At 30.0% G+C, this 115,343-nt stretch carries 60 protein-coding genes, 2 tRNA genes and 1 pseudogene; 22 read left to right on the top strand and 41 right to left on the bottom strand.

What is annotated here, in order from left to right; genetic code table 11:
* Nucleotides 1-1,075: 1,075 nt before the first annotated feature.
* From rne to HACICURV3402_RS00670, 3 genes are all read right to left on the bottom strand, one after another.
* A complete protein-coding gene (gene rne / locus HACICURV3402_RS00680; protein ID WP_157992458.1) occupies nt 1,076-4,060 on the bottom strand; it encodes a ribonuclease E in 2,985 nt (994 codons plus the stop codon).
* A 337-nt stretch (nt 4,061-4,397) separates the two neighbouring features.
* Nucleotides 4,398-4,553, bottom strand: a complete 156-nt coding sequence (locus HACICURV3402_RS00675) for a hypothetical protein (RefSeq protein ID WP_162297967.1) — start codon at nt 4,551-4,553, stop codon at nt 4,398-4,400.
* Between the two features lie 1,328 nt (nt 4,554-5,881).
* A complete protein-coding gene (locus tag HACICURV3402_RS00670; protein WP_157992456.1) occupies nt 5,882-6,289 on the bottom strand; it encodes an H-NS family histone-like protein in 408 nt (135 codons plus the stop codon).
* A gap of 1,842 nt (nt 6,290-8,131) precedes the next feature.
* Between HACICURV3402_RS00670 and HACICURV3402_RS00665 the strand changes: the two genes are divergently transcribed.
* Nucleotides 8,132-8,764: a thymidine kinase gene (locus tag HACICURV3402_RS00665; RefSeq protein WP_157992455.1), complete on the top strand. Its 633-nt coding sequence runs from the start codon at nt 8,132-8,134 to the stop codon at nt 8,762-8,764.
* Nucleotides 8,765-9,490: 726 nt separating this feature from the next.
* Nucleotides 9,491-11,353, top strand: a complete 1,863-nt coding sequence (htpG, locus tag HACICURV3402_RS00660; protein ID WP_157992454.1) for a molecular chaperone HtpG — start codon at nt 9,491-9,493, stop codon at nt 11,351-11,353.
* A 2,252-nt stretch (nt 11,354-13,605) separates the two neighbouring features.
* On the opposite strand, the gene dnaX is transcribed toward htpG, so the two are convergent.
* Complete coding sequence (dnaX, locus tag HACICURV3402_RS00655; RefSeq protein ID WP_157992453.1) at nt 13,606-14,787, bottom strand: DNA polymerase III subunit gamma/tau; 1,182 nt, start codon at nt 14,785-14,787, stop codon at nt 13,606-13,608.
* Between the two features lie 756 nt (nt 14,788-15,543).
* Complete coding sequence (gene apt, locus HACICURV3402_RS00650) at nt 15,544-16,107, bottom strand: adenine phosphoribosyltransferase (protein WP_157992452.1); 564 nt, start codon at nt 16,105-16,107, stop codon at nt 15,544-15,546.
* A gap of 2,064 nt (nt 16,108-18,171) precedes the next feature.
* On the opposite strand from apt, the gene guaB reads away from it, so the two are divergent.
* Complete coding sequence (guaB, locus tag HACICURV3402_RS00645; RefSeq protein ID WP_157992451.1) at nt 18,172-19,638, top strand: IMP dehydrogenase; 1,467 nt, start codon at nt 18,172-18,174, stop codon at nt 19,636-19,638.
* Between the two features lie 89 nt (nt 19,639-19,727).
* The gene (gene guaA / locus HACICURV3402_RS00640) at nt 19,728-21,308 is read left to right on the top strand and encodes a glutamine-hydrolyzing GMP synthase (protein WP_157992450.1); all 1,581 of its coding nucleotides are present in this window, start codon (nt 19,728-19,730) and stop codon (nt 21,306-21,308) included.
* A 753-nt stretch (nt 21,309-22,061) separates the two neighbouring features.
* Here guaA and gyrA read toward each other — a convergent pair.
* Nucleotides 22,062-24,659, bottom strand: coding sequence for a DNA topoisomerase (ATP-hydrolyzing) subunit A (gene gyrA, locus HACICURV3402_RS00635; protein ID WP_157992449.1), 2,598 nt, complete (start codon nt 24,657-24,659; stop codon nt 22,062-22,064).
* 1,285 nt (nt 24,660-25,944) lie between these two features.
* On the opposite strand from gyrA, the gene gltX reads away from it, so the two are divergent.
* Nucleotides 25,945-27,378 carry a glutamate--tRNA ligase gene (gene gltX, locus HACICURV3402_RS00630; protein ID WP_157992448.1) on the top strand — a complete coding sequence of 478 codons (1,434 nt, stop codon included), beginning with the start codon at nt 25,945-25,947 and terminating at the stop codon, nt 27,376-27,378.
* Nucleotides 27,379-27,676: 298 nt separating this feature from the next.
* On the opposite strand, the gene HACICURV3402_RS00625 is transcribed toward gltX, so the two are convergent.
* From HACICURV3402_RS00625 to trmB, 8 genes are all read right to left on the bottom strand, one after another.
* Nucleotides 27,677-27,979, bottom strand: a complete 303-nt coding sequence (locus tag HACICURV3402_RS00625; protein ID WP_157992447.1) for an integration host factor subunit alpha — start codon at nt 27,977-27,979, stop codon at nt 27,677-27,679.
* Nucleotides 27,960-30,374, bottom strand: coding sequence for a phenylalanine--tRNA ligase subunit beta (gene pheT / locus HACICURV3402_RS00620; protein WP_157992446.1), 2,415 nt, complete (start codon nt 30,372-30,374; stop codon nt 27,960-27,962). The genes HACICURV3402_RS00625 and pheT overlap by 20 nt, the downstream gene beginning before the upstream one ends.
* 18 nt (nt 30,375-30,392) lie before the next feature.
* Complete coding sequence (gene pheS, locus HACICURV3402_RS00615) at nt 30,393-31,373, bottom strand: phenylalanine--tRNA ligase subunit alpha (RefSeq protein ID WP_157992445.1); 981 nt, start codon at nt 31,371-31,373, stop codon at nt 30,393-30,395.
* A 1,384-nt stretch (nt 31,374-32,757) separates the two neighbouring features.
* The gene (gene rplT, locus HACICURV3402_RS00610; protein WP_157992444.1) at nt 32,758-33,114 is read right to left on the bottom strand and encodes a 50S ribosomal protein L20; all 357 of its coding nucleotides are present in this window, start codon (nt 33,112-33,114) and stop codon (nt 32,758-32,760) included.
* 90 nt (nt 33,115-33,204) lie between these two features.
* Nucleotides 33,205-33,402 carry a 50S ribosomal protein L35 gene (rpmI, locus tag HACICURV3402_RS00605; protein ID WP_157992443.1) on the bottom strand — a complete coding sequence of 66 codons (198 nt, stop codon included), beginning with the start codon at nt 33,400-33,402 and terminating at the stop codon, nt 33,205-33,207.
* 71 nt (nt 33,403-33,473) lie between these two features.
* Nucleotides 33,474-34,022, bottom strand: a complete 549-nt coding sequence (infC, locus tag HACICURV3402_RS00600) for a translation initiation factor IF-3 (RefSeq protein ID WP_157992885.1) — start codon at nt 34,020-34,022, stop codon at nt 33,474-33,476.
* An 18-nt stretch (nt 34,023-34,040) separates the two neighbouring features.
* On the bottom strand, nt 34,041-35,966 hold the full coding sequence (thrS, locus tag HACICURV3402_RS00595) for a threonine--tRNA ligase (protein ID WP_157992442.1): 1,926 nt from the start codon (nt 35,964-35,966) through the stop codon (nt 34,041-34,043).
* A gap of 304 nt (nt 35,967-36,270) precedes the next feature.
* A complete protein-coding gene (trmB, locus tag HACICURV3402_RS00590) occupies nt 36,271-36,990 on the bottom strand; it encodes a tRNA (guanosine(46)-N7)-methyltransferase TrmB (protein ID WP_157992884.1) in 720 nt (239 codons plus the stop codon).
* Between the two features lie 3,116 nt (nt 36,991-40,106).
* Between trmB and HACICURV3402_RS00585 the strand changes: the two genes are divergently transcribed.
* On the top strand, nt 40,107-40,808 hold the full coding sequence (locus HACICURV3402_RS00585) for a TerC family protein (RefSeq protein ID WP_157992441.1): 702 nt from the start codon (nt 40,107-40,109) through the stop codon (nt 40,806-40,808).
* 1,420 nt (nt 40,809-42,228) lie between these two features.
* Here the strand turns inward: HACICURV3402_RS00585 and rnt are convergent.
* The 4 genes from rnt to mutY all read right to left on the bottom strand — a co-directional run bounded on the left by rnt (nt 42,229) and on the right by mutY (nt 46,515).
* Nucleotides 42,229-42,870 carry a ribonuclease T gene (gene rnt / locus HACICURV3402_RS00580; RefSeq protein WP_157992440.1) on the bottom strand — a complete coding sequence of 214 codons (642 nt, stop codon included), beginning with the start codon at nt 42,868-42,870 and terminating at the stop codon, nt 42,229-42,231.
* A gap of 1,164 nt (nt 42,871-44,034) precedes the next feature.
* Nucleotides 44,035-45,114: a membrane-bound lytic murein transglycosylase MltC gene (gene mltC / locus HACICURV3402_RS00575; protein WP_157992439.1), complete on the bottom strand. Its 1,080-nt coding sequence runs from the start codon at nt 45,112-45,114 to the stop codon at nt 44,035-44,037.
* A gap of 70 nt (nt 45,115-45,184) precedes the next feature.
* Complete coding sequence (locus HACICURV3402_RS00570; RefSeq protein WP_157992438.1) at nt 45,185-45,433, bottom strand: oxidative damage protection protein; 249 nt, start codon at nt 45,431-45,433, stop codon at nt 45,185-45,187.
* Nucleotides 45,434-45,459: 26 nt separating this feature from the next.
* Nucleotides 45,460-46,515 carry an A/G-specific adenine glycosylase gene (gene mutY / locus HACICURV3402_RS00565; protein WP_157992437.1) on the bottom strand — a complete coding sequence of 352 codons (1,056 nt, stop codon included), beginning with the start codon at nt 46,513-46,515 and terminating at the stop codon, nt 45,460-45,462.
* Nucleotides 46,516-48,094: 1,579 nt separating this feature from the next.
* Between mutY and HACICURV3402_RS00560 the strand changes: the two genes are divergently transcribed.
* Nucleotides 48,095-49,300, top strand: coding sequence for an acetate kinase (locus HACICURV3402_RS00560; RefSeq protein WP_157992436.1), 1,206 nt, complete (start codon nt 48,095-48,097; stop codon nt 49,298-49,300).
* Between the two features lie 286 nt (nt 49,301-49,586).
* The gene (gene pta / locus HACICURV3402_RS00555; protein ID WP_157992435.1) at nt 49,587-51,758 is read left to right on the top strand and encodes a phosphate acetyltransferase; all 2,172 of its coding nucleotides are present in this window, start codon (nt 49,587-49,589) and stop codon (nt 51,756-51,758) included.
* Between the two features lie 581 nt (nt 51,759-52,339).
* Here the strand turns inward: pta and HACICURV3402_RS00550 are convergent.
* A complete protein-coding gene (locus HACICURV3402_RS00550; protein WP_157992434.1) occupies nt 52,340-52,690 on the bottom strand; it encodes an HIT domain-containing protein in 351 nt (116 codons plus the stop codon).
* Between the two features lie 643 nt (nt 52,691-53,333).
* A complete protein-coding gene (gene ppa / locus HACICURV3402_RS00545; protein ID WP_157992433.1) occupies nt 53,334-53,870 on the bottom strand; it encodes an inorganic diphosphatase in 537 nt (178 codons plus the stop codon).
* Between the two features lie 1,020 nt (nt 53,871-54,890).
* On the opposite strand from ppa, the gene HACICURV3402_RS00540 reads away from it, so the two are divergent.
* Nucleotides 54,891-55,508, top strand: a complete 618-nt coding sequence (locus HACICURV3402_RS00540) for a Fe-Mn family superoxide dismutase (RefSeq protein WP_157992432.1) — start codon at nt 54,891-54,893, stop codon at nt 55,506-55,508.
* Nucleotides 55,509-55,938: 430 nt separating this feature from the next.
* The gene (gene bamB / locus HACICURV3402_RS00535; RefSeq protein WP_157992431.1) at nt 55,939-57,123 is read left to right on the top strand and encodes an outer membrane protein assembly factor BamB; all 1,185 of its coding nucleotides are present in this window, start codon (nt 55,939-55,941) and stop codon (nt 57,121-57,123) included.
* An 841-nt stretch (nt 57,124-57,964) separates the two neighbouring features.
* On the opposite strand, the pseudogene ftsY reads toward bamB, so the two are convergent.
* From ftsY to icd, 4 genes and pseudogenes are all read right to left on the bottom strand, one after another.
* Nucleotides 57,965-58,879 (bottom strand): annotated as a pseudogene (gene ftsY / locus HACICURV3402_RS00530) (signal recognition particle-docking protein FtsY); the annotation flags it as partial.
* A 1,730-nt stretch (nt 58,880-60,609) separates the two neighbouring features.
* Nucleotides 60,610-62,784: a DNA helicase II gene (gene uvrD, locus HACICURV3402_RS00525; RefSeq protein WP_157992430.1), complete on the bottom strand. Its 2,175-nt coding sequence runs from the start codon at nt 62,782-62,784 to the stop codon at nt 60,610-60,612.
* A 1,231-nt stretch (nt 62,785-64,015) separates the two neighbouring features.
* Nucleotides 64,016-64,996: an oxygen-dependent tRNA uridine(34) hydroxylase TrhO gene (gene trhO / locus HACICURV3402_RS00520; protein WP_157992429.1), complete on the bottom strand. Its 981-nt coding sequence runs from the start codon at nt 64,994-64,996 to the stop codon at nt 64,016-64,018.
* A 292-nt stretch (nt 64,997-65,288) separates the two neighbouring features.
* A complete protein-coding gene (gene icd / locus HACICURV3402_RS00515; protein WP_157992428.1) occupies nt 65,289-66,539 on the bottom strand; it encodes an NADP-dependent isocitrate dehydrogenase in 1,251 nt (416 codons plus the stop codon).
* A 1,284-nt stretch (nt 66,540-67,823) separates the two neighbouring features.
* Between icd and HACICURV3402_RS00510 the strand changes: the two genes are divergently transcribed.
* From HACICURV3402_RS00510 to HACICURV3402_RS00480, 7 genes are all read left to right on the top strand, one after another.
* Entirely contained in the window at nt 67,824-69,014 is a 1,191-nt protein-coding gene (locus HACICURV3402_RS00510) for an amino acid aminotransferase (RefSeq protein ID WP_157992427.1), read from the top strand.
* A 670-nt stretch (nt 69,015-69,684) separates the two neighbouring features.
* Nucleotides 69,685-70,983: an adenylosuccinate synthase gene (locus tag HACICURV3402_RS00505; RefSeq protein ID WP_157992426.1), complete on the top strand. Its 1,299-nt coding sequence runs from the start codon at nt 69,685-69,687 to the stop codon at nt 70,981-70,983.
* Between the two features lie 486 nt (nt 70,984-71,469).
* Nucleotides 71,470-73,782, top strand: a complete 2,313-nt coding sequence (gene rnr, locus HACICURV3402_RS00500; protein WP_157992425.1) for a ribonuclease R — start codon at nt 71,470-71,472, stop codon at nt 73,780-73,782.
* 294 nt (nt 73,783-74,076) lie between these two features.
* The gene (gene rlmB, locus HACICURV3402_RS00495; protein WP_157992424.1) at nt 74,077-74,820 is read left to right on the top strand and encodes a 23S rRNA (guanosine(2251)-2'-O)-methyltransferase RlmB; all 744 of its coding nucleotides are present in this window, start codon (nt 74,077-74,079) and stop codon (nt 74,818-74,820) included.
* A gap of 903 nt (nt 74,821-75,723) precedes the next feature.
* Nucleotides 75,724-77,112: an asparagine--tRNA ligase gene (gene asnS, locus HACICURV3402_RS00490; RefSeq protein ID WP_157992423.1), complete on the top strand. Its 1,389-nt coding sequence runs from the start codon at nt 75,724-75,726 to the stop codon at nt 77,110-77,112.
* A 326-nt stretch (nt 77,113-77,438) separates the two neighbouring features.
* On the top strand, nt 77,439-78,542 hold the full coding sequence (locus tag HACICURV3402_RS00485; protein ID WP_269472376.1) for a porin: 1,104 nt from the start codon (nt 77,439-77,441) through the stop codon (nt 78,540-78,542).
* 35 nt (nt 78,543-78,577) lie between these two features.
* Entirely contained in the window at nt 78,578-78,745 is a 168-nt protein-coding gene (locus HACICURV3402_RS00480; RefSeq protein WP_157992422.1) for a hypothetical protein, read from the top strand.
* 2,762 nt (nt 78,746-81,507) lie between these two features.
* On the opposite strand, the gene fmt is transcribed toward HACICURV3402_RS00480, so the two are convergent.
* From fmt to HACICURV3402_RS00465, 3 genes are all read right to left on the bottom strand, one after another.
* On the bottom strand, nt 81,508-82,446 hold the full coding sequence (gene fmt, locus HACICURV3402_RS00475; protein WP_157992421.1) for a methionyl-tRNA formyltransferase: 939 nt from the start codon (nt 82,444-82,446) through the stop codon (nt 81,508-81,510).
* A gap of 31 nt (nt 82,447-82,477) precedes the next feature.
* Nucleotides 82,478-82,987 carry a peptide deformylase gene (def, locus tag HACICURV3402_RS00470; protein WP_157992420.1) on the bottom strand — a complete coding sequence of 170 codons (510 nt, stop codon included), beginning with the start codon at nt 82,985-82,987 and terminating at the stop codon, nt 82,478-82,480.
* Between the two features lie 651 nt (nt 82,988-83,638).
* Nucleotides 83,639-83,726: transfer RNA gene (locus tag HACICURV3402_RS00465), tRNA-Ser, on the bottom strand.
* 816 nt (nt 83,727-84,542) lie between these two features.
* On the opposite strand from HACICURV3402_RS00465, the gene ribB reads away from it, so the two are divergent.
* Nucleotides 84,543-85,187, top strand: a complete 645-nt coding sequence (ribB, locus tag HACICURV3402_RS00460) for a 3,4-dihydroxy-2-butanone-4-phosphate synthase (protein WP_157992419.1) — start codon at nt 84,543-84,545, stop codon at nt 85,185-85,187.
* A 2,622-nt stretch (nt 85,188-87,809) separates the two neighbouring features.
* A complete protein-coding gene (gene yihA / locus HACICURV3402_RS00455; protein ID WP_157992418.1) occupies nt 87,810-88,454 on the top strand; it encodes a ribosome biogenesis GTP-binding protein YihA/YsxC in 645 nt (214 codons plus the stop codon).
* Between the two features lie 2,262 nt (nt 88,455-90,716).
* Here the strand turns inward: yihA and smrB are convergent.
* From smrB to dnaA, 11 genes are all read right to left on the bottom strand, one after another.
* The gene (gene smrB, locus HACICURV3402_RS00450; RefSeq protein ID WP_157992417.1) at nt 90,717-91,259 is read right to left on the bottom strand and encodes an endonuclease SmrB; all 543 of its coding nucleotides are present in this window, start codon (nt 91,257-91,259) and stop codon (nt 90,717-90,719) included.
* A 2,024-nt stretch (nt 91,260-93,283) separates the two neighbouring features.
* Entirely contained in the window at nt 93,284-94,246 is a 963-nt protein-coding gene (rluC, locus tag HACICURV3402_RS00445; RefSeq protein ID WP_157992416.1) for a 23S rRNA pseudouridine(955/2504/2580) synthase RluC, read from the bottom strand.
* A 1,031-nt stretch (nt 94,247-95,277) separates the two neighbouring features.
* The gene (rpoH, locus tag HACICURV3402_RS00440) at nt 95,278-96,132 is read right to left on the bottom strand and encodes an RNA polymerase sigma factor RpoH (RefSeq protein WP_157992415.1); all 855 of its coding nucleotides are present in this window, start codon (nt 96,130-96,132) and stop codon (nt 95,278-95,280) included.
* Between the two features lie 299 nt (nt 96,133-96,431).
* Nucleotides 96,432-98,078: a membrane protein insertase YidC gene (yidC, locus tag HACICURV3402_RS00435; protein WP_157992414.1), complete on the bottom strand. Its 1,647-nt coding sequence runs from the start codon at nt 98,076-98,078 to the stop codon at nt 96,432-96,434.
* 18 nt (nt 98,079-98,096) lie between these two features.
* Nucleotides 98,097-98,339, bottom strand: coding sequence for a membrane protein insertion efficiency factor YidD (yidD, locus tag HACICURV3402_RS00430; RefSeq protein WP_157992413.1), 243 nt, complete (start codon nt 98,337-98,339; stop codon nt 98,097-98,099).
* Nucleotides 98,303-98,662: a ribonuclease P protein component gene (rnpA, locus tag HACICURV3402_RS00425; protein ID WP_157992412.1), complete on the bottom strand. Its 360-nt coding sequence runs from the start codon at nt 98,660-98,662 to the stop codon at nt 98,303-98,305. The genes yidD and rnpA overlap by 37 nt, the downstream gene beginning before the upstream one ends.
* Nucleotides 98,663-98,669: 7 nt before the next feature.
* Nucleotides 98,670-98,819, bottom strand: a complete 150-nt coding sequence (gene rpmH / locus HACICURV3402_RS00420) for a 50S ribosomal protein L34 (protein ID WP_157992411.1) — start codon at nt 98,817-98,819, stop codon at nt 98,670-98,672.
* 691 nt (nt 98,820-99,510) lie between these two features.
* A complete protein-coding gene (gene yidA / locus HACICURV3402_RS00415) occupies nt 99,511-100,323 on the bottom strand; it encodes a sugar-phosphatase (protein WP_157992410.1) in 813 nt (270 codons plus the stop codon).
* Nucleotides 100,324-100,556: 233 nt separating this feature from the next.
* The gene (gene gyrB, locus HACICURV3402_RS00410; protein ID WP_157992409.1) at nt 100,557-102,965 is read right to left on the bottom strand and encodes a DNA topoisomerase (ATP-hydrolyzing) subunit B; all 2,409 of its coding nucleotides are present in this window, start codon (nt 102,963-102,965) and stop codon (nt 100,557-100,559) included.
* Nucleotides 102,966-103,055: 90 nt separating this feature from the next.
* A complete protein-coding gene (dnaN, locus tag HACICURV3402_RS00405) occupies nt 103,056-104,156 on the bottom strand; it encodes a DNA polymerase III subunit beta (RefSeq protein WP_157992408.1) in 1,101 nt (366 codons plus the stop codon).
* A gap of 23 nt (nt 104,157-104,179) precedes the next feature.
* On the bottom strand, nt 104,180-105,571 hold the full coding sequence (gene dnaA, locus HACICURV3402_RS00400) for a chromosomal replication initiator protein DnaA (RefSeq protein ID WP_157992881.1): 1,392 nt from the start codon (nt 105,569-105,571) through the stop codon (nt 104,180-104,182).
* A gap of 607 nt (nt 105,572-106,178) precedes the next feature.
* Here dnaA and alr point away from each other — a divergent pair.
* Nucleotides 106,179-107,249 (top strand): alanine racemase, encoded by a 1,071-nt coding sequence (gene alr, locus HACICURV3402_RS00395; protein ID WP_157992407.1) that lies wholly within the window; start codon nt 106,179-106,181, stop codon nt 107,247-107,249.
* A 1,123-nt stretch (nt 107,250-108,372) separates the two neighbouring features.
* On the opposite strand, the gene folD is transcribed toward alr, so the two are convergent.
* On the bottom strand, nt 108,373-109,236 hold the full coding sequence (gene folD, locus HACICURV3402_RS00390; RefSeq protein WP_157992406.1) for a bifunctional methylenetetrahydrofolate dehydrogenase/methenyltetrahydrofolate cyclohydrolase FolD: 864 nt from the start codon (nt 109,234-109,236) through the stop codon (nt 108,373-108,375).
* Between the two features lie 1,989 nt (nt 109,237-111,225).
* Here folD and HACICURV3402_RS00385 point away from each other — a divergent pair.
* Nucleotides 111,226-111,302 (top strand) — tRNA-Arg (locus HACICURV3402_RS00385).
* 1,219 nt (nt 111,303-112,521) lie between these two features.
* Nucleotides 112,522-113,325, top strand: coding sequence for a 16S rRNA (adenine(1518)-N(6)/adenine(1519)-N(6))-dimethyltransferase RsmA (gene rsmA / locus HACICURV3402_RS00380; protein ID WP_157992405.1), 804 nt, complete (start codon nt 112,522-112,524; stop codon nt 113,323-113,325).
* 411 nt (nt 113,326-113,736) lie between these two features.
* Here rsmA and era read toward each other — a convergent pair whose 3' ends face one another.
* Nucleotides 113,737-114,588, bottom strand: a complete 852-nt coding sequence (gene era / locus HACICURV3402_RS00375; protein WP_157992404.1) for a GTPase Era — start codon at nt 114,586-114,588, stop codon at nt 113,737-113,739.
* Nucleotides 114,582-115,265 (bottom strand): ribonuclease III, encoded by a 684-nt coding sequence (gene rnc, locus HACICURV3402_RS00370; RefSeq protein ID WP_157992403.1) that lies wholly within the window; start codon nt 115,263-115,265, stop codon nt 114,582-114,584. The genes era and rnc overlap by 7 nt, the downstream gene beginning before the upstream one ends.
* Between the last annotated feature and the right edge of the window lie 78 nt (nt 115,266-115,343).

Here is a 115,343-nt window from a genome sequence, read left to right as displayed (position 1 = left end):
ACCTGTTCTATGAACCATCGTAATAGTAAATATATTTTTAATCATAAACACATAAACTTTTCATACACAGACTTAGAAAAATCTTAACTTTATTAAATAAAAAAGATCCAAAACCACCTAATATAAATTCAAAACAAGCTAATAATATTATTTATAATAATAAGATATAAAGAAAACTCATTTTCACAACCAATGCTTATCTTCTTTCTTAACCAATCATAAATGATATTTATCTTTGTACAAAAAATTATTTATCTTAACACTTCATTATTATTATAACAAATTATTATAACAATTAAAAAATCTATATAATCTATCCCCTATATACGTATAGATATCATTACTATAATTCCATAATTATTTCTAAATGAACTTTCGATTTATAAATCAACTCGCAATTACTTTATCTCCTATTAGTAAAGAAAAGCACTGAGGACATTTATTAATGATTTACTAAATAGTAGATCTTTTTTACAAAATAAAAAATATAAAAATTTAATAATTAATTAATTAAGAAAATGGTATTTTTTGACGATTATAAAATCAATATAACAGACTACCGTAATATCTCAAAAATTTACATTAAAATCAACTATGTTATAATTCTCATGTCACAGATACACAATATTGGAAATATAGACTGGTCACACCTTATGGAACGCTGTGTCTTCTTTGCGAAGACACAGCAACTAAATCATATAATACTTACAATACCACTTCATAGATAATACTTATCGACTAACGAAATCATAGCAAATATTTACATCAAGCCACTTACCACTATATATATAAGATTATAAAATCTATTACTAACTATAAAATTACTTAATTCTACCTAAACATACACATACTCATAAACAATAGAAGCTAATCAGTTATTTGAGATAAATAAAACTCATATATTCTCAGAAAGTTTTATTTTATGGAATAATTATATTATTCTCTTTAACTTTCGTAGGATATATCCCAAAATTTTAATTTGAAATAGAGAAAATTATTTAACACAACCTTTAGAAAAAATAAAATCATTATATGGATCATTATAAATTTTTACTAAAAGCTGTATGTGTAGATCTTAATTAAGGCTTTCTTCTTTTCTAGAAGAAGACATTTGAATTTCTTTAGAAAAAAGAGTTACTTTAGTGACAGGAGCAAAAGAATGTCTACGATGTAAAATAGATTCACCGAGAGAGTTCAAGACAGGAGACGACGTGGATGTCATACTATCTGAAGATAAAATAGTAACAATATTTTCTACTTTAACTGATGTTAGTATTCGTTTATTTTCTACAATTTTCTTAGAATTCTGAGTAGACTCTACTTGTTGATTTACCGGAGTAGTATCAATCTTTGAAGACATGACGTTCTCTGCGTCTGTATTGCGAGAATCAGAATGAACATCTGTAGACACAGAAAATACATCAATACCAGGAGAAACTGATTTTGATGAAAGCGCATCTCTATGAGTAGATTCTGTAATAGTTGAATGATCGGTTTCTTTATGCAAGGAACTATTCTTATTCACATGCGCTACTGGATAAAAAATCCATACCCTGCCTAAGGCAACCTCAAGAGATGCTACGGCATGAGATAATGGCATAGGTGAACATCTTGGATACCGTTCATACACGTATCTCCGACGACGATGCCCAGAGACGCGTAAATGCCTTGGTGTTCGACGGGTACGGCGAATAATACTACTACCACGAACATGAGTAGAATCATCTAATTTTAAGTCTGTCATTATTTTTCTAGCTTCTTCGGTAACTACAGTAGACTTCTCTAGATACATAGAGCAAAATTTAGTCTTCTCCGGAATAACCACTGGTGTTGATTTGCTCAAATCATTATGAGAAAGAGTGGTTTGTACTAAATGTACATTTTCTTCTGTTTTTTTAACCTCTGTCGCATTTCTTGAAACAAGATGAGGAGTGTTCTCAGCCTCAATCCGAAGAAATTTATTATCTTTATTAGAATGGGCATAACGATTTTTTCGTATATGTCTAGACTGATAGTCTAGCTTAGAATTACACTCGACTGGCACTTTTGTAACAGGAAGGTCAGCTCCTAACGGTAAACTACAGTCGTCTTGAAAAGAATCACTGATTTTTCTTATTGAAGATATTTTATTTTCAGTTCTAGGCTCATCTAGATCATCATTACGAATTTTACCTGGATTATCTCTAATTATGCGATTAGAGATATGATTATTTAATTGACGATTTTGATGATTATGCGATCTAACCAAACATTCTTCTACATTTTTTTTCCGGTCTAATGCTTCGTTTTGTTGAGAAGAGCGCCTATGAATCTGATTAAATAATTTACGCAATACACGAGTCATACAGATACTTAATTTATATACTCTTAAATACGAAGCCCTAAACATCTTAACGCATACACCGATCTTTATCCTGTCTTTTAAAAAAACTTCTTTTTTCTCCAGTGTAGGCTCTAATATTCCAGCTATAGTCAGTTCTTGGCGTTCTAAACGCTTACGTTCAGCATATCTCTCGTCAAGAGAGAGGTTAAGTTCATATGCATGTAATTTTGAAAGATGATAACTCAAAGTTTGAGTCTCCTCTCCACTTCGAATACGTACTACCGAATAATGTGGAGTCTGCATATTATCATTGGGAACAATAATAGCACGAATACCTTGAGTGCGTTTCTCAATTGCACTAACAGCATCACGTTTCTCATTTAGTAAATAAGATGCAACCTGTACAGGAACAATAGCATGAACTTCCTTAGTATTCTCTTTTAGAACCTCTTCTTCTATTAAACGCAAAATAGAAAGTGATAGTGACTCGTTATCACGAATATTTCCAGTCCCACTACAACGAGGACATACATGATGGCTAGACTCACCCAGTGATGAACTAAGTCTTTGACGCGACATTTCCAACAAACCAAAACGTGAAATATGACTTATCTGAATACGAGCTCGATCCTGTCGCACTTCTTCACGTAAACGATTTTCTACAGAACGCTGATTCTGTATAGGACTCATATCAATAAAATCAATAACAATCAAACCCCCAACATCACGCAAACGTAACTGTCTAGCAATTTCATTAGCTGCTTCAAGATTGGTATTGAATGCTGTTTCTTCAATATCTCCGCCACGAGTAGAACGAGCAGAGTTAATATCAATAGCAGTTAAAGCCTCAGTAGTATCAATTACAATAGAACCCCCTGATGGCAACCGAACTTCACGCTGAAAAGCAGATTCAATTTGTGATTCAATTTGATAATGGCTAAATAATGGAATTTCACCTGTATATAACTTAATTCTACTACTAAAATCTGGCCGACCTAATGCAGAAATATGCTGGCAGGCCAAATGAAATACCTTTGGATTATCTATTAGGATTTCACCAATATCTTGACGCAAATAATCACGAAACGCACGTACAATCACATTACTTTCTTGATGAATCAAAAATGGAGCGGATCGGTTATTGGCAGCCTTTTTGATGGCTTCCCAATGCTTAATACGAGAACTTAGATCCCACTGCAATCCCTCAACAGATTTTCCTACTCCGGCAGTGCGAACAATTAAACCCATTCCATCTGGTAAATCCAACAAAGCTAATGCCGATTTTAGAATAATACGATCATTACCTTCAACACGACGGGAAATACCACCAGCACGAGGATTATTTGGCATCAATACTAAATAACTACCCGCTAAACTAATAAATGTTGTTAACGCTGCCCCCTTGTTACCACGTTCTTCTTTATCAATTTGCACAATAACTTCTTGTCCTTCACGCACTAAATCTTTTATGTTTGGTCGACTATGGCTATTAGAACGCTTAAAGAAATATTCACAAGAAATCTCTTTAAGAGGCAGAAAACCATGCCTTTCCACACCATAATCTACAAATGCAGCCTCAAGACTAGGTTCAATACGAATTATCCTGCCTTTATAAATATTAGATTTTTTTTGTTCATATCCAGAGCTTTCAATATCTAAATCATATAGACATTGCCCATTGACAAGTGCAACACGCCACTCCTCTTTCTGAGTTGCGTTGATCAGCATTCTTTTCATCATAACTTACTCATTATTATTACATTTGTTTATAAAGCTATGAATATAATCACATAAAATACCATAGCCCTATAATCTATATGTAATTATACAACTAATAACCCGAAATAATCGCTAACATTAAGAGAAAGCGCCAATACTTAATAATCTATTTATCTATGGAAAAACCTATTAATGAAATAGCATCTTATATTTAAGAAAAACATTGTAATACATCTTAGACAGTAAACCAAAAAAGTAACTTATCTCCTTGTTCTTATTTCATTTAGAAAAATAACCTAGTTACTTATACAAACAAAAGTATATAATACAGAGCATCTCATTACTATTATATGAGTCACATCCAAATTAATTTTTTATTTTCATGTATGTTGCATCCTGGTACACGCGTAGCGCTAGTCAAACTAGTTCTAGATAATTTACAAAAACCCACACACGCATCTTCATCCAATACACTTGCAATATTATCGCATTGCTCAAAAAAAGATAGCAAGATAACTTTTCTATAACCAATTAAGTTTTAATATGATTAATGTTAAGAAGGCTTTCATGATCATATCGCTTTATATAATTCATGTCACTATACCTTTTAATTGATACTACCAAATCTTCTAATTATAAAATGCAAGAAAAACAACATAACACCTAGACCTAAAATCCAACTGATTACTCTACCTCTTAAGGTAAATTTACAGACCTAATATCCTAAAATACAATAAAATTCTTATTTTAACCACTACCGACGGAAATTTATACTATTCCAAGTGTATATATTTTTGACATGCTGATTTAAATCAAAACCTCTATATAACAATCAACATTGAGAATCATATTGCTAATACAGCATCTCTGTTCAAAATACTCCTAATATATGCGAATACTAAAAGTATGCATTCTCTATTATAACTAATAATACCAGATCTCAAGCACAAATCTATCATCAAATATCGCTAATCTATGACATAAAAAAGTGATACCAGTATCATATATAATAAGCAATCGAAAACAGTCAGATACTATTCTTATATCTAATTAAATGAATAGTAAAATACTATGTTATGTATGCATCATATTTACTAAAAAAACCAAACAAGAACATATTCAGAGAAGTAGATCCGATACAATCGAATAAAATTCTTTTATATAAAAAACGAACAGGTTACTTGTTAATACATTTAAGAATGAGATTCAATACGAAAACTATATTGGTAAAAATATAAAGATATATAAAATATACTAACCATCTTATCGATAACCTGTATCTAACCTTTCATAAACATATCATTCTCATCTATAATGAGACTAATAAAAAAAATAAAAATAAATAATAAACATGTTCTAATATCTCAAGATATATACAAGTAAAAACACCCAGATAATATCTGGGTGTTTTTAATGACCATAAATAACTAATAAGAAAATAGAAATATATACTATTGTCCCTATACGCTAATTAATAGAATATACTATTAAGAATGAACAATGACTTAATTATTAATAAAACTAAAAATAAACATCGTAAAAATATATCCACTAGTCCATTCATGCACTTAAAAAATAATTATTGACAAACCAATTTGTTTGATTTGTAAAATTTAATTTTACAGTTATAATAAAAGTCTATTGGTGATCATTAATGATTATCCAGGCAACGAAATTAATAACATAGCATACAGGATCCTTTATTAAACCTCACAACTAAATTCTATCTTGCATCAGATTATTACTCTAACTATCATGATTCTATAATCATCAATATTATCGAAACTCATGACTGAACCGAACACTGCTCACTCCATTCACCTGCTAAGTTTTGGGTATCTAAAGGAGAAAATCTTCTAAATTTTTTCCATATCTCTCCATAGCATATCGAATGATTGTGGGGGTTCGCCCCTGGCCAGTCCAGGTTTTTTTTTCTCCCTTGTTGTCTATATAGACGTACTTTGCGGGACGCACAGCACGTTTAGTTTTACTAAGCGTTTGGCTACAAGATGTATTAGATAATAATTCACTAGGATTAATACCATCAGTAATTAACATCTCTCGGTATTTCTCAAGTTTACGGAGACGCTCTTCAGACTCTAATCGAACTTGACTTTCTTCTTCGCGGCGCTCATTAACCACTAACTCAAGTTTCATCAACATATCTTCTAGTGTCTCTAAACTAAATTCTCTTGCCTGCACACGTAATGTACGAATTTTATTCAGAATTTTAAGCGAAGTACTCATAGTTAAAGTCTCTAAATTATATATATCCGGACCATAATATATAACAGTAGTAATAGCAAGCATGAACTGCAATAGTTTATATTTCATTAACAATAAAAAAATAATAAAAAGAACAAAGCATATATTTTGAGTCAATATACTTTTACTAAAACAGTTTCATTCTTATTCATTCACAAAAAGAAAATACCTTAAATATTCTAGAATATTGAAATATAATGATTATCCTTGCAATACAATAAACAGACCTCTCGCGTGGACTCAAAAATATTAATTCTCATTAAATATAAAAATATCATTCCATAAATAATACTGATATATTTTATCTTCTTTATTTTCATTATATCAATCTATAGTTCCATATCGAATAGAACTAAGCAAACACACTGATACAGCATACTTACTAAATGCTTTAATCTAAAAGACTGCTTGAAGTAACCAAAATTCTCCCACCACTTCACAACAATATCATTATCTCACTTTAATATTTAAATTTATACTCGTAATAATATATAACATTTATTATCTAGTTCTAAAAATAAAATAAAAATAGAAACTAATTCTAGTGTAAACATTATTTTTTACATTTAAATAATATTAAATCTATACTAAATCTTCTTCATAAAATCTAGTATAACTTATATTTCGCTCTAATCCACATATAGAATATCAACGCAGAACGAATCAAGAAAACTATTTAAAATATATACTTATATTATCAGAACTCTATTTACTTTAATAAAAAATATATCTTGTATTCTAAATGATTCATTTTGTCTAATATCAATCTAATAATAATATGCACTTCCTTGTCTGAATATACACCGTTTTTGTTTTTCAAAAAAATACAAAAATAATTATAATAGAACAACCACAAAAACCTTCTTTCATAAATTTCGTTTGAATACTATATAATTAGCATTGTCTAATATTACTATATCCAGAATACTTTTATTAATCTAGTCCATTTAACCTTAATAAAACATCTATCGTTTGATTATCTATTTATCTAAATTTTTTAAACACTACTAAAAATACAATAATCTCCATACTCATCTAAATTACATTTAAAATTATTCAAAACATGTACATAGTATTCTCTATGCTATAGATTTACACAAATGACTTCGCGTATACGAACATGATAATCGTCAAACTTGGATCGATTGATATAATAAATAATGTTTAGTATTATAGAATCTATCTAATAACAGATAATCATTTATTTAATAATAAATCGATAAAAATAAATTTAAAGATATATTTGCAAACCCCTAAAACTTACTATACGCCACCGATTTCTTATTAAAAAAGACCCGTCAGTATGACATCATTATAATCATAATTATCATTATCTACGCTTTTTCTTATAAAATAACTTAAACTTAAATTAAATATAAAATATTCCATAGGCCAAAAAACAAAATGCATATCTTGTTTTATTCTTAATAGATATCATATAACTAATCATTTTTCAATCTATAGAAAATTATATAACGTATCTATAAACCAAACTATACCTAGATAAATTAGGCATTACTATATAAGTCTAATAAAAAATTAACTCTAATCACATTGTGCATATAAAAATTTATATACTATATATATCCTATTAAGATATATATCATAATCCCAGAACAATAAAAAAACTATAAATACAGGTTTTCTTATGAATTAAAAATATTGTTATTATAAATAGTTCAGAGAATACTTCTATGAAAAATAAGACGTCATAAACAACTGTTTCTTTTATCTAATCTACTAACTACCTGTTCTTAAACAAATAACATTGTCCTACTCACTACATATATTTACCAGTTTTGAATCACCAAGGAGTAAAAGATAGTGGCTCAACTTTATTTCTACTATTCAGCAATGAATGCTGGTAAATCAACGGCTCTATTACAATCCGCTTATAATTATCAAGAAAAAGGCATGAGAACTATATTATATACTTCTGAAATAGATAATCGCTTTAAGATACCTCAAATTAGTTCACGCATTGGAATATCATCTCCTGCTAAACTATATAACAATAAAACTCTACTCTTTGAAGAGGTTTACGCTGAAAAAAAAAATAGTCCAATAAATTGTATTTTAGTCGATGAAAGTCAATTTCTTACGCGCAAACAAGTAAAGTCATTGACTAATGTCGTGGATATACTACATATTCCTGTACTATGTTACGGATTACGTACAGATTTTCGTGGTGAATTGTTTCCTGGAAGTCAATATTTATTAGCCTGGTCAGATAAATTAATTGAACTAAAAACTGTCTGTTCTTGCGGAAGAAAGGCTATCATGGTAATACGTTTTGACAATATTGGACTTCCCTGCAACAAAGGTAAACAAATAAAGATAGGTGGAAACAAGACTTATGTATCTGTCTGTCGAAAACATTACTTTCAATCTCTACAAGATAATTGTATGCAGGTCTCTGACAAAAGAGACGATAAAATCGATGGAAATATCTCTTAAAAATCTATAAATAACTTTTACAAGATTTCGATTATTGTGTTACTCACGTATTAACATTTCTATCATAATTTAAGCAAGTTCCCTAACTTGTAATAAACTATTTTCAACACACTTAACTATCTACCTCAAGTAGCAAGAAGTATAGTGAATCAGTCAATACGAAATGAAACATCAGATCTCCTGACAACTTACATATCTGAGAATAACTTCAATCTTATGAGCGAAACATAACTCAGAATATACCTTCTTTAATCAAAGAACACAGATTTTGATAAAAATTACTATGGATTAACTAATAGATAATCCACCTCACATCAATTTACAATATAAAAATCGTAATACATATTAGATCTTACATGTTAATTTCTAATTTTACTTATTATAAAACAAATATATCGTTCTCTAAAATACTTCGAAAGAAGTAATGATTACATATATCACTGATACGTATTGTGGAAATATAGATATAGCCTGTATAAAAAGCTATAAAAATTTCAGACAATCATATTATTAGTTCTAGTATCTCACACATTGCATCTGTCATTGGATTCATAAACACTGCTGGGATTTGAAATTCAAAAAAAATATAATTTCATATAATAACTGTTGTAATGATATCTACGATTTGCAAACTCTTGAAATATATTTTTATAACCCCATTTTTACTTTTAAATAGTAAATAACTATGTTTTTAAATAACTATGTTTTTATTGAGGTAACAATAAAATGCAAGGGACAGAGACATTTAACTTCCAATCAGAAGTGAAACAACTTTTACACTTAATGATTCACTCTCTCTATTCAAAAAAAGAAATATTTCTAAGAGAATTAATATCTAATGCTGCAGATGCTACCGAAAAACTACGATTTCAATCTCTCTCTACACCAGGTTTATACTCGGGTGATCTGCGTCTACAAATTTCCATTGATAAAGAGAAACGTGTCCTAACGCTTAATGATAATGGAATTGGAATGCAACGCAATGAGGTTATAGAAAACTTAGGGACTATTGCTAAGTCAGGCACAAAGGCTTTTATTGATGCCATAGGATCAGATCAGTCCAAAAATAATCAATTAATTGGTCAATTCGGTGTAGGTTTTTACTCAGCATTTATGGTAGCAGATATAGTTTCTGTACGTACTCGCGCAGCAGGTACTCCTTCCAATCAAGGCGTCTTTTGGCAATCTTCTGGAAACGGAGAGTACACTATTGCTAGTGTTGAAAAAGATGATCAAGGTACAGAAATCACATTGCATTTACGTGAAGGTGAAGACGAATTCTTAGATGAATGGCATGTTCGCAGAATTGTTAGTAAGTACTCAGACCATATAAATCTAACAATTGAAATTCAAACCGAACAAAAAAAAGAAAATGGTTTAATCTGGGAAAAAATTAATAAAGCACAGGCGCTATGGACTCGAAAAAAAACTGACATAACTGAAGATGAGTATAAAGAATTTTATAAACATATTTCTAATGATTTTACTGATCCACTCACCTGGACCCATAACAAAGTAGAAGGAAAACAAACATATATAAACTTACTATATGTCCCTTCACAAGCACCTTGGGATATGTGGAGCCATGACCATAAAAATGGTCTTAAACTCTATATCCAACGAGTCTTCATTATGGATAATGCTGAGCAATTAATGCCAAATTATTTACGTTTTATCAAGGGATTAATTGATTCTAACGATCTCCCGTTGAACGTCTCACGCGAAATTCTTCAAAATAGTACGATCATTAAAACACTACGTGGAGCTTTAATTAAACGTTCATTAAACATGCTTGAAAAATTATCCCACAACTATAAAGAAAAATATCAAACATTTTGGAAACATTTTGGTCGCGTTCTTAAAGAAGGTCCTGCAGAAGACAAATCTAATATTGAAAGCATTACCTCATTACTACGTTTTTCTTCTACTAAATTTGACGATATGGCTCAAACTGTCTCTTTAAATGATTATGTTAATCGCATGCTCCCAGAACAAGATAAAATCTATTATATTACCTCCGATAGCTATATCGCTGCGAAAAATAGTCCTTATCTTGAAATGTTTCACAGTAAAAAAATTGAAGTTCTTCTTCTTTTCGATCGTATTGATGAATGGATGATGAATCATCTTACAGAATTCAAAAATAAAAAATTTCAATCAGTAAGTACATCTGATGATACATTGAATAAACTAACGGAAAACGACAATGAAGAGCAAAACAAAACCGACAAATCTCTAGAACCCTTTATAAAACGCATTAAATCTCTACTAGGTACACGCGTTAAAGACGTTTCTCTTACACACCGACTTTCAGAAACACCAGCTATTGTTACTACTGATATAAACGATATCACACCTCAAATGGCTAAATTATTTTCTGCTTCTGGCCAAGCAGCACCAGAAGTTAAGTATCTTTTTGAACTTAATCCTGTGCACCCATTAGTACGGAAAGCCGCTGATATACAAAATGATGTACTTTTTAGACAATGGATTGAACTTTTTCTAGATCAAGCCCTCCTTACCGCAACCGGCACACTAGAAGACCCTAATAAATTTATTCGTCAAGTTAATCAACTTCTTTTGAAATAAAATGTCATAAAAATTTCTCTAATCTTGTACTAAACCCGACCTTACTCATGTCAATGAAATATTGGTCGGGCATAAATTAAAAAACTAAAATCAATCATTACTTGTTAAAAATGGATGAGAACACATGTGATATATTCATATTTCTCATAACTCTCTTACTTTAATAACGCCGGATTACATGCTCAAAAATACGATCTTATCGTTATATCATAAGTGATATATATTCTAATATATATAAATTTATGATCGATAAACCTCGTGTATTCAATTGAAAGTAAATTGAAAAATCAATCAATGATAAACAGCTCTATAACTTATATATTATTCCAACTTCATTTCTAGTATATAACAATATCAATAAAAATTGATTTAGATAAACCAAACAGTTGTTCAATATGCAATACTAAATATTACATATATGTTTTATGTAATCAAAAATAGTTTGATTATATACATATGGTTTAATATACTTTAACTAATATTAAATATACTTATAATACTGAAAACTATTTGTAATTCTAGAGTAAATCAAATATATTATGATATTTTTTAGGAAAATAGTTAAATTTTTAAGAACTATTACGCACAATAGATGAGTAAAAATTTAATTATCATTTTATAGTCAACAACATGTTGACAATCAATTTATTCATCATTAGATTTCGGATCAAGAATAAAATAAGATAGAAACATTATGTAAGAATGAATAAGTTTATACTGATTCTATCATGTAATACTAAGAACTAAACGAACATACAATATAACAATATATGTCAACTCAGCAAAACTATTACTCATATCAATTATTTTTAGAATAATCAACCAATTACTAAATTTAACCTACTTCTAAAAAATTTGACAATAATGACAATATTACTATTCCTTGAATTCTTCAATTAATATCGATGACTAGTTAGATACACCTTTTCATTCTTCATTAACAATGAAGACCTATAAAAAAAATGAATACTTATTCAACCCAAACATTTTATCTCATAAAATATTGTGTTATAAAATTAATAATTTAAATAAGACCATAGGATTATCTGGTATTACATACCACATCATTAATCTCTCTTATACAATCTATTAAGATGCTGGATTGAAAATAATCCTCCATGTATGACAAACATCACTTTACTCTAATTATACTGAAGAATGTTTGGATATCTATTTATTAATTAAACTAACCAAGTAAGACTAACGCGATGACCTACCTAAATCAAAAAATAGATAGTCACCATACTTACAGTAAGTATCATCATTTATACTATAAGTACCTAAAGTACCTATCAATTAACATAACATCATCGCTTTTACACTAGAAGCCTAAGTAAATCCAAATATAACCTATGTATTAATAAAGTCATTATACTCTTGTCTTATAGAAAGAATGTCTTAATATCGCTTCTTAAAAGAAGCATTATATATCACTATTTGATGCTCAATCAATTTTTATAGTAATGTTTTAAAAAAAATTAAGAAGTAGAAACCAATCATCAAGGCTGAATACACTCTTTCTTTAGAGTAGCATTAGCAAAAATAATATAAATTCTGAATATGCGTATCTTTGGAAAACAACTAACACACCCTCATTAATCTCTCATTATAAATCTTGTGACGCCACTCTAGAAGAGTTTCAATTAATTTATTATCATCATTTTTCACTATTATTAAATTTATATGCATACCCCTCCTCCTTATTAAGAGCCTCATGCAATTCTTTATATACATTTAGAATCCGTAAATTCCTCTTACCAACGCGTCAATGCAAATTAATACCATATTCAGTTTTTTTCTTTCAATGTACTTAAAATATAACTTTTTCAGAAAATTTTGATATAGTTAAGATGTACATCTTAGATGACCAAGGATATCGAAAAGATACCTTTTCTATAATTTTTATTATCAATCTTTGATATGATTGATCAACATGTCTTTATTAGGAATAATCATATTGTCAAATGAATCATATAGTTGCTCTTTTAATAAAGACAACTCACCGCTTATTATACATAAAGTCTTTTTTAGTCAACCCTGTAAACATGTACTATTTGGATGATCCAATAGATCCTCCTTTCTTATCAATGAAAGCTTTGTTAAAACCATATTTAATAACCCTTGCATCTTAGCAAGAATCTTATTCTTTTTAATACACTGATTCTATGTTTGTGAAATTTTAACTTAGTTTTGTGAATCGATAATATTAGTGGTAGTATCCGCTGAACGCTGTAACCTCTTACCAAAATCAATTACTGAGCCATCTCTCTAACATCTAGTGTAGATAAACAAGATAATAGATCCTTTCTATCCTCACTCAAAGGTGTTGTTGAACTAGATACAACTGTTCCAGGATGAAACACCAAAGCGCGCAATAAAGTCATCTCTACCCCCATGCGACGAGTTGGCGCTAACGGTAACTCCTTCCTCCCTATCAAAACTATCTGATAATACAATTGTACATCCTCAGGAGAAATTAAACGAGCCACTTTACGTAATCGATGCGCAAAAGAAACCATTCTTCCTTGACAAGAAGAAGGCAGGAATTGTACTATTGCTATATGATGAAAAATCTCTAACAGTTTTACTAATAAGCTATCCCAATCGTTACCATGCATGGCCACTTGATTAAGTATTTTCATAACTAACTTACCATTAGCATCAACCAAAGCCTCAATCAACGATAAGACCTTATCGTCATCTAGCATACCAAGCATATCATGTACACTATTAACAGTAATCACACCATTACCCATAACAATAGCCTGATCAGTTAAACTTAATGCATCGCGCATACTACCCTCTGCTGCATGAGCTAAAAGTCTAATTCCTTGCTCTTCTGAACTAATATTTTCAGATTGTAATATATATTGTAATTGAGCTCGAATGAGGTCCTCATCAAGCAATTTCAAATGAAATTGCAAGCAACGTGATAAAATAGTAACTGGTAACTTTTGTGGATCTGTGGTTGCTAATATAAATTTAACATGGCATGGCGGTTCTTCTAACGTCTTTAGAAGTGCATTAAAACTATGACGTGATAACATATGCACTTCATCAATTAAATAGATCTTAAAGCGACCCCGAGAAGGCGAATATTGTATATTGTCAAGAAGATCACGAGTATCTTCAACTTTGGTTCGAGAGGCAGCGTCAATTTCAATTAAATCAACAAAACAACCCTCAGCAATGTCATAACAATGACCACACTGTCTACAAGGTGTTGCAGTAATACTCGTTTCACAACTCAAACCCTTAGCAAAAAGGCGGGCCATAGTTGTTTTTCCAATACCTCGAGTACCAGAGAATAAATAAGCATGATGTATGCGACCCATAGATAAAGTATTAGACAATGCAGATACAATATGTCTCTGCCCTATAACCTCGCTAAACTCTTGTGGCCGCCATTTTCTTGCTAAAACCTGATAACTCATACCACTTGTCCAACCATAGAATATAAAAAAACTTCATAAGAAAATAACTAAAATAGTAAAATTAAAATAATAAATCATTACTATCTATTCTGTCTATCTATTCCATCTATTCCATATAGAGATTAATTTAATAGATAATATTCTTTTTGATAGATTAATAATCTCTACTACCTGTTCTTCTCACTTTCCGTGTATTTCATGTTATGAATAGATACTTATTTCTATTAATTAATACAAGAAACATCAAAATAAAACCTTTCTCAATTCAAATAAGACAGTTATTAATCTCTCTTCCATTCTAATATAGATCAAACATCTAATATAAATTTACAGAAGGGCCATATGATAGAATAACGAATACTAGACTTATACATGTTGATCAAATACATCAATACGCCAATAAACTTAGAATTATAATTTCTTTATAATCTAAAAATCATAACAATCAGACTAACCCACTAACATTCTACTCAGGATATGATACTGATCATAATATCCTTGATGTGATACTATTCGTCTATTGAATACAACTACATTCAAAATGTTATATTATTAACCCATGTATCTGTTTTTTTAATAAATTAGTACTAGAACCATATATAGTAAATATGTAGTGTAAAATAAGTTCCTTTTGCAACACGCAACATAGCACAACATTATATCATTATTAACATTACTCTTATTATTTTTGACAATATTATAAACTCAAATAAATGTAATCAATATTGCTAACGATGAGAATATCTGACCTATCCATTACATTATAGACGATTTTCCAGGAAACCTAAGGAGAGAATAACTCTTAACACCATAATCTTTCAAACGTGCTTCACCCCCTAAATCAAAGAGACTTATAATGAAAGCAGCATCTATAATATAACCTCCAGCGCGACGAATGAGCTTAATTGTTGCTTCAATAGTACCACCAGTAGCTAATACATCATCTACTACTAGTACGACCTCCCCAGGCTGGATTGCATCACAGTGCACCTCTAACACACCAGAGCCATATTCCAATGCATAGTTCTCAGAAAAAGTTTTACGAGGCAGCTTTCCGGATTTACGTACTGGTAAAAAACCAACCCCAAGCTCCAAAGCAATAGGAGCGCCAAACAAAAATCCACGAGCCTCAGGGCCCATAACTTTACTAATCCTAGAATTACGATAACGCTCAACCACTAGATGGACGCTCAGTGCAAAAGCTTTTGGATCCGCTAATAAACTAGTAATATCTTGAAAAATTATTCCAGGCTCCGGATAATCCGGAATACTTTTGATACTATTCTTGAGAAATTCAAGCTGAATCGTAGTGTTAGTCATTAAATAGCCTAGTAAAGTTATATACAAATGATATATTAATATTACTTCTTATATCAAAATTATAATTTTTTTAAAGAAAAAAATATACCGGCTTCCTGAATATAGTTGATAAAAACTCATTATAGTTCAGGAAATATCTGAATATCATGGGATAAAATATAAACAATAAAACTTAACAATATTTAAAATACATGAAATGATTCACAAAATAATACAGACAACTCATCGATAATTTACTAAATACTTTTCTTATGTTTATTTTACATAAAATAAGAAATCACATGAATATCGCGCATCATAGCATGATGATGCAGATATTATTATTCATTTCTACTAAAAGAATTTTTCCATAGAAAATAAGTATTGCTTCTTTCATAACCTTCTATATAGTAAAATTATTTTTAAGATAAGAGTATTAATTCTAAATTTAAGAAAACTCGATCAAGAATTCTTTAAAACTCAATAATAAAATGATCATTTTATTCTATTGCAACACAAAGGGATACAAAATAAACTAAAAACAATAAGAAACTAAAAAGAATATTAGAGTACAAAAGTATATTGATATAAGGAGATTCATATCTTAAAAAATGATTCTAAAACGTCTTACAATGAATCAAGCTATATAAATATAATAAAAATTATCATTTAATTTTTTATCATCTATTAATAGATAATTATTATAAACTTACACCCCTTCATTTTTAATAAAATTAAAAACAGTAATTAAATAAATGATTCTGATAAAATCCTTTATCATAAGTATTCTCAATTTTCTAATCTTTTTAGAGAGACCTAACTAAATCACTCCATCTTTACATCATACTTATGTTAAATCCATCTAAATAACTAAGATTTATATTTAAATTTTTTATAAAGAAAAAATGAATGTCCTAATTTATGGAATAATTCTGAAAAAACTACTAGACAAAGAATTGATCATAACAACTCTTATCGTAAAACTTAAATAAAACTTAAATTTCTAATTGGATAAAATAAAATAATAAAATAATGTTTAGATAAATCCCAATGAATCATGGTATCTGTATACTATTTCCTAACCACTATAATAAAAAAACGCCTGGTTATTAAAATGAATCACCTATATTTCTTCACATAAAATAATTAAGACATCATTCTGATTATACTATCCACACCAATAGTATTCATAACATAATATAATTCTACTTTTTAATTGCAGTCTAATCAGTATCGATTTTAAGATAAAATCTTTCCTCTAATTTTCCTTGTTACTTACTCAGAAAAACATCAATATACCTAACAATATCTCTACAAAATTCAATATCTTATATATTATCTTAAAAAAATAATAATGGATAAAAATCTCTATATATATCAACTCCTCTAACATTTTACACTCTAAACGAAATAATATTTTTACAAAAAATATAGATCAAACCTATATTAAGATACTTATCCGCAAAATAATAGTAAATCATTTAAAATTTAGTTATTTATGTGTAGAATAAAATTCTACTAGACTTAATATATCAAATACATTATTTTTCAAAGTATACAAAAATAACAAAATTTCATAACACTGTGTCTAACTAACTTGCAGAAATCTTACAACAATTGACTTATACTCTTCGATATATACAAACCTGAATATTGATTTAAAAATATGTCTATATACTTATACTATAAACAATTTACTGCAATTATAGAATAATAATAAGATTCTATTTATTAATTATTATAGGATGAATCTCCTATAACCTGTTTTAACAAATAAATAATATAAAAATTTAGAACGAAATATAAATTCAGAAAACTTAATGCTACATAAAATAGAAAAAATGTATATTAAGAAATATTTAAACTAAAATTCTATTAATAATATTTATAAGCAAACATACACTAGTTGATAATAAATCATCTAAATGCCGCTTAAAGATATAAAAATTATACATAATATGATAAATATCATTACAGATAAATACAAGTTAACATCAAAAATGCTGGAGGCAATAGATTAGAGCCTGTATAATATTGCTGCAATATTTTGAATCCTTTGATTTACTTCTACATTGAGATATTGCCATGCTAAGAATTACGAAAGAAACCCTAACATTTGATGATGTTCTTCTTGTTCCAGCTCACTCAAAAGTATTACCACACACAGCCGACCTTACTACTTGGCTAACTACATCTATCCGTCTCAATATCCCGATGATCTCCGCAGCGATGGACACTGTAACTGAATCTAACTTAGCTATTGCAATAGCCCAAGAGGGCGGGCTTGGATTTATTCATAAAAACATGTCTACATTACACCAAGTAGAAGAGGTTCGAAAGGTAAAAAAATATGAAAGCGGAGTTGTAACTAACCCTCAAACCGTGTTACCAACGACTTCACTAGAAGAAGTTAAGATGCTAACTGAACTTAATGGATTCGCTGGTTATCCAGTTGTTAATCACAATCAGCAACTTGACGGCATCATAACCAGACGTGACGTGCGCTTCGTTACTAATCTTAAACTACCAGTATCTGCAGTGATGACTCGAAAAGAAAATTTAGTCACCGTTAAGGAAGGTGAAACACGTCAAATAGTTCTACAAAAAATGCATGAAAATCGTGTAGAAAAAGTTCTAGTAGTCAATAATAATTTTCAATTATTAGGCATGATTACAGTTAAAGACTTTCAAAAAGCAGAACAAAAACCTCATGCTTGTAAAGATGACGAAGGTCGCCTACGTGTTGGAGCAGCTGTTGGAATTAATAAAAATAATGAAGAACGTATCGATTCTTTAATTTCAGCTGGAATTGATGTTTTGCTGATTGACTCCTCACATGGACATTCCGAAAATGTACTACAACAAATCCGATCAACACGCGCAAGCTATCCTAATTTACAAATTATTGGTGGTAATGTAGCGACAGGAGCTGGAGCGCTTGCACTGGCCAAAGCAGGTGTTAATGCTGTTAAAGTTGGTGTTGGGCCAGGATCGATTTGTACTACCCGTGTTGTAACTGGCGTAGGTGTACCACAAATTACCGCAATATCAGATGCTAACGAAGCTCTTCATGGGTTGGAGATTCCTATTATAGCCGATGGAGGGATCCGCTTCTCTGGTGATATCGCTAAAGCTATCGCCGCTGGAGCAGCAGTAGTAATGGTAGGCGCAATGCTCGCCGGTACTGAAGAATCACCAGGAAATATTGAATTATATCAAGGTCGTTCATTTAAATCTTACCGGGGAATGGGATCAATAAGCGCAATGCATCAAGGATCTTCTGATCGTTATTTCCAAGCTCAAAGTACAATCAAGAAATTCGTTCCAGAAGGTATCGAAGGGCGAGTGCCTTATAAAGGACTCTTGAAAGAAATCATATATCAACAAATGGGCGGACTACGATCCTGTATGGGGTTAACAGGGTGTGCTACAATTGAAGAATTACGAACCATACCAGAATTTGTTCGTGTTAGTAGAGCAGGAGTTTCAGAAAGTCATGTCCATGATGTAACTATTACTAAAGAATCTCCAAATTATCGCATGGATACCTGACAATACATTCTGGCCCCTTATCTAAGATACAGTCTTGTTCTTACATATCATGAATCATATCACATATAACTTAGTCTTAGGATACCCAAATGAATCTAAAAAATATGCATAAAGATCGCATTCTTATCATAGATTTTGGTTCACAATATACCGTTCTTATTGCTCGCCGAATACGAGAACTTGGAATATATTGTGAACTATGGGACTGGAATGTAACTAAACAACAAATTGAATCATTTAATCCAAATGGAATCATCCTTTCAGGAGGTCCAGAAAGTAGCATCTCTTGTAATAGCCCTCGAGCTCCCGATTGTATATTTTATTCTGACATCCCTATTCTAGGCATCTGCTATGGCATGCAAATTATGACAATACAGCTTGGTGGCCAAGTGCTAACTGCCAATAAACGTGAATTTGGTCATGCTCAAGTTGAAATTATAAAAGACAGCCCTTTAATCTTCGATCTTAAAGATATAATTAATATCAATAATAAAATAATACTTAATGTATGGATGAGTCATTGTGATATTGTCACGATAATTCCAGAGGGTTTTACCCTTATAGCTACAACTAACAATTGTCCATTTTCTATCATAGCAAACGAACAAAAACGTTTCTACGGTGTACAATTTCATCCAGAAGTGACACAAACGCATCAAGGAAAAAACTTATTAAAAAACTTTGTCAATAACATCTGTAAATGCACGGCCTTGTGGACTCCAGCCAATATTATTGATGATACTATTATTTCTCTCAAAAAAACATTAGGTCATGACAAGGTAATCATTGGTCTCTCTGGTGGTATTGACTCTGCAGTTGCAGCGCTTTTACTGCATCGCGCTATAGGCAAGAATCTGACTTGTATCTTCATCGATAATGGACTTCTTCGCCTTCATGAAGCAACTCAAGTCATGACAATGTTTTCTAATCACCTTGGTCTTAATGTTTTACATATAGAAGCAGAACAACGTTTTCTTAATTCTCTCGATAACATAGAAGACCCAGAAGAAAAACGAAAAATTATTGGGCGAGTATTTGTGGAAATCTTTGACGAAGAAGCCTCAAAACTCTGCGATATACAATGGTTAGCCCAAGGAACTATCTATCCTGATATCATTGAATCTGCTATGTCTAACAATACTACAACACGCATGATTAAATCACATCACAATGTTGGCGGTCTGCCAAAAAAGATGAAACTGCGCCTGGTGGAGCCTGTTAAAACACTCTTTAAAGATGAAATCAAGAAGATCGGACTAGAACTTGGTTTACCCAAGTCCATGATAGCTCGTCATCCTTTTCCAGGACCAGGCCTTGCAGTACGAATTTTAGGTCATGTTAAAAAAGAATATTGCGATCTTTTACGCTATGCTGACTCAATATTTATTGAAGAATTACATCATGCTAACTTATATGATCAAATCAGCCAAGCATTTGCTGTTTTTCTTCCCATTCGTTCTGTTGGAATTATGGGTGATGAGCGAAAATATGATTGGGTTATAGCTTTACGCGCTGTTGAAACGATTGACTTTATGACTGCGCAATGGGCTTATTTGACTCACGATTTTCTTGCTCATGTCTCAAATCGCATAATAAATGAAATAAAAGGAATCTCTCGTGTCGTATATGACATTTCTGGAAAACCACCAGCTACCATTGAATGGGAATAGCTTTCATTAGCCAAATTAACTCAATAACAATCTTTAAAAATAAAAATAATCTATAATTATATTATAAATATAATATTCCAATATATTTACTTAATTTTCATAGAAACTCAATCACTTTATGGCAACTCATGTAATTAATTTACTAAAAAAATCAGTTGACTTTATCCACTATTAACAGACTTATTTACTTAATATGAATATATATAAATATGACACTATGAATATTGAGTAATGAGATAATCAAACACTTTCTAAAAAATTCTAAAGATATTCCACTGATCTTTATATAACTAAAACGAACTTATCAAATAAACCTTCAAATAATTTATATATAAAAAACCTTATACATTAATTTAGATCCTAAATCCTAAATACTGATTAATGAAAAACTAAAGCGCACTAAAAAAATTAAAAAACGCTATAAAATATATCTATCAGACTTATGTGATCAAAATAATATAATATGAATAATATATTCACCTTAATCAAAATATTAACAGTTCTACAGAGTATTTTTTTAGAGATAAAAACTCAGTACATATTATAACTTCTTCTACAAAGGTAGACCTCATAACCGATATAAATTATCCATGTCTTAAAATTATGGAAAAATAATAACACTAATAATCCTAGTAAAATAATATTAAAAATAGATATTATAATATAATTAAATTTTTCTTAATAAAATAGCCTTGCAAAAGTACAATTGAAAGGCTATTCAGGATTATTCTCTAAGATGGCGCTATATCAATATCATATTGAGAGTCTAGTATCACTACCTATCTGTTCTATATTAGTAATGTGGTCTAAATTTTCTTCAGCTATCGGTTCAGCAACTCGCTGTAATCCGACTACTTTTTCCCCAATAGCAGTACGAATTAAAATCACACCCTGCGTATTGCGACCAATTATACTCACCTCATCTACACGCGTACGAACTAAAGTACCTGCATCAGTAATCATCATAATCTGATCTCTATCAGTAACCTGTACAGCACCAACTACTGACCCATTCCGTTTACTAACTTTAATCGAAATTACACCTTGCGTCCCACGTGATTTAATAGGATAAGCTCGATTCTGCGTACGCTTTCCATAACCATTTTGGGTAATAGTCATAATAGCACTATCACCACGCGGAACAATGAGCGAAACAACCTGATCACCCTCGGTTAACTTAATCCCACGAACCCCAGAAGCCATCCGACCCATTGTGCGAACTGAATTTTCAGAAAAACGAACAACTTTTCCCGCTGCAGAAAAAAGCATCGCCTCATCATTACCATTGGTAAGTGACACACCAATTAATTCATCTTCATTACGAAGTTTAACGGCAATAATACCAGAATGACGTGGACGCCTAAATTCCTCTAATGCTGTTTTCTTGACCATCCCACTTGCAGTAGCCATAAAGATCTTCCAACCTTCAGAATATTCACGAACCGGTAAAAGAGCAGTAATACGCTCATGAGCGACCAGGGGTAATAAATTGACAATCGGCCGGCCCCGAGCACCACGACTTGCTTCCGGTAGTTCATGAACTTTAATCCAATATAAACGACCCAAACTTGAAAAACATAAAATTGTATCATGACTATGAGCTACTAATAGACGATTAATAAAATCTTGTTCTTTAATGCGCGCAGCTGATTTTCCCTTACCACCACGCCGTTGAGCTTCGTAAACAACTAATGGCTGATATTTAATATATCCCTGATAAGATAATGTAACTACTACCTCTTCTTGACGAATAAGATCTGAAATATTGATATTAGCGCTAGACGAAGTAATTTCAGTGCGACGCTTATCACCAAACTGCGAGCGAACCAATTCTAATTCTTCACAAATAACTTCCAACAAACGAACTGAGCTATCAAGAACACATCGAAGCCCAGTCATCTTCTTTAATAACGACTTATACTCTGAAAATAATTTTTCATGTTCTAGTCCAGTAAGTTTCTGTAACTTTAAATCTAAAATTGCTTGAGCTTGTTGATCAGTAAAATAATACTGATCAGAAGATATAGGAGACGACGCGTTTAACGGCTGTACTTGAACCGTTTTCAAGAGAGCAGGATTTAGCATTGTAGAAACACTACCCATGTCCCATCTACGTTCTAGTAAACCTGATTTTGCCTCTGCTGGTGTAGAAGAACAACGAATTAACTTAATCACGGAATCAATGTTCACTAAAGCTAATGCTAACCCTTCAAGAATATGAGCACGACCTCCCGCTTGACGAAGCTCAAACAATGTACGACGAGTAATAACTTCACGACGATGGCGAACAAAAGCTTCTAATATATCCTTTAATGACATTATTTTCGGTTGCCCTTGATGCAAAGCGACCATATTGATACAAAATGAAGTCTGTAACTGAGTTAATGAGTAGAGATTATTTAATATAACTCCAGCTACCGCATCACGCTTTACTTCTATAACAATCCTCATTCCTTCTTTATCAGATTCATCCCTTAACGCAGTAATACCATTAAGACGCTTATCTTTTACTAATTCAGCAATTTTCTCAATTAAATGAGATTTATTTACCTGATAAGGAATCTCATTAACAATAATCGTTTCTCGTTTTGTTTTGCTATCTACTTCAATTACCGCACGAGCACGAATATAAATTTTCCCACGCCCAGTCCGATAAGCTTCATTAATTCCATCCCGACCGTGAATTAAAGCAGCAGTAGGAAAATCAGGACCTGGGATATATTTCATTAATCCTTCAACAGTAATATTGTCGATTTTTAAATATGCTAAACAAGCATTAATAACTTCGGTAATATTATGCGGAGGAATATTTGTAGCCATCCCAACAGCAATACCAGAAGATCCATTAATAAGAAGATTGGGAATCCGAGTTGGCATCACAGATGGGATCTTTTCTGTACTATCATAGTTTAGTACAAAATCAACAGTATCTTTATCTAAATCCGATAGTAACTCATGGGCAATTTTAGACATACGAACTTCCGTATATCGCATGGCTGCAGCAGAATCTCCATCAACTGATCCAAAATTACCTTGTCCATCAACTAATCTATAACGTAATGAAAACGACTGAGCCATCCGGACAATCGTCTCATATACAGCTACGTCACCATGTGGGTGGTATTTGCCAATTACGTCACCAACAACACGAGCTGATTTCTTATAGGCTTTATTCCATTCATTACCAAGAATACTCATCGCATAAAGTACACGACGGTGAACTGGTTTTAAACCATCACGAACATCTGGTAATGCACGACCAACAATCACCGACATTGCATAATCCAGATAAGAGTGTTTTAATTCTTCTTCAATATTAACCGGTTTAATTTTAGGGATGAGATTACTCATAAACGCACTTTCCTTTCTATATAAATCCTAAATTTAACAACATAATAACATATTGAACTAAATCTCTTAAGAATGGAAAATATTAGTCTCATAAGTTTTACTAAGTGCTATATACTACAAAAAGATTAATCCACATATTTCTATATAAGAAATACATATATAAAAAATAAATTATTAATATAATACTTTAGTATCAATTGACATTTTTATTTAATACAATCACTCAAATCTTAAGAATATCTAATTCTTAACAAAGGAATCGATATTATTTAAATACCATTTAAGAAAATAAATTAAAAATCTAACTTTCATATTACATATCTTTCATACACCTATTAATAAAGTAAAATATATCTATACTCTAATTGCATCATAATGTATTCTAAAAATAGAAAGTTTTATTTGTTTTCATAAGTTCCAGCTCCCGAATCTATACAACCCTCATTAAGGAAAATGTTTAGAAAAAGAAAAATAAGTCTACTCAGTTCAAATTAATGAAAAAATTATTTTATCCTCTGCTACACTAATCTCTTGTGATTAAATTCTATAAATCATTGCAATAGAAAATAAGTGATAATGAGTTAGCGATTGACGATTGATAACAATTTATATATTAACTATCTGATCAAAGATCAGATGCCTCAGAATCTTGATTATCATGATGTATAAAAAATACATACACCTACCCCAATCACCCGAACATAAAGAATAATAAAACTCGTCTTACTTTCCTCTTAGTAGACATACCTGTCCTACATCAAAACTATTGATATATATGATTCATCGATGCCTATAGTTATGGATTATAATATCCATAACATTGATAGCATCGCTGATAGAGACAACAATAACTCAATCAATCTAGGACTCATTTTTTAAGATTCCTAACACGTAAAAAATTAAAAATAATATTAAGAGACAGTTAGTCTCTAATAGACTATTTTATATTAGAAGTATCTGTACATTTATCTTAAAATATCGTTATCATTACCTTGAATCATAACAATTATTTATTATAAGATTTTATAATCACACCAATATATGCAGTACTTAAATCAACATAAACTAGATACAATTAACATGATATAATCCATTAGATTCTTTATAATATATAATACCTTGCATTCTTAAATAATAAAATATTGCATTAGCCACTTATCTAACAATATACCCCATTGGAAAAACAGAAATTTATAATTTAAAGTCATATTAAAGATAATATTATTAAAATAATATAAAGTAATGTACAACCGAATCACATATTCTAATCATTAAATATTAATTTATGAAAATTAAAACACGATTTGCTCCCAGCCCTACAGGCTCTTTACATATTGGTGGTGCTCGCACCGCATTATATTCATGGCTATTTGCTCGACAAAATAATGGTCAATTTATCTTACGTATTGAAGATACTGATTCTGAACGGTCTACTCAGGAATCTAGTACTGATATTATAGATAGTATGCAATGGTTAAATTTAGATTGGGATGAAGGTCCTTATTATCAGACCAAACGATATGATCGTTATAACCTAGTGATAAACCAAATGTTAGCAACCCATAATGCATATAAATGTTTTTGTACTAAAAAACGATTAGATGAATTACGTCAATATCAAATGCTTAATGGAGAAAAACCACATTATGACGGATATTGCAGAAATAAATATAATAATCAAAATGATGATAAAATACACGTAGTACGCTTTTGTAACCCACAGGAAGGATCAGTAGTTTTTAATGATCAAATACGTGGACCAATTCAATATCATAATAAAGAGCTAGATGATCTTATCATCCGCCGGTCGGACGGAACTCCTACCTATAACTTATGTGTAGTAATTGATGACTGGGACATGAAAATCACGCATGTTATTCGTGGAACAGACCATATCAATAACACCCCGCGCCAAATTAATATTCTTAAAGCAATGGCCGCGCCTGTTCCTACCTACGCCCATTTACCTATGCTTCTTGACTCTAATGGAAAAAAATTATCAAAACGTCATGGAGTAGCTCAAGTATCATGGTATCGCGATCAAGGCTATTTACCTGAAGCGTTACTAAACTATTTACTGAGACTGGGATGGTCTCATGGTAATCAAGAAATATTTAGTACAAAATCCATGAAACAATTCTTTACACTCAATACAGTAAGCAAATCTTCTAGTACTATAAATAACAAAAAACTACAGTGGCTTAATCAATATTATATTAATAATCTCCCTTCTGGATATGTTTCTTCTCATCTCCAAAAACATCTTGAGAAAAACAAGATCAATATCCACCTTGGCCCAAGAATAGATGACATAATCAAATTACTTGGAAAACGTTGTAAAACATTAACCGATATAGCAAATTCCTGTCGGTATTTTTATGAAGAATTTAATTCATTGGATCATCATTTAGCTAAAATATATCTAACTTCAAACCCTGAAGAGATTAGACTTCTTTTGGGAACAGTATATATCAAACTAGCAACTATAAATACTTGGACCATAGAGGCAATTCAAAAAAAAATTACGGAATGCTCTGATATACTCTCAGTGCATATAGGAACAATAGCTATGCCACTTCGAGTGGCTGTTACTGGTCAAGCAACATCACCGGAGCTCTATATGACTATTCATGCTATTGGTCAAGAACGGACTCTAACTCGCATTGAAAATGCTCTAATGTATATCGTTAAAAATCAAGATAAAAAAGAATATCAGTAATATTAACATCTATCATATTAACTAATATCGAATACTTCTCTTAAGAAGATAATAAAGACTATTCGGTCTACCTCAATTCTAAATGAAGCACTCATATGAATGTAATTTACAAATCCATAGCCGATCCTTTAAATATAAAAAGAAAGATCTCTCTTTACTACATAACATATAGCATAACTTAATATTCGATATAAATTGACCTAGCCTTAATATAATTCTCAGATTTTTAAAACTTTCACTTGTACGGAAGACTTCATGACTACTAAATAAATCCAGTTATCTGACAATATTAATTACTTTAATCTAATTTTGTTCTAGTTTTTTCAACACGATTTTTTAATCTTTGACCTGGACGAAACATGACAACGCGACGAGCCTTAATAGGAATAACTGCACCTGTTTTAGGGTTTCGTCCTGGGCGTTCCTTTTTAGAACGAAGATAAAAATTACCAAATCCTGATAATTTTACTTTCTCACCATTTTCTAAAGAACAACGAAGTTCTTCAAAAAACAATTCAACAAGTTCTTTAGCGAAGCGTTTTTTCAGTCCAAAACATTTTGAAAATAAATATCCTGATATTTTATCTTTTGTTAGAGCCATATCTTCCATTCCTTAATGATGCTTGAAACCGTTTCTCAAGAGATTCTATACATCTACCTATAATAACGGCAATATCCTTTTCGTGTAGTGTTCGACATATATCTTGTATAATAATACTAATTGCGAGACTCTTAAAGCCATGGCCAATACCCTGGCCACGATAGATATCAAATAAATTAACGCAAATTACTGTCTCCCCCCCAGCTTTCTTACACTCTTTAAGTATATCTGATCCTCGTACATATTCGGGAACAATTATAGAAATATCCCGGCGATTAAAAGGAAAGGGGGAAAGAGGATGAGCATGAGGCGGAATTCGTCCTAAAACTTTCTCCCAAAAAATTTCAAACATAATAGTACGACTCTTTAACCCAAGTTTCTTCTCTAAAAAAGGATTAATCGCTCCAATACAGCCGATATACTCTTTAAGCATATAAATCCCAGCGCATTGACCAGGATGAAAAGCAGGATTAACCACTGGAAAAAACTCTACATTGTGTACTTGACTAAGCAATTCAAACAAAGACTCTAAATCACCTTTTACATCATAAAAATCTACTAAATTCTTAGGCAAGTCCCAGTGCTCTTCATAACGATAACCACTCACAACACCTGCTAATATTAATTCCTGTCGAATTCCAAGAGGCGCTTTTACATCTGGTATAAAACGTAAACCACTCTCAAAAAAACGTATATGTAACTGTTGTCGATTCTGATTATATAATATCGCACCCAATAAACCAGTCCACAACGATAAACGCATTACAGACATTTCAACTGAAACAGGATTAAGCAATACTAAACCTTCATCCCTAGGATGTAATAGTTTTTGTAATTTTGGATTAACAAAACTATACGTAATAGCTTCCTGATAACCTCTATCTACTAATAAAGTTTTAGCACGCTTTAAAGATAAAGCTTTGTTATTTCTTCTAGAAATAACTACATTAGTTTTGATTGAACTATTAACAATATTGTTATAACCATAAATCCGCGTAATTTCTTCTATTAAATCTTCTTCAAGCACTAGATCAAATCGCCAACTGGGTGATCTTACCTCCCAGTAATCTAATGTTTTCGTAACCTGACACCCAAGCCTATGGAGGATATCCATTACTATAACATCCTCTATTATATTTCCAATTAAACGATCTAGATGTGCACGATAAAGAATAATAACATCTCGATCAGGTAACTGTTTCTGATAGGTAATATCAATAACAGATCCTGCAGATCCTCCGCAAATAGTTAATAAAAGATGCGTGGCTCGTTCAATAGCTTTATTCTGTAATTCTGAATCTACTCCTCTCTCAAAACGACTTGAGGATTCTGTATGTAAACCATATTTTCGGGCTCGTCCAGCAATTGCCAATGAATTAAAAAAAGCAGATTCAAGAACTATGCTGTTAGTATCTAAAGTAATACCAACCTCTGGACTTCCACAAATTCCAGCCATAGCCAATATTTTATATTCATCAGCCACTACTAACGTATCATCTCCTAATCTAATTTCGCTACCATTTGGTAATTTAAATATTTCATTTTCTTTAGAATAACGCACTATAATTGCACCAGAAATTCGATCACGATCAAAGGCGTGCATCGGCTGACCTAACTCCAATAAAATATAATTGATAATATCAACTACTGGATTTAAAGAACGCATACCACAACGACGTAATTTTTCCTGAATCCAAAATGGCGTTATAGCTCTTACGTTATCTAATTTTATAACTCTTACTAAATAACGTGGACAAGCTTCTATATCATCAATATGAATCTGGATTATATCTGGTATACTAGAACTTACAGGAACAATATCTAATTCATTCAAGGACATGCGGTTTAAAACAGAAATATCACGAGCAATACCAAGAATGCTCAAACAATCTCCTCTATTAGGCGTGATGCTAACATCAATAATATTGTCGTTTAGCCGTAAATACTGCACAATATCAGAACCAATAACAGCATTACAAGGTAGTTCTATAATACCTTCTTGATCAGTAAAAAGACCTAACTGAGAAAATGAACACAGTATCCATCTAGAAAGTTTCTCAAGAACGTGAGAAAAATCAATTTTAACACTAGAAGATGATTGATGATCGCACCTTGCCACAACCACTTTTAACCCTCTACGACAATTAGAAGCACTACAAGGAATATCCAATAACCGATCGATACCAATATTTACTTGCGCCATCCAGATTCCACTGGAATCTGGATTCAAGTAGCATTTCTCTACTTTACCAACTACTATCTCATTAAAAGAATGAAATTGTACTTCTTCTATGCTATTTACCGATAGACCCGCCATAGAGATTTGACTACAAAGAGATGAGGTGTCTATAGCGGGATCAACCCATTCTCTTAACCAAGACTCACTAAATTTCATTAATCGTATCCGTCCTTATTAAAACTGTTTAAGAAAACATAGATCGTTTTCAAAGAAATCACGCGAATCCATTATACCATAACGCAGCATAGTTAAACGCTCCATGCCCATACCAAAGGCAAATCCAGAGTAAATCATTGGATTAATACCCACAGAATTCATCACATTAGGGTGAACCATTCCACAACCAAGCACTTCTAACCATTGTCCATTTTTACCCATAATATCAACTTCAGCGGATGGCTCTGTAAAAGGAAAGTAAGATGCACGAAAACGTATCGACATTTTATCTTCAAAAAAATTTTTTAAAAAATCAAACAGTATTCCCTTTAAATGAGCAAAACTAATATTCTCTTCCACAAGAAGGCCCTCCATCTGGTGAAACATTGGTGTATGAGTGCGATCATAATCATTACGATAAACGCGACCAGGTGCAATAATACGAATAGGGGGCTTTTGCTTCTTCATGGTATGGATTTGAATTCCAGAAGTCTGGGTGCGCAATAAGCGAGTAGAATCAAACCAAAAAGTATCATGTTCTGATCTAGCAGGATGGTGACGGGGCATATTCAAGGCATCAAAATTATGATAACAATCTTCAATATCTGGCGATTCTTTCACTATAAAACCAAGATCGCTAAAAAAGGTTTCAATACAATTTATAGTACAAGTAATAGGGTGTAAACCCCCATTAACTATCTGTCTTCCTGGTAATGAAACATCAATGTACTCTTGATCTAACTTCGCCTTTCTTTCCAGGACCTCTATCATATCCTTTCTTAGAGTTAAAGCATTCTTTATGGATTCTTTAGCTCGATTAATTTCAGATCCAAGAACAAGACGCTCTTTTTCATCAAGGGTGCGTAATCTAGCTATCTGAAGCGTAATGTGGCCATTTTTTCCAAAATATTCAAGGCGTATTTTTTCTAGGTGATCGATATCATTAGAGTTATTAACAGCTATTTTCGCTTTTTTTATTAAATTATCCATATACGACATTTTTCTGTCTCCGACCATACTGAATCAGCTATCTTATAACATATAAAGAACCCCTAAGTGATGATAATTTAATCACCTAACACCTTCTTCTCTTAAGTATATAAAAATATATTTTAGGAAATAAGGATCATATTTTTTACTATTATGGAAAAATAGACTTAACATGAGGAAAGTATGATGAATTTTTGGACTCTAAAATTAAACACATATTTTAATCAGTCTAAACGTAGAATATAAATTACTCTCTAAATTAAAAATGGCTTTACAATGAGAAAAACTAAAATATACTTCTCTCGTAAGTTTTTCACACTAAATTTAATAGAAATGTGGATTCTAGTATCTCTTTGATCCAATCATACAGAGAATATTTATAGACTAAATACTGTTAATAACATTATTCTGTTATACTAATAATGTATATCTCTAGATTCATTAATCTAGAGATATTATGAGTCATTGACTCCATGTAAATAACTCTCTTAAGCTTACTGATATAAAATTTAGTGGATATCACAAGAGAAACTAATAAACTACCAGTAAAGATTGATTTAAACGCTTATGCATATTTACTAATCACTAATCTAATGCAGTGACCTCCTAGATGATAAACTAATTTTGTATTTACCATATACCTATAACTAACTCATTATCATTATAAAATCCACACGATATCAGTAATTAAATTCTGCACTTGTGATCTGCAAGACTGGTAATGCATGACAAATCCTTTAAAATCTCTTCATAGCTATTTCCTTTTTACTTTATAAACCCACAAAAAAATAAAATTTTATAAGAAAACCGGTTGGTGCATAATAAATAATTTTTTATTTTTCTATCAACAAATCTCTATACTGTCTTATATCAATTAAAATGATTTAAAAAATCACACGTCCATCTGATGTAGCAATAACCTACTAATAAATACTTGGACTAATAAAAAGATACAAACAAAAAAATTGTAAAATCACATCCAAAAAGAATAATAAAAACCATAACTACATATTAAAAATGAAAAAACTTCATTTATCTAAAATCAAGACATTAAAAAATATCATAAATTATTATCATATAATCAATTTGATTTGATTAGAAATTAAAATCTTTAATATATAAAATATATATAAAGCTCTTATTATAACCAAAATAATATCCAAATACATGAAATATAAAAAACTATCTATGATGATATAATTTAAGAAGTATATTCTTCAACCAGCGCCCAAGGTGTTGTTTTTCAATACCCATCCATAAAAAATATTTTTATATTACCAGTATATCTGTAATTACTAATTTTAACATACTAGTAAAATAATATAAAAACATAATCTTTATAATACTTATACATATTGAGATTATATATTTATATTTTATTATGTAAGTTTTCTTATGCTAATGCTGATTTAGCTTTTACTACAAGTTCAGAAAAACCTTTTTTATCAAAGATAGCTATGTCAGCCAAAATTTTACGATCAACTTCTATTGAAGCCTTTTTTAATCCATTCATTAAAAGACTGTAAGAAATCCCATTTGTGCGAGACTCTGCATTAATTCGAGCAATCCATAATTGACGAAACTGACGTTTACGCTGTCGTCTATCACGATAAGCATACTGACCAGCTTTAATAACTGCTTGCAACGCAACACGATAAACTCGTGACCGAGCACCATAGTACCCCTTGGCTTGCTGTAGAATTTTCTTATGACGTGCGCGAGCAATTACACCACGTTTGACACGGGCCATTGAGCTCTCCTAATTAATTGTTTTATACACTTATCTCTTTCTATTGTAGAGATTCCGAATAAATACATCATTCAATAACAAAAAATTATCTTATTTATAAGGCAAACATGCTATGACTAAACCTAAATCACTTTTAGAAACCATGGTTTTAGAACGTAAATGACGTTTACGTTTAGTGGATTTTTTTGTCAAAATATGACGAAGGTTAGCATGTTTATGCTTGAAACCACCCGATGCAGTCTTCTTAAAACGCTTTATAGCACTACGTACAGTTTTAATCTTCGGCATATCAGCTATCTACTTTTGATAATTAGTTAAAAAAGAGAGATAAAGTTCTCATGATACCATAGCAATACTAACTACTTCTTCTTTGGCGCAAGAATCATAATCATCTGACGACCTTCAATTTTATTAGGAAAAGATTCAACAATGGCTACATTTAGCTCTTCACATAAATCCTTGCGCACACGATTAATTACCGCCATACCTATTTGTTGATGCGCCATTTCACGACCACGAAAACATAGAGTGATTTTAGCTTTATCTCCATCCTCTAAAAAACGAATTAAATTCCGTAATTTTACTTGATAATCTCCATCATCAGTGCCAGGACGAAATTTAATTTCCTTAACTTGAATAACTTTTTGTTTTTTTTTCTGTTCCTTATATGATTTATTTTTTTCATAAAGAAACTTCCCATAGTCCATAATACGACAAACGGTAGGGTCAGCGTTAGGGCTAATTTCAACAAGATCAACGCCAGCTATCTTAGCTTTTTCTAAAGCTTCATTCAAGCTAACGATACCAAGCTGTTCACCGTCAAAATCTGTTAAACGTACCTTAGAAGCACGAATATCCTCATTTATACGATTTGGACGAACTGGTTGAACTCTCTTTCCGACTTTAATACTTTACTCCTCCAGATATTAATCCATTAATCGTAAATTACGATTGAATATTTCATCTTGTAATCTTACCAACCACTCAGATAAATTTAGAAATCCTAAATCTTTACCATCTCGCTTTCGAACAGATACTGCACCCTGTTTCATCTCTCTATCACCACAAACTAATAGATAGGGCACATGGCGTAAAGTATGTTCACGAATTTTCAATCCAATCTTTTCATTTCTTAAATCTGATTGAACACGAATTCCTGCATTCTGCAACGTCTGGACTAATTCTGCAACATATTTAAATTGCATCTTAGTTACATTCATTACTACTACTTGTAATGGAGCTAGCCAAGTAGGAAAACATCCCGCATATTCTTCTATTAATATTCCAATAAAACGCTCCATTGACCCTAATATAGCACGATGAATCATCACTGGGACCTGACGTTGATTATCTCTGTCAATATAAAATGCATTTAAACGGGAAGGTAATATAAAATCTAATTGTATTGTACCACATTGCCAAGCCCTATCAAGACAATCATATAAAGTAAATTCAATTTTCGGACCATAAAAAGCAGCTTCACCCGGCTGGTATTCAAAAGGAATATTATTAGTTTTCAATGAAGTAACCAAATCAGATTCTGCTCGATCCCACAGCGAATCATTAACCATAAGTTTTAAAGGGCGCGTAGAGAGCTTGACTAAAATTTTTTGAAAACCAAAAGTACTATACATATCATATAGCATATGAATACAATTATTTAACTCATTAAGGACCTGGTCTTGTGTACAAAAAATGTGAGCGTCATCCTGGGTAAAATTACGCACACGCATTAAGCCATGCAATGAACCGGACAATTCATTACGATGACAACTACCAAATTCAGCCATACGCAAAGGAAGATCTCGGTAAGATTTTAAGCCCTGATTAAATATAAGAATATGTCCTGGACAATTCATTGGTTTAATACACAATTCACGATTTTCAGACGATGTAACAAATATCGCCTCTTTGTAATTATCCCAGTGACCAGTACGGTTCCACAGACTACGGTCCATCATCAATGGACCTTTTACCTCCTGATAATTATATACCCGAAGCCTGTTACGAACAAAAGTTTCTAACTCACGGAAAACACTCCATCCATGATTATGCCAAAAAACCATACCAGGAGCCTCTTCCTGCATATGATATAAATCAAGCTGTTTACTAATGTGACGATGATCACGTTTTTCTGCTTTTTTTAAATTACATAAATAAGACAACAGTTGGTTCTCGTTGGGCCACGCGGTACCATAAATGCGCTGTAACATCTTATTGTTTTGCTTACCACGCCAGTAAGCGCCAGAGATTTTATGAAGCTTAAAATGATGGCAAAATTGCATATTGGGTACATGTGGACCACGGCACATATCAATATATTCCTGATGGTAATAAAGACTCAGATGCATATCAGGATTAATGTCTTCATCTAAAATAGCTATTTTATATATTTCACCACGTGAAATAAAAATATCACGAGCTTCTTTCCAGCTCACCGTCCTCTTATATACATTATAATTGGTATTGGCTAAATAGTGCATACGTTGTTCAAGTAATTCTATATCATCCTTAGTTAATTTGTGTTCAAGATCAATATCATAATAAAAACCATTATCAATAACCGGACCAATTGCCATTTTAGTTAGTGGCCAAAGTTGTTTAATTGCATGACCTAAAAGATGAGCACATGAATGACGGATGATATCTATACCTATTTTGTCTTCTGAAGTAATTATGATCACCGATGCATCTGATGAAATTTGCTCACATGAATCGACTATCTCATTATTTACATACCCAGCAACACAGACTTTTGCTATTTCAGGAGAAATATCTTTAGCAATGTCCATCACACTAATAGGCTGGTTAAATAACCTCTTGCTACCATCAGAGAGGGTAATAAAGGGCATGCAGAATCCTTAATTAATTGTACAATAGAGATGTTTATGTTATAATTATTTTGATATTTTAAACTTATCTCAATACCTTCTAGTATTAGAATATAATAATACAAAACAAGATAGATATAAATTTAAAATTACAATATAACATAGATCATATGAATAGTAATGTTCTTATTTAATGAAAATCATTTTAGAAAAAATGAAAACCAAAATAACCTACAATCAATCAACCAATATTAACTAGTATTTATATCAAATCTTATGCTAATAAGGCTCAAAATATCTTATATAAATCAGAAATACGATAATTTTATTTTATTTTCTTAAACATCAAATCCCATGTACCATGACCTAATTGCTGACCTCTTTTCTCAAATTTTGTGATTGGTCTTGATTCTGGACGCATAATCCATTGACCATTACTGGATTGATTTTGATAACCCTGAATACTGTGTATAACCTTTAATACATATTCAGCATAAGCTTTCCAATCTGTAGCAAAATGAAAAATACCGTTTAATTCTAACCTAGAAAGAACTAGCTTAGCAAATGAACTTTGTACAAGGCGACGTTTATTGTGACGCACCTTATACCATGGATCTGGAAAAAAAATTTGTACTACATATAGTGAACCTAGTGGAATCATAGATTCCATAACTTCTACTGCGTCATGACATATTACACGAATATTCTGAATTCCAAGAGACTGAACCATTGATAAGCAAGAACCTACACCTGGTTTATACACTTCAATACCCAGGAAGTTATACTGTGGATTATCAGAAGCCATAGCTACTAAAGAAGACCCCATCCCAAATCCAATCTCTACAATCACTGGTGCTGTACGATTAAATACATTGGTAAAGTTAATGATATCCTTTTGATACTCAACGCCTATTTCTGGCCAAAATTCCTCCAATGCTCTCTTTTGACCTTTAGTAAAATGGCCTCGACGATGTACAAAACTAAGAATTTTTCTCCTATACACTTTCTGCTGTTGACCCTGTAATAAACTAGAACTAATTTTCATACAAGTACCTGTAGCAATTGACGATAGAACAAACAAGAACCACCATGTTTCCTCAATAGAAACAACAATGAATTAATTTAACTGTAATATTATATTCTCTTATTAATTACATACAATAAAAAATCTATTATGTCGGAGCTATTCTATTAAACATGATGGCATTATTCACATTAAACCTATGATTACTATATTTCGAAAGAAAGTAAAATATATACCAACATAGATCATTTATATTTCCTATACCGACTTAACGAACTCTAATGAATTAAAATGAATATAGATATTCAAATCTAATATAATTACAATTATTTTGTAGTATCTCGCGATACTATTTATTTATGATTTTTTATTCAAATGTATAGTTTCTTATTCGGATTGTATGAAAAATTTATTCTTTATTTATTTTAAAACTGTAAATAAAAAATTAAATTATATCTCTCTACGAGATCGTGTATGTATTTTACAAACATTATCAAATTTTGATATCACTCCATAAGACATATAGTATAAACTATTAATGATAAAATCCAATATATAAATCCAACCAATCTCTAATGAATATTAGAGACTTTATAAAGCAGAAATGCATGCATATTTTATTAAATAGTTTTATTATCTATAACTATTTAATTATTAACTTAGATATATAATCTAATATTAACAGATATATAATTTAATATTAACATCAATAAAATTTACACTTTTACTGATTACAACTTAATTATATATAAACCATTACACACAAAATATATATTTGATAAATATACACACATATGTCGAATGTCTGAATCATATTTTATTTATAATGGAATTTCTAATATATTAAAAATTAAAAAATAACTATTTAATACTAACAATATACAGTATCTCTTCTTGTAATATACAAATATAAAAACACTGATATAGTCAATATAAATACATATATATTAAATTTTATATTTAATTACATGTTTGAAAAAATAAAAAACTATATTTATACTTCAAACATAGATTATCTATATCTAATTATAATTACTATTAAATCTATTTATTTGATCAATAAAAACACAACGTTCAACAACCACATGAAGATCATGCATAAAATGTAAAATAAAATAAATAATATATATTATTACGTCTTAATTAACTTGTTCAAATCTTTTCGCTAGATGGGTAATGAATCTTATGTAAGTTATAATATTATTAATCTAAATCAATATATTTTAATAAATCTAACTCAATAGAATATACTTAAATGTTAAATTTGTAATAATATAATTATTAAAGATATCTATATCACTATAGATTAGTTATTACTATTAACTCACATTGATCTGATTCATATCATATCAATTAAAGTATAAAAATCTATGATATACACTGCATCTTAAAAATAAATTAATAAAAAATATTATTCATTTTTATGTATGGATGTAAAAGTGCAATGTATAAAAATCACATTACTACAACTCTGTTTTTTTAAAAAAAATAAATTCTAATTTTAGAACAAAATTTCTATGATAAATATCAGAATAAAAGAAAAATCTTCATATATAAAAAATTAAATATATATTTGCTATTTACATAGCGAATAGAATCTCTTCGCAACAACAACTGCTTCCTATCTTGTAATTCACTGATATCTGATAAAAATATGATCTAATAATCTAGACTATATCTAACAATTAATTTACTGTTAGCTCATAAATAACCCATAATAGACCAGATCATTATTGAAAGATTTCCATTAAAACAATCAATAAGATATTACTAATCCATATATATAGGATTAGGAAGAACTAAGAACATATTCATTTGTACATTACAAAACACTGCAAACATACCTATTCATCCAGTAATGCAAGGATAATACCTGCGCACTCTCACTTAATTTACAATAAAATATATGACGACCTGGCTTTAAAGAACACGTTTAATCTGAATGATTCTATTTAGTTAGAAAACTCTATACATAAACACTATTTATTAGAAAAATATTAAAAAATTAAATATCATTAACCCTAAATCCATAATATCAAAATTGATAACTAATTAGCACCATCCTAAAAATACTTTTTATTTCTACTCAAAGGATTCTTCTATCCATCAATCATAATTAATATGATGTCATCAAATATCATATATGAACTTTAATTTAAAAAATTAACTTATCTCACTCATCTAGACAACAATAACCTAAACTATTATCTATATATCTGTAGACAATCAATCGAAACTATTGAATTTATCTCTTATTATAAACATAATACACATGTTTTCAAAATATTAAAAATAAACTGATACATAATTCTATTATATAAAACTAAATAAATATAGATTATACTAATTTGTATTTTTATAAACTTACATTAGATTTATTTAATGTGAAAAAAATTCAGTTTATTGACAAATCCAATTCATAGTACTAAAGAATCTAAATATTAAAACTATAAATAAATACATTAAAATAAATCTAATATAACATATTTTGTTTAATTGTAAAAAATAATATTTAGCCTATAATCGAATTATAGAGTATTTAATATAATGTATTACATGAAAAAAATTAAAAAATAATTAAGTTAATAAATATATCCAATTATTTAATTATTCTATACTTAAAGATAAGATTCCTCATCTGGATATGATACATAAACTATTTATATAATCTATAATTAAGAACGTTCTATTTATTTATATAAAAAAATCAAGATTACCTACTTTATTTTTCGATCGATAGCGCCAAAATATTACCTAATTAAATAAAGAGTTGTCATTAAAAACATTGCGGAATCGTATATATATTGGTTTTTCTCAGGAAAAGAGTGTGATAAAAAATTTATTTTAACATAATATTATGCATGAAATTCTCGTAGTTTATTCTTAAACAGAATGTATAACGTAGTGACTTGCTTTCAAAATCATTGTTATTACAAATAGTAACACAAGTATTCATGTTATGTCGCATTGAAATAAGCTCCCTTGTCTAGCGTTATAAGCTATTAGTTATTTTCTTTAAAATTTATACGAAGTTTATATGATTTCTACTATAATGATAGAATAAATTAAGATTAAATTTTTATTTATGTATTTTTTTTGATTTATTATCATTACTACATTAAAGGTATTATGAAACAATGTATGAATGGATTTCTAATTTAGAAAATTGGTTAACCTTAAGTACACTAACAATTCTAGAAATTGTTCTTGGTATTGATAATATTGTCTTTCTATTACTAATAGTAGGTAAATTGCCTATACATCAGCAACATATTGCCCGATTTTTAGGTTTATCTGGTGCAATGGTTATAAGGTTAATTTTACTCGCATCTCTAACATGGCTCACTCATCTAAAAGAACCATATATTACTTTTATACATCATGTGTTTTCTCTTCATGATCTAATATTACTGTGTGGTGGACTCATCCTGCTTTGTAATATAAGCACAGAGTTATACAAGGGTATAAAAGACGTTCAGAATGAACAAAAAATAAAGATGTGTTCTTTTTTAGGAGCTATGATACAAATTATTTTTTTAGATATTATTTTTAGTTTAGATTCTCTTATTACAGCAATTGGTATATCTAATAATTTCATAATAATGATGGCATCAGTCATAATTTCAGTATTAGTCATGATGTTCAGTTCCGAACTGATTAGTCATTACATTGAGCGTTATCCATCAATAAAAATATTAGCACTTTTTTTTCTTTTTTTAATTGGCTGTAAATTGGTATTAGAGGGTTTTCATATTTACATTTCACAAAATTATATTTATTGTTTGATAGCTGTATGTGGATTATTAAAGCTGTTTCATGTTACCTATCACCAAAAGTAATCTTACTAATCTTAACTTATCATATTCAAGTAAGTTAATATTTTGATTAAAACCATTCTCATTATGTAGTTTTTATTTCTCGTGTGTAGGTTTATTTTGTGATTTTAACAATAATAATGAATAATTATAATATAGTATAACCCATATGGAGAGTCTTTTATTAAAACAATTTATATTGTTAATTTTTTTAAATATATTTACGAAAAATGTAGTGAATATTTTGATACAAAGATATGTTAAATCAAGAATTAATATAGAAAATATTTTTTTCAAAAACATATTTTCTATATTAATTACGAAAATTTCGTGCATGATATGATCGTAAAGTCAATATTTTGATCACTTCATCCTTTTGAGAGAAAATAACCATCATTTATGTGATACCACAATATATTTAATAAAATTTCCATCATAAATTAAGAAACATCCTAATGTTTTCTAGTGAAAAATTAAGAATTTTATCCTCTATGTTATATTCATCAATAGAAAATGCTTATATATGGATCATATAAATAGTTTCTTCATGCTATTAAGATAACAAATTTGATCTTTAACTATAGAACTTTAAATAATTAGATATTGTAAGACATTGAATCATTTTTAACTATCATTAGTTAATAAATTATATAAAAAAAGAGATGTGATCAAATCATAAAGAAAATTTGCTATCTGATCGCAAGCAGCATAGAATATTTATCTATAAAAAAACCTTACACTCATGAAATATATTATATAACACGTATCCTAAAAATACTCTTTCATCCTAGACTGCTCACGCTTCTGGAAGAATGTAAACTGTATATAAGAAATACTAAATATTTATTAAAAATCAACACATATAATTGTTTTATGAATTGATATAAAAATCAAAACATAGTATTCCTATTTATACCAAAATCAATCACATATGATAAAATAGAAATATACTGCGAATATTATTAAGATTCACAGAATATCTAAATTAATTCCATATCCAAAATATATAATCTTAAAAAAGTTATCATAATAAAAAATTATTTATTATTTAAAATCCCTCTACACATATCAAGACCAATTCAAACTCTCGAATAAAACATCATAAATAAAATAATAATTTTTACCAAATTCCATAATTACAAATAATCTATTCATTCAATCATATTGAATCTTGTTTGTCATAAGATAAAAAATCTTATTTATATTCAAAATATATATTCTTATTCATAAAAAATACACATTTATTTCTTCCTATACATAAATAACATATCGACAAACTTGACTATGTACACGCTCTAATTGTTTCAAATCAGTGATCTACGGAAACCTAGTTAGTGACTATTAAATTTTAAAACAATTAACCATATTAAAAAATAATATATTTCTATTTAAACATACTTCAATTCTCTCCTTGTATTAATTTCTGGGTCATTCCTAGCACAAGTTATACACCATCAACTAATGGCCAACCACCGAGGCGCTTCCAGCGATTTACAAGTTCACAAAACAGATCTGCAGTCTGCATAGTATCATATAATGCTGAGTGCGCTTGTGTATTATCAAATGGTATACCTGCCGTAAGACATGCTTTGGATAATACTGTTTGGCCTAAAACCAAACCACTCAAAGCAGCAGTATCAAATGTAACAAAAGGATGAAATGGATTTCGTTTCAAACTGGCCCTTTCAGCAGCAGCCTGCATAAAATTTAAATCAAATGTAGCATTATGCGCCACCATAATTGCTCGATTACAACCACTAACTTGCACCCCTTGACGAACCAATTGAAAAATTGCATGTAAAGCTTCTGATTCGCAAACCGCACCACGTAAAGGATTACCTGGGTCAATACCATTAAATGCTAGAGCTTCAGGATGAAGAAGTAGTCCAGGAAAAGGTTTAACGTGAAAGTGCAGTGTTTTATCTTTTCCTAGCCAACCGTGGTTATCCATTTTTAGCGTAACTGCCGCAATCTCTAATAACGCATTAGTTCTAGGATCAAACCCAGCAGTCTCAATATCAATAACTACAGGATAAAAACCACGAAAACGGCTGTTTAAAGTATTCAGCTCATTTAAATCATGCATTGGATATCTCATTCTTAAAAACTAGCATGCATTATAACAATTTTTACTATAGGGCTAATTGTGACAAACCTATAGAAACTTAATTGCCAATATTTTCTCTCATCTCTTGTGATTTATATATCTAACCTAATCAATCTTATAGGTTTTATAAAAAATTCAAACGTAAAAAATACTCATATATTGTATTTAACAATAGACCAGGAATTCTCTGTTCACGTCATGATGAACTTAAAATTAAAACCATCAATATAACAAATACAATAATTACTGTATTTTGTTAAAATAATTTTAATTAACATTTATAGTATAACTACATATCCATATTATAATTTACATAATATTTTTATCTTAAAAACAAGATGTATAAAAATTAATTTTATAAAAATTTTTTAAATAAAAATAATCTCCTTTACATTAATAATATTTATAGGATCAATACACAATTCAATGAATAAAAAAATAAAAAATCAAATATAATTTAAATTATTTGTACTTAAGTATTATATATCTTAATAAAGAAACTCATATGGAAAGTACAGTTTTGTCTTGTAAATGAATACTTCATATTAACAACTAACCATATTAGATCATTTTTTATCTTAATAATATACATTATATTAATTATAATATTACAAAAAAATTTAATGATTTAATTAGAAGTTTTAACGATACTGCTTCATCTCCACATAAAACAGATATAATAGAAGCCTATTTAATAAATATATGTATTACATCAAGAACTATAGAATTAATAAAATAATCACTTCAATGATGCCAAAACCTATCATCTGACGTAAAGAACATAGCTATAAACAATACATTGTATTTATTTTTTTTAAAAAGCTACTCAATATTCATATGTACTAATGTTATTCATAAATCTATATTTTGAGATCAATAAACTAAATCAATATGACCCTCATATTCAAAAGAGCAAAAAATCACCAAACTAGCTTTAATATATTCTATGAAAATAACTGATATTGTATAAAAATAACTGAAAAATAATTTTTTATTCATATTTAGCCATTCATCTCTAAAGACTGATCAGCATATTGTGATCACATCCTTTGCTATCAAAACCTTTGAATATGGAAAGATCCAAAAAAATCACATACCGATTTATCACTCAAACAATCAATATATAAAATATAGTAGTTCTAATTAGTATCGATAGTAATATTTTTGTGCATCATTAACTTTGTATAAATACCGACGTGACTCCGGAGCAGGATGTTGATATCTTAGTGTGTGATAAACTTCCGAAGAAGACAGTTGATTAATAATACGAAAAGCAGAATTTTTATCACTAGAAAATACACGTAAAACACTACCCGCCCCACCATGATACGCAGCAATCACAGCATATCTCCGTGAAATCGGATTGATAATATTAGATAAATAATTACTTTGTAATATCGAAAGATAAGCAACTCCAGTATCGATATTATTTTCTGGATCCAAGAGATACCTACGACTAGGTTTTCCCCATTTTCCCTGCATTCGAAACACATCTATTCCAGCAGTCTCCCGCATTACCTGCATGAGCCCTAGTGCATTCGCATCGCTGACTGCATATTGATTAAAACTAGATTCAATCTGCATGACAGCTAAAATAAGAGACTTAGAAACCCCATATCGTTGAGCGACTTTATGTACTATGGGTAAATATTTTTTGATACGCTTATCAAGATGATTAGAAACCATTGGAATGGTAACGGACCAGATAAGACGAAACCCCGAATGACGACATTTTTGTTTTGTCTTAATCAGATAATCAGCATAACTTGCAGCGTTTTCTTTCTTCCAAATTGGCCTTCCATTATCATCTAGTACTTGTCCATATAAAAGGGGTTTTTTATAATTTTTAGTAATGTTTATATCGGAATCAACATTAATATTATCTGGATCATCACCAGTTAAGAGGGTATTGATAATCGCTTTGCGTAAACTAGCTTTTGGATTAACGCTTACTACAGTCGCAAAAGTAATCCAACCTTCTTCAAAGTTAATATGACTACGAGTATAGTACTGATCGCTATACCGTACATAATCTTTTGGACCAGTAATTAATACCTCTTTAATCCCCCAAATCTTATCAATGTTATTAGCAAATTGCCCAATTAAGATATCAAAAGAATTGGTATCTTTACTCCGAAGATCATGAAAAGAATCATCTTTCCCTCCAGAGCAAGAAACTAATAATGTCGATAGAGTTAATAAATAAATTAATGTTTTATACATATTTTAAACTTACAACAAAATTTAGCATGTTTCCTAATTAATAAAAAATACTTATTTTAAAAAACATTCTTTAATGTGGGACTGAATCTCTATTGAATAAAAACTGAATCATTTCCTTTTCTAATACTTCTCGATCATTCTTATTAAGAAGATTTAATTTATTTTCATTAATTAACATTGTTTGCTTATTAACCCACTGAAACCATGCCTTTTTAGAAATTTCAGTAAAAATACGTTTTCCTATATCACCAGGATATATCTGGTAATCCAAGCCTTCGGCACTACGTTGTAAAAACGTACAAAAAATAATCCGACTCACAATGTACCCTCTTTTTTAGAAAAAGACTAAATCATGTATGTTGAGTAACGTAAGATATTAAGAAGACGCGCTATTGGTGCCGCAAGACCAACAACAGGAGGATGCAGTAAGTTATACCATAGACCAACACCATAATGATTTGTTTCACTAATAGAAGAAACCTTAACCACAACAGGTATAATATCTAAACACAAATGACTAAAAGTATGACGAATTAAATCCATTTGGTATGATTGACAATCACTCAGTACATACTGTTTTATCGATAAACGCAATTCCAATTCACTCTCATACTGAGGGAAGCAAAAAAGACCAGACCAGATACCATGCAATGGGCGCTTTTGCATCCAAATCTTTTCTCCTTTTTGAATCAATAAGAACCAGATTTTTTGACTTGGGCGAATAACACGAGGCTTCTTTTCTGGATACTCCATCCAAGAAGAATTAATATGAGAATTACACCCCCTATATATTGGGCAAGCTAAACATCTTGGATTGAACTTAGTACAGATAAGAGCACCTAAATCCATCATAGCCTGATTATATTCTCCAGTATTAGAGAAGGGGGTAATTGCTGTACTTATTGACCATAATTTTTTTTCTATCCCTGGTAGTCCAGGCCAACCGGATATAGAAAAATAACGAGTAAGAATGCGCTTGACATTCGCATCAAGAATAGGAAGACTTTTCCCCAGCGTAAGAGATAAAATAGCGCCAGCAGTAGAACGGCCTATTCCAGGTAGGGCTAACACCTCTTCTAACCTTGTGGGGAAAATACCATCATGCTCGCTAACAATAACTTGTGCCGATTTATATAAGTTACGTGCACGTAAATAATAACCCAATCCCGTCCATAAATATAATATATCATCTAAAGATGACATCGAGAGAGCCTTGATATCAGGAAATCTTATTACAAAACGCTCAAAATAGGGAACAACAGTAGATACCGATGTCTGTTGCAACATCACTTCCGAAATCCAAACCCTATATAATGTTTTATTTCGCTGCCACGGAAGGTTTTTTCGTCCGTGATTTTTATACCAAAGCAAAATTTTTTTTGCAAACCCTTTAACCTGCATTGTTTATATTTGACCTATAAAACAATATATTAAACTAAAAAAATTGAAGCACATTAACACAATTATCAAATAATCCATCTCTATATATCATAGAACTTAAAACACAAAAGGTAAAATATACTATAATGTATATTACTTTTTCATCAATTAAATGCATAACAATATAATCTATTATAATTTTTTTATATACACAGTATCAGTTCTATATGACTAATATCTGTTTATAGAACAAACCAAATTTTGTATATTGTTCTTCTATAAAAATTACCATATAAAAAAATAAATAATTTTTCTTAAAACTTATAAATACATTGAATACAACACATCTGACTATCGTGGCAGTTTAATACATAACACATCTTTTTACTGCCTAATCTGATCATATATAAACCACTAACTTGTAACTGCTAATAACGTTTTCAGACTATTATGAACTATAAATAACTATGCGATCTAATATAGTACCATCTTATCTAATAAAAAATAAAATATAAGACCAAATATCAGTTCAGTTCATCGTTCATCTAAATGAACAACAACAAAAGATATTTATTAAATTATATGAGTAATATCTATTACGTTCATATAAGTCGGATTATAAAATTAATACTTTTTCAAGATATCTCTATTAATCACAGCGAAATGTAATATCAACACCATGCTATAATATACGTCATTACCTATTAAAATCTTCTTGTTATTCAAGATTTTATTGATTCTATAACTCATCCTTTGTAGATATATTTAATATTAAATCAATATATTTATAAAATTTTATTTTATATGACATCATATATTATTGACTCTAATTCAACACATTTACTCTATCAACTAAAATCAAGATTAAATATGATTGTAAGGTCTCATATTCCATTCATAAATAATCTAGATAATCAACTCAAGACTGATTATTCTTTTAGAATAATCCAATCACATATATTAAATTATAAATTGTTTACTTATATTTAAAAACTCATAACAACTATCCCTCGCAACCATAATTAACCAAAAATAAAATAAACAATTTTATTGTTCTATTTATATTTGTTTAAATATTAAAAATAATGATCTGAACCATTCATTCATCTACTAGATAAAATATATATACTCATTTTTTTAAAAACTAAAAGATTACTATAATAGATTAAAAATCATATCATTAAAAATCATAAAATATATAAATCTAATTAGTTAAGAAAAAATTAAACATATACTCATTCTATTCATAGAATAATCCTAAAACTATTGATTACAAAAAAAGGATCTACAGAGTTCTCGTTTATATATGAAAATAAAGTAAAACAATTAAAACTTATTTAAAATTAACCATATGTATATATCAGTATTACTTTTTTATTAATAAACTAAATGTTATACATTATTCTTAAATTTATTAGTAATAACGCACTATCTATAATATGCATTGAGTAATTATATAATAAATATGAAATCTGCTAGATATTAGAAAAAATATTGATTATGATATACTAAGTCATGTTTAAATATAATGAAAATAACATGATGACTCAAAGAAAATCTTTAATTCTTTCTCTGGTATCTTCAATATACGAGATCATTTATGTCAAATAATCTCATACTAGTTTTAAACTGTGGAAGCTCTTCCTTAAAATTTGCTATTATTGATCCCAGCAATACAAATCAATACTTGTCTGGTTTCGCTGAATTCTTACGTCTAGAAAAAACTCGAATTACCTGGATAATAGACGGCTTGAAGACAGAAACACATATAGACAATGGAGCACGACACAGAGAAGCCCTGATCTTCATAGTTAAATTAATTAAAGAAAACAAACCAAAACTTTTAAATCAAATTTCAGCTATAGGTCATCGCATTGTTCACGGCGGTCCTTATCTCACTCAATCTACCATCATAGATAAAGAATGCATAAAAAAAATCCATGATGCTTCTATATTTGCTCCTCTACATAATCCAGCTCATCTAATTGGAATTCAAGAAACGCTAAAAATATTTCCATTTTTATCTAATAAAAATGTTGCAGTTTTTGACACAGCGTTCCATCAAACAATGCCGGAATCTTCTTATCTTTATGCTCTACCCTACCATCTTTATCAACAATACGGTCTCCGGCGTTATGGTGCTCACGGTATTAGTCATTCCTATATCGCTCAAGAGGCAGTTAAATTTCTTAATAAACCCAGTTCACAACTGAATATTATTACCTGCCACTTAGGTAACGGGGGGTCAATTGCAGCTATTCGTAACGGACAATGCCTAGATACATCCATGGGACTCACACCCCTGGAAGGCCTAGTTATGGGGACGCGTAGTGGCGATATTGATCCAGCTATTGTTTTTTTTCTTCATGAAAAATTAAACATGACTATAGAAGATATTAATACGCTGCTGACTAAAGAATCTGGTATTCTTGGACTCACTGAAGTCACTAGTGACTTCCGTTATCTGGAAAAAAACTATAAAAATAAAAAAAATGCAAAACGTGCTATAGATGTCTATTGCCATAGATTAGCAAAATATATTGCATCTTATACTGCGTTAATGGACGGTCGATTAGACGCAGTTATTTTTACTGGAGGTATAGGAGAAAACTCATCCATCGTGCGTGAACTAACACTCAACAAACTCGGGCTTCTAAACATCAAAATCAATAAGAAAAAAAACCGTTCTATCCATTCTGGTCAATCTGGTTTTATCAATCAAAAAGGTTATTTACCAATTGTTGTATTACCAACCAATGAAGAATTAGTCATAGCCCAGGAAACTAATCGACTAACTAATGAATAATTTTGATTATCTTACATTACAACATAATAAAAAAATAAGTCAAAATGATTGAATACATTAAGATATGAGTTAAAACAATATCCCATACATAACACAATATCTATATATTTGATATATATTAATATACATAAAAAAAATAATACTTAAAAATAAATAATTACGTATGATATGTATCAAATTAAATATCATTTAATTCGTTTTTACACCCTGACAACTGGAAATGTTTTACGAAAAAGTCATTAGATTACACGCTTGTATCTAGTATAAAAATCTAGGAGAAAATATCATGTCACGACCTATTATATTAGTCCCTATCGATACCCGCATGAAATTAATCGGCACTATCTTAGGTATCCTAAATTTAGAGAAAAATACAGATACAAAACTGAGTGTCTTTGAACCATTTAAAAATCTTCAAAATGAAATCGATCCTCTCCAGAAACACAGTTTTATGTATAGTGATCATTCTAAAAAAACATTAATCCCTACAACTATTCCAGAAAATCACTTGGATTCTCTCCTAAAATCCGGTCAAATCGAAACTTTTGTAGAAGAAGTGATTATTCTATACTATCAATATAAAAAAAATACACACACAAAAAAAAATCACATAATCCTAATTCCAGGATTACAAGCAACACATAACCATCCATATGCCTTAGCCATAAACTATAAAATCGCTAGCGCTCTCGATTCTGAGATTATATTTGTTACAGACGTGGACACCTACTCTTGCCACAAACTACAAGAGCGTATTGCAATCCTGCACTCTAGCTTTAGCAACAAAAAAAACATAAAAATCACTGGTATAATCATCAATAAAATCAACACCCAATTCAAATATTCAGATCACATCTATACAAATCTAACAGAGATAAATCAATGTTCTAGCTTAAACCACAAAAAAAATATAAACATTAAAAAACTATGTACTAATGGCCCAATTCCAGTACTAGGATACATACCATGGACCCTGAAAGCTCTCGCACCACGCGCTCTTGATGTTTGTAATTATTTAAAAGCTAATATCATTAACGAAGGTGCCATTGCTTGTCGCCAGATAACATTAATTAAATTCTATTCTGGCACTTTAATAAACATGTTACCTTTATTCCGTCGCAAATCACTCCTTGTGATATCTTCTAATCGTCTAGACTTACTCGTGACCTGCTGTTTAGCAGAAAAAAACGATACAGAAATCTCCGCGATCCTCTTAACAGGACGTGATAACATCACAACATCTGTACAAAAAATATGTAAGGGGACTTTTCAATCTGACTTACCAGTTTTTCAGATTAAAAACAATAACTGGCGAAATGCATTAGATCTAACAAAACTCACTCTTGAAAAACTCAGTGGTAATATCCAAATTATGCAGCATATGACCACATATATCACTCGTCATTTAACTACTAAATGGATCTCCACTGTAAAACCAACAGAGAAAAAAAATTATAGTATTTCCCCATCAAAATTCCGCGATCAATTAGATAATCTTGCGCGTAAAGCCAACAAGCGTATTATATTGCCAGAAGGCGAGGAACTGCGCACCATGAAAGCAGCCTCTATATCAGCACAACGTGGTATCGCGACCTGTATACTTTTAGGTGATCCTAATAAAATTAAAAGTATTGCGATAAAAAATAATATCCATTTGAACGAAAAAATTGAAATTATTAATCCAGAAAATATACGGCAACTTTATATCAATCGCCTGGTAGAACTAAGACATACAAAGGGGATGGACAGTATCATTGCGAAAAAACAATTAATGAATAATATTATGCTTGGAACAATGATGCTAGAATCTGGTGCAGTTGATGGTCTAGTGGCTGGAACACTACATACTACCGCAGACACTCTTCGACCAGCACTTCAAATTATTAAAAAAAAAGTAAACAACTTACTAGTTTCTTCTATCTTCTTCATGCTCCTTCCCGAGCAAGTATTAATATATGGAGATTGCGCAATCAATATCAATCCAAATCCAGAACAACTAGCCGATATAGCCATCCAATCTGCACAGTCCGCTCTAACATTTGGTATTGAGCCTCGCGTAGCTATGATCTCTTACTCTACTGGTCTCTCAGGCTCTGGACCAGATGTTGAAAAAGTAAGGGAAGCTACTAATATCGCCAAAAAAAAATGCCCTCATTTAATCATCGATGGACCACTACAATATGATGCAGCAGTGGTACACGATATAGCTCAATCTAAAGCACCAAATTCACCAGTAGCAGGTCAAGCCACTGTCTTAATATTCCCCGATTTGAATACAGGTAATGCTACTTATAAAGCAGTACAGCGCACAGCTTGCATAAACTCTATCGGACCAATTTTGCAAGGTATGAAAAAGCCAGTCAATGACTTATCACGGGGAGCTCTGATCAATGATATTGTCTACACCATAGCTGTGACAGCTATTCAATCCTCAATAAAAAATGAAACACTTTGTTAAATATTATAGATATAAAGATAAATTCGAATATCATTTACAAAGCTAAATATACACAACATTCAGAGTCTGTGCGTACATAGGATGAAATGTTTAAAAAATACAATCTCAATTATCTGTCATTGTCTTAAAATTATATATAAAATTTATATATCAACATAAATTTTATCATAAAGCATATGATGAATGCTAACACAGTACAAATACCAGAAAAAATTTTAATATTTTAAGTTACTTGATGATCAATAATACAAAGCTTGCCTAAGTCTCTGTAAAAATTACACACCAAATATAACTCTGAAATAAAATAATTAAAAATAATATTTTACATTAATTCATAACTGAGAAATAAAATTCACATAATACACCAACTTAATTGATATATAAAAAAATCTTCTGCAACTAAGTTATTATCCTCTTCTTGAATTGATATTGTTCTATATCTAGACATCTGACATAAAAGACATATCTCACAATTGTTTAAAATCCTATGTAATTATATTTTATAATAAATAATTTTGTAAGAATTTAGAATAAAAAGTAATTATTATATCATTCATAGCATAAAATAGGGCTCTATAATTTTAAGCCCCTAATATCGATCCTAAAGGTTTCCCACCTAACAAGTGAAGGTGAATATGGTACACCTCTTGTCCGCCATGCTTGTTACAATTCATAACTAGACGATAGCCATCTTCTGCAATGCCAATGTTTTTTGCAATACCCACCGCTGCCATAAGTATCCGACCCAAAAGATGAGTATCACCATCCACAACATCGTTTAATGTTTTAATTTGTAAATTAGGTACAATTAAGATATGCACTGGAGCCTGAGGAAGCATATCACGGAATGCAGTAATATATTCATCTTGATAGACTATATCCGCTAAAACTTCACCCTTGATAATTTTGCTAAAAATAGTTCCATTTGACATCTGTAACTCCGGCATATCTATAAAAACGATATTATATTAGGAATAAGAATAAATGCATTCAAATGACATAGCTTTCTCTCTTGATAAAAACTGTGCTATTCACCTAATGACTAATTTTCTAATATATACATTAATCTATACATCTTAATAAATTAGATTTAGAGTATAACTAACACAAACCTCATGTATAAAACGTATGAGAAATGTCCTTAAACGTGCTAAAAATTGCACTCGACTATAGGTATAAAAAATAAAGACTGCAGTTCAATTGATATAAAAACTGATTAATCATTTTATGATAATAAAATATCAAATAAAAAATTTGACAATCTTAAAACCTAATAGGTTAAGAAAACATCTAGAACAAACTTCTATATAACATGTAGAATAAATTAATAAAATTAAGTCTTAACATATATCACTCTAAAATCAAATTTTTACAAAAAAATAAATATAGAAGTAATATCAAAATCAATTAATCAACTTAACATAATCAGAAATATTAATCTCTGTTAAAGTCCATGTAATAATAATCATTAAAATGACTTATTTTCTATCTTTGAATAATACCATTCAATAACAACTACTTTTCATATCTATCCAATATTAGAGAAAAACCATGATGATTCATAATTGTGTTAAATTACTCCCTTTTAGTATTAAAACGATGATGGCACGAAATAAGTTCATGTTTTGCAGCTTCTATGCCTTCCCAACCATTAATCTTCACCCATTTCCCTTTTTCTAGCTCTTTATAGTGCTCAAAGAAATGTATAATTTGTCTCCGAAGTAAATCTGGTAAATCACTGATGTCCTGTATATCATCATACTCCTCACTTAACTCATGTACTGGAACTGCAATTATTTTAGCATCCTGACCAGATTCATCACTCATTTTCAGCAAACCAATCGGACGAGACCTGATAGCAGATCCTATTTGCAGTGGATAAGGAGTAGGAACCAAGACATCAATTGGATCACCATCTAAAGAAAACGTATTATTAATATATCCATAATTACATGGATAAAACATAGTAGTAGCTACAAATCGATCTACAAATAAAACACCGGTATCTTTATCAACTTCATATTTGATTGGATAAGAGTGCGCAGGAATTTCAATGATAACATAAATGTCATGTGGAAAATCTTTTCCAGAAGGTATAGATTTTAAATTCATAGTTAAACCCTTAAAAAATAAAAAATCTTATGAGGTCATCGCTCTTACTACATAAATTACTGATTTCATAATAAAAATTATGGCATAGCAGAATTACGTCTATAAATTCAAGGAAGACTAAAATGAGCTATAAACCATAATAACAAAAAAATCCACCATGTTGTGAAATGGTGAGTTCGAATATCAGACCCTATTATACACTAAGAATATATCTAATTTTTTATTAAACTCATCAATCAAAACACAACCTGTATCTCATTATTACTGATTACTGCAATGCATGTGTAATGTTAATATATCCACTATATTAGTGATTAGTGTATCAACATACTTCTAGACCAATAATCAATGCTTAAACCTTTCTTTCAAAAAATTTATTTGCATAAAAATGAAAAGAACATTATCTTACTTTATAATAAGTATCTACCTAAATAAATGCCTGATATTGTCTAAGATCAAAGATTATTATCGATCAGATAAGGAATCTTCTTTAAATATTACTTATGAATACAAGGACCCTCTATTATAGAAATGTAAAATATAAAATATAATACCATAAAATTCTTGCAACACCTACAAGATGTTATTATAACATAAAATAATCGTAATATTATCCAATAACTAAATTTATAAAACATGTATACTCTAAACCTGATGATATAAATTAATTTTTAAAAAAAATAGAAAACTACTTGTAAAGTATAACCTCAATTTAATATTAATAAATATATCACATAAGGAACTGACTAATGAAAATAACCCATGTACTAAAATATAATATAAAAGAGTATAATTAAATTATAGAATAAATATAAAAATAGATATAATTAATATTAGAGAAATTAATAAGATATTTAATGCGGAATCGACATAAGACAAATCTATATAACATTAATCTTCATAATATTATTTATCATATATTTATTATATATTTCATAGTAATAGTAATATTATCCATGACATATTACTTCAGAATGATTACTTTAGTTAGTTACTTCTTAACCTCAAATGGAAAAAAATATGAGCTATGTACTACCAGCCCTCCCTTATGCATATGATGCTTTAGAACCATATTTCGATAAAAAAACAATGATCATACATCATACTAAACACCATCAAAGCTATATCAATAATGCGAATAGTGCGCTAGTAGAAAAAGAATTTTCTGATCTATCAGTTGAAGATTTAATTTCTAATATCGACCAACTACCTGAGAATAAAAAAGATTTTTTAAGAAATAATGCCGGTGGACATGCCAACCATAGCTTTTTTTGGAAAAATTTAAAAACCAATACATTGTTACATGGTCATTTAAAAAATGCTATTGAACAGAATTTCGGTAGTCTTCAATCCTTTCAATCTAAATTTGAAGAATCAGCCACTACACGTTTTGGTTCTGGGTGGACTTGGCTTGTAAAACAAGGTAATAAATTACTCATTGCGTCTACAGCAAATCAAGATAATCCCCTGATGGGAGAAACAATTTCTGGAATTTCTGGAATACCAATCATATCCCTAGATGTTTGGGAGCACGCCTATTATCTTAAGTATCAAAATAAACGATCTGATTACGTACAAGCTTTTTGGAACATCGTTAATTGGGATGAAGCAGAGTCAATTTTTGTCGCTTCCCAATAAACTATTCAAGAATACTAATCAAGACCATGAGACAGGTTTATACAATATTCCTTTATTACACGAATATAAACCTGTCACCGTAAATTATACATTAACAATACAAGGAACTATTTTATATTTTAAAAAATTTCTATATATAGCTATATACTTTTCTTCTCTTAATCAATCAAAAACAATATAAATAAACCCTTTAATTAATAAAAAAAACGTATGTAACATACAATTTATTTTCTAATCAATGCCATATTGCACATGCTTCAATTAAAAAATAGAAATATTGATTTGATCCAACGTTCTCCACACAAGAAAAAAGTCAGAACCCATTGGTATGAAAAGCCTATTATAACACCGAATTAAATATAGATGTACTTGAATACATAAACATCTAATATTTTTACCTAATCTCTGAGAGAGCGCAATGAGGTAAGTCATGAAATTAAATAAATTACTCATAACAGACCTGATATTAATCATACTAGTCAGCGGGTGTTCATGGAGTACTAGTACTGATCAAACAAGAAATATATCACCATTGCTAGCTATTCAAAATAAATTCACACCAATAAAACTGTGGAGTTTTAAAATAAGAGAGGAAAAGGAAAATATTTACTCAAAACTACATCCAACATCTTCGAATAAAACTATATATATTGCGAATCGCTACGGTATAATTAAAGCACTAAATTCTGATGATGGACAAGAAAGATGGAAAATTGACCTTTCAGAACATACAAATCTGTTCTCTAAAAACATTCCGGCATTACTCTCTGGCGGTTTAGTAGTTAATGAAAACCATATTTATGTTGGAACTGAACGAGCAAAAATATTTTCTATTCATACCCTAGATGGTTCAATTGAATGGGAAAAAAATGTTTCTGGTGAAGTATTATCTTCTCCAGTCATAAGCGATAACATATTACTTGTTCATACAAGTAACGGCATTCTACAAGGCTTAGATAAACGTAATGGGTTGATTAAATGGTCTATTAATCTGGATAAACCTACACTAAGTTTACGCGGACAATCTGAACCAACCATTAAGTTCCAAACCATTATTGTAGGAAGTGATAATGGTTATATTAGTGCAATTAACATTAATGATGGCCAGATGATCTGGCAAAAAAAAATTACTAGACCGCATGGTTCATCAGCCATCGATCGACTGACAGATATCGATTCATCCCCATTAATAATTAATGGCATAATATATGCGTTAGCATATAATGGAAACCTGACAGCGCTAACTATAGAATCGGGCCAGATAGTATGGGAACGTAACATTGGCTCATCTCATGAGATCATTAGTGATGGTACTAGAATTTTTCTGATAGAAAAAAATGATTGCTTAACCGCAGTAACCCTTGAGAACGGTACCAAAATTTGGCAACAAAGTGATCTTCTATACCGACAACTAACGCCACCCATCTTATATAATGGCTACTTAGTGGTAGGAGATAAACAAGGGTACTTATATTGGATCAATCCCAACACTGGACAAATCGTATCTCAAAATAAAATAGATAAAACTGGGTTTATTGCTAAACCAATCATTTCTAGTGACAATCTGTTAATTTTTCAGTCAAAAACAGGTCAAGTAACTGCGATTAAAAACTAAGCCTTGTCCATTAAGACAGAAAAGGAATTAAAAAAATCACTTATGCAGAATTAAAAATATATATTTAAACTAAATTCTTCAACTAGACGTATTCTACTAAACTTAGTATAACACATGAACATAAAGTGCACACATATCTCCAATGGAGATTAAAATATATCTTAACAGATCTTAATCAGAAAATCAGAATTTATTTAATCACACACTAGAATTTATTTAATAATACTCATTGATCTAATATACAGACAAAAAATAATTACTAACCCAATACAGATATCATGATTTATAACTGAATTATACATAAAAACTCGTTATATATAATTAAATTGTACTAAACATTAACAGTTTAGAATAAAACACAAAGCGTAATAAAAAATACATCAAATTTATCTTTCGTTCAGACTGATAAAATTCAAACTAAAAAATAAAATATAAAACCACTCACATCCAGATACCATCAAAATTCATACATGTATTATACAGATATCATATTGTATAAAATACAATAAATTTTTGATAAATATCTTATCATTTGGATAAACAAGAAACCTATAAAATAAAGAATCTAATTAAAATTTTTAATTTAATACACAATACTGAAAAGATGCAATCTTTTATCAAAAAAAATGTTATAGACCGATAGTCTTCTTTCTTGCACCTATAAAAAAGATCAAACAAACCTAATAACAATTAAATTTCTAATTAGAAATAATGACATATTTAATTAAAAAAAACGAATTTGGATATAAATTATAATTTAGATTCTTGTATATATTTAATATATATACTTAAAAATAACTGAACTCCATTCAAACAACGAGACCTATCATATCCATTCATACTATAAAAATAAAGCCTCTATAAAATCCTCAGACCGAAAATCACGTAAATCTTCTATCTCTTCACCAATTCCTATGTAACGAATAGGAATTTTAAATTGATCTGCTAATGTAAAAATAACGCCACCTTTTGCTGTACTATCCAATTTAGTTAACGTAATCCCTGTTACACCTAGATTCTCGTGAAATAATTTAGTCTGACTAATTGCATTTTGACCGGTACTCGCATCAATTATTAACATAATCTCATGAGGAGCAGTAATATCAACTTTCTTAATTACCCGAATAATTTTTTTTACTTCTTGTATTAAAGAGGTATTATTCTGCAGTCGACCAGCTGTATCTGCAATAAGAACATCTATTTGACGAGCCTGTGCAGATTTTATCGTATCATAAATAACAGAAGCAGAATCTGACCCAATATGCTTTGACACTACCGCAATATCGTTTCTCTCTCCCCATACCTTTATCTGATCAATAGCCCCAGCGCGAAATGTATCACCAGCAGCCAGTATTACTGATTGCCCTCTTGTCTGAAACTTCTTCGCTAGTTTACCTATAGTGGTAGTTTTCCCTGCACCATTCACACCTATCATGAGTAAAACAAAAGGCATCTTACCTTGCACATTTAAAGGTGCTTCAACCTTAGAAAGAATCTCTTTCATGTTATTTTTTAGCTGTACATATAATTCTTCTCGATTATCAGGCTTCTTACTTTTCATTCCAGTCTTTAAAGAATTGATCAAACTTTGAGTAGTCTCCACCCCAACATCTGATAATAGAAGCTTTTCTTCTAATTGTTCAAATAAACTCTCATCTATTTTCGACTCACAAAATAGATGAGAGAACCCAATACCTAAATGAGAGCGAGTCCTATTTAATCGAGATTTTAAACGATTAAAAAAACTAACCTTAGAACAAGACACTTTATTCTTGATTTGATCTGGTTCTAATAGAGAAGAAGCATCATCTTGTATTAATTGTTTTCTTTTACGTTCCAAGAAAGAATTATTAAATAATTCATCTTGATTTGAAATAGAGGCATCAGATCCTTTAGTATTATTTTCAAGCAATACTGAATTCTTCGTACCTATTTCTGTCTGAAAACAAACATCTGAGGAAGAAGATATAGACGTCTTTAATCTCTGAGAATCTTCTTTTGACTGTAAGTCACAATATATTTGCTGCTCTAATGACTCTTCTCCTAAATCCTTTGTAACAAAAGAACCTATGTCTTCATTCTTAGAATTATTATATAACCGTTTATCCTGGTTATGTTCTACATCCAGATCCTTAAAAGATAATAAATCTTTATCTACATCTCTTTCTGGATTAATGCATTTTTTATTTCTCAGACTAATCCACTTTAAAAGTCTACTCTGTTTGTTCTTAAACACAATCTACTATTCTCCAAGCAGATATCACTATGTTATAAAAAATTTCATAATACATTTCTAATATTTTTATTGATGACCATTTCTTTTATATCTACAAAATTTATATTAATTACAATATGATTTTCCCAAATAAGAGAAAAATAATATTCAATCTTTAATATTCAATCCTCTTACTTACAGATAAGACAGTCTATCATAAAAAACTATATACATAAATAATCATTTCCTTTACAACCATAGAGAGTATTTATCCCAGTAGTGATAATCAGCATGTTCAAAATCTGAACGAAGTCTTCGATAGACTAAGCTAGTAATATCTTTTTAGCAACCAATCATCATTGGTTACATTGTAAATAAAATAAATAATAAAAGTAAAATGCATTAAATATGCTGACACCACAAAATCAAAATAAAAAATATATATTTTATTAAAAATATTTTACATAATATGATTGTATCAAACCTTATTTGTATTAGAAATTTAAACATAAATTAAAGAAGAGGCTAAGAAACTTAAATCCACAATGCTCAATAACAAAAATAACATATCTAAAATTATATGAACTCTTGTCTGAGCTAAAGTTATGTCAAGACATAAATATGCTAAGCTATGATGCATACCATAAGATCTACCTAATGACATAAAAATCTATTGATTGAAATTATAAATCCATTATATAACTATTCAAGCTCAATAAATAGCTAGACTTCATGCACTATTATCATTTGGATATTTCTCATGACGGTTAGTCAACTATGTTAACCTTAATATTATTAAATAATAATTTAATATATAAAAAATAAAATTGATTCCATATGAGATATAATTGATATATGTTATAGTACAGATATCTATAAAAAAATAAATTTAAAATACTCTGATAAATTATATACATCTCGATCTTTATAATCGAGATGTATATAATACAATCCAGTCAATAAAATTAATAATATTAAATCTTTTTCTAAATCAAAAGACTAACCATATCATATAATCTTTTCTATTCTCACTAACATTCTATGCATTAGAATCATAAGACATTCATATTATATAAACTATATTAATTCAAGATTCATCTCTTGTCTCCATGATAAGAGACCAAAGATTCAACTAGTGATTACACCATATCCTGCATATATTGCGCTTTAGGGAATATACATATAAAATAAATATACCTTGGTAACAAGTATTCAAATAAATATATGTATAATATAAACTTACTTAAATTTATTTAAGTAAGTTTCAGAGATTACTGTATTGATAGCCGAGCATAAACAGCAAATAACCATCTAATTCCCTGATTATAAAATTCTACCTGAATTCGTCTATCTTTTCCAATACCAATAACATTAATAATAGTACCCTTGCCAAATTTTGTATGATTTACACATTGCCCAATAGTAAAAAACGACTCTTTACTTGTAGAAGTAGATTCTACATTTTTATTATGAAAAGACCAATTTGTCCTTTCCTTGCAAAAAATTTTCTTAACACAGTGGTCTGGTAGTTCACTAATAAAACGAGATGGCATGTAAGATACTTCCTGGCCATACAGACGACGTTTTTTAGCATGAGTTAATGTTAATCTCTGCATTGCACGTGTAATGCCAACATACGCAAGGCGTCGTTCTTCCTCTAGATAACCACCTCCATTATCCAACGAGGCTTGACTTGGGAAAATTCCTTCCTCCATACCGACAATAAAAACTTGACTAAATTCCAGACCTTTCGATGCATGCAGCGTCATTAACTGAACCGCATCCTTTCTGTTATTTCTGCTACTTACTTCTCCCATATCAATCAAAATATCAGATAAAAAATCTTGCAGTAGCGTCGTTTGTGAATGCATATGTCGAGTACTGGAGTATTTTCGAGCAAGATTAATAAACTCTTCTAGGTGAGCTATACGTGATTGCTCCATCTCTTGTTTTGTATCTCTATACATGGTCCAAAGACCTGTATCCTGCAAAATCCGTTTTGTTTGCAAATCAAGCGGCAATGCTTTCGTAATTGTATCTAGCCTATCCACTAATAAGATAAAGCCCTCAAGATAAGAAGAAGCCATATTCCCAATTAGCCCCCTTTTTTTTAAAATCTCCTGAGAGCTTTGCCATAAAGTGATGTTATAATCATGAGATATTTGACGAATACAATCAAGAGTATGCGCTCCAATACGTCGTAAAGGCGTATTAATTACCCTTTCAAAAGCCGCATCATCATTACGATTAACAATTAAACGCAAATAAGAAAGAAGATCTTTAATTTCCTTTCTTTGGAAAAAATGCGTACCGTTATGTAATTGGTAGGGTATATTTTTTTCTAACAGAATTTCTTCTAATACTCGCGCTTGTACATTAACTCGGTACAAGATGACACACTCACCTAATAATCGACCCTCTTGCATCCACTCCTGTAAGGAACGAACTACAAAACGCGCTTCATCTAACTCATCTAAGGCGCGATAAATAGAAATCGGGTCACCATCTCTTTCTTCTGTCCATAACTGTTTACCTAAGCGAATGTTATTGTATGAGATCAACGCATTAGCAGCCTCAAGAATATTGTTCTGTGAACGATAATTCTGCTCTAAGCGAATAGTCATTGCTCCAGAAAAATCCTGCATAAAACGCTGAATATTTTCTGCTTGTGCACCTCGCCACCCATAAATTGATTGATCATCATCACCAACAATAACCACTTTACTACCTGTGCCTGATAATATACGAATCCATTGATACTGAATATCATTGGTATCCTGAAATTCGTCTACTAAAATATTAGTAAATCTTTTTTGATAGTAGTCACGAATTTGGGGCTGATCACGCAATAATTCATAAGTTCTCAACAATAACTCAGCAAAATCTACTAAACCAGAACGATCACAGACATCTTGATACATCTTATAAAGACGCATCCATGTTTTCTCTGTCAAAGAGTTATGGCTCGTAATGTCTTTTGGTCGTAAACCTTTTTCTTTTTTATTATTAATATAACCAACACTTTTACTAATCGACCATTTCTTTGCATCAAGATTTGTACATTTTATTAATCTTTGAAGCAAACGATGTTGATCATCAGGACCTAAGATCTGAAAATTTTTCGGCAGATCGGCCTGAAGGTAATGAGAGCATAAAAGACGATATGATAAAGAATGAAAAGTTCCAATCCATATATTTTCTTTCGGAATACCCATCAGCTTATCCAAACGATCTCTCATTTCTTTTGCTGCCTTAGTTGTAAAGGTAACTGCCATGATCGATCTTTCAGAACACTTTTCTACATCCAACAACCAAGCAATACGATGCACTAAGACGCGTGTTTTTCCACTACCTGCGCCAGCTAAAACAAGAAAATGACCGCGCGGATACGACACCGCTATACGTTGTTGTTTATTTAAACGACTAAGTAATTTATAAGTATCCATAAATACCATGGTTAATCTAAAAGGAATAAAAAACTTAAAAAAATAAACAATAATATTTAATATTAGAATTAGATTTAATAAATTCAATAGTCTTCTAGATGAAAATTAATTAAAATTCTAATTTTACTAAAACCTCTAACTCAGTCATTTTATTATGGATATAATCTAATCCAGAGTATCATTATACTACCTAAAAATTATGAAACACTTTATGCGTTATAACTTAATTATTCTACTAGGTAAGTTTCTATAAAAAAATAAAATCAAAACAAAAACCAGTGCAATACTGTGAAATTATTAAAGTAATCTAACTTTGATATCTATAAAAATTCTATTAAGACTGATATAATAAGTAGCTTGTTAATATAAAAATCTTTCTAAGATAAAGAAAAAACGAGAACAATAACATACTTAACAAGTCTTACTTTGCATATGGAATATGATTTAACATTATCTATGTTAAATGATATAACATATTAATATTAATAATGTAATTTAATTAAAGGTGTAATCAACACATATAGAACACGGAGATAAAGGTATTTTAAAAAAATCATTGAATCTATCAATGCTCATATAAATAAAAAAACATAACTCAAGACAATCCTAAATTCTACTTCTTAACATCAGAGATGATACATTTTGTCAAAATTATACAAAAAATAATTTATTAGATCACTTAACTGTTTATCTCTATAAAAAAATTCAACTATCTTACCCATTTTACTTAATATAATGTGAACTTTAATTAACAATAAAACAATCTATGATATCAAACTCTCATTAAAAAATAAGAATAATATTAACAATCAATCTCTTTGAAGAACTGGCCATATATCATTCAACTTAACTAACCAAACGATTATTTATCTTAATTCTTTTCTTTTAAGAAAGAACAACTTATAAGTAAATATCTTATTGTGAATGATTTTCACATATAATTTTTACTTAAAATTCATGTTATAGATTTTATAAAATAAATAAAATTAGATAAAGATTCTAATGTTCATTCTCATAAAAAATAGACTTGCTAAAATAAAATATTAATTCCATGAAATCAAAATCCATCATCTAATAATTACCTAAAAAATTAATCATAGATTTTATTAGTTTTACTCATACTTCTGATAAATAATTAGCCTAAATAAAAAATAAATTGAATAAGGCTCTTACTTACCTCGTGTTAACTTTTCATTAAATAAATATGTATATAAATGTTATGCTACTCGCATTATCTTGTTAAATCTGTTAAAAGTGCTCTTTCCTTAGAAAGAAGGAGATTATTTTTCATACAAGATAAACTACAACAACTGTTAAGTCGCACAGAACAGTCCTGACATTGAATAAATAGCCTGTGACATATATTATTACGACAATTGATATGACTATCACATAACTTACCACAGCAGTGGCAATATGAGATGATATCGTTAGAAACACTCTCGTACATCCGTTGGTCAAATACGAAATTTTTACCTTTAAAATAAATAGGTAATCCTAACATCCTAGATACCCTTACGTATTGAATAATGCCCCCATCAATATGATAAATATTTTTAAATCCATTATAACGCATCCAAGCGCTCGCCTTTTCACATCGAATACCACCAGTACAATATAGAACTATTGTTCTTTCTTTATCTTTTTTCAACATTTCAACAACTATGGGAAGCTTCTGTCGAAAAGTTGACCCTGGAGTCATGAAAGTATTGTCAAAATGCCCTACTTCATATTCGTAATCATTACGCATATCTATAAAAATTACTTCAGGATTATCATGAAAACCATTAACCTCATCTGCTGTTAAATAAATACCAACATCGCTAGCATCAAAACTGGAATCAGTGATTCCATCTGCAACAATGCGATGACGCACTTTTAAACGTAGAACCCAAAAAGATTGCCTGTTGTTATCAAGAGATATATTTATTCGCATATTAGAAAGTTGACAATGAATATCACCTAATACATCTAACATAGATTCATAAAGATGAGATGGCACACTGACTTGAGCATTAATCCCTTCATTGGCTATATAGATCCGACCAAAAATATTTAAGCGAGACAAACCTAAATATAGACTATGACGAAAACTCCATGGATCATCAATAGTAAAATATTTATAAAACGATAATGTAGTTCGTTCGACATCTTCTTTTAAGAGCTGGTCCTTCAACTCTTTATTATTTATTTTATTAAATAAAACTGTCATAAAATTAACTTCTATCCTGTATGTAAAATGTAAAGAAATATATTTTAAACAGTATGTTATGTAGACTTAAGTGACATTAAGACTGAACAACATGTGATCTAGATGTATAATGTATGCCTAAACTGATTATAAAGTGACTACTTTATTTCAAAATAATACTAGATTACTAGAAATAACTTTTCTTAGCAAATCAACATTTTGCAAACCAAACTAATAATATTACATAATAGTTAGTTAAGTAAAAACCCAAACAAATATACATTAACTATTACGCTACAAATATTACGTATCATTACATATTTTGAATAATTTCTTGTCCAAATTCAGAACAGCTAAGTAATTGAGCCCCATCCATTAAACGTGCTAAATCATAAGTTACTCTTTTAGAGGAAATTGCTCCCCTAATACCTGTGTCAATACAATTCGCTGCTTCAAACCATCCCATATAACGTAACATCATCTCAGATGAAAGAATTATTGAGCTGGGATTCACCTTGTCTTGACCAGCATATTTTGGCGCCGAACCATGAGTCGCTTCAAAAAGAGCGCACCCATCTCCAATATTGGCACCTGGAGAAATACCAATACCTCCAACTTGAGCAGCTACTGCATCTGAGATATAATCGCCATTTAAATTCATACATGCAATAACATCATATTCAGATGGGCGTAATAATACTTGTTGAAGAAAAGCATCAGCAATAACATCTTTAATCACAATTTTTTTATTACTATAAGGATTGGATATAGTTAGCCATTTACCCCCATTAACTTCAGTACCACCAAACTCCTCTATCGCTACTTGATACCCCCAATCTCGAAAAGAGCCTTCAGTAAATTTCATAATATTGCCCTTATGTACAAGCGTTACTGAATTACGATTGTAATCAATGGCATACTGAATAGCAGATCGAATTAAACGTTTCGCCCCATTCTCCGAACAAATTTTGACTCCAATTCCACATTGTTCTGGAAATCGAATATTTTTTATACCCATTTCATTACAAAAAAATTGAATAACTTTATCTGCCTCTAACGTACCTGCTTCCCACTCAATACCTGTATAAATATCTTCAGAATTCTCACGAAAAATGACCATATCAATATTTTCTGGCTGTGTTACTGGGCTTGGTGTTCCAGTATAATAGCGAATTGGTCTCAGACAAATATATAAATCTAAAAGTTGGCGCAAAGATACATTTAAAGACCGAAGACCTCCAGCTACGGGAGTAGTCAATGGACCCTTAATAGCTACGCAACATTCTTTAATAAAAGATAATGTTTCTTCTGGTAACCAAATGTCTTTACCATAAGTCTTGACCGATTTCTCACCCGTGTAGATCTCCATCCAAGCCACTTTACGATCACTACCATATGCTTTTTGAACAGCAGCATCCACTACTTTAATCATTACCGGAGATATATCCACACCAATGCCATCACCCTCAATAAATGGAATCACAGGATAATCTGGTACTCTAATCTGACCATTATAAAACGTAATTTTCTCAGAACCTACAGGAATATCTACTTTGCTTACCATAACTTCCCCCCCCTAATTTACTTCTATAAATATGTACGGAATAATGCTGGTTTAGTTGAAACTAATTTTCTCTATTGTAAATAACTCAGAATGTCCTAAAGATATCTTCAAACCTGAATATCTAAGATCATGACTACTATATTCTAGAGAAAATAAGAAGATTTACAATCTGATCTATGATCTAATTGCATATTTTATAAACTTACACTTGTATATGTTATCCAATCGAACAGTTATAAATATCTGAACATTAAAATATCTCAATATTCCATAAATAATAACCTTTAATATCACTTATTTTCTTTAAGAAAGAAAACCCATATAATATCTAAACCATATAAAAAAATTAGATCACAAACAACAATACAAACATCAAGTACAAATAATATTTAAAATCTCGCTAAGCAAGTTACTTTCTCTAAATATCAAGAACAATCAAAATAATAACATTAATATCAGATCTTCACTGTGGCAAGTATCACGATGTAGGTTATAAAAAATATAATTTTCATAATTTATATGAACAGGATCTTACTAAATACTAAACTAAATATTTAACACAATTATGCATATTAATTTTCCAAAAAATATTATAAAAGCCTCTTAAAGAGATGACACTCTTTCCTTATACAAAAGACATTCCATAATCAAATTAACCGTAAAATTAATCTAAGAATATATTTTATATTTTAATCTCTTTTATGACACTGTAATTAAGCATAACCTTATAAAGTTTCTACTATATATTCGAAACCATTTCAAAATACATGTAAATGTTCTTAGATAGATACTAAGATTGATTAAGAAATTACAATTCTTCTAACATATAAAAATGAGGAACAAGTTTATAATTAACAACTTAAATCATCCTAATATGATACTAAATATTTCATATTTTATTAAGATAACGCATAGAATGATCTTTATAAAAGAAATACACGATATCAAATAGAAACACCATCTTTTAATATATTGGTTTGTATTAATAAAATTTTGACAAATATGTATGAAATATTCACTATACCGAAATATGCTAATCCTAATACATTCAATACATATACACCATGAATATAAATAGATATATTAAATCCATATTAAAAGTTTTAATATCCTAATCTTAAAAACACGAAAACATTAAACACTAACAGATATCTACATTTTCGTTATAAAAATATTAACCTTGCTACATCCTAAAATAAAAACTTACTAATGTCTTCCATTTTAAACGAAAATCTTTTAATAATCAAAACTTACCTGACTACATAATCATTATGGATTTTAAGTATGTTTGAACTAATAAAAACAGCACCAACTGACCCTATTCTTGACCTAGAGAATCAGTTTCAACAAGATAGTCGTGTCAATAAAATCAATCTAGGAATAGGAATATATCAAGATGAAAACGGAAACACACCAATTTTATCTAGTGTAAAAATAGCTGAAAAATATATTTTAGAAAAAGAAAACAATAAAAACTATCTACACATTGATGGTATGATTAATTTCGGACATTATACACAAAATCTTCTTTTCGGTTTTTCTAACCCTGTTATCTCTGATCGACGAGCGCGGACTGCTCAAACGCCTGGAGGCACTAGTGCATTACGTATCGCAGCCGATTTTCTTGCCACTCACACAAAGACTAAACGAATCTGGATTAGTAATCCTAGCTGGCCTAATCATAAGAAAATATTTTCTTCGGCTGGATTAATAGTGGATGAATACGAATACTATGATGACAGACGCCATGTGTTCGATTTCAGTAATATGAAAAAAAGCCTATGTTCAGCCGGTTATGGCGATATCGTCTTGTTTCATGGATGTTGTCATAATCCAACTGGAATAGATCCGTCTCAATCAGAATGGCAACAACTTTCTGAAATATCCCTTAGTCGTGGTTGGCTCCCGTTATTTGACTGCGCATATCAAGGATTTGCTCATGGATTAGAAAAAGATGTACAGAGTATCCGTTTATTTGCGTCTAATCATCAAGAGTTAATAATATGCAGCTCATATTCTAAGAACTTTGGCCTGTATAATGAACGAGTAGGTGCGCTCACTTTAGTAGCTAAAAATCATTCAATCGTAAATACTACTTTTAGCCAAATTAAAGCAATAATTCGTGCTCATTATTCAAATCCTCCAGTACATGGAGCCGCGATTGTTACCACTATTCTTAGTGATGTTCATTTACGCCAACAATGGGAACAAGAGCTTACAACAATGCGAGAACGTATTCAAAAGATACGTTGCCTATTTGTGCAATTCTTTAAAGAAAAAAAAATAAAAAATAATTTTAACTTATTCCATATACAAAATGGCATGTTTTCTCTTACAGGTCTCACTCCAAAACAGATCACGCGTCTCCGAGATGAATTTGGTATCTATATCATTAATTCGGGACGTATAAATATAGCTGGCATAAATTTAAAAAATATCACTCCTCTTTGTGAGGCTATTATCACCATACTCTAGTTGCAGTACATTTAATGTCTAAAGTAACCATCTCTTGACGAAAAGAAATCCATTTCACCTAAATTACAATAATATAAAAAATATAAACGTTAGGTAGTACTTAAACCACAGCACCTACGCAATCTAAACGAAAATCTCATTAAATATACTTATCTATAAACAATAATTATAGAACTATCTTTCAATAGCTAAGGTTAATGCCAACCTTAAATAAAAAAAACATAATATACAAGTTGAGAGGTCTATTAAAAAACTACTAAATCCTCTAATAATCGTATTATAAATATATATAATACACACCGTTCTTTTATTTTTTCTATTAAACCATCCTATAAAATAACATACTCCAATCACTTCATAAAAAGTATAAATTCCGTGAATTCTTATATCAATAAATTATATTTAATATAAATACACCAAAATATATAACTAAATGTATATCACATTATATTTATGTTACTGTCAACTAATTAAAAATTCAATTAACTTGATAAACGATGTAATTTTTTTTTTAAAAACATATAATCGACTAACCATAGATATTGAAGAAAAATAAAAATCATTACAAAGAACACACAGTGTTTAATCAACTCTTGTTTGCGTATCCTATAAACCATTCAAGAAAAGTGATCATATTGCAATATTTTTAAGAAATCGGTGATTTTATAAAATGAAAAAAAATATCGTAGTACTCGGCGCTCAATGGGGTGATGAAGGAAAGGGTAAAATTGTTGACATTCTCACTGAACGCGCGAAATACGTAGTACGTTATCAAGGTGGTCATAACGCAGGCCATACATTAGTTGTTAATGGTAAAAAAACTATTCTTCATTTAATTCCCTCAGGAATATTACGTCATAATGTAATCAGTATAATTGGACATGGAGTGGTGTTATCACCATTTGCGCTATTACAAGAAATTAAAGGTCTAGAGGAACACGGTATATCTGTTAAAAACGCGCTATTTATCTCTGAAGGATGCCCACTAATTCTTGATTATCACATAGCTTTAGACATGGCTCGTGAAGCATCTCGGGGTCTTAAAGCAATAGGAACAACACAGCGTGGAATCGGGCCAGCCTATGAAGACAAAGTGGCTAGACGAGGTCTGCGTGTGAGTGACTTATTTCATAAATCAACTTTATCATCAAAGCTACAAGACGCCATGGAATATCATAACTTTCAATTAGTGAACTACTACAAAGTTCAAGCAGTAGATTATCATAACGTTTTCGATAACCTGATCGCTACTGCTGACACTATTACTAATATGGTGACAGACGTAACTGGAATGCTAGAATCTGCACAACAACGCGGCGATGTAATTATTTTTGAAGGAGCCCAAGGCGCACTGTTAGATATTGATCATGGAACCTATCCATATGTCACCTCTTCTAGCACAACGCTAGGAGGAGTAACTTCTGGATCAGGAATTAATCCCAGTTATCTTGATTACTCTCTAGGAGTTATAAAAGCCTATTCCACTCGAGTAGGTGCAGGCCCATTTCCAACTGAATTATTTGATCAAACTGGCGACTTTTTATGTAAACAAGGTAATGAGTTTGGTGCAACAACTGGGCGACGTCGTCGTACTGGATGGCTAGACGCCGTTGCAATCCGAAAAGCAGTGCAGATTAATGCGCTATCAAGCTGTTGTATCACAAAGATAGACGTCTTAGATAACTTACCAGAAGTAAAAATATGCGTAGGGTATCGTTTGCCGAATGGACGTCAAACCAAGACTACACCATTAACTACTGAAGACTGGGAAAGAATCGAACCAATTTATGAAACAATGCCTGGATGGAAGGGGCCAACCTTTGGGGCAAAATATTTAGAATCTCTTCCACGTGAAGCAATAAATTATATTCAGCGTGTAGAAGAAGTCACTGGAGTGTTAATAGATATGGTCTCTACTGGACCGGATCGTAATCAAACAATAATTATACGAAATCCACTTGATAGCTAAGTTCGTAGATCAGCTAAGACATTAATCACAGCTATTTTTACATCAGATTAACTCAATACTATATTTCTATAACATCTTGGATTATCGTTAACTGATAGAAAATTGATTATATCAAACTACTCAATCTCAATCAGTTATTCCCATAAATGTACAACATTCATTAATATTCTTAACAATATTATAAAATGTTAAGATTAATGATAATTAGGTTACCAAACCCAAAATGAAAATCAATCTCCTTTTACCTAAAAAATTCATTATAGAAGAAGCTAAGATGCTCGGATTCATAAACTCAATACTGATTGTCTATCCATATAGCCCTAAGTTCTTTCTTACAATCAAATAGTGCTAAGATAATGAAAAGTGTTCTAAAATAGATCAGAGCCATGTTTCTTGATTTTTTATTAAAAATAAACATCCACTTTACCATATTATACTGAAACAATACATGGCCATAATTTATCAAAAGAACCGGAGAAAACCCAAATGCCACACGATCCCTTTGAGGAGCGAGAAACTAAAAAATATGAACATCCTATTCCTAGCCGTGAGTATATCCTAAGTAATATCAAGCAACGCACACAACCAACCCGACGCGAAGAGCTTGCACAAGACTTAGGAATTAGTGGAGAAGAAAAAACGGCAGCACTTCGCAGACGATTAAGAGCAATGGAGCGCGATGGGCAACTAATGTTTACTCCACGGAGTGGGTATGCTGTTCCACAACACGTGAACCTCTTAATCAGAGGAAGAGTCATTGGACATCGAGATGGTTTTGGTTTCTTGAGGGTCTTAGGAAGACAAGATGATTTATACCTATCTAGCGAACAAATGAAAACGTGTCTACATGGAGATATTATTCTTGCACAAGAAATGGGTGTTAATCGAAAAGGACGTTTTGAAGCATGTGTAGTTCGTATTATTGAGCCTCGCAATGACCATATTGTAGGACGTTACTTAAGTAACACCACAGGAGATTTTGTTATACCAAACGATAATCGTCTTGGTTTCCATATTCTAATCCAGGAAAAAAAACAAAGAAAGATAAATATTGGCTCAATAGTAGTTGTGCTATTAACGGAACGCCCTAGTCGTCGTAATCCAGCTCTTGGAGAAATAATTGAAGTACTTGGTAATCGAATAGACACAAATATGGCTATTAATATTGCTCTTCGAGTACATAATCTTCCACATAAATGGTCCAGTGAAGTCAAAGAAGAAGCAAAAAAAATAAATACAATAATACCGATAGACCCTAAAAATGGGCGTGTTGATCTTCGAACTCTTCCATTAGTGACAATCGATGGAGACGATGCGTCTGACTTTGATGACGCAGTATTTTGTAGAGCCCAAAAAGAAGGAGGATGGCGATTATGGGTAGCTATTGCTGATGTTAGTTATTACGTGCGACCCGGGACTCTTCTAGATAAAGAAGCAATCAATCGTGGAACCTCAGTGTATTTCCCGTCACAAGTAATTCCGATGTTACCAGAGGTGCTTTCTAATAATTTATGCTCACTGAATCCAAAAGTGGATCGGCTTTGTGTGGTATGTGAAATGACAATTTCCTCACATGGAAGTTTATTGGGTTATAAACATTACGAGGCAATCATGCGCTCTTTTGCTCAACTAACCTATAATACAGTTTGGAGAATTTTACAAGGTGACCAACCACTAAGAAAGAAATATAAACCAATCATAAAAAATTTAGAAACATTGCATAATCTATATGTCCAACTAGAGAAAGCCAGGGAACAACGTGGTGGAATTTCGCTGGAAATGGAAGAACCAAAATTTATTTTTAATGCCAATTATCGTATTAAGCGTGTTGAAAAGACCATGCGTAATGATGCACATAAACTCATTGAAGAATGTATGATTCTTGCAAATATTGCATCTGCACTTTTTGTGGAAAAACATAATGAACCAACATTATTTCGAGATCATGACCGACCAATAGATGATAATATTAAAAGTTTTCGCTCAATCCTAAATGAATTAGGATTAACCTTGCTTGGTGGTGAGAAACCAGAGCCACTGGATTATGCATATTTACTTAAAAAAATCAGAGGACGTTCAGATTATGAAATGATTCAGAGTTTACTTTTACGTTCTATGAAACAAGCAGTATACGACTCAGAAAATCGTGGACATTTTGGCTTAGCACTAAAATCTTATGCACATTTTACCTCGCCAATCCGACGTTATCCTGATCTTCTCATGCATCGTTCAATTAAATATGTATTATCAAAAAACACGGATAAATTAAAAAATCAAAACACACAAACTGGCGGTTACCATTATACCATATCACAAATGCTACAATTTGGTCAGCACTGTTCTATGACAGAAAGACGAGCCGATGAAGCTACGCGTGATGTAATAGATTGGCTTAAGTGTGATTTTATAAAAGATCGAATAGGGGAAATATTTAATGGAGTTATCTCAACAGTAACAAATTTTGGATTCTTTGTTCGACTTAGTAACCTATTTATTGATGGATTAGTACATATTTCCACACTAAAGAATGACCAATACCGTTTTGATTCAATCGGACAACGATTAATAGGCGAATGCAGTCATATAACTTATCGTCTAGGCGATCAAGTGGAGGTTCGCATTGATTCTGTACATCTCGAAGAACGCAAGATCCATTTTTCGCTTGTCTCTAATAATGACAGATTATCTCTAACAGATGTTGACCTTGATAAGCCTAAAACTAAAAAAATAATTAAAACTAAAAGACGACGTTGTCCTTCCTTATCTATAAAAGAAGTACCTTCTAAAAAAACCAGCTAAGTTATTAGCTTAAAAACATCCAGCTATCTCTAATGTTATATCTTTTTAATACAAATCAACCTACGAGCTAACCTTATGGGCAGTAAAATCCTCTCAAAGACTAGAAATTTCAACCCATCATCCTGTTCATTCCTGAAAATAATTGACGAACTTTCTTATCGCTGACATAAGAGAAGTGACAACAAATATCCGCTAAAATTTTAAAAAAAAATTATAAATTCCTCATCACCATTATTTAAATTAAAACAAATTCTTAATATTTTAATTATCTTTAATATTATTAAAAGGTCCAATATGAGTCCAATTGTTTTTGGTGTTCACGCAATTCATGCTCTTCTTGAACAGAAACCTACACATATTGAAAAAGTATTAATCAATATAACACGTACAGATCATCGTATTAAAACTTTAATCCAACGACTTCAATCTCATAATATTATAATTATAAAAGTCAATAAAAATCAGCTGGATATTCAATCCAGAGGAGGGGCGCATCAAGGTATTATGGCATTTACACAAAAAGATCTTCTCTATAAAGAAGATGACCTTAAAAATCTAATAACTAATTTAAAAAATCCATTTTTTCTGATCTTAGATGGTGTTACTGATCCACATAATCTAGGTGCTTGTATACGAAGTGCCCATTCTGCCGGTATTCATGCTATAATTATACCAAAAGATCGCACAGCACCATTAAATGCTGCAGCAAAAAAAGCTGCAAGTGGCGCAAATGAGTACATACCTTTAATTCGTGTTACCAATTTAGCTCGGATAATGAAAACTTTACAGAAAGAAAATATTTGGATTATCGGAGCCACTGAAAAAGCTCAAAAAAATTTATACCAAAGCAACATGACTGGACGTCTGTCATTAGTGATGGGAGGAGAGGAAAAGGGAATTCGCCGTCTAACACTAGAACACTGTAATGAATTAATTAATATTCCCATGATGGGAAAAACTCCTGCGCTTAATCTATCAGTGGCAACTGGTATTTGTCTCTTTGAAGCAGTGCGACAAAGGATGTTTCCACAAACATAGTACAACCAGAACATAAATGCACAGTGTAGATTGCGATAATCACTGATCTGTACGTTAGTTAATATTTTTTATTAATAAAAATTCACATAATGATATATTAAATAACATACTAACTACATATTCTTTGTATAAAATCAACGCAATTATACAGAACACTCAACTTAAAGAAAATTGATAAAAAATAATCTTTCACTATTATATAAAAATAACTCTATTGTTAAATCATTCATTTTTTAAAAACTGTTATTAAAGATTAAATCTTTAATATAAGATTATCATATTTTTCTATCATTTTAAAATAAAAAACTTAAAGAAGGAAAAAATAAAGTTTATTTCTATTTCCATAAGAAAATGAAATACAAGTATAATAGATCTGATAAGCACATCTGTTCATTGTGATTTATATTGCATGAATCAGCAAATCTCTAAGATTAGAATCTTACATGAACATATAACATACTTGTTCAAAATACTCTTAACTAAGAGATCTGATGATCTTGTCTTGATGTCCAATTATAGCTGAACTCTATAGTTATATTTTACTATACAATACTAAATATGTATTATGGTTATACTCTTAAATACATTAACATAAAGTAAACTCAAAAACTATTCTAATCAGTAAATAAGAAATTACTAAATTCAACAAAAATGTTTTAATATCGTATATTTAGTTTATTAACATAAATGTTAGTGCAGTAATTCATGTAAAATCCATTAAATATACTAAAAAAAATCCAAGTACACTCAAACATTAATAATATGACAATATCAAATTATTTTTCATTCAATATTTACAAAATAAAGTGATATACACACCTCCTACTGATCAGTAATACACGATAGCATAAAATGTAGGCTAATCCATCTTATTTATATTGAGATAAATGTTTAGAGGCTCATATGAATGTTATATCTATATCTGATCTCCTACACGAGAAGTTTTCCATAGAAAAAGAAGTAACTATTCGAGGCTGGGTTCGTACTCAAAGAAAATTAAAAACCGGTATTTCCTTCATTTCTCTTTATGATGGCTCCTGCTTTAATACAATCCAGATTGTTGCAAATCAAAAAGAATATGAAATGCTAAATCTCACTGCTGGTTGCTCATTAGAAGTCAAAGGAAAAGTGATAGAGTCACAAGGAAAAGGTCAGGATTTTGAAATTCAAGCTATCAATATAAAGGTAATAGGATTGGTAGAAAATCCAGATAGTTACCCAATGTCCTCAAAAGCTCATAGTATTGAATATTTACGTGAAATGGCCCACCTCCGACCACGTACTAACTTAATTGGCGCGATAGCACGCATACGACATACCGCAGCATACTCTATACATCACTTTTTAAATGAACAAGGATTTTTCTGGGTATCCACACCACTTATTACCTCTGCAAATAGTGAAGGAGCTGGAGATATGTTTCGTGTCTCTACTCTAGATATGGAGAATCTACCCCGTACACAAGATGGAAAAGTGAACTACAACATGGACTTCTTTGGACAAGAAGCATTCCTAACAGTCTCTGGACAATTAAACGCTGAAGCTTATGCCAGTGCTATCTCAAAAATTTATACTTTCGGCCCTACCTTTAGAGCAGAAAAATCAAACACTAGTCGACATCTAGCAGAATTCTGGATGCTAGAACCTGAAGTGGCTTTTTTTAATCTAGAAGAAATAGCAGCCTTAGCTGAATCTATGATGAAATATATCTGTACTACTATACTTGCTAAACATTCTGAAGATTTATGCTTCCTAGCTCAATATACAGAAAAGAATTTAATACTCCGATTAAATAATTTAATCACAACCGATTTTATACACATGGATTATTCTGAGGCCATAAAAATTTTACTCACCTCGGGAAAAAAATTCAACCACCCTGTTCAGTGGGGCTCAGATCTATCATCAGAGCATGAGCGATATATTACTGACCATCATTGTCAATCACCAGTAGTAATAAAGAACTATCCTAAAAATATTAAAGCTTTTTATATGCGGATGAATCAAGATCAACTAACCGTAGCAGCTATGGATATTCTAGCTCCAGGGATAGGAGAAATTATTGGCGGATCTCAACGAGAAGAGCGTCTTGAAATCTTAGATCAACAATTACTAGAAAGAGACATGAATAAAGAGGATTATTGGTGGTATCGCGATCTACGCCGTTACGGTACCGTGCCACACTCTGGATTTGGACTAGGTTTCGAACGCTTAATTTCTTATATTAGTGGTATTAATAATGTTAGGGACGTGATTGCTTTTCCACGAACACCGCGTCATATAGACTTCTAAAGTAATCAATAATATAAAACATATAAAGATCTGATAATATATATAATTCCTAAAATCACGTAATACACTATTTTTAAAATTTTTAATTTTATTTTCAAAACTTAAATACAACTATGATACATAATAGTTTTATCCTTAATGTTATTTTTTTGCTAAAATAAAAGATTAGCGTTATTTTCAGACTAGATTAATCTAGATACCAATGATAAGATCTCCATGGATAGAGAAAAATAAGGGGCTAAACTTCCCGAAAATCATGTAAAAAATTATTGTCGACAGAATGAGCTATCAGGTATCTAGACAATCACTCCAATGAGGTTAATAAAATGATGAAAAACAAAATTTTTGCAGTAGTGCTACCAGCCCTGCTTGCAGCAGGGGCCGCTAACGCTGAAGAAATCTATAATAAAGATGGTAATAAAATCAATCTATACGGTACTATTAATTTAGGTCATCAATTCTCTAAAAATCTAAACGATGACAATGATAACTCTTATCTTCGTTTTGGGTTTAAAGGAGAAAGTCAAATAAACGATTTTCTAACAAGTTACGGACAATGGGAATATAATATTCAAACCAATCTTCCTGAAACAGACGCTACATCAGGATCTCAAACACGTCTTGGGTTTGCTGGTGTAAAATTCTCTAATTATGGCACGATTGACTATGGTCGTAACTATGGAGTAGGTTACGACCCTTTATCATGGACCAACATCCTACCATCATCCGGCGGTAACTCTGCTTATTCTGATAATGGAATGGTTGGTCGATCTAATGATCTTGTCACCTACCGAAACAGTAATCTTTTTGGCTTACTTGACGGTTTAGATATTGCCCTGCAGTATCAAAGAAAAAATAATAATAATACACATTCTCATGGAATTCGTACAGAAAATGGAAGTGGTATGGGTAGTTCTATAACCTATGCTACTCCAGTCGGAGTAGCAATATCTGCGGCTTACACACATGCAGATCGAACAAAAGATCAAGAAGCAGCATACTTTGCTAATGGTAAAAAAACTGCTGAAACTTGGGCAACGGCAATGAAGTATGACGCACATAATGTTTATATAGCAGCAATGTATGGTGAAACTCGCAATAACACTTATATTAAAACTACGACTGAGTCTACTAAAAACGAAGGAATGGTTGACAAAGAACAGAAATTTGAAGCAGTTGCACAATATAAGTCTAACTGCGGACTTCGACCATCCTTGGCCTACCTTCAATCCATCGGAAAAAAAATTAGTAAATTAGGAAAACAAGATTTATATAAATACATTGATTTAGCTACCTACTATAATTTTAATTCTAAACTATTAACCTACGTAGATTACAAAATCAATCTATTGGATAAAAATGACTTTACTAGTAAAGCACAAATTAATACTGATGATACCGTAGGCGTTGGTTTAATCTATCAATTCTAATACCCATCGCACCATACAGGTCACACTGCGACCCTATGCACATTCAACGGGACTTAAGTCCCGTTGTCTTCATCGAAGAATCTATGATATTCGATGAGTATCAAAATAAAAGTATTACTCACTATATTGTTATTCTAAAAATTAATGACCTTCATCGTCTCTTAAAGAGGGTACACAATACCGATGATTTATTATTTAAATAAAATTATTTCAAAAAATAATAATTTTACAGATTATCTCTTGTGAAGAGATAAAATATAAAAAGATAAATCATCTTAATTGTATATATGAAAATATTTCAGAAATATATTTTAAACCATTAAATACAAAATCAAATATAATCAAAATCTCTTTTAGAGATAAAATAAAATCATTAATTAACTAGATATAGTTATAAAGTACAATTAATTTACCTATAATAAAGTATAATATATTAATATAATATTAATTATTGTTTCTCTAAAACTTAGATACAAGATAATTTATAAAAAAAGAATGATCTCTGTTAAAACAATTATAAATTTTCTTGAAATGATAAAATAACACAGTTGATCATTACTCCGAGTATACTAAAATATGAATTCATAATATATATAAAAATTTTGTCACTATAAAAAATCTAGTTTAACATACACACCGAATTCTTATGATTCCATGAAAATAACTAAAAAACTTAAACCAGTCATCTCAATATCTTCATGATGTACTGTGCATAACTAGCCTGGATAACCCAATAATATTAATATTGTATCAATACTTAATTCTGTCTTAATCTCTATGACTTGCAAAGTCTTGGCACAAGCTTTATTCTTAAGCTAAGAATAATTATTAATATAACTAAGACATGACTATATATTTTAACTTTCTATCTTTTTAGATCATGCTAGGTTATAAACGTCAACGCTCTATGATAGAAATATAACACCTTATATCTTAGATTTTCTCCCTAAATAGAGAAATAAAATTAATGCAATTATTTTGTAAAGTTCAGCAATGACAGGGAAAAATTTTTAGTTACCACAAATATTATATATCATAACTACTAATGCATACCTTTTACTCATAAAAATATAAAAAATTAAACTATACAGCGGAAATAAAGCAATATTCTTGGTATCCTTTTGATACATAAATTGTAAATTACTCTTAATACCGTTATCAGAACACAGACTTGTACAAAATTCAGATCATCAGAATAAATGGTGAAATATTAATTAATTAAAATTAGAAAATTAAAAAAAATATGTAAACATTATAGTTGATTCCTTTCCGCTATATAAAGACAATTTTAGTCATCAGAATATTTCTTCCCTATAAAAAAATCTATATATAATGTATACTAACATAATAATATTTATATTAGTGAAAATACACTACCAATACAAAAAACTTGTTTCGTTCTATCCATAAAACACTAAATACTTTTAATCTAAAAATCATAATAAGAATAGATAAAACAAAGATATATAGCCTTCAGACATACGTCTGAACTCCACCAGAAACTCACTCAAATCTTATCTCAGTCATCCAAAGACACAATTCTTAGTAGTGCTTTTGTTATGCAAAAAATTTCAATAATCATCCTATATTTGTATTTTAACTTATGATCATTTGACCTCTATATGTGAGTAATTACATGAGTTTAGAGTAATCAAATTTAGTTTTTTTAACTAGACTAGATCTTTCTACTAGTCATTCTGGTGATTATTCAATCTATATAGATTGAAATCCTACATCAAAGAATTCAGAGTTCTAATTAACTGTATTTGTACTAAAAAGGTTTGCTTATATTTTTTATTAACTCATTAATCTAGAAGTTAAATTATTAAAATATTTCTTTAAAGAAGATGAGTTAACATATATTATGTTCAAATCTATAATACAGTATGAATTATCCTGGAGATGCGATATCTACTTTGATATAATAAATCAAATATTTTTCTTAAAATATAGAAAAATAAACTTGCCATTGTTCAGTTCTCATTAAATTCTAATCTGATATAGAAAATTTATGGAAAAACTATATGTTGATTATAAAAAACTCAAAATATTGAAATATTATATTCAATTAAATTATAAAGAAATCAAGTTCTCTAAGCAATGTTATCTCATATTTATTAAGAAATAAAAATTTAACCTTAATTTCTAACTAGGTCATAATAAAACGAACTAAACTCAAAATAATCCATACCAATATAACTAATTATACTGAATAATTTCTTATCGACATTTTTTGCATATCATGAGAGACAAGATAAAATAACTAATCATTACGGCAGGTTATTTACTTAAAAAAACATTATATTTAATAATATTGAACACACTGATTTAATATTTCTATTAAATACATAATATATTTTATATATAATCCATCATATCTAAATTTAGTTTTACTATCCCTATTAATCTAATATATAGTTTATTATCTTCTATAAACTAATATAGTTCAATAATCTAACTTGGTTCTTATCTAAAAAAATTTCAATCAAACTCTAAAATTACAGTCGATTCTTTTAATAACCATTAAAACATATTTAATTATATAAATAATATATGATAAAAAATTAATCGTGGTACATGGACTCTAGTTTTTTATCTCAAAACCCTTATAGATAACAAACTAATAATGAGTTATCTATTTGTAATAAAGAAAAATTCTCACAACATCACTAAAAAGATAAAACTCCATTAACAATAAATAGTAACCACATTAATAATAAAAAACAAAAACATATAAAGAATGATCCTCAAGATCATAAAACGATCTTTATCTATTTCAACCCACTTATTAATGGTTAATAAATAATATTTTCTTAAAAAAATTCTATATAAATCCTATTTTTTATATTTGATAAAAAATTTTAGATAATTTAAAAATATAAAATTAAAAAAGAACCATGCGATTTTCTAAAGAACAAAATTTCCTTGTAAAAATATAAGATTACCACATTCATTCATCTTAATATTAAATAATGACACTTCCAGGAATAAAAAATTTATAACGAGAATTAAGTAAGTCCTGGGCTTGTATAATCTTTTTGCCAGAAATTTGTAATTCTTCTAAGTTAAGAATGCCATCAGAAGACATAACTTGAATACCATTTTTATCCGCTCTTATAATCTGACCCGTTAAATAACCACTTACAGATGGAAAAACAGAAGCCCTCCATACTTTTATCAACGTGTTGTTAACCAGAAAGTAGCTACCAGGCCATGGGTTAAAAGCACGGATGCATCTCTCTAACTTTGTAGCAGATTCTGACCAATTAAGACGAGCTTCTTCTACTCTTATTTTACTGGCGTAACTAACCCGTGTTTCATCTTGTTTCCAAGCCCTATCAGTTTTTCTTTCTAACATGTCTAATGTTTTGAGCAAACTAGTGACTCCTAAATTAGCTAATTTATTAGCTAGTGTAGCAGTAGTATCACACGACTCAATAGGACATACTTGTTGATATAAAATATCCCCAGCATCTAATTTATCATTCATGCGTATAATAGTAACTCCGGTTTCTCTATCACCAAAACATAATGAACGCTGAATAGGTGCAGCCCCGCGCCATGATGGTAATAATGAAGCATGTACATTAATACAACCAAAACTTGGTACTTCTAAAATACTTTTAGGCAATATTAGACCATAAGCAACAACAATCATAATATTGAAGTTAAATGAAGAAATTAATTCCTGAGCCTCCGGACTATTTAGAGATTCTAGTTGTAAAATAGGTATTTTATTTTTCTCTGCTAACTGTTTAACGGAATTAATAGTCATCTTTTTCCCTCGACCAGATGCTTTATCTGGCTTAGTTAAAACACAGACAATTTCTTTTCCAGAAGAAAGAAGCGCAGACAGATGACGAACAGCAAAATCAGGGGTACCAGCAAACATGATACGTAGCATAATAAAACAACCCCTCTCTACACCGAATAAACTAAATATGTGACTGTTGACGATAAATTTTTTCCAATCTTTGACGAATACGATAACGCTTTATAGGAGATAAATAATCAATAAACAATCTTCCTATAAGATGATCTAATTCATGTTGAATACAAATAGCTAGCAAACTACTTGCTTCCAATTCATAGCTTTGACCACTACGGTCTAGTGCCCTAATTTTTACCTTATTAAAACGCAATATCTGAGCTCTTTGATCGGGAACAGATAAACAACCTTCCTCTGTCATTACTTCAGAACTCTTTTCTAAAATCTTCGGATTAATTAACACCAGTTGTGAACTTCGATTTGCAGATATATCAATAACAACAATACACTGGTGAATATTAACTTGTGTGGCAGCCAGTCCAATACCCATATTTGCGTACATGGTATCAAACATATCATCAATAATACGATGAGTATGATTATCTACGTTTAGTACCTTCTTCGCAGAAAAACGGAGACGATCATCGGGAAAATGTAATAGATTTAAAATAGACATAATTTTCCATATTAATATAAATTAATAACAAACCTATTCTTACACAGAGGAGGCATATAAAATAATTATCAACCATTTAATATTTTATCTATTTAAGAGATAAAAAATTTTTATATTGAAGATTCAGATAAAAGAAAATAATAATTCATGCAATCAATAAAATTGCAATAATTATATACGTTAAATCTATCAAAATAAAAGGAGCTACATTCCAATTTAGCCTTATGTGAAAATATATAGTTAATCTTACTCAATCTATCTAGCTAGAAATTTTATTTCATGTATAGATTCTTCTATAAATTACCATACGTTCACTGCAAGAATATGAACGAATTGATATTCATAGTAATGATAAGTAATAATAAAACAATAATATATTATTCTTTTTCATATAAAACTGAAAAAATCTGTAATATTAATCTAAATCCAATTGCATGTTACACTATCACTATTTTTTTAGATAATCTATCCTCTCATTCCAAAATAATTACATACAATAAATTAAATAAATACATGCTGTCTATGTATAATAATAAATAAAATTATTCCGATTTCAGTCTTTAAAAAAATATGAACTATAATTACTTCAGTTTACTCCTCTTATATTATATAAAGTAAATTTTGATTTTTTTAATCATAAACTACATGTAGTGGCGGAGGAGCAGAGATTCGAACTCTGGAACAGTTGCCCGTTTCCGGTTTTCAAGACCGGTGCCTTCAGCCACTCGGCCACTCCTCCAAACTAACTGTACTATAAACATCAACAAAAGACATGTAAAGAAAATTTTATGCTTGTCAAAAAATCAATAAAAAAACTGATATTACAAACTATAACCTCATTTTAACTATAAAGTTGGTTTATAATTTATTCTTATGAAAATAAGAACCCTTGACTTAAAGAATTATGTTAAATATCTATTCATATTGTAATCTCTGTAGTTGATTCTAACATACTATCCAAACTTAATCATCGAGAATAAACTATCATAAATCTATCTAGATTTTAATCTAATCTTCTTTACCATACACAATCGAACTAAACCAGTAAAATGAAAATCAAATTATTATTTTTATATTATTTCCTCACAAAGAAATATTATTCACAATAAACCTATACAATACACATCAAATGACACGATTGAAGTGTTATATTAGAATAGCTCAATACAATAGAACATATAAAATCTAGACTCAATTAAGATAATGCTTACCTCACCTCTCTAATAGTATCTTAGAATTATACTTAATGAATAATGCATATCACAGTAAATAGACTTTATAATATTTTCTCCATTGCTCTGTTTCATTTTCAGAGCTATGATCACCAGATGATACTTAAAAATAGATAAATCATTAAATTATTCTCAAAAATTAAGAATACTTGATTTATTCTATAAAATAATAAATTTATTATTTTAGAATAAATAAAAAAGCATCTAATAAAATTTCTAAGAGTCATACTAAGAATCTCAATATTCCCTATGATTTTTCACTACATAAATTATCCGCAATGATCTTGGTTCAAGTCATCTCACTATTCACAAAGGTTTTTACTATGACTCAGTTTTTACTTTCTAGATTTGGCACACCTACACAACGTGTACGTCAAGCCATTCAAGCGCTATACTCAGGTCGCGGTGTAATGGTCTTAGATGATGAGCTTCGTGAAAACGAAGGAGATATGGTTTTTGCTGCAGAAAAAATGACTGTAGAACAGATGGCCATGGTTATACGATATGGAAGTGGTATTGTCTGTTTATGTCTTAATGAGAAACGCCTCAAACAACTTGATCTTCCTATGATGGTAGAAAATAATACCAGTACTTATGGCACTGCTTTTACCGTTACTATTGAAGCAGCACATGGTGTCACAACTGGAGTATCTGCTTTCGATCGTTTAACTACTATTCGAACAGCTATTGCTGATAACGCACAACCAAGTGATCTAAATCGACCTGGACATGTTTTTCCTTTACGTGCTCAGCCCGGTGGTGTCTTAACTCGTTGCGGACACACTGAAGCTACTATTGACTTAGTCACACTAGCAGGTTGCAAACCCGCAGGTGTATTATGTGAACTTACTAATGATGACGGCTCCATGGCGCGAACTATAGAAGTAATTTCCTTTGCTAATCAACATCATATGCCAGTCATGACTATTCAAGATTTAGTATCTTATCGGCGTGGTGATCAAATATAATCAAGAAAATAACTGAAACTTGAACTTATGTGCATTGATGATTTAAAGAAATCTACATACTGTTTAAAAAACTACAATAGAATCTTTTAATATAACCCTATCTATAAAACTATACATTATAATAATTATATATCACGGATCAATATATGAAAAAAATAATCTATATTCTAATTTTTAAATTATAATTAATATAAAATTTGTTTATTAACTATCACTATCACTTTAACTTCTATACTCTTGCCTGGTCTCAATTTAAAATATAAAGAAAGATGCACATAAGACGCTATATATTAAATTATTCTAATATTCTACCGAATACTAAAAAAATATACACGGCAGAATCTAGAAAAAAATTATCAATGATAATTACAAACAAATCACATTATACACATAAAATAACTTATATAAGTTAATAAATGAAAAAATTAAAACGCATGCAAATAAATGTAAAAAATATCAAATAACTACTTTTTAAACAACAATCAACCGACAAACATAATCTATAAATTATTTTTTAATATATTTATCTTGTATCTTACAGGCGAATCAATCATCTGGTAATGTAGATCATTCTCTAATAATATTACCTATAAATAATATACGGTTAAAAAATCTAACATCTATAATTAGTTGTTTCTATAACCTCAAATACTATATACTATATAATATACTTTAATATCGAAAATTAAAAACTAATCAAAGTTATCTTGTTTATTAACAATATGATATACAGAACACAAGTAACTCACCCCCCCCCCAACGGACTATTAGTATAGTATTAAAGATCATTAAATAACCCATTCTACATAAGTAATATAGACAACTTCTTATTTGATAAGAAACACATCAATTCTTAGAGTATAATAATCTTAGAGTATAATAATTTATTCTATTGTTATAAAACACAATAGACCTAACTAGATTTTATATATAGAATAAATATTTAAAAAAATTTTATAATCTTTCTCTAAAATGATTCACTTATCTAATTACTATTTATTACTAATTTCTTAATAAAATCCGAAATGTAACAATTGATACCAACAATACGTCATCTGATGACTAAATTAAAAATAATTTTATATAATCCTTTTATATTTATTAAAACCCTGAGATTTAGTATAATCAAAAGTAATAACGAAAACTTTCAAGTTACCTGTTAATAACTATGACGAAAATAAAAATTTTAATTATACTTAACATGCTACTTTAATTCACATTACATTAATAATTTCATTCTAATCATCATATTATATGACATGATATAATCATGGCATATTGAAACACATTAGTTTAATCATTTTTCTATCATTCTGCGTTTTAGACACACCATTCAATATTGTTTAATATAACTCTACTGATCTTACCATAAATATAAAAAAGAAATAATCTTGTTATCGTACTATAATGCTCTGGCTTTCCTAAAGAATATAAATTCATAGGTATACTATTATTATTGTTTTTCTCCAGACTCTATGCTTCTTAACTAATATCTTACCTAGAATATAATATGTAATTGTCTCCTAATCAAACTTAACAAAACACTATTTAATTTTATTCAAGACATCCATGTATACCCATTGAGAAAACATAAACAACGAACGCTATAGGTCATTAGTGGACTTGGCAGTTAGTAGAGCTACCTATAAAATAATATAGTACACTTAAATAGATTTTCTTAAATATTCAATGCAATAGAAAAAACAAATATCCTATTAAACTAAAAAACGAAGAAACTGAACGATAAAAAAATCTATAAACTAAATACGTCTAGATATCAATATCCTATATATTCTTATCTTATATAGATAAGATAAAGAAACAATCTTAATTCTGTTGTTCTCTTAATTCTATATAACAGATCTCAAATAGTAATTACTTAATTACTAGTTATAACACCTTATACTAATATAGATGCTATCGTTTTAAAAAAACCAATAACTTGATTCAGTGATAAATCTTATTATAATAATAAAAAATTCATATATGTGAATAGTCTTCTGAAAGTAATTAAATGAGAGATAATTAAAAAAACTAACATCAGAATGCTAGATAACATTTATAATTATATATATAATTAGATACGTATCCCAGTACGCTTAAAAAAAGAAATATCTATCTATAGATATCCTATTAATTCATGAAATGATACTAAAATTAATGTAATATTAAATTTAGTACAATAAAGAAAGATTTGAAAAAATCAAGACATTCTAAAAAAGAGATATCCTATAAGGAATATACTATACTTAATTTCCAACACATTAATTAATAATCTTTAGATCACCAATCAAAGAAAATTTCTTTATCTCTTGATAATACATTTTCAATTATTACATATATTAGATTAGTTACTAACTTGTGTAACCAATAATTAAAAACTGTAGAATACCACAGAGCTATTTTATTACTGCCTGTCTGATTCACCCAGCTCTGTGACAAACAACACCAAAACTTCAATTATAAACAATAAATTTCATACAACATCTTTAATTAACTCAAAAATGATAAATTAAAACTGTAGATTCATCATACAATCAAACGATCTAACTTATTATGCATTTTACAAAAATTTATTGTTAGATATAACAATCTATAATTTTATGAATCTGGAAACAAATTGTGTCTTACTATGATTATAACCTCACCTCTTTTCTAACCAGCGCACCTACTATTCATCATTTACCAGATGATGTAGGTATAGAAATCGCTTTTATCGGTTACTCAAATTCTGGAAAATCTAGCGCACTTAATGCATTAACAAATCAAAAAAAACTTGCACGAACAAGTAAAAAACCTGGTTGCACACAATTAATCAATCTATTTCAAATTACTGAAGGATATAAGCTGGTCGATCTACCTGGTTATGGTTATGCAAAAATTCCAAAAAAAATGAAAATAAAATGGAATAATACTCTAACCCAGTACCTAAGATTTCGAAACTGTTTACAAGGACTATTAATCCTTATGGACATACGTTATCCTTTAAAAGACCTTGATAAAAAAATTATATCATGGGTTCAAGAAAATAGACTACAAACACTTATTCTACTTACTAAATCAGATAAATTAAGTACTACAGCGAGTCATGCGCAACTGATCGCAGTACGTCAAGAAATTAAAAATTTTAGAGACATTATACAGGTTGAACTTTTTTCTGCAAAAAACAATATAGGAATTCATATCTTACGAAATAAGATGGACAGCTGGTATCGCAACGATGCTCACATACAAAATAATAGATTAATACCTCTAAAACTGATCTAGAAAACTAATTTAATAGATATCTTATCTTTTTAATATCAGTGACTTTTATTTTTTAGAACGGTTTTGTTGTAAACATGCTATAATTTTTATTTTGAATAACTAAAAATATTTACCCTTATAGTCCTAATATGGCAATATCTAAACATAAAAAAGATTGTATAAACTCTTATTTTTTCTACTAATACATTAAACGATATTAATAGAAAATTGCTACACAATGTAGAATTCCATAAATCAATATTAATTTTATTATTGAAATTAGATTTCAATGGCTTTATTTTAAATCTAAATACTAACAAAAATTAAACAATATGCATGTATACCACCTATAAACTTTTTTAACCAAGAACCTAATCTCAATCATTCATTATTTGAGATGACCGAAGAAAGAGTTATCTATATAAAAATAATGATCCCCATATCTAAACCTTAATGTATCATATTTGATAAAAATATTGATTTCTAAACAAAACAACCAATCCCAACTAACAACCCATCTTTGATTACATACAGATATAGAGAAAATAAAAACCTTACTAAAACATTCAAACCATCATGTATTTTAATTTACATAAACTATTTAATTCTATGAAAAATAATCACTAGCTAAATTTAGATAAAAGAATTTGCACTTATCAGCGATGCTAGGTCTGACCTATTACAATTAAAATATAGATAAAATTTTTTAACTAAGAACATGAAATTTATGTTAAAAAAAAATAAAATCATCAATTCTGTTTAATAAATACAAAATCTACTATTCCTGGAATATCTATATCTTAATATCCAAAATAATTAAAAACTATTAAATAGCTATATTCATAGTAATACTCTGCTTATCTAGTTATTATTATTAATAATTTATTATAGTTAATATAGACAATCCATCAAACTATTATATAAAATAATCATAGCTAACTATATTCTCTGATATAGTTTCTATGACATTCAAAATTAATTTGATGATCTCTTATTACGTCTATTTTTGTTCAAACTAAAACTAATTATATAATATCTAATCAATTTTATTTAAAATAAAATATAAAAAAACTAGATATTATACTCTTAATACTTGTAAGTAAAAATAAATACAAAATTTATCGTCTAATGCAACTGATCTCTAATAGCACTCACTTTTATTTATTCAAACTAAAATAATATGACTGATACTCATAAAACATATAATAATATTGATGATATACGATTTTACTAATATGTAAACATAGATTATTGTTCTTATCAAAATGATTTTATGTACATAAAATCATTTTTAATATTAAAAATTAAATATTTTAAATACTGAAATAAGTATTTAAAAACTATGTACTAAATAAGATATATTTACATAGAATGTATTCTATGATTACCTAAAAAAATCAATATCATTAATAATAAAAAATGGTTTTTTTAGTTAACTAACTATAAAAGATTTTAATAACTCAGAATATTGATTCCACATAAATCATATTATATACTTTTCTATATTATAAAAAAACTACAAAGAGACAAAATTATATCATTAACTTACCTTCACCTAACTATGAAAAATATAAAAATATCTACATATAATGTAGCCATAAAAACAGCGTAATTATCATTCATGGGAAATAGGTAATATAATCTATACAAATATAATAATTTTCCAGCTTATTCAGGGTTTGCCTAAAAAAACCTAACAATATATAATGCAAAAAACTTCTATCTAAAAAATACTAAGATTAGTATATTGACAATCAAACATCGACTAAAAATATTTTATATATCCTACTAGGCAGTTTCTATAATCATTGCTAAAAACTTATTTAAAATAAATAAAACAAATAAATTATTACTGCAATAGATAAAAATCTATGCCACCAGTTTGGATCCACTCACTAAAAAATATATTTCTATATTATATACTATAGAAAATAAATAAAAAATTAAACCAATCCATATAAAGTAATTAATAAAATATCAAATTACCAAAATTAATTATAATTTAAAATATATTAAATAAATATTATAAATAAAATTAACATAACTCTACTATAAAGTATTTTAAAAATAAATTAACCCCTTGGTTCATAAACAATAGTTTGAACTAATCAGAATAACTGCTCTTTCAGTACATACAAACATTGAAATAACATAGCATTACTTGAAGAAAATCAAAATTATCTTATCTTAGTAAGAAAATTATAAGAAAAGAAGTAATCTATAACTTTAAAAATATTCATACTAGTATAAATTTTCATCACTATACAAATAGTCTAAGATAATCTATCGATACCAGTCGATCACTTCAATTAATACCAATAAAGCAGCGCTACCACCAAACTGCTTAGGTGCTTGATGAAATGCCATCACTAACGGATGTTGCGCCAACCAAAGAGGAGTCTTTTTCTTAAGAATATTTTTACCATGACCATGTATTATATGTGTGCAATAAAAATTCTCCCGGTTACATGTTGTAATTAAAGCGCTAAGTTCCTTTTTTGCCTCAACTTGTGTTAATCCATGTAGATCCAAAACTATATCTGGTATATAATCTCCACGACATAATTTTTTCAACTCATAACGATTTACATCATTACGTATATAACGCAATGCACCCTCAGTAGAAATGAGGGGATGAAATTCATCAGAAAAATAATAACTGGACTCTCTTTTTACTGGCTGATTCTTTTTATCTTTTCTTTGATACACTTTATTGCGTGAAGATCTATGTACTATGGTGTCCTGTACAAATCGACGCGTATCGTACATTACTCTACGAAATAATATAGATTCTTCCTCAAGATCCATCTTATCCTTTTTTCTCATTACTATAACCACTCTTGTTTAAAGAAAATTAAGATAGAATAACCCCTTATCAACATAAATGGATCAGTATAACTGAATTCAATGTAAATGAGTGATTAACATAAATCAATATATATTAGGATGTGCAAGACAATAATTGAATCTTCAATATAAAGATAGTAAATGAATAAATTCTCTTACAATATGAAAAATTCAGTTAAAAAACTAAACAAATCAATACTTATTCAGCAATTGTAATTCTTATCTTTATTTATAAAGGTCATTTACACAAATATATAATGTCCTTACAATATAGAAAAGATAAAAGACATAAAAATCAAAATAACATATCTAGACAAACTTTTGTTATTTTTCTACATCATAGATCTTCTATCAATAATTACCCATATACATTTCTGAATTTATTAGTCACGTCAGAAAATAGTCGTTAATAAGCATCTTAATTATTTGTTATAAAATAAATACCAACCAAGTACCCTGCTTCAGAACATAATCCTATTATTTAATTCTACATATCATCTTCCACATCACGAAACTTAGTTTTCATTACTAGAAGAAAGAATAAATACAAATAACTATAGTGATAATTATAAGTAAATTATTTAAACATTATAGTGATCATACTAATGACTTCTTATAGAATACAAATAGACAATAAAACTAGTTGGTCATGCAAAGAAATACTTCTCACTTACAAGTGCTCAGGGTTGTCTATATTGAAGTATAAGTATCTCACTTTACAGACAGACTCGTAATAATCTCAATCAACTTCTTTATTTACTATAGTAAGTCTGTATAGTTCCATATCATAGAACAAAAATAAATTCACTCGAAAAGTCTAGGATATCATTTAGAATATACTTTATTTTGCCTAAAAACATGAGAGTATGTCGTTGACTTTTAAGTTTAAGTACACAGATCTTATCAGTAATTTATTACTATCTACCAATTTATATGTTTGATCTAGTTAAAATGATAACTAATAGATCTAGTGAATATAATACATATCTGTCTACAACTTTATACTTATTCAATATTTTACTATCTTTATTCTTAACAATATATCAATATTTAAACAATCAACAATACTATATACTAACTTATTCATCTTTCGTGATAAATAAATAAAAACTTTATTCCTCACTCTTAGTAAGTTATTTCCATTTATCATAATGCTTATATTAATATAAATATTTTATGTTACATATATCATTACTATCAGAGATATACCATAATAAATAGTTAGCAAAAAATATAAAACCCTTTCCTTTCAAAAAAAAATCGATCTGTTTCCTTATGTATATATACTTCAATTTAAATCCAGACACTTCTATTTACGACGTATTATTTTCTAATCTAATTATGTTTATTAACAATATTGCAAGTCAATAACGTTTCACTTCTTTCCATTAAAAATGAATTAATTACCAAAATTTATTAAATATTAATTTCAAGAAAAATAATTTTATTATGTCATTCTATAACATATCAATCTACTATAAATAATATAGATATTAAGAAATATCTTTTTAATTAATGAAAAATTAAATAAAAAAAAATGAATCTTAATACAACGCTTAATGCCATTATTATTTAAATAAAAATAAAAATGTACCCATACCATGAGTCTTATATTTTTGTATTAAAAAAAACTAAAACATAAAAATAATGTTAAAACGTTCATTAATCACTTTGATTTCATTAAATATAAATAATTTCATCTAAGTTTATCAACTTAGATGAAATATAAATAACATATAACTTATCCTCTCTCTATAAACATAGAAGCTATTACATTTATATAAGAAATTAAACGTATTTTCGGATTTAAAAATTCTCGCTCAATGCTGCTCATATATTTTATCAAAAAATCGCCTAACATGAGAGTATAATTTTTAAGAAAATATTATACATTGCTATTTGCTTTTTAATAGAAAGTTATCTTTATCTCATATGATAACATCATATCGCGACTATTTTCTTATGTAGTTAAAATTTATATCAAACATTGATACAATCTATACTCAAATATTCATACGAAGTGTAATTAAAACATTTTCTAATTTCTGATCAATAGGAGCTTTAATACACATGATTTTTCTGGTATTAGGATGAGTAAAACATAAACTAGAAGCATGTAAAAATAAACGTTTCAACCCTAACATGCTGACATATTCGTTAAAAAAAGAATTGCCATAAAGATTATCTAACGCAATAGGATGCCCCGCGTGCAATGCGTGTACACGAATCTGGTGCATCCTCCCTGTAAGAGGACGAGCTTGAATTAAGGTAGCTTGTTTAGAGTAATATTCTTTTACTTGAAATAATGTTTGAGATGATTTTCCTTCCTCACATACCCGCACCTCTTTCTGATACCCTTTTCCAGAATGTTTTGAAAGAGGCGCGCTTACCGCTGTAATATCTATAGGCCATTGACCTTGTACTAATGCTAAATAATATTTTTTTACCCTCTTTTCACGAAGCTGCTCATGTAAATCACGTAGTGATGAACGTTTTTTTGCTACTAACAATAGGCCTGATGTATATCGATCAAGACGATGAACTAGCTCAAGAAAATACTCATCTGGCCTAGATGCACGTAAAACTTCAATAACACCAAATCTTAAACCACTCCCACCATGGACAGCTATACCTGCTGGTTTGTTAAGTATTACAATATATTCATCTTCATAAATAATAGAATTTTCTACTAAAAACGTCTGTGCGGAGCCTACCTTAGTTGAAGAAACTCCTTTTCCCACTTCTTTTGACCAAACTCGAGGAACTCGTATAGTATCTCCATTAATTAATTTATATTTTGGTCTAATACGTTTTTTATTTACTCGCACTAATCCTTTGCGTAGAATCCGGTAAATCATACTTTTAGGCATAACTTTTAACTGAGTAAATAAAAAATTATCTACGCGTTGGCCCTCCATATCAGATGATATAGTAATAAAAGATACAGGTTGAATTTTATGAACCATACAAGACCATTATGAACAATTTAAGTTAATTTATATTTAAGTATTAATAATAAAACATGCATTAACTTAATTAATGTTGATGAAAAATATTTAACAATAAAAATCCCAAAAATTTAGATCTATTAAATAATGATTAACTTTTTATTTTATTCATCTATCTGAAAAAGATCCACACTCTGAAACTTTCAATCAGACAACCATGTAAATATCTTTTCTCTTGTTAATAAAATAATAAGTACAGTTAATAGTACAAATATAAAAACCTGCTATCTCAATACCTGGATAGATCAATAAACTATAGACAGAACTCATATTATATAAAACGATTATTATATTATCGTTAATAGATTATCTATAATAGATAATAAAAACATTAATCGAGAATCAATACAAAAACTATAGCATATAATCAAGTGTTATTATATGAAATAACATTTCTATTAACATTGAAATTAGTGACACTCGTATATATATTCAATCAAAAAATGTTATCTTTCTATTTTTATAGAAAGAATGTATTATATTTACTTCTAAATATCTAATTTGCATCTATTTATATTCAATTACTACCATACAAAATAAAAAATTTTTCTTTTCTACTATCTCTATAGTACCAATAAATAAATGTTAAAATTTCTCGCTATTATTCTGTAAAGATAAAAAATCACTTTATGATATCATACCGTATTAACATAACTATAGAAAAATGAATACTTCTACTGATTTAATATTAGATTTTTCGTCTATATAAGATGATCCAATATCATTCTTACTAAACAACTATTTTATTCATAATAGTAAGCTCACTATGACGATCAAGAAATTAAAGTTTGTACCTCTTTATAGATAGGAATGAAAATATAATACTATTTATTCCATATCATACAATACTGATTGCATTCTCACTCTTTGTCTTATTTTAAAAATAATGTGAATCATTATCTTAATAATCTATATAAATGTGTTCCTGTTCATTCATTATTATAAATGATAATAACTGTTTATCTTCATGATCAATATTGAAGTATATATTACGCCTCAATAGCTCCTCTAAGTTTTTTCATAGCATTCTTTTCAATCTGACGAACCCGTTCAGCAGAAACACCATACTGATTAGCTAAGTCCTGTAGAGTAGTTTTACTATTATCATCTAACCATCGAGAACAAATGATATGCTGACTCCGATTGTCTAATCCCTTTATCGCTAAACCAAGTTTATCAGCAGCATAATCACCCCAGTTGTCTTCCTCGATACCATTAGCAAAATCAGAGGACCTATCCTGTAAATAACCAATAGGAGCCACTAATCCAGCTTCTATTTCATCATCTGGTCGTGGATCAAAAGTTAAGTCTTGTGCAGCCATTCGGGATTCCATTTCACGAACATCTTTACTGCTCACGCCTAATTCTCTTGCAACCATTTCCACTTCATCCTGATTAAACCAACCCAATCGTTTTTTAGTCTTACGCAAGTTAAAAAACAACTTACGTTGAGATTTGGTAGTAGCAACCTTAACAATACGCCAATTGCGTAATACGTATTCATGAATTTCTGCTTTAATCCAGTGAACTGCAAAAGAAACTAATCGCACTCCCACTCCTGGATTAAAACGACGCACAGCTTTCATTAGACCAATATTGCCTTCCTGAATTAAATCTGCTTTCGGAAGACCATAGCCAGCATAATTGCATGCTATATGAACAACAAAACGAAGATGAGATAAAATCAAAGTTTTAGCTGAAACTAAGTCACCATTATAATGCAATCGTTCAGCTAACACTTTTTCCTCTTCTGCTGTTAACATTGGCCAAGAATTAGTTGATCTAATATATGCATCCAAATTACCCAAAGGAGAAATAGCGAAAGTTTGTATTTCTTTAGTCATTCAAACCCTCTCCGTTTTTATATAACAAAAAATAACTCAACAAATACCTCATTTTTAAATTTCTCTGCATACAAAAGAATTATGTATTCTCTACTACATATTATAGAATTCTTACCAAGTTTCTCTTGGAGAAAATACTACCTAAACATATCGAGTATATCTCTATTATAAATCAACCATGAATATAACTATACTATATAATAAAAAATTATCTGTATTTTCTGTGTCATAATAACTGCTCTTTTATTTTGTACCTTGATTGAAATCTGAATCTATATATTTTAGTATTAAATGAATACTTATGTTTTGTTTTTATCGCGACTATGTAACCCACGCTTTTCTAACTCACGATAAATAATGTGTTGTTGTAACATTGTAACCAAATTACTGACAATATAGTATAAAACTAAACCAGAAGGAAAATATAAAAAAAAGAGCGTAAATATAGCCGGCATAAAAGTAATAATGTTTTTCTGCATCTGATCTGTGACAGTAGTCGGTGACATTTTCTGAATACAAAACATAGTCATGCCCATCAAAATCGGAAGTATATAATAAGGATCTTGTGCAGATAAATCCTTAATCCATAAATAAAATGACGCATGACGAAGCTCAACCGAAGCCATCAACATATAATAAAGACCTAAAAAAATAGGCATCTGAATAAATAATGGCAAACATCCACCTAACGGATTGACTCGCTCTATTTTATAGAGCTCGATCATTTCTTGACTTAAACGCTGTTTATCATTACCACAACGTTCTCGCATTTCCTGAATTTTTGGTTGCAAAATACGCATTTTTGCCATAGAAGTATACTGAGCTTTAGTCAAAGGGTACGTAATAGCACGTACAATAAAAGTAATAGCGACAATTGAAAAACCCCAATTATGAATAAAGCTATTTATAAACTTTAAAAGTTTAAAAAGTGGTTGTGAAATAAACCATAACCAACCATAGTCAACCGTAAGATCCAAATATGAAGCAGTCTTTGCCATGCTTTCCTGAATTTCTGGACCAACCCATAAAGTCGAAACCAAAGTCCTGGTTCCACCTGGATGAATAGTTACAGGTCTAGATTTATAACCAATAGCTGCGATGCCATTACCTAGGTTACTAGTATATAAAATATTATTTCCGATAGTCTGCGGAATCCAAGTGACAGCAAAATACTGTTGAAGCATGGAGACCCAACCATTAATAGTAGTTATATTAAGATTTTTATTATCTTTAATCTTGTCAAATGAATATTTCTCATACTTTGATTGCAAACTAGAATAAGCTGCACCTCGAAAGGTCTGTAAAGCAAAATTTTTGCTTGTATTATCACGATCTTTTGGTAAGTCTATACTTTGTTTTATTTGTCCAAACATGGATAACTCTAAAGAATGTTCGGTCGGATTACTTATATAATACTCAACTCTTATTGCATAATCACCACGATGCAAAATGAATGTTTTAGTGTATGTCACATTATTATCTGCTGTAAAGGTCAATGGCACTCGAATCTCATCCTGATCATCACCTATCTTAAAAGAATGACCTGTACTAATATAGAGAGGCCTAGATCCATTACTTAAGCTATCTGGTCCATTACGACCAATTAATCCGCTTTGTGCCTGATATATGAAATCTGGTCTAGATTCTAAAAGCAAAAAAGGAGATGATGATCCTAATTTATCCGGATAAGATAGTAATGCCGCCTGATTAATATCCCCTCCACGTGTATTAATTTTTAATGATAGAACATCAGTTTGAACAGTAATCACCGGATCCAACCCGATGCCAAAGATATTCTCATCTGAGTGAGAATCTACTTTTTGATTAACGCTAGATAACGGACTAGGTTCCCATCCCTTAGAGGGATGGTTTCTTTCCCATATTTGCCAAATCATAAATAATATAAATAAAAAAGCGATAAAAAAAAGATTACGCTGAAAATACATTATTAATATTCTCTAGTATCAATGCTTTTGTGGAGGTATTGAATCATTGTGATCAATATTATAAGGATGACATTTTAGTATCCGCTTTGTTGCTAACCAACTCCCTTTGATCACTCCAAACCTTCGTAAAACTACAATAGTATATTGTGAGCAGGTTGGATCGAATCGACAATGTGGTCCGATACATGGACTAATTATAGACTGATACAATCGTATTAATAAAATCAGTATTTTTGATGCAAACGATAATGATGATGCCATAATCTCTCCAAGATCCCAGTTAACTCATTATTGTCAACCTTGCTGACACCAATTTTAGCTATAACTATAAAATCCATTTCGGCTAATTGGTATTGATTCTTACGAAAACTATCTCTAATCAATCTCTTCACGCGGTTACGCTCATGGGCATACTTTATATTCTTTTTAGAAACAGTTAACCCAATTCTTGGGTGATTTCGCTTATTAAAGCGACTAAGAATAGTGATATATCTAGTACTTACCCTCTTTGGATATTCAAAAACAAACTTAAAATGCCTAGTAGTTAACAACCTTAACTCTCTTGACAATCCAAATTGACTCATAAAATAGTTAGCGCACAGAATGAACAATAGTAAGACGTGATCGCCCTTTAGCCCGTCGACGAGATAAAATATCACGACCATTTTTATTTGCCATGCGAACACGGAAACCATGTGTACGATTTCTTTTTAAAATAGATGGTTGAAAAGTACGCTTCATTCTAATTTCCGCCTAAAATAATATGGAATGGATATTCCATCCTTTAAAAAAATAAAAATAATAGTATATCAATTTCTATGTAAAACATATTTTAATCAAAATATATTCGAGAGTCAATCCACTTAAAATATTACCTAAAGACAATTACTCCTCATCGCTCATTTAACTATTAATTAAGCTAAAAAATTATAAGAAAATGGATGATATATAATACCAATCAACCTCCTTTATCTGAAAAATCTAGATAAAATCACATTTAACATTTAACTGTAGTATTATCATACATATTATACCTATCTTATTTTTTTTAATTGTACATTCCACAAACATCAACTATTTTCTTGTAGCTCTTTATAGTATGCATACACCTATAATAATCAAACTCATTTCTTTTATTCACGAAGATCACTGGACTTATCTCTACCAAAATATCAAACTTAATTAAAATCAATAATTTCTTTTAAAATACTCATTTCAAAACCAACCACAACGTTGCCTCTGATAAATTACTTCGATTTAATAACTCCATAATACAATAGAAAAGTACTTGAATATCAGTTCTCTTGCACATCATTAAGAACTTGTTATCAGAAAAATATTAAAAATTATCAATTTCTTTCTGAAGAAAGAAGATAGAAATTAACAAACACAACTACATAATCAAATAGCAATATTAAATACTTGTGCATCTCTAAGTCGCTAAAAACTTTTCAATGGCTCTAGCAACACCATCTTCTTGATTACTATTAGTTACAAATTTTGCTGTCTCTTTGACTACATCAATGCCATTTCCCATTGCAACACTGGTTCCTGCATATTCTAACATGGCAAGATCGTTTTCTTGATCGCCAATGGCCATTACTTCGTTCCTAGTCAAACCCATCTTTTTGGCTAAAAAAGACAAGCTAAGTCCTTTATTTACTTGTTTGTTCAGAATCTCAAGATAACAAGGTGCACTTTTCATTATATTAAATCGTTTAAATACTTCTGCAGGTAAGCTAGCAACTGCAGAATCTAAACATTCTGACGAATCAATCATCATTAACTTAGGAAACATTAAATTAGAATCCATATTACTAACATCACAATACCGAAGAGGTATACCAGTCATCCAAGCTTCACGAATAGTATATTTACTAATATCCTTATTAGATGTAAACATCTCTGTTTTGCTGAATGCCTGAAAGTGAACACCCAAGACACGAGATAAACGTTCACAGTAAAGATAATCATTAAAAGTTAACAAGACTTCTAATAGAGACTCTCCATTCACTGCGTTCTGTACTAACGCGCCGTTATTAGTAATACAGTACTGGCCATCTCTGTTTAATTCTAACTCTTTTAGATAACGCTGTATGCCAATAAACGGACGTCCAGTAGCTAAAATTATAGCCACTCCTCTCCGATTCACTCTACGTATAATCTCTTGGACTCGTAATGTTATCTCACGCTTTGGGTTTAAAAGGGTACCATCTACATCAATTGCAATTAACCTAATCGCCATACTATCCTCAAAATACTATAATATTTCTGCATGCTGACAATGTAAGCATAACCAGTATTGGTGATACCAGGTACAAAATAACAACATCACCACCGATCTCCACCTTTTATACAATCTATAATAATTAGATCCTTCTCTGATATGTTTTATGCTTAATACTTCCGTCTAACTATTCAAGACAACGACTTAATAAGCTATCTAAGTCAACCAAAACCCTATATCAGTTATTCGGCTTAAATATCAAGATTCGATACCTTCAAAGCATTTTCCTCAATAAACGCACGGCGTGGCTCTACTATATCACCCATTAAAGTGGTGAAGATCTGATCAGTTGCAACCACATCATTAATAGTGATTAATAACATTCTACGACTCTCTGGGTTCATTGTTGTTTCCCATAATTGCTCTGGATTCATTTCTCCTAAACCCTTATATCTTTGCACCATAAGACCACGACGTGATTCTGCTTCCAACCAATTTACAGCCTGCTCAAAACTAGAAACAGACTGATAACGCTCACCTCGTTGGATGTATGCATCCTTGTTTAGTAAATCACGAACCTGTTCGCCAAAAAAACATATCCTATGATACTCATCACTACAAATAAATTTCTGATCTAAAAAATAATCTATATTAATACCATGTATCCATCCACGCACAATAGGTATAAAAATATTTAATTTATGATCTTCAAATATGATACCTTGATATTTACTTCCATCTTGATCATGAAAATTCAGATATTCCACTAAAAGATACAACCAATTCTTCACCACTTCTTTTTCTGTTAAATTATGCAAGGTAGGGTGGTAAATAAGTGCATGGAGGATTGAGGAAGGATAAACATATTCCAATTTTTCTATCACTCTCCGTGTCTGATAGAAAGCAAGTACTAAATTTTCTAATTTTTTCCCACTTAATAACTCACCTCTTCTTCCAATATAAAGAGTAGCAGAATCAAGAGCTGTGGTCATTTGATACGACTCCATCTCCTCATCATCCTTAATATATTTCTCAATTTTACCTCTCTTAACCTTATAAAGAGGGGGTTGTGCTATATAAAGGTGTCCACGCTCAATAATTTCTGGCATGTGTCGATAAAAAAAAGTCAATAAAAGTGTGCGAATGTGCGCTCCATCTATATCAGCATCAGTCATAATGATAATATTATGATATCGTAACTTATCTGGGTTATATTCATCCCTGCCAATTCCACACCCTAAAGCAGTAATTAAAGTTGCAACTTCTTGAGAAGCTAACATCTTATGGAAACGCGCTTTTTCTACATTAAGAATCTTGCCCTTTAATGGGAGAATAGCTTGAGTCTTACGATTACGTCCTTGCTTAGCGGAACCTCCAGCTGAATCCCCCTCTACTAAATAGAGTTCAGATAAGGCCGGATTCCTTTCTTGGCAATCCGCTAATTTACCAGGCAAACTACCTAAATCTAACATACCCTTACGACGAGTTATTTCACGTACTCGACGAGCTGCTTCACGTGCTCGTGCCGCATCAATAATTTTGCCAACTATGATTTTAGCATCAGATGGATGCTCCAGAAGATAAGAAGAGAATAGTTCATGCATTTGTTGCTCAACTACGACTTTTACTTCAGAAGAAACGAGTTTATCTTTTGTTTGTGATGAAAATTTTGGGTCTGGTGCTTGAATGGATACCACTGCAATGAGACCTTCTCGAGCATCATCTCCTGTAGTATTAACTTTAGCTTTCTTTGTGTATCCTTCTTTTTCCATATATAAATTAATAGTGCGAGTCATAGCTGTACGAAATCCAGACAGATGCGTCCCTCCTTCACGCTGTGGGATGTTATTAGTAAAACAATAAATATTTTCCTGAAAACCACTATTCCACTGCAAAGCTATTTCTATACCAATATTATTTTTCTTAGTAGAAAAATAAAATATATTAGGATGAATTGGGGTTTTATTCTGATTAAGATGTTGAACAAATGCTTGAATACCTCCTGTGTAATGATAATGATTCTTTTTCCCATCACGAAGGTCTTCTAATTTAATTACCACTCCAGAATTAAGAAATGACAATTCTTGTAACCGTCTTTCTAAAATTTGGTATTCAATATTCAATATATTAGTAAATGTGTCATGACTTGGCCAAAAACGGACACAAGTGCCTGTTAATTCTGAGTCTCCTATAATATCTAATGGGGCTTGCGGGGCACCATTGAAATAAACCTGATAATACACCTTACCTTCACGCCAAATTGTTAGCTCTAATTTTTTAGATAAAGCATTGACTACAGAAACACCTACACCATGCAAACCACCAGAAACTTTATAAGAATTATCATCAAATTTCCCACCAGCATGAAGCATGGTCATAATTACTTCAGCGGCAGAAATACCTTCTTCCTCATGCAATCCAGTAGGAATACCTCGTCCATTATCTTGTACCGATACAGAATAATCCGGATAAATAGTTACAATAATACTTGAGCAATAGCCGGCAAGAACTTCATCAATAGCATTATCTACAACCTCAAATACCATGTGATGAAGGCCAGTACCGTCATCTGTATCACCAATATACATGCCAGGGCGTTTTCGTACTGCATCTAACCCCTTTAAAACCCTAATACTAGAAGAATTGTAAATATTCGACATCAAATTTTCTCACATTTTGATCTTGCGGTGAAATCACCATTTCGCCCCTTCTGCCTTAAATACTATTTATACAATAGCACAATAAATATATTATAATCGCATGGGCATAATAACATAGCTAGCAGTTGGACTAGTCATATCTTCAATTTGAATGCTAGAAATAGAATTAGTTAGAAGGATACGCACGTTCTGACATTTTAAAGCATTTAAAGCATCTAAAACATAATTCACATTTAAACCTATTTCAAAATCACTGCCACTATATAGAGCATCTAATATCTCTTCTGCTTCTTCCTGCTCAGGGTTGTTAGCTGTAATCTTTATGTTATTTAAACTAATATATAGCCGAACTGCACGAACTTTCTCATTAGACAAAATAGCTACTCTAGACAAAGATTGTTTAAGTAAATTACAATCCGCATGTAAAATTTTATCAGGATTATTTGGCAATACACGCCTGTAATCTGGAAACCGACCATCAACTAACTTAGAAGTAAAAATAAAATTACCGGAATGTACACGAATATTATTTCTACCAATTTGTACATGTAGAAGACCTTTTCGACCATCTAAAAGACGAGCTAGTTCTATAACACCTTTACGCGGCACAATTACTGAGTAATTAGGTAATATCTTCTCTACTGACATGGAACATATTGCCAATCGATGTCCATCAGTAGAGACTGTACGTAAAATTTCACCTGAAGTTTCAAATAACATACCGTTTAAATAATAACGAACGTCTTGATGTGCCATAGAAAACTGTGTTGCATCAATCAAGCGTTTTATAACTACTTGTTGTACTGAGAATTCCACTTCACTCTTCCAATCTTCTAAATTTGGAAAAGCACTGGATGGAAGAGTCAAAAGAGAAAAACGACTACGCCCAGATTGTACCAAGATTCTTGTATCTTCCAACATAACTGTAATTTCAACGTTCTCTGGAAGGTTTCGACAAATATCAAAAAACTTACGACCCGGAATAGTAATCGCTCCTATATGATACTCCTTTTTCAATGGAAGATGCACCACCATTTCCATTTCTAAATCAGTACCAGTAAGAATTAAGCTACCTTCTCTAACCTCTAATAATAAATTACTAAGAATAGGTAACGCAGGTCGCCCTGCTAATGGACTAATTACTTGTTGTAAAGGTTTGAGTAGAAACTCGCGTTCAATAATAAATTTCATAATTAAGATAACTATTTTCTAAATCAAGAGGACAAGGTTTTAATCAGATTTGAAAAATCTTCTTGAATATCTAAACTCTCTTCATTTAATTGTTCTATTTTGCGACAAGCATGAAGAACAGTTGTGTGATCACGACCTCCAAAGGCATCACCGATTTCTGGTAAACTGTGATTTGTTAGCTCTTTAGCCATAGCCATTGCCATCTGACGAGGTCGAGCCACCGAGCGCGACCGACGTTTTGACAATAAATCAGTCACTTGAATTTGATAATATCGAGCTACCGTCTTTTGAATAGTATCAATAGTAACTAACTTATCTTGTAGGGCTAGCAAATCACGCAGAGCTTCACGCACAAAATCGATAGTTATTGCGCGTCGTGTAAATATAGAGTTAGCCATTACACGATTCAGCGCTCCTTCTAGTTCTCGCACATTAGACCGTAATTTTTTAGCAATAAAATATGCAACTTCTCCTGGCAAACAAATATTATTTTCATTAGCTTTCTTCATTAAAATTGCTATACGCATGTCAAGCTCCGGTGGATCAATAGCCACCGTTAAACCCCACCCAAAACGGGATTTTAAACGATCTTCCACTCCGTTAATTTCTTTTGGATAACGATCAGAAGTTAAAATTACCTGTTGGTTACCTTCAAGAAGTGAATTGAACGTATGAAAAAACTCTTCTTGAGATCGCTCTTTATTGGCAAAAAATTGAATATCATCAATTAATAGAGCCTTTACTGAACGGTAATAACACTTAAAAGCTTCAATTTCATTATTTTGTAGAGCCTTAACCATATCCTGAACAAAACGCTCAGAGTGCATATATACTACTTTGGAATTAGACTTAGTAGCAAGAATACTGTTCCCAACCGCATGCAAGAGATGTGTTTTACCCAGACCTGTTCCACCATAAACAAACAGAGGATTGTATAATCTACCAGGATTGGCAGCAACCTGATGAGCTGCCGCACACGCTAATTGATTAGATTTACCCTCAACAAAGTTATCAAAATTATTCTTAACATTTAAATTAGAACGATTAACAACATGAGATAACACAGTGCTACCATCCCAACGCGTACAACTTGGTATGAAAAGATTACCCGTTGTGCTCGTTATCGTCTCACTATTAGAAATACTAGATTGTCTTATAGCACGAGAGATAGATTTTCTTCCTACCTCAAATCGTAAAAAAGGAACATTTACACCACAAAAATTATTAAGAAGAGCATTTATATTAGATAGATACTTATCTCTAACCCAATCGAGTACAAAACGATTTGGTGCATATAAAGCTAATGTATTATCATTTAGCTCAGCTTGCAAGGGTCGTATCCACATGCTGAACTCGGTGGCAGGCAACTCATCCTGCAGACAGGTAAGACACTGCTTCCAAAGTATAAGTGACACGGCGAGCCCCATTGAGAAATTCCAAAAAAATACAAAAACTGAAATGAAAAATTCATTATAATTCGTGCATTTTAAAGAAAGAAAAATTAAAATTCTTATCCGATTCTTCTTATTTCTAACATCTGTGAGATGTTAGAAATAAGAAACTCTTTCTTTAACTCTTTAATAGAGAAAATATTAACGCAAAATACAACAGAGATCTTAAGTTTATCAAAAAAATAATCTTATATGTTAATAACTGAAAGAATATCCATTAGTTTAAATACTATGCTCATATAGAAAAATTCTATAGTTAACAATCCACTCAAAAATCACTTAAGAAGTAGAATAATAAATACCATTCGATCTATTTAATAGCCATTCTGGTACAATGATTTTAAACAGTTAACTTTCCACATCTAGGAATAGTATTAATAAATTCACTGTTGAACAAAATAAGTTTTATTATCAGATTTCATGCTTCACGTCTGATCGTTAATAATCTTTAAATAATTGATTTCCTTATATCTACATACCAATAAATAAAGTATTTAACATAATATAAACTCTTAAAATCATACTTAATCTCAGAGATTTCACTATTTAATTTACTACAACAGGAAGACCTATGCCTCGTCCTATTATAGCTACAATCAATCAAAATGCATTAAAACACAATCTATCTATAGCTCGTAATCTGGCTCCTTCTTCACATATTTGGGCAGTAGTGAAAGCTAATGCCTATGGACACGGTATTAAAAATGTTTGGAAAAGTCTAATCAAAGCAGATGGTTTTGCCTTGCTTAACCTAGATAAAGCAATTTTTCTTCGTGACCACGGCTGGGATAAACCAATCCTACTATTAGAAGGTTTCTTTAACTCAGATGATATAAAAATTATCCATCACTATTCCTTAACAACCGCTATACATAGTCATTGGCAAATTCAAGCACTAAAAAAAGCTAAACTATTATCTCCAGTGAATGTTTATCTTAAAATCAACTGCGGTATGAATCGCCTTGGTTTTCAACCAAATGAAATAAAGAAGATCTGGCATCAACTACGGTCATGCAAAAATATTGGCGAAGTAACCCTTATGTCACATTTCCCTGAAGCAGAAAACCCACAGGGAGTTACCGAGCCAATGAAGAGAATCACACAAGCAGCTATCGGATTAAAATGCCCGCATTCACTAGCTAACTCTGCCGCTACGCTATGGCATCCAAAGACACATTTCGACTGGATTCGCCCTGGAATTATGCTATATGGTGCCTCACCAAGTGGCGATTGGAAGCATGTTTCTCGTAGTGGCTTAAAACCAGTTATGACCCTGACAAGCAAAGTAATTGCCATACAAGAGATTCCACAAGGAGCTAGCGTAGGTTATAACCGTAACTACTGTGCACCATACAAACAACGCATCGGCATAGTTGCATGTGGATATGCTGATGGATATCCACGTCATGCTCCATCTGGAACACCGATTAAGGTCAATAACGAGATGACACAAACCATCGGATCGGTAGCAATGGACATGCTTGCTGTTGATTTAACTAACCACCCTAACACTGGTCTTGGCAGCACAGTGGAACTGTGGGGAGAAAATATAAAAATAGATGACCTTGCAGTAATAGCAAGGACCGTAGGATACGAGATTATGTGCTCACTATCCCAACGAGTACCAGTAAAACTATACTAGATTTTTATGTTATTATATCATGATTTCATTTATTAAAACCATCATGTACCATACATGGCATGAAAAATAATCTCTCATACCATTTCTTCATAATTGTGGTCTTGGTTTTTAAAAAAATAACTAGAATCCTTTTCTATAATTTATTAATAAATCCAACTTAAAAAATAACTACTAATGATTAAAAATATATGAAATAGTAAAACATATCATACTAATATAACTGACTGTTATAGATATTGTTATAGAACCTTGATCTAATGCACTCCAGTCTTTTCTACAATCATTCGCATTATGTTTATAATAAGTGATACAAAATATGTATAATATACAATTATGATTGTATATAATTACAAATTAATTATTCACTTTAATAAATAGTATGAAGTTTTCTAATATAGAAACTCAGACCAGTAAAAAATTAAAATATAACATCATTAATTCAATTAAATACAGATACATCTTCTTATCTTAAGAAGATGTGTATTATCTATTTTAAATATTTTAAAAAATTATAATTTTATTCTTTCTTAATCTATTTACTCCATTAAAGTGATCTTATGTTTTTTTAGATACAATCTAGTCTTACTCTAAAGACACAATCTTTCCTCTGGACCTAAAATGCCTATCCTTTAAAAAAATAAACCTAGTTAATATACTTCATTATCTAAAATAAGAACATCTTACAGCATATAAGTTACTACCTACGAAAATATATCAGCGAGAATTAAATAAATATTTATATCACTTCCTCATGCTTAGAGGACTGACTTATTGTAGTGATGGTACATAAAGCTATTTACTTATAGTTTAATAAAAGACGTTCTTCAGTATGAAGATGAAATGCAATTAATGGCATTATCAAAAAGTAAAATAATATAAAAGCCCCTTTTCTATCCAAAATATAAAAATTGAATATACAATAAATTTAATAAAAACACATAGCGCGTATATTGCAACATACAATATTTTTAAAACAATATAGTTAAAAAATTTTATTTAATTAAATTAAGCTCATTAGATAAATACGACGCAATAAATAATATCAGAAAAAATACTTGTCTGTAATCTGTCATAAAAAAAATTAATAAATATTAGTGACTATATCAAAATAGATGTATTTGTATCACACACTCTTGTCATTTTCTTCACAAATCTTTAATGTGTTTTGCATTAAAATAGCAACCGTCATGGGACCAACCCCTCCCGGAACTGGAGTAATCCATTCTGCTACCTTCGAAGCCTGGTCAAAATCAACATCACCAACTATATTACCATTCTTTAAACGATTAATACCAACATCAATAACAATAGCCCCTGATTTAATCCATTCACCAGAAATAAAATAAGGTTTTCCTACTGCTACAATAAGAAGATCAGCATCTTTTACATAGCGAGATAAGTTTGTCGTAAATCGATGTGTAACAGTAGTGGTGCAGCCAGCAAGCAAAAGCTCCATACTCATTGGTCGTCCAACAATATTAGAAGCGCCAACAACTACAGCATGCAAACTACATATGTCAATATTATAATAATCTAATAAGGTGATAATACCTAATGGTGTACAGGGCCTCAATATCGCTGGTGAGCGCGTACATAAACGCCCTACGTTATAAGGATGGAAACCATCTACATCCTTTAGAGGAGATATTGCCTGTATAACATGCAGTGCATTAATAGAAGGGGGTAATGGTAATTGCACTAAAATTCCATCTACATCTTCATCATAATTTAGCTTTTCAATTAAATTTAATAATTTTCTTTCACTAGTACTAATAGGCAAAAAATATGAATGTGAGAGAACACCAACTTCTGAACAAGCATGGAATTTTCTCGTAATATAAATCTTAGAAATAGGATCGGAACCTACTAAAACGACAGCAAGAGAAGGTGCCCGCTTGCCAGACTGAATCCGTCGATGAACACGCTCTGCAACCTCTTGGCGCACTTGTTTTGCAATCATTTTACCATCAATAATTTTTGCAAACATCAAAAAACAATTCCTTTGTATTATTTAAGTTTTAAAAAACCCTAAGTAAAAGAAAATACTAAAAATCAAAACCTTTTTCAGTTAGTTTATAACATTACAGATTTTATAACTATGAACAATTACTTAGTCACACCTCCGAGACACTACTTACAACTTGATATCATGTAATATATTTCTATAACCATTATTATCACTATATTAACTAATATCAATTTGCACTGGAAATCTACAGAAATATAACTATAATTTAGTTATAGACTTTTTATTTTATAAATACTTATTGTGATGTCTAACTTTTGTTATTAGACAATTAATATATAATATAGCGCATCTATAAAAAATAAAATTCATCACATATCATCTAATAATTCTTTGAATACAGAATAAATTTTCTTCATATTTCTAAATAAATCTTATTATATTCACTGATCTTCTTCATAATTTTTAGTTATAGAATTATTTATTCACTTTATTCCAATCTAATCTATATTTGTACTACAAACTTGTTCTTATATATTATTATCAACAATCTAATAAAGTAATCTAATCACATGATATTTAATAACTATCATAGTCATTCATATTACACTTAATATTTTATTACTATTAATAACTATATAAATCTTATATACCATTCTGACTTGAAGTACTAGTATAATTAATGTCATTCTAGAACCGTTAATTTTTTTCTAGAGTACTGTACAGATAGACAGATAGTATGTAAATCTCTCAACCAACACTAACAATCTCACTTAATATAATACAAGCATATTATTACCAACTACACATAAATCAAAAATAGATATAATAAAAAATATTTCTTTACAGTTCACAATCTTAAATATAACCTATCTTGTAATCATTTGTTTCTTCTTCTGTAGATGTAGAAGAAAACATTATAGATAGATCATGTTTTGAACGCTCATAAAGCTATTAAATTAAGTTGTTGAAATCACTAACTCATTATTATTCTTTAATTTTTTATGATTCTTAAAAGAAAAATATCAATTTTTTATTTTGTCTATTCAAAACAGACCTATAAACGTTAACCAATCCAATATAACTTTCGAAATTAAAGAATATAAATATATTAATCTGCATCATACCTTGTTCTAAGCAATATATCCTATTTGGTCTTTCAAGAAGCAGCATACTTAATTTGATCATTGTATACAAAATCCGTACCTAATATCTAAAACTGATTCTTTTCTAAAAAAGCATGACTAAACCACTAAATAATAACATTATACCATCGACATCTTCTTTTAAATCACTAAGTTATTATTCTACACATGCTATCGTTTTATTTTCTTATATCTCTCACCCCTTCTTTAAGATCTTTATGATTTCACAAATAATCAATATCTAAATACAACATACTGAAATAAATCCGAAATATATATTACAGGACACGCTATAAATCACTTGTATTCCTTGCATAATAAAAACCTAGATACATTATATATAATTTTCAATATTTAATTTTATTACTTGATTAAACAAATTTTACTAATTATAAATAATAAACATTATTAAATACTAAAAATATGCATAAAAAATAAAATACCTATTATTTTTTATAATAAAAATATTATGTAAATTAATTACATGATCTATTCTATCGTCTAAACTTCCCTATTCTTCTAGTTTATCACTTATGTATTTCATGAATAATATTCAATAAATGTATATAAGTATTTAAAACCTAGTTATTCTAAACTAACTATAAATAAAAATATTGATAGCTTATCAATAACCTAAGATAAAAAATTAAAATAAACGCTATTCATCACACTTCAATACTTACGACTCTCCAATTAATTAATGTAAAAAAGTTTTCTACTATCTTCCAAAAAAATAAAAACTACTAGATAGATAAAATTAGTATAATAGATGAAAATTAAACATCAAGATATATTAATCTAGATATTGTCAGAGTAAATACTTGACTAAATAAAATTTAATCGTTTACAATCTTAAGGTAATTATGCGCCCTTAGCTCAGCTGGATAGAGCACCGGCCTTCTAAGCCGTAGGTCACAGGTTCGAATCCTGTAGGGCGTGCCACTGAGTCTCGTCAGTATAAAAAAATATAAATCATCTATATTAGATAGTATCTTAAATCTATATTAAAAATATAAAAAGAAATACAGATCAAAGTATACTTTATGAAATTAATATCTCGATTATATTATTTCATATATATAAAATCAAATGTCTTCTAGAAGCAGGTCTTCTCACATAAAACAACAGAACAATCTTAATACATTTTTTATTACAATATTAGAATTTTATGCTGACGTAGTAGCATGATTAGATTTATAATCTACTCTAATATGTCAATATAATTCTTATATAAATATAAGATTGTGAGATCTATGCAGCTATATATAAATACACTAAATATACAATAAAAACCATAATTCAATTATATGATATATTTAAAAAATAAAAAACACCTTAGATATAAGGATTACATTCATTCGATTATCATAAACTATAAGGTTACCGTTATAAATATAAAAATCTAATAATCTTATTTATTTAGATACGTAATAATTTTAATTAGATTTAAAATTCACATATTCCTTGAATATTTAAAATAATTTCATATTTTACAAATGAAATATATATTGATTCTGTACATATTTTATATGTTTTAAATATCATTCATCTATAATTATCTTTGATCAAGTAAAATTCAATGTACCTGGAAAATATACTCACTATTTCACATAAAACATATTAACTAACAGATATAATAGAATCAAAATTCTTGTAAACCTAAGAAACATGGATAATATTTCTAATTAAATAAATTCGTAAATTCTGATATTAATAAAAAAACTAATTAAAAAATAATAACTAATTCAATAGTAACTAAATAACTAATGAATTTCCAAAAGAATCAATCTTTAACTCCATTGACCTCTGGTAAAATTTACATATCAATAAAATATGCTACTTACTTCGTGTAATGTTTCTTGCCCAGAAACATATTCACCCCAATAATGAAAAAATCTCGATAAAAATATATAACCAAGCTACTTCCTAAATGAAATTAAAATTAATTAAATCATTTTACCTATAAAAAAAGTAGAGAATTTTCCCTCTAATACGGTACAAGAACAACATGACTAACCAATCAAATGCTTTCTAAAATACTTTCTATTAAATATAATATCAATCCACTGAATAATTAAAATGATCTACCTGGAGATAGAATTAAAAACTGAAATATAAAATTGCAAATACCTCTCCAGGTCATTCATGTAAAGAAAATATAATGAAATATCAAGTTTATCAAGGTCACTGTATACGTAAGCGATTTGGACAAAACTTTCTCAAAAATCAATATTATATCAACGAAATTATACATGCAATTAACCCACAATATGATGAGTTATTACTTGAGATCGGACCTGGTCTTGGTGCGCTTACTCATAAGGTGGGAAAAAAAGTCACGAACTTAGTAGTAGTTGAAATCGATAGGGATCTAGCATTGTATCTAAAAAATCATCCCACTCTTGGACCAAAATTAATTGTGTTTCAACAAGATATTCTCACTTTTGATTTCAAAGATTTTTCAAAAAAACAAGGACAATTACTTCGCGTATTTGGTAATTTACCCTATAACATCTCTACACCATTACTCTTCTCACTCTTTACGCAAATCAGCGTGCTTCAAGATATGCACCTTATGCTACAAAAAGAGGTGGCGAATCGCCTTATAGCCAAACCAGGAAATAAAAACTATGGTCGACTGTCAGTTATGGCACAATATTACTGTCATATAACTCCCATTATCACAATTCCATCAATAGCTTTTATTCCCTCTCCAAAAGTAGAATCTACCATGGTGCGTTTTCTCCCTAGAGAAAAAAGATATCACTCAACATTCAGTACACAGGCGCTATACCGTATTACCACTGCGGCTTTTGGTCAGCGTCGCAAAACATTAAGAAATAGCCTATGCAAGTTTTTCTCTGATGAAGCCTTATTATCAATAAATATTTCACCGACATTACGAGCAGAAGATGTCACTATCAGACAGTATTGTCAGCTAACTAATTTATGGATATCGCAGTAAATGATATGTTCAAAGTATATTAACTAGATACATCAATGATATTAAATGTTAAAATATGAAAAAATGATAGAATCTTTAATATTCAGAAAATTTTCCTTTCTCAATAAAAAAGAACATCAATATAAAACTTAAAATACTTTCATAGTATTTATATATAAATAAATATTATTTGATCATCATTATATGATAACTATATTTTTTGATAAAAAATTCTACTACATTGCATACGCAACAGATTTAATAATAAATAAAATTATATTAAACTTATTTTTATCATAAAATATATCATGTCAGATTTATTAAAATAAATAAAATAATACACTTAATATGATTACCATCAACCTTTTACTGCTACCACTCTTTAACGATCGAAATCTGACTAAGGTGAAATATCGACAAATCACTGTCTATTTAACACGGTTTTACTTGAACCCATAAATCCAAATAAACAGTTACTTTAAAGAATGACTCCATATCTTTGCGTGCGGTCATTCCAATAGTTTTAATCTTACTTCCTCCCTTTCCAACTACTATATTTTTTTGACTTTTATGGCGAACTAATAACATACCAGAAATATTCAGATGGCCATTCTTCTCTACAGAAAACTTGTTAATCTTAACTGTAATGATCGAAGGTAACTCAAAACCAAGAAAACGTATAAGTTTTTCACGAATAATTTCGGAACACATAAATATTTGAGAACTATTCGTAATAGATTTGTCTGGGAAATAATGCTCTGATTGTGGAAGATATTTTTGCACTATACTAGAGACAATATTAATATTACTAGATTTTGTAGCAGAAATAGGCACTATCTCTACAAAATTTCGCTTCTGGACCAGATAATGTAAGTATGGTAATAAAGTGTGTTTATCAGAAATCCTATCCACTTTATTGATTACTAATAATACAGATTCTTGTTCTTTTAACCTACTCATGACCATTTGATCAGCAGCAGTCCAACGCGTTCCTTCTATTACAAAAATAACCAAAGATACACCATCTAGAGCTCTGATGACAGTACGATTTATAGCGCAATCAACAATTTGATTCTCTTTACAATACAATCCCGGTGTATCAATATAAATAGACTGATATAATCCCTCAGTATGTATACCACAAATACGATAACGAGTAGTATTGGGCTTAGATGATGTAATAGACACTTTATTATGGACAAGCCGATTCAACAACGTTGATTTACCTACATTTGGGCGACCTACAATAGCAATAAATCCTGCATAAGTAATAAAATTTAACATTTCATACCTAAATAACGTAAAGCCTTTTCTGCTGTTGCTTGCTCAGCTTTCCGTCGACTTGACCCGACCCCAACAACCAAATCCAATATGCCATTCACCTGGCAGTGAATAATAAATTGCTGATTATGATCTTGACCGTTCACTTCTACCACTACATAATTCGGCAAAGGTAGATGGTGAGCTTGTAGGAACTCTTGCAAGCGGGTCTTTGGATCTTTTTGTTTAGATTCAGAACTAATGCTATTTAAGCGACAATCATACCATCTAAGAATCATTTGTTCTACTCTATTAATATCACTATCTAGAAAAACTCCCCCAATCAACGCTTCAACAGCATTAGATAAAATAGATTGACGCCGAAATCCACCGCTTTTTAGTTCGCCAGGACCAAGACGTAAATACGATCCTAAATCCAAATCCATTGCTATAGAAAATAAAGTATCACCACAAACCAAAGAAGAGCGCATTCGACTCAGATTACCTTCATTTACAGATTCAAATCTATGATATAGAGCAAAAGTTATAACATAACTTAATATTGAGTCACCAAGGAACTCTAATCGTTCGTTATTACGACCACTACTACTACGATGAGTCAAGGCTTCTTCTAATAGTTGAAGGCTAGTAAAAGTATATCCTATCTTTCTTTGTAGATGATTGATTTTTTTTAGATTCATGCTTTACCAACTTCTATTAATATTATGCTATAATCTCATAAATCTAAAAAAAATTCTAGTATCACTCCTCTCTTCTTA

Origin of the sequence: Candidatus Erwinia haradaeae (genome assembly GCF_900698925.1) — a bacterium.
GTDB classification, from domain to species: domain Bacteria; phylum Pseudomonadota; class Gammaproteobacteria; order Enterobacterales; family Enterobacteriaceae; genus Erwinia_E; species Erwinia_E haradaeae_I.
The sequence above is the reverse complement of the archived record's forward strand: the minus strand, read 5'-3'. Positions and strand labels throughout refer to the sequence as shown.

Excerpts from the sequence above, each read along its gene's own strand:
- HACICURV3402_RS00480 (WP_157992422.1), top strand. The coding sequence starts at position 78,578 with ATGCACATTCAACGGGACTTAAGTCCCGTTGTCTTCATCGAAGAATCT.
- rpmH (WP_157992411.1), bottom strand. The coding sequence starts at position 98,819 with ATGAAGCGTACTTTTCAACCATCTATTTTAAAAAGAAATCGTACACAT.
- yidD (WP_157992413.1), bottom strand. The coding sequence starts at position 98,339 with ATGGCATCATCATTATCGTTTGCATCAAAAATACTGATTTTATTAATA.
- folD (WP_157992406.1), bottom strand. The coding sequence starts at position 109,236 with ATGTTTGCAAAAATTATTGATGGTAAAATGATTGCAAAACAAGTGCGC.
- dnaX (WP_157992453.1), bottom strand. The coding sequence starts at position 14,787 with ATGAGTTATCAGGTTTTAGCAAGAAAATGGCGGCCACAAGAGTTTAGC.
- dnaN (WP_157992408.1), bottom strand. The coding sequence starts at position 104,156 with ATGAAATTTATTATTGAACGCGAGTTTCTACTCAAACCTTTACAACAA.
- yidC (WP_157992414.1), bottom strand. The coding sequence starts at position 98,078 with ATGTATTTTCAGCGTAATCTTTTTTTTATCGCTTTTTTATTTATATTA.
- HACICURV3402_RS00560 (WP_157992436.1), top strand. The coding sequence starts at position 48,095 with ATGTCAAATAATCTCATACTAGTTTTAAACTGTGGAAGCTCTTCCTTA.
- rnr (WP_157992425.1), top strand. The coding sequence starts at position 71,470 with ATGCCACACGATCCCTTTGAGGAGCGAGAAACTAAAAAATATGAACAT.
- def (WP_157992420.1), bottom strand. The coding sequence starts at position 82,987 with ATGTCTATTTTAAATCTATTACATTTTCCCGATGATCGTCTCCGTTTT.
- HACICURV3402_RS00585 (WP_157992441.1), top strand. The coding sequence starts at position 40,107 with ATGTATGAATGGATTTCTAATTTAGAAAATTGGTTAACCTTAAGTACA.
- HACICURV3402_RS00625 (WP_157992447.1), bottom strand. The coding sequence starts at position 27,979 with ATGGCTCTAACAAAAGATAAAATATCAGGATATTTATTTTCAAAATGT.
- yidA (WP_157992410.1), bottom strand. The coding sequence starts at position 100,323 with ATGGCGATTAGGTTAATTGCAATTGATGTAGATGGTACCCTTTTAAAC.
- alr (WP_157992407.1), top strand. The coding sequence starts at position 106,179 with ATGCCTCGTCCTATTATAGCTACAATCAATCAAAATGCATTAAAACAC.
- asnS (WP_157992423.1), top strand. The coding sequence starts at position 75,724 with ATGAATGTTATATCTATATCTGATCTCCTACACGAGAAGTTTTCCATA.
- fmt (WP_157992421.1), bottom strand. The coding sequence starts at position 82,446 with ATGCTACGTATCATGTTTGCTGGTACCCCTGATTTTGCTGTTCGTCAT.
- rne (WP_157992458.1), bottom strand. The coding sequence starts at position 4,060 with ATGAAAAGAATGCTGATCAACGCAACTCAGAAAGAGGAGTGGCGTGTT.
- thrS (WP_157992442.1), bottom strand. The coding sequence starts at position 35,966 with ATGCCCTTTATTACCCTCTCTGATGGTAGCAAGAGGTTATTTAACCAG.
- ppa (WP_157992433.1), bottom strand. The coding sequence starts at position 53,870 with ATGAATTTAAAATCTATACCTTCTGGAAAAGATTTTCCACATGACATT.
- rnpA (WP_157992412.1), bottom strand. The coding sequence starts at position 98,662 with ATGAGTCAATTTGGATTGTCAAGAGAGTTAAGGTTGTTAACTACTAGG.
- HACICURV3402_RS00505 (WP_157992426.1), top strand. The coding sequence starts at position 69,685 with ATGAAAAAAAATATCGTAGTACTCGGCGCTCAATGGGGTGATGAAGGA.
- mltC (WP_157992439.1), bottom strand. The coding sequence starts at position 45,114 with ATGTATAAAACATTAATTTATTTATTAACTCTATCGACATTATTAGTT.
- gyrB (WP_157992409.1), bottom strand. The coding sequence starts at position 102,965 with ATGTCGAATATTTACAATTCTTCTAGTATTAGGGTTTTAAAGGGGTTA.
- HACICURV3402_RS00540 (WP_157992432.1), top strand. The coding sequence starts at position 54,891 with ATGAGCTATGTACTACCAGCCCTCCCTTATGCATATGATGCTTTAGAA.
- trhO (WP_157992429.1), bottom strand. The coding sequence starts at position 64,996 with ATGACAGTTTTATTTAATAAAATAAATAATAAAGAGTTGAAGGACCAG.
- HACICURV3402_RS00670 (WP_157992456.1), bottom strand. The coding sequence starts at position 6,289 with ATGAGTACTTCGCTTAAAATTCTGAATAAAATTCGTACATTACGTGTG.
- HACICURV3402_RS00510 (WP_157992427.1), top strand. The coding sequence starts at position 67,824 with ATGTTTGAACTAATAAAAACAGCACCAACTGACCCTATTCTTGACCTA.
- HACICURV3402_RS00550 (WP_157992434.1), bottom strand. The coding sequence starts at position 52,690 with ATGTCAAATGGAACTATTTTTAGCAAAATTATCAAGGGTGAAGTTTTA.
- rsmA (WP_157992405.1), top strand. The coding sequence starts at position 112,522 with ATGAAATATCAAGTTTATCAAGGTCACTGTATACGTAAGCGATTTGGA.
- gltX (WP_157992448.1), top strand. The coding sequence starts at position 25,945 with ATGAAAATTAAAACACGATTTGCTCCCAGCCCTACAGGCTCTTTACAT.
- htpG (WP_157992454.1), top strand. The coding sequence starts at position 9,491 with ATGCAAGGGACAGAGACATTTAACTTCCAATCAGAAGTGAAACAACTT.
- apt (WP_157992452.1), bottom strand. The coding sequence starts at position 16,107 with ATGACTAACACTACGATTCAGCTTGAATTTCTCAAGAATAGTATCAAA.
- guaA (WP_157992450.1), top strand. The coding sequence starts at position 19,728 with ATGAATCTAAAAAATATGCATAAAGATCGCATTCTTATCATAGATTTT.
- mutY (WP_157992437.1), bottom strand. The coding sequence starts at position 46,515 with ATGCAGGTTAAAGGGTTTGCAAAAAAAATTTTGCTTTGGTATAAAAAT.
- pta (WP_157992435.1), top strand. The coding sequence starts at position 49,587 with ATGTCACGACCTATTATATTAGTCCCTATCGATACCCGCATGAAATTA.
- ribB (WP_157992419.1), top strand. The coding sequence starts at position 84,543 with ATGACTCAGTTTTTACTTTCTAGATTTGGCACACCTACACAACGTGTA.
- uvrD (WP_157992430.1), bottom strand. The coding sequence starts at position 62,784 with ATGGATACTTATAAATTACTTAGTCGTTTAAATAAACAACAACGTATA.
- era (WP_157992404.1), bottom strand. The coding sequence starts at position 114,588 with ATGTTAAATTTTATTACTTATGCAGGATTTATTGCTATTGTAGGTCGC.
- rluC (WP_157992416.1), bottom strand. The coding sequence starts at position 94,246 with ATGGTTCATAAAATTCAACCTGTATCTTTTATTACTATATCATCTGAT.
- icd (WP_157992428.1), bottom strand. The coding sequence starts at position 66,539 with ATGGTAAGCAAAGTAGATATTCCTGTAGGTTCTGAGAAAATTACGTTT.
- pheS (WP_157992445.1), bottom strand. The coding sequence starts at position 31,373 with ATGTCGTATATGGATAATTTAATAAAAAAAGCGAAAATAGCTGTTAAT.
- pheT (WP_157992446.1), bottom strand. The coding sequence starts at position 30,374 with ATGAAATTTAGTGAGTCTTGGTTAAGAGAATGGGTTGATCCCGCTATA.
- gyrA (WP_157992449.1), bottom strand. The coding sequence starts at position 24,659 with ATGAGTAATCTCATCCCTAAAATTAAACCGGTTAATATTGAAGAAGAA.
- rnc (WP_157992403.1), bottom strand. The coding sequence starts at position 115,265 with ATGAATCTAAAAAAAATCAATCATCTACAAAGAAAGATAGGATATACT.
- rlmB (WP_157992424.1), top strand. The coding sequence starts at position 74,077 with ATGAGTCCAATTGTTTTTGGTGTTCACGCAATTCATGCTCTTCTTGAA.
- rpoH (WP_157992415.1), bottom strand. The coding sequence starts at position 96,132 with ATGACTAAAGAAATACAAACTTTCGCTATTTCTCCTTTGGGTAATTTG.
- bamB (WP_157992431.1), top strand. The coding sequence starts at position 55,939 with ATGAAATTAAATAAATTACTCATAACAGACCTGATATTAATCATACTA.
- rnt (WP_157992440.1), bottom strand. The coding sequence starts at position 42,870 with ATGCATGATTTAAATGAGCTGAATACTTTAAACAGCCGTTTTCGTGGT.
- rplT (WP_157992444.1), bottom strand. The coding sequence starts at position 33,114 with ATGGCCCGTGTCAAACGTGGTGTAATTGCTCGCGCACGTCATAAGAAA.
- guaB (WP_157992451.1), top strand. The coding sequence starts at position 18,172 with ATGCTAAGAATTACGAAAGAAACCCTAACATTTGATGATGTTCTTCTT.
- rpmI (WP_157992443.1), bottom strand. The coding sequence starts at position 33,402 with ATGCCGAAGATTAAAACTGTACGTAGTGCTATAAAGCGTTTTAAGAAG.
- HACICURV3402_RS00485 (WP_269472376.1), top strand. The coding sequence starts at position 77,439 with ATGATGAAAAACAAAATTTTTGCAGTAGTGCTACCAGCCCTGCTTGCA.
- trmB (WP_157992884.1), bottom strand. The coding sequence starts at position 36,990 with ATGAAAATTAGTTCTAGTTTATTACAGGGTCAACAGCAGAAAGTGTAT.
- smrB (WP_157992417.1), bottom strand. The coding sequence starts at position 91,259 with ATGAGAAAAAAGGATAAGATGGATCTTGAGGAAGAATCTATATTATTT.